110 protein-coding genes and 1 other RNA gene (1 of these 111 cut by a window edge) are annotated in these 112,834 nt (G+C 65.2%); 52 read left to right on the plus strand and 59 right to left on the minus strand.

Going from position 1 to position 112,834, the window contains the following annotated elements; all coding sequences use genetic code 11:
• Window positions 1–262, plus strand: a 262-nt coding sequence (locus E4K65_RS24060) for a transposase (RefSeq protein WP_167771091.1), incomplete at its 5' end; no start/stop codon positions are given.
• A gap of 151 nt (window positions 263–413) precedes the next feature.
• Here the strand turns inward: E4K65_RS24060 and E4K65_RS24065 are convergent.
• The 8 genes from E4K65_RS24065 to E4K65_RS24100 all read right to left on the minus strand — a co-directional run bounded on the left by E4K65_RS24065 (window position 414) and on the right by E4K65_RS24100 (window position 6,629).
• Window positions 414–881 (minus strand): nuclear transport factor 2 family protein, encoded by a 468-nt coding sequence (locus E4K65_RS24065; RefSeq protein ID WP_135176272.1) that lies wholly within the window; start codon window positions 879–881, stop codon window positions 414–416.
• A 94-nt stretch (window positions 882–975) separates the two neighbouring features.
• Window positions 976–1,380, minus strand: coding sequence for a tol-pal system-associated acyl-CoA thioesterase (gene ybgC, locus E4K65_RS24070; RefSeq protein WP_135176447.1), 405 nt, complete (start codon window positions 1,378–1,380; stop codon window positions 976–978).
• A gap of 114 nt (window positions 1,381–1,494) precedes the next feature.
• Window positions 1,495–2,415 (minus strand): metallophosphoesterase, encoded by a 921-nt coding sequence (locus E4K65_RS24075; protein WP_135176273.1) that lies wholly within the window; start codon window positions 2,413–2,415, stop codon window positions 1,495–1,497.
• Between the two features lie 85 nt (window positions 2,416–2,500).
• Window positions 2,501–3,364: a DUF6869 domain-containing protein gene (locus E4K65_RS24080; RefSeq protein WP_135176274.1), complete on the minus strand. Its 864-nt coding sequence runs from the start codon at window positions 3,362–3,364 to the stop codon at window positions 2,501–2,503.
• Window positions 3,365–3,457: 93 nt separating this feature from the next.
• Window positions 3,458–4,489, minus strand: a complete 1,032-nt coding sequence (gene ruvB, locus E4K65_RS24085) for a Holliday junction branch migration DNA helicase RuvB (protein WP_209312087.1) — start codon at window positions 4,487–4,489, stop codon at window positions 3,458–3,460.
• 20 nt (window positions 4,490–4,509) lie between these two features.
• Window positions 4,510–5,127, minus strand: coding sequence for a Holliday junction branch migration protein RuvA (gene ruvA, locus E4K65_RS24090; RefSeq protein WP_011084352.1), 618 nt, complete (start codon window positions 5,125–5,127; stop codon window positions 4,510–4,512).
• Window positions 5,124–5,651, minus strand: a complete 528-nt coding sequence (ruvC, locus tag E4K65_RS24095; RefSeq protein ID WP_027548336.1) for a crossover junction endodeoxyribonuclease RuvC — start codon at window positions 5,649–5,651, stop codon at window positions 5,124–5,126. Before ruvC ends, ruvA begins: the two co-directional genes overlap by 4 nt.
• A 231-nt stretch (window positions 5,652–5,882) precedes the next feature.
• Window positions 5,883–6,629 (minus strand): YebC/PmpR family DNA-binding transcriptional regulator, encoded by a 747-nt coding sequence (locus E4K65_RS24100; RefSeq protein WP_092186776.1) that lies wholly within the window; start codon window positions 6,627–6,629, stop codon window positions 5,883–5,885.
• 203 nt (window positions 6,630–6,832) lie between these two features.
• Between E4K65_RS24100 and E4K65_RS24105 the strand changes: the two genes are divergently transcribed.
• From E4K65_RS24105 to E4K65_RS24135, 6 genes are all read left to right on the plus strand, one after another.
• Window positions 6,833–8,581: a methyl-accepting chemotaxis protein gene (locus tag E4K65_RS24105; protein WP_135176276.1), complete on the plus strand. Its 1,749-nt coding sequence runs from the start codon at window positions 6,833–6,835 to the stop codon at window positions 8,579–8,581.
• A gap of 120 nt (window positions 8,582–8,701) precedes the next feature.
• Entirely contained in the window at window positions 8,702–10,126 is a 1,425-nt protein-coding gene (locus E4K65_RS24110; RefSeq protein ID WP_135176277.1) for a methyl-accepting chemotaxis protein, read from the plus strand.
• Window positions 10,127–10,501: 375 nt separating this feature from the next.
• Entirely contained in the window at window positions 10,502–11,638 is a 1,137-nt protein-coding gene (locus E4K65_RS24115; RefSeq protein ID WP_135176448.1) for a DSD1 family PLP-dependent enzyme, read from the plus strand.
• A 556-nt stretch (window positions 11,639–12,194) separates the two neighbouring features.
• Entirely contained in the window at window positions 12,195–12,659 is a 465-nt protein-coding gene (locus E4K65_RS24125) for a (2Fe-2S)-binding protein (RefSeq protein ID WP_209312083.1), read from the plus strand.
• Window positions 12,660–12,667: 8 nt separating this feature from the next.
• Window positions 12,668–14,836: a xanthine dehydrogenase family protein molybdopterin-binding subunit gene (locus tag E4K65_RS24130; RefSeq protein WP_167771093.1), complete on the plus strand. Its 2,169-nt coding sequence runs from the start codon at window positions 12,668–12,670 to the stop codon at window positions 14,834–14,836.
• Complete coding sequence (locus E4K65_RS24135; protein WP_135176280.1) at window positions 14,833–16,176, plus strand: c-type cytochrome; 1,344 nt, start codon at window positions 14,833–14,835, stop codon at window positions 16,174–16,176. The genes E4K65_RS24130 and E4K65_RS24135 overlap by 4 nt, the downstream gene beginning before the upstream one ends.
• 292 nt (window positions 16,177–16,468) lie before the next feature.
• Here E4K65_RS24135 and E4K65_RS24145 read toward each other — a convergent pair whose 3' ends face one another.
• The 6 genes from E4K65_RS24145 to E4K65_RS24170 all read right to left on the minus strand — a co-directional run bounded on the left by E4K65_RS24145 (window position 16,469) and on the right by E4K65_RS24170 (window position 19,861).
• A complete protein-coding gene (locus E4K65_RS24145) occupies window positions 16,469–17,170 on the minus strand; it encodes a hypothetical protein (RefSeq protein ID WP_135176282.1) in 702 nt (233 codons plus the stop codon).
• Window position 17,171: 1 nt separating this feature from the next.
• The gene (locus tag E4K65_RS24150; RefSeq protein ID WP_167771094.1) at window positions 17,172–17,999 is read right to left on the minus strand and encodes a TIGR00282 family metallophosphoesterase; all 828 of its coding nucleotides are present in this window, start codon (window positions 17,997–17,999) and stop codon (window positions 17,172–17,174) included.
• Window positions 17,977–18,573, minus strand: coding sequence for a 5-formyltetrahydrofolate cyclo-ligase (locus tag E4K65_RS24155; protein ID WP_027544174.1), 597 nt, complete (start codon window positions 18,571–18,573; stop codon window positions 17,977–17,979). Before E4K65_RS24155 ends, E4K65_RS24150 begins: the two co-directional genes overlap by 23 nt.
• Window positions 18,574–18,782: 209 nt before the next feature.
• A non-coding RNA gene (ssrS, locus tag E4K65_RS24160) (6S RNA) lies at window positions 18,783–18,943 on the minus strand.
• 217 nt (window positions 18,944–19,160) lie between these two features.
• Complete coding sequence (locus tag E4K65_RS24165) at window positions 19,161–19,544, minus strand: cell division protein ZapA (RefSeq protein ID WP_027544175.1); 384 nt, start codon at window positions 19,542–19,544, stop codon at window positions 19,161–19,163.
• Entirely contained in the window at window positions 19,541–19,861 is a 321-nt protein-coding gene (locus E4K65_RS24170; RefSeq protein ID WP_020608063.1) for a DUF4164 domain-containing protein, read from the minus strand. Before E4K65_RS24170 ends, E4K65_RS24165 begins: the two co-directional genes overlap by 4 nt.
• A gap of 366 nt (window positions 19,862–20,227) precedes the next feature.
• On the opposite strand from E4K65_RS24170, the gene tkt reads away from it, so the two are divergent.
• The 8 genes from tkt (at window position 20,228) to E4K65_RS24210 (ending at window position 29,851) form a co-directional block, all read left to right on the plus strand.
• Window positions 20,228–22,243, plus strand: a complete 2,016-nt coding sequence (gene tkt, locus E4K65_RS24175) for a transketolase (protein ID WP_135176283.1) — start codon at window positions 20,228–20,230, stop codon at window positions 22,241–22,243.
• Between the two features lie 149 nt (window positions 22,244–22,392).
• Window positions 22,393–23,400 (plus strand): type I glyceraldehyde-3-phosphate dehydrogenase, encoded by a 1,008-nt coding sequence (gene gap / locus E4K65_RS24180; protein WP_135176284.1) that lies wholly within the window; start codon window positions 22,393–22,395, stop codon window positions 23,398–23,400.
• A gap of 142 nt (window positions 23,401–23,542) precedes the next feature.
• Window positions 23,543–24,739, plus strand: a complete 1,197-nt coding sequence (locus tag E4K65_RS24185) for a phosphoglycerate kinase (RefSeq protein ID WP_135176285.1) — start codon at window positions 23,543–23,545, stop codon at window positions 24,737–24,739.
• Window positions 24,740–24,794: 55 nt separating this feature from the next.
• The gene (fba, locus tag E4K65_RS24190; protein WP_092186765.1) at window positions 24,795–25,862 is read left to right on the plus strand and encodes a class II fructose-bisphosphate aldolase; all 1,068 of its coding nucleotides are present in this window, start codon (window positions 24,795–24,797) and stop codon (window positions 25,860–25,862) included.
• Between the two features lie 301 nt (window positions 25,863–26,163).
• Window positions 26,164–27,204, plus strand: coding sequence for a class I fructose-bisphosphate aldolase (locus tag E4K65_RS24195; RefSeq protein WP_135176286.1), 1,041 nt, complete (start codon window positions 26,164–26,166; stop codon window positions 27,202–27,204).
• Between the two features lie 3 nt (window positions 27,205–27,207).
• Window positions 27,208–27,894 carry a thiamine phosphate synthase gene (locus tag E4K65_RS24200; RefSeq protein WP_135176287.1) on the plus strand — a complete coding sequence of 229 codons (687 nt, stop codon included), beginning with the start codon at window positions 27,208–27,210 and terminating at the stop codon, window positions 27,892–27,894.
• Between the two features lie 8 nt (window positions 27,895–27,902).
• On the plus strand, window positions 27,903–28,967 hold the full coding sequence (locus E4K65_RS24205; RefSeq protein WP_135176288.1) for a tetratricopeptide repeat protein: 1,065 nt from the start codon (window positions 27,903–27,905) through the stop codon (window positions 28,965–28,967).
• 98 nt (window positions 28,968–29,065) lie between these two features.
• Window positions 29,066–29,851: an inositol monophosphatase family protein gene (locus tag E4K65_RS24210; RefSeq protein ID WP_135176289.1), complete on the plus strand. Its 786-nt coding sequence runs from the start codon at window positions 29,066–29,068 to the stop codon at window positions 29,849–29,851.
• 138 nt (window positions 29,852–29,989) lie between these two features.
• Here the strand turns inward: E4K65_RS24210 and E4K65_RS24215 are convergent, their stop codons facing one another.
• The 3 genes from E4K65_RS24215 to E4K65_RS24225 all read right to left on the minus strand — a co-directional run bounded on the left by E4K65_RS24215 (window position 29,990) and on the right by E4K65_RS24225 (window position 35,515).
• Window positions 29,990–33,142 (minus strand): multidrug efflux RND transporter permease subunit, encoded by a 3,153-nt coding sequence (locus E4K65_RS24215; protein ID WP_135176290.1) that lies wholly within the window; start codon window positions 33,140–33,142, stop codon window positions 29,990–29,992.
• 6 nt (window positions 33,143–33,148) lie between these two features.
• Entirely contained in the window at window positions 33,149–34,342 is a 1,194-nt protein-coding gene (locus tag E4K65_RS24220; RefSeq protein WP_135176291.1) for an efflux RND transporter periplasmic adaptor subunit, read from the minus strand.
• Between the two features lie 261 nt (window positions 34,343–34,603).
• Window positions 34,604–35,515, minus strand: coding sequence for a LysR family transcriptional regulator (locus tag E4K65_RS24225; RefSeq protein WP_135176292.1), 912 nt, complete (start codon window positions 35,513–35,515; stop codon window positions 34,604–34,606).
• 102 nt (window positions 35,516–35,617) lie between these two features.
• Here E4K65_RS24225 and E4K65_RS24230 point away from each other — a divergent pair, with 102 nt between their 5' ends.
• Window positions 35,618–36,268, plus strand: coding sequence for an SRPBCC family protein (locus E4K65_RS24230; RefSeq protein ID WP_135176293.1), 651 nt, complete (start codon window positions 35,618–35,620; stop codon window positions 36,266–36,268).
• Window positions 36,269–36,310: 42 nt separating this feature from the next.
• Here the strand turns inward: E4K65_RS24230 and E4K65_RS24235 are convergent, their stop codons facing one another.
• A complete protein-coding gene (locus tag E4K65_RS24235; protein ID WP_135176294.1) occupies window positions 36,311–37,339 on the minus strand; it encodes an SAM-dependent methyltransferase in 1,029 nt (342 codons plus the stop codon).
• Window positions 37,340–37,671: 332 nt separating this feature from the next.
• Between E4K65_RS24235 and E4K65_RS24240 the strand changes: the two genes are divergently transcribed.
• The 3 genes from E4K65_RS24240 to E4K65_RS24250 are packed head-to-tail and all read left to right on the plus strand — an operon-like array spanning window position 37,672 to window position 40,167.
• Complete coding sequence (locus E4K65_RS24240; protein ID WP_027544189.1) at window positions 37,672–38,688, plus strand: hypothetical protein; 1,017 nt, start codon at window positions 37,672–37,674, stop codon at window positions 38,686–38,688.
• A gap of 4 nt (window positions 38,689–38,692) precedes the next feature.
• Window positions 38,693–39,721, plus strand: a complete 1,029-nt coding sequence (locus tag E4K65_RS24245) for a peptidoglycan -binding protein (protein WP_027544190.1) — start codon at window positions 38,693–38,695, stop codon at window positions 39,719–39,721.
• Window positions 39,721–40,167, plus strand: coding sequence for a GNAT family N-acetyltransferase (locus E4K65_RS24250; RefSeq protein ID WP_135176295.1), 447 nt, complete (start codon window positions 39,721–39,723; stop codon window positions 40,165–40,167). The genes E4K65_RS24245 and E4K65_RS24250 overlap by 1 nt, the downstream gene beginning before the upstream one ends.
• Window positions 40,168–40,323: 156 nt before the next feature.
• Here E4K65_RS24250 and E4K65_RS24255 read toward each other — a convergent pair whose 3' ends face one another.
• Window positions 40,324–42,174: an ABC transporter ATP-binding protein/permease gene (locus E4K65_RS24255; protein WP_135176296.1), complete on the minus strand. Its 1,851-nt coding sequence runs from the start codon at window positions 42,172–42,174 to the stop codon at window positions 40,324–40,326.
• A 202-nt stretch (window positions 42,175–42,376) separates the two neighbouring features.
• Here E4K65_RS24255 and rpmE point away from each other — a divergent pair, with 202 nt between their 5' ends.
• Window positions 42,377–42,604 (plus strand): 50S ribosomal protein L31, encoded by a 228-nt coding sequence (rpmE, locus tag E4K65_RS24260; protein WP_025034016.1) that lies wholly within the window; start codon window positions 42,377–42,379, stop codon window positions 42,602–42,604.
• A 182-nt stretch (window positions 42,605–42,786) separates the two neighbouring features.
• On the opposite strand, the gene rcdA is transcribed toward rpmE, so the two are convergent.
• Together rcdA and E4K65_RS24275 are read right to left on the minus strand one after the other, a co-directional pair.
• Window positions 42,787–43,296 (minus strand): protease adaptor protein RcdA, encoded by a 510-nt coding sequence (gene rcdA / locus E4K65_RS24265; RefSeq protein ID WP_135176297.1) that lies wholly within the window; start codon window positions 43,294–43,296, stop codon window positions 42,787–42,789.
• 488 nt (window positions 43,297–43,784) lie between these two features.
• Complete coding sequence (locus E4K65_RS24275) at window positions 43,785–43,976, minus strand: DUF1192 domain-containing protein (RefSeq protein ID WP_135176298.1); 192 nt, start codon at window positions 43,974–43,976, stop codon at window positions 43,785–43,787.
• Window positions 43,977–44,089: 113 nt separating this feature from the next.
• Between E4K65_RS24275 and E4K65_RS24280 the strand changes: the two genes are divergently transcribed.
• The 3 genes from E4K65_RS24280 (at window position 44,090) to E4K65_RS24290 (ending at window position 48,607) form a co-directional block, all read left to right on the plus strand.
• Window positions 44,090–45,088: an NAD(P)H-quinone oxidoreductase gene (locus E4K65_RS24280; RefSeq protein ID WP_135176299.1), complete on the plus strand. Its 999-nt coding sequence runs from the start codon at window positions 44,090–44,092 to the stop codon at window positions 45,086–45,088.
• Between the two features lie 139 nt (window positions 45,089–45,227).
• Window positions 45,228–48,104: an EAL domain-containing protein gene (locus E4K65_RS24285; RefSeq protein ID WP_027544196.1), complete on the plus strand. Its 2,877-nt coding sequence runs from the start codon at window positions 45,228–45,230 to the stop codon at window positions 48,102–48,104.
• An 80-nt stretch (window positions 48,105–48,184) separates the two neighbouring features.
• Entirely contained in the window at window positions 48,185–48,607 is a 423-nt protein-coding gene (locus E4K65_RS24290; RefSeq protein ID WP_135176300.1) for a hypothetical protein, read from the plus strand.
• Between the two features lie 71 nt (window positions 48,608–48,678).
• Here the strand turns inward: E4K65_RS24290 and E4K65_RS24295 are convergent, their stop codons facing one another.
• Together E4K65_RS24295 and E4K65_RS24300 are read right to left on the minus strand one after the other, a co-directional pair.
• Window positions 48,679–48,927 carry a hypothetical protein gene (locus tag E4K65_RS24295; RefSeq protein WP_135176301.1) on the minus strand — a complete coding sequence of 83 codons (249 nt, stop codon included), beginning with the start codon at window positions 48,925–48,927 and terminating at the stop codon, window positions 48,679–48,681.
• Window positions 48,928–48,935: 8 nt separating this feature from the next.
• A complete protein-coding gene (locus tag E4K65_RS24300; protein ID WP_167771096.1) occupies window positions 48,936–49,199 on the minus strand; it encodes a DUF7662 domain-containing protein in 264 nt (87 codons plus the stop codon).
• 153 nt (window positions 49,200–49,352) lie between these two features.
• On the opposite strand from E4K65_RS24300, the gene E4K65_RS24305 reads away from it, so the two are divergent.
• Entirely contained in the window at window positions 49,353–50,849 is a 1,497-nt protein-coding gene (locus E4K65_RS24305) for a sensor domain-containing diguanylate cyclase (RefSeq protein ID WP_135176302.1), read from the plus strand.
• A gap of 179 nt (window positions 50,850–51,028) precedes the next feature.
• Here the strand turns inward: E4K65_RS24305 and E4K65_RS24315 are convergent, their stop codons facing one another.
• Window positions 51,029–51,904, minus strand: coding sequence for a UTP--glucose-1-phosphate uridylyltransferase (locus E4K65_RS24315; RefSeq protein WP_135176303.1), 876 nt, complete (start codon window positions 51,902–51,904; stop codon window positions 51,029–51,031).
• 203 nt (window positions 51,905–52,107) lie between these two features.
• Here E4K65_RS24315 and E4K65_RS24320 point away from each other — a divergent pair, with 203 nt between their 5' ends.
• Window positions 52,108–53,502 (plus strand): lytic murein transglycosylase, encoded by a 1,395-nt coding sequence (locus E4K65_RS24320; protein ID WP_430649037.1) that lies wholly within the window; start codon window positions 52,108–52,110, stop codon window positions 53,500–53,502.
• A gap of 169 nt (window positions 53,503–53,671) precedes the next feature.
• Window positions 53,672–55,384: an SGNH/GDSL hydrolase family protein gene (locus E4K65_RS24325; protein ID WP_135176305.1), complete on the plus strand. Its 1,713-nt coding sequence runs from the start codon at window positions 53,672–53,674 to the stop codon at window positions 55,382–55,384.
• A 154-nt stretch (window positions 55,385–55,538) separates the two neighbouring features.
• Here the strand turns inward: E4K65_RS24325 and E4K65_RS24330 are convergent, their stop codons facing one another.
• Window positions 55,539–55,913 carry a CsbD family protein gene (locus tag E4K65_RS24330; protein ID WP_135176306.1) on the minus strand — a complete coding sequence of 125 codons (375 nt, stop codon included), beginning with the start codon at window positions 55,911–55,913 and terminating at the stop codon, window positions 55,539–55,541.
• A 72-nt stretch (window positions 55,914–55,985) separates the two neighbouring features.
• Window positions 55,986–56,723, minus strand: a complete 738-nt coding sequence (locus E4K65_RS24335; protein ID WP_135176307.1) for an SDR family NAD(P)-dependent oxidoreductase — start codon at window positions 56,721–56,723, stop codon at window positions 55,986–55,988.
• A gap of 98 nt (window positions 56,724–56,821) precedes the next feature.
• On the opposite strand from E4K65_RS24335, the gene E4K65_RS24340 reads away from it, so the two are divergent.
• Both E4K65_RS24340 and E4K65_RS24345 read left to right on the plus strand, forming a co-directional pair.
• Window positions 56,822–57,601 carry an SDR family NAD(P)-dependent oxidoreductase gene (locus E4K65_RS24340; protein WP_167771098.1) on the plus strand — a complete coding sequence of 260 codons (780 nt, stop codon included), beginning with the start codon at window positions 56,822–56,824 and terminating at the stop codon, window positions 57,599–57,601.
• Window positions 57,602–57,805: 204 nt separating this feature from the next.
• Window positions 57,806–58,693: a TauD/TfdA dioxygenase family protein gene (locus tag E4K65_RS24345; RefSeq protein ID WP_135176308.1), complete on the plus strand. Its 888-nt coding sequence runs from the start codon at window positions 57,806–57,808 to the stop codon at window positions 58,691–58,693.
• A 160-nt stretch (window positions 58,694–58,853) separates the two neighbouring features.
• On the opposite strand, the gene E4K65_RS24355 is transcribed toward E4K65_RS24345, so the two are convergent.
• The gene (locus E4K65_RS24355) at window positions 58,854–59,498 is read right to left on the minus strand and encodes a YqgE/AlgH family protein (protein ID WP_135176309.1); all 645 of its coding nucleotides are present in this window, start codon (window positions 59,496–59,498) and stop codon (window positions 58,854–58,856) included.
• A gap of 142 nt (window positions 59,499–59,640) precedes the next feature.
• Here E4K65_RS24355 and E4K65_RS24360 point away from each other — a divergent pair, with 142 nt between their 5' ends.
• The 3 genes from E4K65_RS24360 to E4K65_RS24370 all read left to right on the plus strand — a co-directional run bounded on the left by E4K65_RS24360 (window position 59,641) and on the right by E4K65_RS24370 (window position 63,091).
• Window positions 59,641–60,483, plus strand: coding sequence for a protein-disulfide reductase DsbD domain-containing protein (locus E4K65_RS24360; protein WP_135176310.1), 843 nt, complete (start codon window positions 59,641–59,643; stop codon window positions 60,481–60,483).
• Between the two features lie 227 nt (window positions 60,484–60,710).
• Window positions 60,711–62,078, plus strand: coding sequence for a flippase (locus E4K65_RS24365; protein WP_430649038.1), 1,368 nt, complete (start codon window positions 60,711–60,713; stop codon window positions 62,076–62,078).
• Between the two features lie 188 nt (window positions 62,079–62,266).
• The gene (locus E4K65_RS24370) at window positions 62,267–63,091 is read left to right on the plus strand and encodes a sulfite exporter TauE/SafE family protein (protein ID WP_135176312.1); all 825 of its coding nucleotides are present in this window, start codon (window positions 62,267–62,269) and stop codon (window positions 63,089–63,091) included.
• Between the two features lie 150 nt (window positions 63,092–63,241).
• On the opposite strand, the gene E4K65_RS24375 is transcribed toward E4K65_RS24370, so the two are convergent.
• The 12 genes from E4K65_RS24375 to cysG form a co-directional block, all read right to left on the minus strand.
• Window positions 63,242–64,030: a 3-hydroxybutyrate dehydrogenase gene (locus E4K65_RS24375; protein WP_027544210.1), complete on the minus strand. Its 789-nt coding sequence runs from the start codon at window positions 64,028–64,030 to the stop codon at window positions 63,242–63,244.
• A gap of 1 nt (window position 64,031) precedes the next feature.
• Complete coding sequence (locus E4K65_RS24380) at window positions 64,032–65,207, minus strand: DUF3734 domain-containing protein (protein ID WP_135176313.1); 1,176 nt, start codon at window positions 65,205–65,207, stop codon at window positions 64,032–64,034.
• A 78-nt stretch (window positions 65,208–65,285) separates the two neighbouring features.
• Complete coding sequence (locus tag E4K65_RS24385; protein ID WP_027544212.1) at window positions 65,286–65,789, minus strand: CAP domain-containing protein; 504 nt, start codon at window positions 65,787–65,789, stop codon at window positions 65,286–65,288.
• 177 nt (window positions 65,790–65,966) lie between these two features.
• Window positions 65,967–67,001, minus strand: coding sequence for a sulfate/molybdate ABC transporter ATP-binding protein (locus E4K65_RS24390; protein WP_135176314.1), 1,035 nt, complete (start codon window positions 66,999–67,001; stop codon window positions 65,967–65,969).
• Entirely contained in the window at window positions 66,991–67,902 is a 912-nt protein-coding gene (gene cysW / locus E4K65_RS24395) for a sulfate ABC transporter permease subunit CysW (RefSeq protein WP_135176315.1), read from the minus strand. Before cysW ends, E4K65_RS24390 begins: the two co-directional genes overlap by 11 nt.
• 10 nt (window positions 67,903–67,912) lie before the next feature.
• Window positions 67,913–68,719 (minus strand): sulfate ABC transporter permease subunit CysT, encoded by an 807-nt coding sequence (gene cysT / locus E4K65_RS24400; RefSeq protein WP_404558918.1) that lies wholly within the window; start codon window positions 68,717–68,719, stop codon window positions 67,913–67,915.
• Window positions 68,720–68,786: 67 nt separating this feature from the next.
• Window positions 68,787–69,788, minus strand: coding sequence for a sulfate ABC transporter substrate-binding protein (locus tag E4K65_RS24405; RefSeq protein ID WP_135176317.1), 1,002 nt, complete (start codon window positions 69,786–69,788; stop codon window positions 68,787–68,789).
• A 108-nt stretch (window positions 69,789–69,896) separates the two neighbouring features.
• Window positions 69,897–70,628 carry a phosphoadenylyl-sulfate reductase gene (locus E4K65_RS24410; RefSeq protein ID WP_135176318.1) on the minus strand — a complete coding sequence of 244 codons (732 nt, stop codon included), beginning with the start codon at window positions 70,626–70,628 and terminating at the stop codon, window positions 69,897–69,899.
• Entirely contained in the window at window positions 70,625–71,140 is a 516-nt protein-coding gene (locus E4K65_RS24415) for a DUF934 domain-containing protein (RefSeq protein WP_011084296.1), read from the minus strand. The genes E4K65_RS24410 and E4K65_RS24415 overlap by 4 nt, the downstream gene beginning before the upstream one ends.
• Complete coding sequence (locus E4K65_RS24420; protein WP_135176319.1) at window positions 71,127–72,782, minus strand: nitrite/sulfite reductase; 1,656 nt, start codon at window positions 72,780–72,782, stop codon at window positions 71,127–71,129. Before E4K65_RS24420 ends, E4K65_RS24415 begins: the two co-directional genes overlap by 14 nt.
• Before the next feature lie 28 nt (window positions 72,783–72,810).
• The gene (locus E4K65_RS24425; RefSeq protein ID WP_135176320.1) at window positions 72,811–73,119 is read right to left on the minus strand and encodes a DUF2849 domain-containing protein; all 309 of its coding nucleotides are present in this window, start codon (window positions 73,117–73,119) and stop codon (window positions 72,811–72,813) included.
• Complete coding sequence (gene cysG, locus E4K65_RS24430) at window positions 73,116–74,540, minus strand: siroheme synthase CysG (RefSeq protein ID WP_135176321.1); 1,425 nt, start codon at window positions 74,538–74,540, stop codon at window positions 73,116–73,118. The genes E4K65_RS24425 and cysG overlap by 4 nt, the downstream gene beginning before the upstream one ends.
• 245 nt (window positions 74,541–74,785) lie before the next feature.
• On the opposite strand from cysG, the gene cysD reads away from it, so the two are divergent.
• The 4 genes from cysD to E4K65_RS24450 all read left to right on the plus strand — a co-directional run bounded on the left by cysD (window position 74,786) and on the right by E4K65_RS24450 (window position 80,420).
• Complete coding sequence (gene cysD / locus E4K65_RS24435) at window positions 74,786–75,580, plus strand: sulfate adenylyltransferase subunit CysD (RefSeq protein ID WP_027544222.1); 795 nt, start codon at window positions 74,786–74,788, stop codon at window positions 75,578–75,580.
• A 20-nt stretch (window positions 75,581–75,600) separates the two neighbouring features.
• The gene (gene cysC / locus E4K65_RS24440) at window positions 75,601–77,517 is read left to right on the plus strand and encodes an adenylyl-sulfate kinase (protein WP_135176322.1); all 1,917 of its coding nucleotides are present in this window, start codon (window positions 75,601–75,603) and stop codon (window positions 77,515–77,517) included.
• A 406-nt stretch (window positions 77,518–77,923) separates the two neighbouring features.
• Window positions 77,924–80,089 (plus strand): malate synthase G, encoded by a 2,166-nt coding sequence (locus E4K65_RS24445; protein WP_135176323.1) that lies wholly within the window; start codon window positions 77,924–77,926, stop codon window positions 80,087–80,089.
• A gap of 130 nt (window positions 80,090–80,219) precedes the next feature.
• On the plus strand, window positions 80,220–80,420 hold the full coding sequence (locus E4K65_RS24450) for a CsbD family protein (RefSeq protein WP_027544225.1): 201 nt from the start codon (window positions 80,220–80,222) through the stop codon (window positions 80,418–80,420).
• A 140-nt stretch (window positions 80,421–80,560) separates the two neighbouring features.
• On the opposite strand, the gene E4K65_RS24455 is transcribed toward E4K65_RS24450, so the two are convergent.
• Window positions 80,561–80,716 carry a Thivi_2564 family membrane protein gene (locus tag E4K65_RS24455; protein ID WP_042335954.1) on the minus strand — a complete coding sequence of 52 codons (156 nt, stop codon included), beginning with the start codon at window positions 80,714–80,716 and terminating at the stop codon, window positions 80,561–80,563.
• Window positions 80,717–80,988: 272 nt separating this feature from the next.
• Here E4K65_RS24455 and E4K65_RS24460 point away from each other — a divergent pair, with 272 nt between their 5' ends.
• Window positions 80,989–83,082, plus strand: coding sequence for a methyl-accepting chemotaxis protein (locus E4K65_RS24460; RefSeq protein ID WP_167771100.1), 2,094 nt, complete (start codon window positions 80,989–80,991; stop codon window positions 83,080–83,082).
• A 246-nt stretch (window positions 83,083–83,328) separates the two neighbouring features.
• Here E4K65_RS24460 and E4K65_RS24465 read toward each other — a convergent pair whose 3' ends face one another.
• Window positions 83,329–83,982: a DUF2865 domain-containing protein gene (locus E4K65_RS24465; RefSeq protein ID WP_135176325.1), complete on the minus strand. Its 654-nt coding sequence runs from the start codon at window positions 83,980–83,982 to the stop codon at window positions 83,329–83,331.
• A 17-nt stretch (window positions 83,983–83,999) separates the two neighbouring features.
• The gene (locus E4K65_RS24470) at window positions 84,000–84,794 is read right to left on the minus strand and encodes a L,D-transpeptidase (RefSeq protein ID WP_167771101.1); all 795 of its coding nucleotides are present in this window, start codon (window positions 84,792–84,794) and stop codon (window positions 84,000–84,002) included.
• A gap of 207 nt (window positions 84,795–85,001) precedes the next feature.
• On the opposite strand from E4K65_RS24470, the gene E4K65_RS24475 reads away from it, so the two are divergent.
• From E4K65_RS24475 to E4K65_RS24500, 6 genes are all read left to right on the plus strand, one after another.
• The gene (locus E4K65_RS24475) at window positions 85,002–86,114 is read left to right on the plus strand and encodes an AI-2E family transporter (protein WP_167771102.1); all 1,113 of its coding nucleotides are present in this window, start codon (window positions 85,002–85,004) and stop codon (window positions 86,112–86,114) included.
• 77 nt (window positions 86,115–86,191) lie between these two features.
• On the plus strand, window positions 86,192–86,563 hold the full coding sequence (locus E4K65_RS24480; RefSeq protein WP_027544230.1) for an ElaB/YgaM/YqjD family protein: 372 nt from the start codon (window positions 86,192–86,194) through the stop codon (window positions 86,561–86,563).
• A 77-nt stretch (window positions 86,564–86,640) separates the two neighbouring features.
• Window positions 86,641–87,096: a hypothetical protein gene (locus tag E4K65_RS24485; RefSeq protein ID WP_027544231.1), complete on the plus strand. Its 456-nt coding sequence runs from the start codon at window positions 86,641–86,643 to the stop codon at window positions 87,094–87,096.
• Between the two features lie 320 nt (window positions 87,097–87,416).
• Complete coding sequence (locus tag E4K65_RS24490) at window positions 87,417–88,559, plus strand: OpgC domain-containing protein (protein WP_135176328.1); 1,143 nt, start codon at window positions 87,417–87,419, stop codon at window positions 88,557–88,559.
• A gap of 84 nt (window positions 88,560–88,643) precedes the next feature.
• Window positions 88,644–89,252: a TetR/AcrR family transcriptional regulator gene (locus tag E4K65_RS24495; protein WP_167771122.1), complete on the plus strand. Its 609-nt coding sequence runs from the start codon at window positions 88,644–88,646 to the stop codon at window positions 89,250–89,252.
• Window positions 89,253–89,361: 109 nt separating this feature from the next.
• A complete protein-coding gene (locus E4K65_RS24500; protein WP_135176330.1) occupies window positions 89,362–89,721 on the plus strand; it encodes a RidA family protein in 360 nt (119 codons plus the stop codon).
• A gap of 12 nt (window positions 89,722–89,733) precedes the next feature.
• On the opposite strand, the gene E4K65_RS24505 is transcribed toward E4K65_RS24500, so the two are convergent.
• The 15 genes from E4K65_RS24505 to urtA all read right to left on the minus strand — a co-directional run bounded on the left by E4K65_RS24505 (window position 89,734) and on the right by urtA (window position 103,824).
• The gene (locus E4K65_RS24505; RefSeq protein ID WP_135176331.1) at window positions 89,734–91,392 is read right to left on the minus strand and encodes a CHASE domain-containing protein; all 1,659 of its coding nucleotides are present in this window, start codon (window positions 91,390–91,392) and stop codon (window positions 89,734–89,736) included.
• A 298-nt stretch (window positions 91,393–91,690) separates the two neighbouring features.
• Entirely contained in the window at window positions 91,691–92,314 is a 624-nt protein-coding gene (gene ureG / locus E4K65_RS24510; protein ID WP_135176332.1) for an urease accessory protein UreG, read from the minus strand.
• Between the two features lie 161 nt (window positions 92,315–92,475).
• The gene (locus E4K65_RS24515; protein WP_135176333.1) at window positions 92,476–93,204 is read right to left on the minus strand and encodes an urease accessory protein UreF; all 729 of its coding nucleotides are present in this window, start codon (window positions 93,202–93,204) and stop codon (window positions 92,476–92,478) included.
• Window positions 93,185–93,838, minus strand: a complete 654-nt coding sequence (locus E4K65_RS24520) for an urease accessory protein UreE (RefSeq protein WP_135176334.1) — start codon at window positions 93,836–93,838, stop codon at window positions 93,185–93,187. Before E4K65_RS24520 ends, E4K65_RS24515 begins: the two co-directional genes overlap by 20 nt.
• A gap of 14 nt (window positions 93,839–93,852) precedes the next feature.
• Window positions 93,853–94,152, minus strand: coding sequence for a putative quinol monooxygenase (locus E4K65_RS24525; RefSeq protein WP_027544239.1), 300 nt, complete (start codon window positions 94,150–94,152; stop codon window positions 93,853–93,855).
• Between the two features lie 121 nt (window positions 94,153–94,273).
• Entirely contained in the window at window positions 94,274–95,989 is a 1,716-nt protein-coding gene (gene ureC, locus E4K65_RS24530) for an urease subunit alpha (protein WP_135176335.1), read from the minus strand.
• A 37-nt stretch (window positions 95,990–96,026) separates the two neighbouring features.
• Window positions 96,027–96,566, minus strand: coding sequence for an HD domain-containing protein (locus E4K65_RS24535; RefSeq protein ID WP_135176336.1), 540 nt, complete (start codon window positions 96,564–96,566; stop codon window positions 96,027–96,029).
• A 3-nt stretch (window positions 96,567–96,569) separates the two neighbouring features.
• Window positions 96,570–96,875 carry an urease subunit beta gene (locus tag E4K65_RS24540; RefSeq protein ID WP_025576653.1) on the minus strand — a complete coding sequence of 102 codons (306 nt, stop codon included), beginning with the start codon at window positions 96,873–96,875 and terminating at the stop codon, window positions 96,570–96,572.
• Window positions 96,876–96,987: 112 nt separating this feature from the next.
• A complete protein-coding gene (locus E4K65_RS24545) occupies window positions 96,988–97,290 on the minus strand; it encodes an urease subunit gamma (protein ID WP_007605424.1) in 303 nt (100 codons plus the stop codon).
• Window positions 97,291–97,314: 24 nt separating this feature from the next.
• Window positions 97,315–98,145, minus strand: coding sequence for an urease accessory protein UreD (locus tag E4K65_RS24550; RefSeq protein WP_025576655.1), 831 nt, complete (start codon window positions 98,143–98,145; stop codon window positions 97,315–97,317).
• Between the two features lie 32 nt (window positions 98,146–98,177).
• On the minus strand, window positions 98,178–98,873 hold the full coding sequence (urtE, locus tag E4K65_RS24555; RefSeq protein WP_025576656.1) for an urea ABC transporter ATP-binding subunit UrtE: 696 nt from the start codon (window positions 98,871–98,873) through the stop codon (window positions 98,178–98,180).
• Window positions 98,874–98,876: 3 nt separating this feature from the next.
• Window positions 98,877–99,638 carry an urea ABC transporter ATP-binding protein UrtD gene (urtD, locus tag E4K65_RS24560; RefSeq protein ID WP_027544245.1) on the minus strand — a complete coding sequence of 254 codons (762 nt, stop codon included), beginning with the start codon at window positions 99,636–99,638 and terminating at the stop codon, window positions 98,877–98,879.
• On the minus strand, window positions 99,635–100,813 hold the full coding sequence (gene urtC, locus E4K65_RS24565; RefSeq protein WP_135176337.1) for an urea ABC transporter permease subunit UrtC: 1,179 nt from the start codon (window positions 100,811–100,813) through the stop codon (window positions 99,635–99,637). Before urtC ends, urtD begins: the two co-directional genes overlap by 4 nt.
• Complete coding sequence (gene urtB, locus E4K65_RS24570) at window positions 100,810–102,417, minus strand: urea ABC transporter permease subunit UrtB (protein ID WP_135176338.1); 1,608 nt, start codon at window positions 102,415–102,417, stop codon at window positions 100,810–100,812. The genes urtC and urtB overlap by 4 nt, the downstream gene beginning before the upstream one ends.
• Window positions 102,418–102,501: 84 nt before the next feature.
• The gene (urtA, locus tag E4K65_RS24575; RefSeq protein WP_025576786.1) at window positions 102,502–103,824 is read right to left on the minus strand and encodes an urea ABC transporter substrate-binding protein; all 1,323 of its coding nucleotides are present in this window, start codon (window positions 103,822–103,824) and stop codon (window positions 102,502–102,504) included.
• Between the two features lie 480 nt (window positions 103,825–104,304).
• On the opposite strand from urtA, the gene E4K65_RS24580 reads away from it, so the two are divergent.
• From E4K65_RS24580 to E4K65_RS24590, 3 genes are all read left to right on the plus strand, one after another.
• Window positions 104,305–105,885 (plus strand): DEAD/DEAH box helicase, encoded by a 1,581-nt coding sequence (locus E4K65_RS24580; RefSeq protein ID WP_135176340.1) that lies wholly within the window; start codon window positions 104,305–104,307, stop codon window positions 105,883–105,885.
• A 23-nt stretch (window positions 105,886–105,908) separates the two neighbouring features.
• A complete protein-coding gene (gene infA / locus E4K65_RS24585) occupies window positions 105,909–106,199 on the plus strand; it encodes a translation initiation factor IF-1 (RefSeq protein ID WP_027544250.1) in 291 nt (96 codons plus the stop codon).
• Between the two features lie 277 nt (window positions 106,200–106,476).
• Window positions 106,477–106,689 (plus strand): cold-shock protein, encoded by a 213-nt coding sequence (locus E4K65_RS24590; RefSeq protein WP_011084262.1) that lies wholly within the window; start codon window positions 106,477–106,479, stop codon window positions 106,687–106,689.
• Window positions 106,690–106,879: 190 nt separating this feature from the next.
• Here the strand turns inward: E4K65_RS24590 and E4K65_RS24595 are convergent, their stop codons facing one another.
• Both E4K65_RS24595 and E4K65_RS24600 read right to left on the minus strand, forming a co-directional pair.
• Window positions 106,880–107,371, minus strand: a complete 492-nt coding sequence (locus tag E4K65_RS24595) for a pilus assembly protein N-terminal domain-containing protein (RefSeq protein ID WP_135176341.1) — start codon at window positions 107,369–107,371, stop codon at window positions 106,880–106,882.
• 156 nt (window positions 107,372–107,527) lie between these two features.
• Window positions 107,528–108,355, minus strand: coding sequence for a sterol desaturase family protein (locus E4K65_RS24600; protein ID WP_135176342.1), 828 nt, complete (start codon window positions 108,353–108,355; stop codon window positions 107,528–107,530).
• 268 nt (window positions 108,356–108,623) lie between these two features.
• On the opposite strand from E4K65_RS24600, the gene E4K65_RS24605 reads away from it, so the two are divergent.
• The 7 genes from E4K65_RS24605 to E4K65_RS24630 form a co-directional block, all read left to right on the plus strand.
• Window positions 108,624–108,788 carry a Flp family type IVb pilin gene (locus tag E4K65_RS24605; RefSeq protein ID WP_027544253.1) on the plus strand — a complete coding sequence of 55 codons (165 nt, stop codon included), beginning with the start codon at window positions 108,624–108,626 and terminating at the stop codon, window positions 108,786–108,788.
• 70 nt (window positions 108,789–108,858) lie between these two features.
• Window positions 108,859–109,005: a hypothetical protein gene (locus E4K65_RS47430; protein WP_167771103.1), complete on the plus strand. Its 147-nt coding sequence runs from the start codon at window positions 108,859–108,861 to the stop codon at window positions 109,003–109,005.
• A 119-nt stretch (window positions 109,006–109,124) separates the two neighbouring features.
• Window positions 109,125–109,649 carry an A24 family peptidase gene (locus tag E4K65_RS24610; RefSeq protein ID WP_135176343.1) on the plus strand — a complete coding sequence of 175 codons (525 nt, stop codon included), beginning with the start codon at window positions 109,125–109,127 and terminating at the stop codon, window positions 109,647–109,649.
• A gap of 128 nt (window positions 109,650–109,777) precedes the next feature.
• The gene (gene cpaB / locus E4K65_RS24615) at window positions 109,778–110,578 is read left to right on the plus strand and encodes a Flp pilus assembly protein CpaB (protein ID WP_167771104.1); all 801 of its coding nucleotides are present in this window, start codon (window positions 109,778–109,780) and stop codon (window positions 110,576–110,578) included.
• Between the two features lie 11 nt (window positions 110,579–110,589).
• On the plus strand, window positions 110,590–112,065 hold the full coding sequence (locus tag E4K65_RS24620) for a type II and III secretion system protein family protein (protein ID WP_167771105.1): 1,476 nt from the start codon (window positions 110,590–110,592) through the stop codon (window positions 112,063–112,065).
• Window positions 112,066–112,085: 20 nt separating this feature from the next.
• Window positions 112,086–112,820, plus strand: coding sequence for a CpaD family pilus assembly protein (locus E4K65_RS24625; protein WP_135176346.1), 735 nt, complete (start codon window positions 112,086–112,088; stop codon window positions 112,818–112,820).
• On the plus strand, window positions 112,817–112,834 hold the 5' portion of the coding sequence (locus E4K65_RS24630; protein WP_135176347.1) for a CpaE/TadZ family protein. The gene runs 1,251 nt beyond the window's last position; the window shows 18 of its 1,269 coding nt (coding positions 1–18); its start codon is at window positions 112,817–112,819; its stop codon lies beyond the right edge, outside the window. Before E4K65_RS24625 ends, E4K65_RS24630 begins: the two co-directional genes overlap by 4 nt.

Consider the following 112,834-nt stretch of genomic DNA (forward strand, 5'->3'; position numbering starts at 1 on the left):
TGCCGATCGGATTTATCGCGGCAAACAGCTCGTCAACGCTCTCTCCAACTGCGGACCATGGACGATCGAGATCGTCGAGCGACCGCTCGGGGTCAAAGGCTTCCAGCTCCTGCCCAGGCGCTGGGTCGTCGAGCGTACCTTTGCATGGTTCGGCAGATGTCGTCGCCTCTCCAAAGACTTCGAAGCCTCTGCCGCCACCGAGCTAGCCTGGTTGCTCGCCGCCCATCTGAGGCTCTTAACTCGCCGCTTGGCCAGACCCTGAAAACGTCTACGCTTTTTGAGTCAGGCTCTGAGGAGCGCGCTCTCGCGCGCGTCTCGAAGGATGAAGGCCCGGATGCGGCAGCAGGGCCTGCATGGTTCGAGACGCCGCTTCGCGGCTCCTCACCATGAGGATTGAGAGTTGCTTGCGCGGCTCAGAACGGGTCAGTCCCCAGCCCCGCCACATCCGCCGGGCGCGGCCCCGGCGCGGGCCAATGAAACCGGCGGTCCTTCTCGGCAATCATGATGTCGTTGATCGACGCCTCGCGCCGCTTCATCAGGCCGTGCTCGTCGAACTCCCACTGCTCGTTGCCGTAGGAGCGATACCATTGGCCGCTTGCATCGTGCCACTCGTACTGGAAGCGCACGGCGATGCGGTTGCCGTCGAAGGCCCAGAGGTCCTTGATCAGGCGGTAGTCGTGCTCCTTCTCCCATTTGCGGGTGAGGAAGGCGACGATGGCCTCGCGGCCCCGGAAGACTTCCGAGCGATTGCGCCAGCGGCTGTCCTCGGTGTAGGCGAGCGAAACGCGCACCGGATCGCGTGAATTCCAGGCGTCCTCGGCCATGCGGGCCTTTTGCGCGGCGGTCTCTTTCGTGAAGGGCGGAAGCGGCGGGCGCGACATGATGGCCTCATCGGTTGGTCGGGGCCGCAAATCTATCGCCGCAGCCGGCGGAGTCGAGTGGCCATCACCTATCGGGCGATCACTTATCGGGCGATCACGAAATCAAATCAGCCTTCATCAAACTGCGGATCGATTTCGGGATCGGCTGGGCACGGCCGCCGCTGATGAAGGCGACGCGTACCTCGGCCTTGACCAGCACATCCTCGCCGCGCCGGACCTCCTGTGCGAGCATGATGGAGGCCCCCTTCACCGCGACCGGCCAGGTCACGACGTCGAGCACGTCGTCCATCCGCGCGGGCTTGAGGAAATCGAGGCGCATTGAGCGCACCACGAAGGCGAAGCCGGCATCCTCCGTCGCGGGCTGCTCGAACAGCGCCTGCTGCTCGGCGCCCATCAGCCGCAGGTGATTGGTGCGCCCGCGCTCCATGAAGCGCAGGTAATTGGCGTGATAGACGATGCCGGAGAAATCCGTGTCCTCGTAGTAGACGCGGACCTGCATGTGATGGCGGCCGTCGCGGATCTCGCCGTCGAGATGGGCAGTCACGTCGCGTGCCTCTTCGCTTTTTGCTACCGGCCCGTTTTGCGCAAAAACGGCCGGCCGTGCAAGCGCAGGCTACGCCACCGCCGGCCCCGTCCTCCCCAGCGTCACCTCGACGATCTCCGGCGGCACGCCGACACGGAGCGGCATGATGCTGCAACCGAGGCCGCCGGAGATGATGACGTCGCATTTCAGCCTGACATGACCATAGGCGAGCCGGAGGCCGTGCTGCCGGGGAACTGCCGGCGACCAGCCGAGCAGCCGGACCTGGCCGCCATGAGTGTGGCCGGACAGTTGCAGCGCGACGCGCGCGGGCACGCGCGGGGCGATGTTGGGCTCGTGCGCGAGCAGGATGATCGGCGCGTCGTCCGTGACTTTGGCGAGCGTCGCGGTGAGATCGTCGGCGCCGACGCGCCCGGTGCGCCGGAAGCGCCGCGCCGGCAGAAAGGCGAGCTGATCGCCGAGGCCGGCGAGCCAGAACGGGCGGCCGTCCTTGGTGAGACGCACGGCGTCGTTCTCGTAGACGGGAATACCGGCCGCCTCCAGCGCACGATGCGCCACCGTCGGGCCATACCCGGCCTGCTGCACGGCCCTGTCCACCCAATAATCGTGATTGCCCATGACGGCATGGACGCCGAGCGGCGCTTTCAGGCCCGCGAGCACCCTGGCCCATTCGTTCGCGGGAATGATGCGCGTGACCTGGTGAAGTCCGGCGACATAGTCGCCGAGCAGCACGATGAGGTCGGCATTCAACCCATTGGTGCGGTCGACGATGGCCTCGATCCGCTCCAGCGACATCCAGGGATCGCAGGCATGGACGTCGGCGATCACGGCGATCTTGAGCGGCAGATCCGCCGGCCATTGCCGCGGGGTCGGATGATAGCGGGTGACGCCGAGCCGCAGCACCGGCTCGATACCGACGCCGTAGGCGGCGGTCGAGACACCGAGGGCGGACAGGCCGCCGAAGGAACGGATGAGACGACGGCGCGTGATCATGGAAGTCCGCTTCTGCTACGGCATCTTGATGCGGGCCGATTGAAGCGGAATTGGGGTTAGCTCGTGCAGACCGTCTGCACAAAGGCTACCATCGGCCCTCGCCGACCAGCGCATCCAGCCGCGCCTTCAATTCGTCGGGCGCACGGTAGTACCAGACACCGCCGAGCAGATCGCGAAAACGTGCGTCGGCGCGCGCCTCGCGCTCGATGCGGTCGATCGTCCCGACGCTGATCACGTCTTCGAGGGGACCGGCGGCCAGCAGCGACAGCAGCACCGGGTTGGACTCGATCTTGAGGATCTCCAGGATCAAATCGATCATCCTGTCGGGATCGTCTTCGCGCAGGTCGCGCTCGAAATCCATGATCGCGAACAGATTGTCGTCCTGGTCGCGCTCGGATCTGGAATATTGCTCGACCCAGGCGCGCGCGAGCTCGGTGACCGACATGTTGGCGCAATCGAGCGGCTCGCGCGGCGTGCGCTGCGCCAGATGGTCGGCATGCCACGCCTCGCGATCGGCGAGGCCTGCAATACGCGACATCAAGGGATCGTCGGGACCGACATGCACGCCGCCCAGCAGCCAGCGCAGACGGTCATTGTGCGCGGCTTCCTGCTCGACACGCGCCATCACCTCCGTGCCATGCGCATAGAACAGCGCCAGCAGGAACTTGTCGTTGAGCTGCATCACCGTCGGCTTGTCGGTCTCGGTCTTGAGAACATCGAGCACGAGATCGAGCGCGGCTTGCGGCCTGCGATGCGGCAGATGGTCGAAATAGACCTTGATGGCCCAGATGCTGCCGACCTGGTCGCGACGGCTGACGCGCTGGAGCGCGCACCACATCGACGCCAGCTCACCGAGCGGCATCGAATCCAGCAGCGCCTCGGTCTCGTCGGGCGTGCGCAGCTGCGGCGCGATGGTCTTGAGCAGCCTCGTGTCGTCCGTCGGCGCCATTCCTTCCCACTCCAGTCCGTGTGCGGCAATCCTGCTCGCCGCGCGTTCGGATTAGTGCCAGGATGGAACCGGTGGGTTCATCGACTGCGGCGATCAGTCGTCGCTTTCGTCGGTGCCGAACAGGCCGAACTGTGCCGCATCGCGATTGGGCTCGGCGAGGCCAAGATGGCGGAAGGCGTGCGAGGTGAGCAGCCGGCCGCGCGGGGTGCGCTGGAGATAGCCGCACTGGATCAGATAGGGCTCGATGATGTCCTCAATCGCATCGCGCGGCTCGGAGAGCGCTGCGGCCATCGTCTCGACACCGACGGGACCGCCGCCATAGTTCATCGCGATGGTCGTGAGATAGCGACGGTCCATGGCATCCAGGCCCGCGGCGTCGACCTCGAGCGCGCTGAGTGCGTGATCGGCGATCTTGCGATCGATCGTGTCGGCATTCGCAGCCGAAGCAAAATCGCGCACGCGCCGGAGCAGGCGCCCGGCGATGCGCGGCGTGCCGCGAGCGCGGCGCGCGATCTCGTTGGCGCCATCCGCGCTCATGCCGACGTTCAGCACGCGCGCGCCGCGGCTGACGATGCTTTCGAGCTCCTCGATGGTGTAGAAATTGAGTCGGACCGGAATGCCGAAGCGGTCGCGCAAGGGATTGGTGAGCAGGCCCGCACGCGTCGTGGCGCCGACCAGGGTGAATTTCGACAGCTCGATCTTGACCGAGCGCGCCGCCGGGCCCTCGCCGATGATGAGGTCGAGCTGAAAATCCTCCATCGCGGGATAGAGCACTTCCTCCACCGCCGGGCTGAGACGATGGATCTCGTCGATGAAGAGCACGTCGCGCTCTTCGAGGTTGGTCAGCAGGGCGGCGAGATCGCCGGCCTTGGCAATCACGGGGCCCGATGTGGCGCGAAAGCCGACGCCGAGTTCCTTGGCCACGATCTGCGCCAGCGTGGTCTTGCCGAGGCCGGGGGGCCCGACGAACAGCACGTGATCCAGCGCCTCGCCGCGCTTGCGCGCGGCCTCGATGAAGATCGAGAGATTCTTGCGGGCCTGCTGCTGGCCGACGAAATCGGACAGCGATTGCGGGCGCAGCGCGGTGTCGCCGACGTCATCGGAGCGGCGCTCCGGTGAGACCATGCGGTTGGCCTTGGGATCGCTCACTTCGCGAGTTCCTTCAGACCGAGGCGAATGAGCTGCGCCGTCTCGGCGCCTTCACCGGCGCTGCGCGAGGCCGACGCAATGGCGGCCGCGGCCTGCGGCTGGCCGTAGCCGAGATTGACCAGCGCGGAGATCGCATCCGCCACCGGCCGCGGCGCGCGCTGGTCGTCGACGGCGCCGGCAAGGTGCACGACGGCGGGATCGACATTGGCGAAGGCCGGCGCCTTGTCCTTCAATTCGGTGACGATGCGCTCGGCGACCTTGGGCCCGACGCCCGGCGTGCGCGCCACCGCGGCCTTGTCGCGCAGCGCAATCGCATTGGCGAGGTCGGAAGGCGCCAGCGTGCCGAGCACGGCGAGCGCGACCTTGGCGCCGACGCCCTGCACGGTCTGGAGCAGGCGAAACCATTCGCGTTCCTGGTCGGTACGGAAGCCGAACAGCTTGATCTGGTCCTCGCGGACATAGGTCTCGATCGACAGCACCGCGGCTTCGCCGGGCGAGGGCAGATGCTGCAGCGTGCGCGTCGAGCAGTGCACCTGGTAGCCGACGCCGCCGACGTCGAGGATGACGAAATCCTCGCCGTAGGAATCGATCAGGCCCTTCAGTTTGCCAATCATATCCCCACCACCTTCAGCCTGAGCGCCGTGCTCTGGCGGTGATGGGCGTGGGTGATGGCAATGGCGAGCGCGTCGGCGGCGTCGGCTGACGGCGGCTCGGCTTTCGGCAGCAAGATCTTCAGCATCATCGCGATCTGTTGCTTGTCGGCATGGCCGGCACCGACCACGGTCTTCTTCACCTGGTTCGGCGCGTATTCGGCGACGCTGATGCCGAACATTGCGGGCGCCAGCATGGCGACGCCGCGGGCCTGGCCGAGCTTCAGGGTGGCAACGCCGTCCTTGTTGACAAAGGTCTGCTCGACCGCGGCTTCCATCGGCTTGTGATCGGACAGAACGGCCGCGAGCCCTTCATGGATCGCGAGCAGGCGGCTGGACAGCGGCAGGTCGTCCGGCGGTTCCACCGAACCGCAGGCGACATAGATCAGGCGGTTGCCCTCGGCCTCGATCACGCCCCAGCCGGTACGGCGCAGGCCGGGGTCGATACCGATGATGCGAACGGGGCCACGAATCGGGAGCGCAGTCATGGGCCAGTGATAGCGGCTGGCTGCTTGGAGCGAAACAGAAACAGAACGAAAGTAACAGGGGAAGTGAGGCCACGGCTGGGCCCACGCTGCCCACGCCATATTCCATCGTCATACCCCGCGAAGGCGGGATATCCAGTACGCCGCGGCTTCTCCGTATCCCATCACGCCCTCTGGAATACTGGGTCGCCCGGTCAAGCCGGACGACGACAGCGGAATTTGAGGCTGGCGACCTCAGCCGCCCATCTTCGCCATCAGCGCGTCCGACACCTCGAAATTGGCGTAGACGTGCTGGACGTCGTCGTGCTCGTTGAGCAGGTCCATCAGCTTGAGCAGCTTCTCGCCGGTCTCATCGTCCACGGCGACCGTGTTCTGCGGCTTCCAGATCAGCGCGGCCTTGCGCGGCTCGCCGAACTTGGCTTCCAGCGCCTTGGCGACGTCGCGATAGCCTTCGGTCGAGGCGTAGATCTCGTGGCCGCCTTCGCCCGAGATCACGTCGTCGGCGCCGGCCTCGATCGCAGCATCCAGCACGGCGTCGTCGGAGGCGACGCTGCGGTCGTATTCGATGATGCCGGTGCGGTCGAACATGAAGGAGACCGAGCCGGTTTCGCCGAGGTTGCCGCCGGACTTGGTGAAGAAGGAGCGGATGTCGGAAGCGGCGCGGTTGCGGTTGTCGGTCAACGCCTCGACGATGACGGCGACGCCGCCGGGACCATAGCCCTCGTAGCGGATCTCGTCATAGTTCTCGCCGTCGCTGCCGAGCGCCTTCTTGATCGCGCGCTCGATATTGTCCTTCGGCATGTTCTCCTGGCGCGCGGCGATCACGGCGGCGCGCAGGCGCGGGTTCATGGCGGGGTCGGGCGTCCCCAGCTTGGCGGCGACGGTGATTTCCCGCGCCAGCTTGCCGAACAGCTTCGACTTCTGGGCATCCTGCCGCCCCTTGCGGTGCATGATGTTCTTGAATTGGGAATGTCCGGCCATGCGTGGTCTCGTAAAGGAATCGTCAGCCAAGGTGAGTGTGAGAAGCGCGGCCTTATAGGCCGCCAACCCACCGAAATGAAGAGGCTCTACGACTTTAAGGTAACACAGTAATGCCTCGGGCCTAGATGTCAGGCATCGTTAACCCTGACTTCATTCCGGACTGCGAAAATAATGTCCGACCGTCCCCCGACAAGAGAGACCTGATGGCGTTCGGACTATTTCGGAAGCGTCTGCCGGACATGGCTGCGCCTGCGGCCGCCCCGCAGGTTGCGCAGCCGCCGGCCCATTCCGAGCCCGGCCCGGCCACTGAGGGCGATTCGGCCAGGGAAATCCTGGAACTGCTGGAACTCGAGCTGGGCGCGATGATCCGCCAGCTCGAGCGCGCCGCCAATTCGGTGGCCGGCGGCGCCGAAGCGACCGCCGTGACCCTTGCGGCCATTCGCGACCGCACCGACGCCCTGACCGGCCGCACCAACGCCGCGCAGTCGACCGCATCCACCTTCGCCCATGCCGCCGACAAGTTCACCCAGTCCGCCCAAGGCATTGGGGCGCAGGTTCGCGAGGCCGGCAAGCTCGCCGACGAGGCCAGTGCCGCGGCGCAGGAAGCCCGCGCCAATGTCGACCGCTTGCGGGAATCCTCCGCCGCCATCGGCAACGTCGTCAATCTGATCGCCCAGATCGCGCGGCAGACGACGCTGCTCGCGCTCAACTCGACCATCGAGGCCGCGCGCGCCGGCGCTGCGGGCAAGGGTTTTGCGGTCGTCGCCACCGAGGTCAAGGCACTCGCGGTGCAGACCCAGGGCGCGACGGAAGAGATCACCAAGAAGATCGACGCGCTCCAGCGCGACGCCGCCGGCTCCGCCGATGCCGTGCACCGCATTTCGCAGGCGATCGAGGCGATCCGCCCGGTGTTCGAGACCGTCAATGGCGCGGTCGCCGAGCAGAACGCCACCACGAGCGAAGTCTCAGGCAATGCCGCCAGCGCGTCGGAGTTCATCGTCTCGGTCGGCCAGAGCGCAGCCGAGATCGATGCCGCAACCAAGGCGGCCGAGACCCATGGCGAGAACGTCGCCAGCGCCGGCAAGGCGGTCACCACCTTCGCACAGAAGCTGAAATCGCGCTGCGCAGTGCTGCTGCGCCAGAGCGAGCACGACGACCGCCGCAAGACCGAGCGCCTGCCCTGCCATCTCAAGTTCGAGAGCGCGCGCGGAGTGATGCCGGTCTACGAGATCGCGATGGACGGCGTGCTGATCGGCGGTGCGGACGCAGGCCGGCTGGCACCGCAAGCGATGATCGAAGGCAGCCTCGAACAGGTCGGCGCCTGCCGCCTGCGCGTCGTCGAGCAATCCAAGGCGGGAGCCCGCGCGCACTTCGTCAATCCCAATGCCGAGCTCAGCGAGAAGATCGAAGACCGGCTGTGGGCGATCCACGAAGAGAACACGGAGTTCGTCACCCGCGCCATGGAAGCGGGCAGCGCGCTGACCGCGATCTTCGAGCAGGCGGTTGCACGCGGCGAGGTCAGGATCGACGACCTGTTCGACACCGACTATGTGGAGATTGCGGGCACCAATCCGCAGCAATACCGCACCAGATATCTGGACTGGGCCGACCGCGCGCTGCCGCCGTTCCAGGAAGCGTTTCTCGCCAAGGAACCGCGCATGGCGTTCTGCGCCATGGTCGACCGCAACGGCTTCCTGCCGGTGCACAACAGGATCTATTCGCATCCGCAGCGGCCGGGCGACGTCGCCTGGAACACGGCCAACAGCCGCAACCGGCGCATTTTCAACGATCCGGCGGGGTTGGCGGCCGCGCGCAACCTGCGCTCGTACCTGGTCCAGAGCTATGCGCGCGACATGGGCAACGGGACCACGGTGATGATGCGCGAGATCGACGTCCCGATCCGCGTGCAGGGCCGGCACTGGGGCGGATTCCGCACCGCTTACAAGCTGTAGTGCACGCTCTCGTGCACTCCTGGGCAAGACGCCGGGCGCGAATCATCCTCTAAGGTCGAAGCTGGACTGGGAATGCCGCGGAGGGCCGGCGCACGGCTCTGACTGGAGGACTCTCAAGACATGTCCGTCGCACAACTTGCCGTACTGGACACCGGATCCAACCGGACGCTCGCCGAACGCCTGATCGACCAGCTCGCCGACCGCATCGGCGGCCTCGGCGTGGAGCTCGCCGACATTGCCGGCAACGTCCAGGAAGTCGCAAACCGCGTCGCGAACCAGTCGGAACGGTTCCATCACCTCCAGGAGACGGCCCAGACGATGGTCTCGGCCAACCACGACATCGCCAATGCGTCGCAGGCTGTGCAAACGACGACGTCCGCTGCGGTCGGCGAGATCGCGCAGTCGCGCGGCGCGGTCGATACCGCCGTCAGCCACATCTCCGAGCTTGTCGCCGCCGTGGGGCGGATCGAAGCGCGCTTGAGCGCGGTCGGCTCGGCGCTGGCGCAGGTGGCAAAGGTATCCGGCTCGATCGAGGCGATCGCGAAACAGACCAATCTGCTCGCTCTCAACGCCACCATCGAGGCAGCGCGGGCCGGCAATGCCGGCCGCGGCTTCGCAGTGGTCGCAAGCGAGGTGAAGAACCTCGCCGAAGCCACCCGCCAGGCCACGCACCAGATCTCCGACACCGTGCGCGATCTCGACGGCCAGATCGAAGGCCTGATCGGCGAGAGTAGCGACGCCTCGCAGCGCGCGAAGACCGCCGGCGAAGGCGCCCAGCAGATCTCCAGCATCATCTCGCGCGTCCAGCAGGGTTTCGCCTCCGTGGAAGCGGAGATCGACAGCGTCGCGCGCGCGGCGACCTCCAATCTCGGCCATTGCGATACCGTCATCAGCGAGCTCAACGAGCTCGCCAAGGGCGTCGACCTCTCCTCGCGCGATCTCAAGAGCGCCGATCAGAGGGTGACGAAGCTGCTCGACACCTCCGAAGGCCTGATCGCGATGATCGCCGACAGCGGCGTGGAGACGTCGGACGCGCCGCTGATCCGCGCGGTCGTCGAGACCGCCAGGCAGATCTCGGCCGAGTTCGAGGCCGCGATCGATCGCGGCGAGATCACGCTCGACCAGCTCATGGACGAGAAGTACCGGGAAATTCCCGGCACCGATCCAAAGCAGTATCTCACCAGCTACGTCGACTTCACCGACCGCGTGCTGCCCGCCATCCAGGACCCGATCCAGAAATCCGACCCCCGCATCGTTTTCTGCGTCGCCTGGGCCAGGGGCGGCTACCTGCCGACCCACAATCCGAACTACCGCCTGCCGCAGGGCAAGGACCCGGTCTGGAACAACGCCAATTGCCGCAACCGCCGCCTGTTCAACGACCGCGCGGTGAAGAAGGTCGCTGCGAACACCAAGCCGTTCCTGCTCCAGACCTATCGCCGCGACATGGGCGGCGGGCAGTTCGTGCTGATGAAGGACCTGTCCTCGCCGATCATGGTCCGCGGCAAGCACTGGGGCGCGTTCCGGATGGGCTTCCGGCACGGCTGACGACCGCTCCTGCGGCCCTCACATCAAAATCTGAAAAACAACCCCATGCACAGTAGCCGGGGCGTGAGGAATCAATGGCTTGCGCCTCATCGCACGCAAGGCGCCTGACGAACCCTTGACCCGTCGGGCAAAACAGGGATAGAATACCAATATTCCGAAATCGTACTTGCAGCAGAGGGGCTGCTCACCGCACGAGTCCTGCGTCTGCCCCGGAGCAGATCAGCGACGGGTCCTGGCGCGAGCCCTTCTCACGTTGCTCGTCGACCTTTGCAGCCGAGCGTCGAAGCCGCCAGCACTGGTGCGACGGCCGTTGTTGCCATAGAAAGGCTGCCGCATATTCGGGGCGCGAGCCCGAACACAATCAGCTGGTTTTCGATGTCCCTTCCACCCACCCAAATCGGCGCGCCGCTTTCCGAGATCGATACACCGGCGCTGATCATCGACCTCGACGCCTTCGAGCGCAATCTCGACACGATGGCGACAGCGGTCGGCAAGCTCGGCGTTCGGTTGCGTCCGCATGCGAAGACCCATAAGTCGCCGATCATCGCGGCCAAGCAGATCGCGCGCGGCGCGGTTGGCATGTGTTGCCAGAAGGTTGCCGAGGCCGAGATCCTGGTGGCGGGCGGGGTGAGTGACGTCCTCGTCAGCAATGAGGTCGTGGGTCTGCGGAAGCTGGAACGGCTCGCGTCCCTCGCGCGCCACGCGCGCATCAGCGTTTGCGTCGACAATTCGATCGTTCTTGAGCAACTGGCGCTCGCCGCGGAACGGGCCGGCTCGCAGATCGAAGTCCTGGTCGAGGTCGACGTCGGTGCCGGTCGCTGCGGCGTCAGGCCGGGGCCAGCCGCAGCCGGCCTGGCGCGGCAGGCGGCGGGTTCGCGCTTCCTGTCGTTCGGCGGCTTACAGGCCTACCACGGCTCCGCCCAGCACTTGCGCACGCCGGAGGAGCGGCGCGCTGCCATCGCCAGTGCCGCGAACGCGACCATGGAAACACTTCGCGTCCTCAAGGAGGCAGGCTTTCAATGCCGGACGATTGGAGGCGCGGGAACCGGGACGTTCGAACTCGAAGGCGCTAGCGGCGTCTGGAACGAATTGCAGGCCGGCTCCTATATTTTCATGGACGCCGACTACGCGAAAAACGTCGCCGACGGGACGCGCAATGCCAACCTGTTTGAGCATGCGCTGTTCGTGATCGCGACCGTGATGAGCACTCCCTCCGGCGAACGCGCGGTCATCGATGCGGGCCACAAGGCCCTGTCAAACGACAGCGGATTTCCGGTTGTGCTGGGCCGGCCCGACCTGCGCTATCATCGGCCCTCTGACGAGCACGGCCTGCTCGACTTCGACAGCGCTTCGTCACGGCTGGCGATTGGCGACAAGGTGACGCTCATCCCGGGTCATTGCGACCCGACCGTCAATCTCTACGACTGGTATGTCGGCGTGCGCGGCTTCAATAAACCGGACGCCCGCGTGGAGGCGCTTTGGCCGATCGCGGCGCGGGGCGCGGTCACCTGACATACTCACGGCGCAGTGCCGTAGGGTGGGTAAAGCGAAGCGTGCCCACGTGTCTATTGCTGTCTTGCAAAGTTCGTGGGCACGGCGCAAGTGCGCCTTTGCCCACCCTACAATTCCGGACTCGCGAAGAGAGACCCCTCACCCTAGTGAGGTTGTATCCCCCAGCGGTGTTGCCCTCTCCCGCAAGGGGAGCGGGCACAACAATGGCCAGCCGCGATTAATCCCGTCGAACGTAGCCGCGATCGCCGCCCGACTTTCCCAAACGCACGAGTTTCGTCATCGCATGATTTTGCGCGTTCGCACGGTCATCTGCAGCGATCGACGATGCATACGACGAAAATGCGCCAAAACATGACGATTATCATATCAATTAGCCCAAAACCGTTGCAGCGATCGCCGCACAAATTCGTGAACGTCATGGCCTGACGCTTCGGTCGCGCAAATATGCATTGCCAGGAATTTCGACGCTTCATCGGTTCGCGTCGTTATGATTATGGTCGCGCGGAAATTTCGTCGGCTTGATCGCCGCAAGCGATCGTCGAGCAAGGGGATGCATATGGCAACTGTTCTCACCATCAACGGCGAAACGAAATCCTTCGACGCGCCACCGGACATGCCGCTGCTGTGGGTGCTGCGCGACATCCTCGGGATGACCGGCACCAAGTTCGGCTGCGGCATCGCGCAATGCGGCGCCTGCACGGTACATGTCGACGGCAAGGCGGTGCGCTCCTGCGTGCTGCCGGTCAGCGCGGTCGAGAACCGCACCATCACCACCATCGAGCACGTCGGCAGCACGCCTGCGGGCGCGAAGGTGCAGAAGGCCTGGTTAGAGGCCGAAGTGGTTCAGTGCGGTTACTGCCAGTCCGGCCAGATCATGTCGGCCGCGGCACTGCTGGCGGCAACGCCCAACCCCGACGATTCAGACATCGACGCCGCCATGGCCGGCAACATCTGCCGCTGCGGCACCTATGTGCGCATCCGCGAGGCCATCAAGCAGGCCGCCACCGGCCGTCAGTCGTGAGGTCCGCCATGAATGCACACAACAGCATCTCCCGCCGCACGCTCCTGACCGGGGGTCTCGCCACCGGTTTCCTGCTCGCCTTCCACCTGCCGCTGCGCGCCGCCGTCAACGAGCCGGTGCAGCCGCCTGACGCGACCGACGGCAAGTTCGCGCCCAACGCCTTCATCCGCATCGACCCTGAAGGTGCGACCACGCTGGTGATGCCGCAGGTCGAGATGGGACAGGGAATCTACACTGCGATCTCGATGATCCTGGCGGAAGAGCTCGACGCGGATTGGTCGAAAGTCCAACTGCTGCACGCGCCGGCCAACGAAAAGCTCTACGGCAATCCGATTTTCATCATTCAGGCGACCGGTGGCTCCACATCGGTCCGGGCATTCTGGAAGCCGCTGCGTGAGGCTGGCGCCAGCGCGCGTGCCATGCTGGTGCAGGCTGCAGCTGCGCAATGGAACGTCGATCCCGCCAGTTGCACGACGTCGAAGGGCGAGGTGACCCACAAGGCGAGCGGCCGGACGCTCTCCTATGGCGCGCTTGCGGCTGCCGCGAGCGGCCAGACGCCGCCCAAGGACGTCCCGCTCAAGGACCCCAAGGATTTCGTCTATATCGGCCAGCCGTTCAAGCGGCTCGATACGCCCGAGAAGGTCAACGGCAAGGCGGTCTACGGCATCGACGCCATCGTGCCGAACATGAAGTTCGCAACGCTGGCGCAGTGCCCGGTTTTCGGTGGCAAGGTCGGCAAGGTCGATGATCGTGCCGCGAAGAAGATTCCGGGCGTGCGAAAGATCGTCGTGCTCGACGATCTCGTCGCCGTCGTCGGCGATCACATGTGGGCGGCGAAAAAAGGCCTGGACGCGCTCGACATCGCGTGGAACGAGGGACCGAACGCAAAGATCAATTCGAAAGCGATTTGGGACGATTTGCGCGCCGCCAGCGCAAAGGACGGCGTGGTCGCCAAATCCACCGGCGACATCGCCAAGGGCCTCGCGAGCGGCGAAAAACTCGAAGCTTCGTTCGAGCTGCCGTTTCTCGCCCACGCAACGATGGAGCCGTTGAACGCCACGGTGCATTGCACGCCCGATTCCTGCGAAATCTGGACCGGAACGCAGATCATGGCGCGCGTGCAGTCGGAGGCGGCAAAGGCGGCCGGGCTCCCGGTCGAGAAGGTGACCGTCAACAATCACCTGCTGGGCGGCGGCTTCGGCCGCAAGCTCGAGCCTGACATGGTGGTCGCGGCCGTTCGCATCGCCAAAGAGGTCGACGGGCCGGTCAAGGTCGTGTGGACCCGCGAGGAGGACATTCAGCACGACATCTACCGACCGGTCTATCGCGATACGATCGCAGCGACCTTGTCGGCCGGCAAGATCGTCGGCTGGAAATACAAGATTGCCGGCGCTGCGATCATCGCGCGCTGGCTGCCGCCGGCCTTCCAGAAGGGCATCGATATCGACGCGATCGACAGCGCCACCGACGTGCCCTACGACATCCCGAATGTCCACGTCGAATATGTGCGGGCCGAACCGCCGGCGATACCAACGGGGTTCTGGCGCGGGGTCGGGCCCAACAACAACGTGTTTGCGGTCGAATGCTTCATCGACGAACTGGCGCGCAAGGCGGGCAAGGACCCGGTCGAGTTTCGCCGTGGAATGCTGGCCAATCAACCACGCTTCCTGTCCGTCCTCAATCTTGCGGCAGAGAAAGCCAATTGGGGTCAACCCTTGCCGGCGCGCGTCGGGCGCGGCGTGTGCTTGCAGCCGTCCTTCGGCAGTTTCATCGCAACCGTTGTGGAAGCTGAGGTCGACGAGCAAGGCGAGATCAATCTACGCCGTGCGACCTCGGTGGTGGATACCGGCATCGCCGTCAATCCCGATACGATCGTGGCTCAGGTCGAGGGCGGGCTGATCTTCGGCCTTACCGCCGCGCTCTACGGCGAGATCACCATCGACAAGGGGCGGGTGCAGCAGTCGAACTTCCACGACTACCGCATGATGCGCATCAACGAGACGCCCAAGATCGAGGTTCACGTCGTTAGGAGCGGCGAGGCACCCGGCGGAATTGGCGAGACCGGCACGACGGCGGGACCGCCGGCGCTGCGCAACGCGATTTACGCCGCAACCGGCGTGGCGCTGCGGCGCCTGCCGATCGACCGGAAACTGCTGGCTGCGGGGAGGAAGGCATGAGCGGCAAGATGCGCATCCTCGCGAGCCTCATTGTGATCGCCATCGTCGCGGTGGCGCTCGGCGTCTTCATCATCCGCGGGCCCGGCCCGCTCGACTTCGCCGGCGGCAAGAAAGTGGCGCTGGCGGATTATCGCGCCGGCAAGCCGACCGGCGTGCCGGCCAAGCTCGAGAAGGCGAGCCTGATCGAGCGCGGCGAGTATCTGGCGAAGGCGGCCGACTGCATGGTCTGCCACACCAAGCCGGGCGAGAAGGACTATTCCGGCGGGCTCGCCTTCAAGCTGCCGTTCGGCACGCTCTATTCCACCAACATCACGCCGGACAAGGACACCGGCATCGGCAATTACAGCGACCAGGATTTTCTGAACGCGGTCCAGCACGGCAAGCGCAATGACGGCGCGCGGCTCTATCCGGCGATGCCCTATACGTCCTACACCTTCATGACCGACGAGGACGTGCTGGCGGTGAAGGCGTACCTGTTCAGCCTGCCGGCGGTGCGCGCGAAGGCGCCCGACAACACGCTGTCGTTCCCGTTCAACCAGCGCTGGGCGATGATCTTCTGGTCGGCCGTGTTCAATCCGGACACGCGCTTTGCACCCGATACGTCGAAGAGCCCGGAATGGAATCGCGGCGCGTATCTTGCGGAGGCGCTGGCGCATTGCGGCGAGTGCCACACGCCGCGCAATCTCGGCTTCGCGCTGGATAACCGCAAGAAGTTCGGCGGTGCCATCACGGCCGGCTGGCGTGCCTTCAACATCTCCTCCGACAAGGCGACCGGCCTTGGCAATTGGCGCGACGAGGATCTGATCTCGTATCTGTCGCTCGGCCACGCACCTGGCCACGGCTCGGCCTCGGGTCCGATGGGCGAAGCGGTCGACCACAGCTTTAGCCAGTTCGCCCCCGAAGACATCAGCAGCATCGTTGCTTACCTCCGCAGCGTGCCGCCGGTGCCCTCGCCCGACCTGCCTGCCACCACGGCGCCGGCCGCGCCCGCCTCGCACCGCGACGGCGTCACGGCCGATGCCCGCGGCAAGAAGGTGTTCGCCAGCGCCTGCGCCAGCTGCCACGGCTGGAGCGGCGAGAGCCCGGTGTCGCCGATGGCAACACTCACCGGCACCTGGGCCGTCAACGACCCCGCCGCCACCAACGTCGCGCAGATCGTGATCTCAGGCACCAAGCGGCATACGCCGGATGGTGCGCTGCCGATGCCGGCATTCGGCAACGCGTATACCGACGACGAGATCGCGGCAGTGGCGAACTACGTCACGGCGCGGTTCGGCACCAAGGGCTCGAAGCTGACGGCGAAGGATGTCGCGGAGCTGAGGCAGCAGACGGCGGAGTAGCGCGCAGCCATCTGCGGCGAGATTGATGCGCAATCGCGCGCATCAACCTCCGCCGTCGTCCCGGACAAGCGAAGCGCAGATCCGGGACCCATACCCACAGGGAGTAGTTTGGCGAAGACTCGGAGTGGGAGCTGTGCCCCACACTACTTCCTGTGGTTATGGGTCCCGGCCTTCGCCGGGACGACACCGAGGGGGTACCGAGGGTGTGGCGTCGCTCTTCAACTCAACCAGAACTTCGGCGCCGCCGGCCCCGGCCGGCCGCCCTCACGCACCGGCACGATGCGATGACAGACTAAAACTCAAGACCCGCCAACCTCGCCGTGAACGGCAACATCGCCCGCTCGAACGTCGGAGGCTTGAAGCCCTTGTACTCTCGCTTGATCATCGCCTTGACCACCGCCAGATCCGGCTTGCTGTCAGGCGGTGGCACGGGGTTCTTGTCCGACCGAATGAAATCAGGTGCCGTGCCCGGCAATTTGTACAGGTTGAAATCGCTGCGGCGCGTCGCGAAGTCGGCCTGCAGGTAACCCTCCGCCATCATTGCGTCGGCCGGGGCCAGATAGAATCCGTCCTCGCGATAGGGGCCAAGCACCGAAAAGGTCCTGGAGCCTTTCGAGACACCGACCAACTCATGGCTCAGGCGAACCAGCTCGATATCCTTACCGCCGGCCCTGATGTGGACGCGGCGCAGGGGGAGCTCCGCTGCATCCTGGGTCACGACGCTCACGAGCACGAGCACATGCTTTGCAGTCGCAGCGTACTCCTCGGCAGTCATCGGCCAAGCGAAATCGATCGCCGAGCCCCGCGCCGCCTTTGGCACCATTCGGGCCGTCTCGTTGGCAGACTTCTCCAGCCGTTCCGCGATATCGGCAGGAGACACGGCCCCCTGGGCTGGCGGCCGTGGCTTGCTCATGATCTGCGCGAGCGCATCATTCGAGAGCAGCAGCAACAGCAGGATGGCAACGAGTCTCGGCATCACGGGCTCCCGGGTCAATTCAGGAATGCATCCAGAATGCGGGCTTCGCCGGCTCCAGCCGGCCGCCCACGCGCACCGGCGCGATGCGCAGTGCGAGGCCCGTTGCATCGTCGGTCTCGATCGCAACGCCGCTGAGCGTCGCCACACCCGCCGCCGGCTCGAAACGCCCCGACGGAATCCCCGACGTGAACCTCCGCAGCGGTTCTTCCTTCTGCATGCCGATGATGGAATCGTAGTCGCCGGTCATGCCGGCATCGGTCATGTAGGCGGTGCCGCCGGTGAGGATCTGGTGATCGGCGGTCGGCACATGGGTGTGGGTGCCGACGACGAGGCTGGCGCGGCCGTCGCAGAAGAAGCCGATGCCCTGCTTCTCGCTGGTCGCCTCGCAATGGAAATCGACGACGATGGCATCGGCGGCGACACCGAGCGGACAGGCGCCGAGCTCGCGCTCCAGCGCCGCAAAGGGATCGTCGAACGGGGTCATGAAGACGCGGCCCAAGGCATTGATGACCAGCGCATGCTTGCCGTTCTTGGTCTCGACCAAAGCGGCGCCGCGGCCGGGCGTGCCGCGCGGATAGTTTGCCGGCCGCACCAGGCGATCGGCGCGCTCGATGAACACCATGGCCTCGCGCTGGTCCCAGGAGTGATTGCCGAGCGTTACCGCGTCGGCGCCGGCATCGAGAAACTCGTGATAGATCGCCTCGGTGATGCCGAAGCCGCCGGCGGAATTTTCGCCGTTGACGACGACGAAATCGAGCGACCAGTCCTTGACCATGCCGGGCAGATATTCGGCGATGGCGTTGCGGCCGCTACGACCGACGACATCACCCACGAAGAGAATGCGCAACTTCAGAACTCCGGAAATCGAACACGTCCGATTCCGTTAGCACATAATCCAGCGCGACGTCGTGGGATAGTGCCGGAACCGCCTCGATCTCCTGCGCGGCAAAGGCAAGACCGATGCCGACGATTTGCTTGGTCTTGCGTAAGTGAGCGAAGGTGAAATCGTAATGCCCCGCACCGTAGCCGATGCGGTGGCCGAGGCGGTCGAAGGCCGCGAGCGGCGTCAGCATGATGTCGGGGATCACTTCGGCGGCGGCCGGCGACGGCTCGGGAATGCCGAGCGGACCGAGCATCAGCCGGTCGCTCGGATGAAAGATACGGAAGACCAGCGACTGGCCGCGCGCGGTGACGCAAGGCAGCGCCAGCCTTGCGCCCTCCTCGGCGAGCTTCCTCAAGAGCGGCATCGGATCGATCTCGCTGCGGATCGGCGAATAACCGGAGACGATGCTGCCCGGCAGCAGCTTGAACGGCAGTCCGCGCTTGGCGAGCTTGGTGGCCGCAGCGGTGCGCTTCTTCTCGCTCAGCGCGTCGCGTTTGGCGAGGGCCTTGGCACGGAGTTCGGCTTTGGAATTGGACATGCGCGCTTTCCCCCGAAGGCAGAGCCCGTCTGCCGTCATCGCCCGCGAAGGCGGGCGATCCAGTATTCCAGAGACGCCAGTTGCAAGAACCGAGACGCCGCGGCGTACTGGATGCCCCGGTCAAGCCGGGGCATGACACCGAGACTTTGATTGAACCGCAAGCGTGTCGGGGACGCAATTTCGACAAGCACAAACCAAGCAAACAAAAGTGCGAAGCCGCGGACGCCGTTGAAGCACTCGATCCCGGAGTTCCCTACGAAAGTAGGTGGGCACCATATGTCCGGGCCCACGGGCCCGGCCAGGGACAGTTCCCTAAAGGATCGATAAGGCCCCGGGGATATATGGCTCCGGACGCGCGTCGCAGCCTCGCCTGCGCAATGTAACAACGATACTGACGAATCACCAGAGCGATCCCACGTGGCCGCCGGGATACGGCGATAATGCTCGGCCTGCATGGTTCGAGACGCCCGCTTGGGGCGGGCTCCTCACCATGAGGGTCCAAGATGTCCCGCAAGCAAGACCTCATCCTGAGGAGCCCGCAAAAAGCGGGCGTCTCGAAGGATGGCCACTAAGGAAGACGCCAACGGTCAGCCGATCGCGATCCCGTTGCCGACGGTCCGGTTCAAGACCTGGGTCGATTTCTCGATGCGTTCGGCGGCGGCGTTCAACGCATTCACCACCGCGTTCTGCGTCATCCTGGCGCGCTCGACGGCGGCATTGCGGAAATCCCGCAGCTCGGTCAATTCCTGCTCCATGGCGCGGACGCGGTTGCCGGCGTCGACCAGTTCGTCGCAGACGGTCAGCGCCGCCATCACCGTGAGCCTGGCATCACCGATCTCGCCGAATTTTCCACGTAGTGACTGAATCCGCGTCTCCAGGCTTTCGGCGAGCTTGAGCAGCCGCACCTCCTGGCCCTCCTCGCAGGCCATGCGGTATTGCCGGCCATTGATGGTGACGTTGATGTGGCTCATCCATCCTCTCCGGTATCGAGCACCGAGCGTATCGTGACGATTGCGGAATCCAGCCGGTCGGAGATCTCGCGATTGGTGCGCTCCAGCTTGCGCGCCTTCACCAGCGCACCATCGAGCTCATCGGCAAGCCGCGAGCGGTCCGCGCCCAGTGCCTGGATTCGCGCAGCGAGTTCGTTCTCGTCGCGATCGGCATCGCGCCGCCGCTCGACCGCGCTTTCGAGCGCGTCGAGCGCCGCCATGAGCCTGCGGGTCGCGATCTCGATCTCGACGGCGGAGGACTCGGTCATGGCGGAACTGTTGGAAACGCGATCGTTCATGCGGTCAGCGGCGGACCTTGGTGGCCTTTGCATCGGGGCTTGCCGCCCAGCAAAAGACTCGGTTCGGCAAGCGGTTAGAAGCAGAAATTTACGTGGCAAGCTAGCAAATCGCAACGTCGCCGCGAAACTATGCACCGATAGATCGGCCCTCGGCATGCCGGCCGGCTGGTTCCCGATCTGCATGATCCGCGGCTGCGGCTTTTCCGGATCAGGCCGTACGCAACTTTTGCGGCCAAACCGGCGTTTGATTGCCTTGGACTCCCGGAACCGAGATGCTATCCAGCCCCCAACCTCCCGTGACCGCCAGGCTCGATCCAGCGCGGCGCACACGGCCATCAAGCACCTCATTCCAGACGGATTTTCATCATGATGCAGCTCGATGCCACCCGTATGGCCCATACGCAGGTCGACCACACCCGTATGGCCAACGCGATCCGCGGCCTTTCGATGGACGCTGTCGAGAAGGCGAAATCGGGTCATCCCGGCCTACCGATGGGCGCCGCCGACATCGCCACGGTGCTGTTCACGCAATTCCTGAAATTCGACGCCGCCGCGCCCGCCTGGCCGGACCGCGACCGCTTCGTGCTCTCGGCCGGCCACGGCTCGATGCTGCTCTATTCGCTGCTGTATCTCACCGGCAATGCCGAGATGACGCTGGACCAGCTCAAGCAGTTCCGCCAGCTCGGCGGGCTGACGCCTGGCCACCCCGAGAACTTCCACACCAAGGGCATCGAGACCACCACCGGTCCGCTCGGCCAGGGCATCTCGACCGCGGTCGGCATGGCGCTCGCCGAGAAGATGCTCGCCGCCGAGTTCGGCAAGAAGATCGTCGACCACCACACCTTCGTGCTCGCCTCCGACGGCGACCTGATGGAAGGCGTATCGCAGGAAGCGATCGCGATGGCCGGGCACTGGAAGCTCAACAAGCTGATCGTGCTCTACGACGACAACGGCATCTCGATCGACGGCCCGACCTCGCTCGCCGATTCCGTCGACCAGGTGAAGCGCTTCAAGTCCGCCGGCTGGGCCGCCGAGAAGATCGACGGCCAAGATCAGGCCGCGATCGCCGACGCCATCACCCGCGCCAAGAAGTCGAACAAGCCGACGCTGATCGCCTGCCGCACCACCATCGGCTTCGGCGCGCCGCACAAGGCCGGCACGTCGAAGGTGCATGGCGAAGCGCTCGGCGCCGAGGAGCTCAAGGCCGCCAAGGAAAATCTCGGCATCTCGCTCGAGCCGTTCTCGGTGCCCGACGACGTGCTGAAGGCCTGGCGCGCGGCCGGCAGCCGCGGCGCCGTGGCCCGCCAGGAATGGGAAGGACGGCTCGGTGAGCTCGGCAGCCGCAAGCGCGCCGAGTTCGAGCGCCGCCTGCGCCACGAGCGTCCGGCCTCGCTCGCAAAGGCGGTGCGCGCGTACAAGAAGGAGCTGCTGGAAAAGCCGCTGGTTGCGGCCACCCGCAAATCCTCGGAAGCCGTGATCGAGGTCATTGCCGGCGCGATGCCGATGGAGTTCCTCGCAGGCTCGGCCGACCTCACCGGCTCCAACAACAACAAGGCGAAGTCGGCGACCGCTTTCTCCGCCAAGACGCCGAAGGGCCGCTTCATCCATTACGGCATCCGCGAGCACGGCATGGCCGCCGCGATGAACGGCATCTTCCTGCACGGCGGCTTCGCGCCGAACGGCGCAACCTTCCTCGTGTTCACCGACTATGCGCGTCCGGCGATGCGCCTTGCCGCGCTGATGGGCACTGGTGTCGTCTACGTGATGACGCACGACTCCATCGGACTTGGCGAGGACGGCCCGACCCATCAGCCGGTCGAGCATCTCGCCGCGCTTCGCGCCATTCCCAACATGCGCGTGTTCCGTCCCTGCGACTCGATCGAGGTCGCCGAGTGCTGGGAGCTCGCGCTCAACCGCATCGACGGCCCGACCGTGCTGGCGCTGACGCGGCAGAACCTGCCGCAGCTCCGCACCACCGTGCCGAACGACAATCCTTGTGCGGCCGGCGCCTACGAGCTGGTTCCGGCGCAGGGCGAAGCCAAGGCGACGCTGTTCGCTTCCGGCTCCGAGGTCGAGATCGCGGTCGCCGCCCAGAAGCAGCTCGCCGAGCGCGGCATCGCGTCACGGGTGGTCTCGGTGCCCTCGCTCGAGCTGTTGTTAGCGCAACCAGAGGCGAAGCGCGCCGAGATCATCGGCAACGCGCCGGTGAAGGTCGCAATCGAGGCCGCCGTGCGCTGGGGCTGGGATGCCGTGATCGGCCAGGATGGCGAATTTGTCGGCATGCACTCCTTCGGCGCGAGCGCGCCGGCGAAGGACCTTTACAAGCATTTCGGCATTACCGCCGAGGCCGCGGTTAACGCCGTGCTGAAGCGCGTTTCCTGAGAGTTGAGCTTGCCAAAAAAAAGGACTACGTAACGTCCCATATGATCAAGCACCGCCCGGCCGAACCGGGCGTCCGCCCTAAAAAACCCTCGCTGACGCGTTAGCCGCGCGTCCGGCGGGATGACAACGGTCATTGAAGGAGACGAAAGATGGCAGTCCGCGTTGGAATCAACGGTTTTGGTCGTATCGGCCGCAACATCCTGCGGGCGATTGCCGAGTCAGGCCGCAAGGACATCGAGGTGGTCGGCATCAACGACCTCGGCCCGGTCGAGACCAACGCCCATCTGCTCCGTTTCGACAGCGTCCATGGCCGCTTCCCCGGCACCGTCACCGTCGACGGCGACTCGATCAGCCTCGGCAATGGCAAGATCAAGGTGACCGCCGAGCGCGATCCCTCGAAGCTGCCCTGGAAGGATCTCGGCGTCGACATCGCGATGGAATGCACCGGCATCTTCACCGCGAAGGACAAGGCCTCCGCGCATCTGACCGCCGGCGCCAAGCGCGTGCTGGTCTCCGCGCCCGCCGATGGCGCCGACGCCACCATCGTCTACGGCGTCAACCACGACACGCTGACCAAGGATCACATGGTCGTCTCCAACGGTTCCTGCACCACCAACTGCCTCGCGCCGGTGGCCAAGGTGCTGAACGATCTCGTCGGCATCGAGACCGGCTTCATGACCACGATCCACGCCTATACCGGCGACCAGCCGACGCTGGACACCATGCACAAGGATCTCTATCGCGGCCGTGCGGCGGCGATGTCGATGATCCCGACCTCGACCGGCGCCGCCAAGGCGATCGGTCTCGTGCTCCCCGAGTTGAAGGGCAAGCTCGACGGCGTCGCGATCCGCGTGCCGACCCCGAACGTCTCGGTGGTCGACCTCAAGATCATTGCCAAGCGCGCCACCGACGTGAAGGAAATCAACGCGGCGATGAAGCGCGCCAGCGAGCAGCAGCTCAAGGGCATTCTCGGCTACACCAACGCGCCGAACGTCTCGATCGACTTCAACCACGATCCGCACTCCTCGACCTTCCACGAGGACCAGACCAAGGTGCAGAACGGCACGCTGGTGCGCGTGATGTCCTGGTACGACAACGAGTGGGGCTTCTCGAACCGCATGGCCGACACCGCCGTTGCGTTCGCGAAGGTGATCTAAGCAAGGTCTCGTGTCCCGGACGCGGCGCAGCGTGGCCTCACGATGCGCCGCAGAGCCGGGACTCATGTCTCACCCCGCGTAGGTCCCGGTTCGGCACAGCGGCACTTCGCGCCGCAGTGCGCCCGGGACAAGAGAGTGTCCGATGGCAAACAAATTCCGCACCCTCGACGACGTCGACGTGAAGGGCAAACGCGTGCTGCTGCGCGTCGACCTTAACGTGCCCATGGAGAACGGGCGCGTCAGCGACGCAACGCGGCTCGAGCGCGTCGCGCCGACCATCGCCGAGCTCTCGGACAAGGGCGGCAAGGTGATCCTGCTCGCGCATTTCGGCCGGCCGAAGGGACGCGACGCCAAGGAGTCGCTCAAGCCCGTCGCCGAGGCGCTGTCGAAGGTGGTGAAGAAGCCGGTCGCGTTTGCCGACGACTGCATCGGCGAGCCCGCGGCCTCGGCCGTGGCGGCACTCGAGGATGGCGACATCCTCTGTCTGGAAAACACCCGCTTCCACAAGGAAGAGGAAAAGAACGATCCCGCCTTCGTCGTGGAATTGGCCAAGCTCGGCGACATCTGGGTCAATGACGCGTTCTCGGCCGCGCACCGCGCCCACGCCTCGACCGAGGGCCTCGGCCACAAGCTGCCGGGCTATGCAGGCCGCACCATGCAGGCCGAGCTCGATGCGCTGGAGAAGGCGCTGGGCTCGCCGACCAAGCCGGTCATCGCGATCATCGGCGGCGCCAAGGTCTCGACCAAGATCGACCTGCTCGAAAACCTCGTCAGCAAGGTCGACGCACTCGTGATCGGCGGCGGCATGGCCAACACCTTCCTGCACGCCCAGGGCGTCGGAATCGGCAAGTCGCTGGCCGAGAAGGATCTCGCGCCGACCGCGCTGCGGATCATGGAAAAGGCGGAAGCCGCCAACTGCGCCATCATCCTGCCGGTCGACGCCACGGTTGCCTATCATTTCGCGGCGAACGCGCCCTCCCACGCCTACGGCCTCGATGCGATCCCGGCCGACGGCATGATCCTCGACGTCGGCCCGCAATCGGTCGCGCGCGTCCACGCCGCGATCGACGATGCGGCGACGCTGGTCTGGAACGGGCCGTTAGGGGCCTTCGAGATGCAGCCGTTCGACCGCGGCACGGTCGCGGCCGCCAAGCACGCCGCCGAGCGCACCAGGGCGAAAAAGCTGATCTCGATCGCGGGCGGCGGCGACACCGTCGCGGCCCTCAACCAGGCCCATGTGGCCGGTGACTTCACCTATGTCTCGACCGCCGGTGGCGCATTTCTTGAATGGATGGAAGGCAAGCCACTGCCCGGCGTCGAGGTCCTGCGCGTCAAGTAGTCAGTCGACAAGTAGCTAGCGGGGCCCTGAAGGCCCAAACCGGAGAAAAAGACACATGGCTCGGATCACGTTACGTCAATTGCTCGACCATGCGGCTGAGAACGATTACGGCGTACCGGCCTTCAACATCAACAACATGGAACAGGCGCTGGCGATCATGGACGCCGCCAACCAGGTCGATGCGCCCGTCATCATCCAGGCCTCGCGCGGTGCGCGCTCCTACGCCAACGACGTCATGCTCAAGCACATGATGGACGCGGTGACCGAGATCTATCCGCACATCCCGGTCTGCGTGCATCTCGACCATGGCAACGAGCCCGCGACCTGCATGACCGCGATCCAGGCCGGTTTCACCTCGGTGATGATGGACGGCTCGCTCAAGGCCGACGGCAAGACCCCCGGCGACTGGGGCTACAATGTCGGCGTCACCAAGACCGTGACCGACATGGCCCATCTCGGCGGCATCTCCGTCGAGGGCGAGCTTGGCGTGCTCGGCTCGCTCGAGACCGGCATGGGCGACAAGGAAGACGGCCACGGCGCCGAAGGCAAGCTGAGCCACGACCAGCTCCTGACCAATCCGGACGAGGCCGTGAAGTTCGTCCAGGAGACCAGGGTCGACGCGCTCGCGATCGCGATGGGGACGTCTCACGGTGCTTACAAATTTACCCGCAAGCCGGACGGCGACATCCTCGCCATGAACGTGATCGAGGAGATCCACCGCAAGCTGCCGAACACGCATCTCGTCATGCACGGCTCGTCCTCGGTGCCGCAGGACCTCCAGGACATCATCAACACCTATGGCGGCAAGATGAAGCCGACCTGGGGCGTGCCGGTCGCCGAGATCCAGCGCGGCATCAAGAACGGCGTGCGCAAGATCAACATCGACACCGACAACCGCATGGCGATGACCGGCCAGATCCGGAAGGTGCTGAAGGACAATCCGGAAGAGTTCGACCCGCGCAAGTACCTGAAGCCGGCGATGGAAGCGATGACCAAGCTGTGCAAGCAGCGGCTCCAGGAGTTCAACACCGCAGGGCAGGCCTCCAAGATCAAGAAGGTCCTGACCACCGCCGAGATGGCCAAGCGCTACGCCAAGGGCGAGCTCAACCCCCGGGTCGCGTAGCGATCCCCGCGTCGCGTAACGATCCCCGCGTCGCGTAGCGATCGCGCGGTGGCGTGATCCAGTACACGCCCTCTCCGTCATTCCGGGGCGCCGCAAAGCGGCGAGCCCGGAATCCATAACCACAGCCTGGGGTTATGGATTCCGGGCCTGCGCCTTCCGGCGCATCCCGGAATGACGACCTTTCTTGCGGCACGACATTCCCTCCCGCCCCTTTACCCTGCGACGAACGTTAACTCGGCAATTGCCCGAGAACGGTCTATTTTCACGGGCAAGGGCAGAATCGTTTTGGGAGGACCTCTCGATGAATCTGACTGAGCTCAACAGGATCGCGACCGCCATGGTCGCGCCCGGCAAGGGCATTCTTGCCGCCGACGAATCCTCCGGCACCATCAAGAAGCGCTTCGACGCGATCGGCGTGGAATCGACGGAATCAAACCGCCGCGACTACCGCGAGATGCTGTTCCGATCCAGGGAAGCCATGAGCCAGTACATCTCCGGCGTGATCCTCTATGACGAGACGATCTGGCAGGATGCGAAGGACGGCACGCCGCTGGTGAAGCTGATCGAGAGTAGCGGCGCCATCCCCGGCATCAAGGTCGACGAAGGCACGCAAGCCCTGCCGATGTGCCCGGGCGAACTTGTCACCGTCGGGCTCGACAAGCTCGCCGAACGGCTGAAGAAGTATTACGAGCGCGGCGCGCGCTTTGCCAAATGGCGCGCAGTGATCGACATCGGCAGCGGCACTGACGGCCGGGGCATCCCCTCGATGACCGCGATCGGCGTCAACGCCCACGCGCTGGCGCGCTATGCCGCGCTGTGCCAGGCCGCGCAGATCGTGCCGATCGTCGAGCCGGAGGTGCTGATGGACGGCGACCACGACATCGACCGCTGCTATGAAGTAACCCAGCGCGTGCTCAACAAGACCTTCCAGGAATTGCGCGTGCAGCGCGTCGCGCTCGAAGGCATGGTACTGAAACCGAACATGGCGATCTCAGGCAAGAAGTGCGCGAAGCAGGCCTCCGTCGAGGACGTCGCGGAGAAGACGATACGGCTGCTCAAGGCCTGCGTGCCGGCCGCCGTGCCCGGCATCGCCTTCCTCTCCGGCGGCCAGTCCGACGAAGAGGCAACGGCGCATCTCAACGCCATGCACAAGCTCGGCCCGCTGCCCTGGGGCCTGACCTTCTCCTACGGCCGCGCGCTGCAGGCCGCGCCGCAGAAGGCCTGGTCGGGCAAGGCCGAGAACGTCGCGGCCGGCCAGCGCGCCTTCAGCCATCGTGCACGAATGAACGGCCTCGCCTCCAAGGGCGAATGGCAAAGCAGCCTGGAAAAGAAAGCGGCCTAGACCTTGTCGAACAAATCGCCTCCGCCGCGCCCGGCGCCGCGCCTATATCTCGCGACGCCTGTCGTCGATGACCCGGCTTCGCTCGTCGCCGAACTGCCGGGCCTGCTCGCCTCGGCCGACGTCGCGGCCGTGCTGGTGCGGCTGAAGGAGACCGACCAGCGCACCATGATCTCGTGGATCAAGGCACTCGCGCCGCCGGTCCAGAAGGCCGGCGCCGCACTGCTGATCGACGGCCATGCCGAACTGGTCGCGCGCGGTGGCGCCGACGGCGCGCACCTGCCCGGCATCGCCGCGCTGAAAGAGGCCCTGCCATCGCTCAAGCCCGATCGCATCGCCGGCGTCGGCGGGCTGACGACGCGGCACCATTCCATGGATGCGGGCGAGATGGGCGCGGACTATTTGCTGTTCGGCGAGCCCGACGCGAAGGGCCAGCGGCCGTCGTCCCAGGCGATTGCCGAGCGGCTGGACTGGTGGGCCGAGCTGTTCGAGCCGCCCTGCGTCGGCTTTGCGACCTCGCTGGAAGAGGCCTACGACTTCGCCGCCAGCGGCGCCGATTTCGTGCTGGTCGGCGAGTTCATCTGGGCCGATCCGCGCGGGGCCAAGGCCGCGCTGATCGAGGCCGACGCTGCGATCAAGAAGGCCCATGCGACCGCGCCTGCAAGCCAAAATCCTGCGGGCGAGCACGGCTAGCGCCCGACATGAAGCTCCCGCGCATCACCATCCTGGCCACGCTGCTGCTCACAGCGCCCGCGGCCGCGCAACTCCAGATCACGCCGCCGGCCACAACGCCGAGCCCGCCCGCCGAAAAGCAGAAAGCCAAGCCACCCGCGCCCGCCAAGAAGAAGGAGGCCGCGCCGGCGCCTAAGCCGTCTGCCTCGCCCAAGCCGGCGCTGCCCGCGACCGTGATCCCGGCGCCTCCGACCGACAATTCCAATGTCGACCTGGTGTATGGCGCCTATCAGCGCGGCCAGTACAAGACCGCGTTCGAGCTCGCCACCGCCCGCGCGCAGGCCGGCGATCCCAAGGCGATGACAATGCTCGGCGAGCTCTACTCCAACGCCATGGGCATCCGCCGCGACTACGCCAAGGCGCTGGAATGGTACAAGCGCGCTGCGGACGCCGGCGACCGCGAGGCGATGTTTGCACTCGCCATGCTGCGCATCTCCGGCCGCGGCGGCCCCGTCGACAAGGGCGAGGCGGTGAAGCTGATGGCCTCCGCCGCCAAGCTCGGCGAGCCCAAGGCGGCCTATAACCTCGCTCTGCTCTATCTCGACGGCCAGACCCTGCCGCAGGACGTCAAGCGTTCCGCCGAGCTGCTGCGCCAGGCCGCCGATGCCGGCCTGCCCGAGGCGCAATACGCGCTGGCGACCTTCTACAAGGAAGGCACCGGCGTGCCGAAGGACCCCGAAAGGGCGGTGCGGCTGCTCCAGGCGGCCTCGCTGACCGACAATGTCGATGCCGAGGTCGAATATGCCATAGCGCTGTTCAACGGCACCGGCACGCCGAAGAACCAACCGGCGGCTGTCGCGTTGCTCCGCAAGGCGTCCCGCCAGGGCAGCGCGATCGCGCAGAACCGACTGGCCTGGGTGCTGATCAACGGCATGGGCACGTCCGTGGACAAGGTCGAGGGGTTCAAATGGCACCTGGTGGCGAAGACCGCCGGCAAGGGCGATCCGGAGCTCGACAAGCAATTGTCCGATCTGCCGGCCGAGGACCGGGCCAAGGCGGAGGCCGCCGCCAGGAAATGGCTCGGGACCAAATGACTTGACGCAATGACTTGACGTTAGCTCCCTCACAGGGCACCCAATCCCCCAAACAGGCGCGTTTTCGCGCCATTTCCCCCGATCAAGACCGGAAGCTCATGCTGTATTCCGCAACTATCAACGTCATGGTCAAGGCCGCGCGCCGCGCCGGCCGCAGCCTCAAGCGCGATCTCGGCGAGATCGAGCATCTCCAGGTCTCGCTGAAGGGGCCGGCCAATTTCGTCTCGCTCGCCGACAAGCGCGCCGAGGAGATCCTCTACCAGGACCTCGCCAAGGCCCGGCCCGGCTACGGCTTCATCGGCGAAGAGGGCGGCACCCGCGAGGGCACCGACAAGAGCCACACCTGGATCGTCGATCCCCTCGACGGCACCACCAACTTCCTGCACGGCATCCCGCAATTCGCCATTTCGATCGGCCTCGTACGCGAGGGCACGGTGATCGCCGGCGTGATCTACAACCCCGCCAATGACGAGCTCTACATCGCCGAGCGCGGCAAGGGTGCCTTCCTCAACGACCAGCGCCTGCGCGTGGCCGGCCGCCGCCAGCTCAACGAATGCGTGGTGGCCTGCGGCCTGCCCCATATCGGCCGCGGCGACCACGAGGAATTCCGCCGCGAGATGACCGCGATCCAGGACCGCGTCGCGGGCCTGCGCCGCTTCGGTGCCGCCTCCCTCGACCTCGCCTTCGTCGCCGCCGGCCGCCTCGACGGCTACTGGGAGCGCGATCTCCAGTCCTGGGACATCGCCGCCGGCATGATCATGGTGCGCGAGGCAGGCGGAACGGTGAGCGACATCGCGACGCCGGGCGATCCGCTGGTGACCGGGCACGTCGTGTGCGGCAATGAGTTCGTGCACGGGGAATTGGTGAAGGTTTTGCGGAAGTAAGCGAAGGCCAAGGCCTCGCCTCGCACTCCGCTGTCATCATCCGCGAAAGCGGATGATCCAGTATTCCAGAGACGTTCGTGGGATACGGAGAGGCCGCGGCGTACTGGATGCCCGCCTTCGCGGGCATGACAGCGTGCCTTATGGCTTCACCGGCGCCGGCGGCCCGTAGGCCTCGCCTTCCTCCGCCACCGTCTCCCGATCACCCGCCAGTACGCGCTGCACCGAGACGAAGAACACCGGCACCATCAGCAGCGCCAAAATCACCACCGCGATCATGCCGCCCATCACGATGCTGCCGAGCGCTTGCTGGCTGGCGCCGCCGGCGCCGTGGGCGATGGCCATCGGCAGCACGCCGCAGATGAAGGCAAGGCCGGTCATCAGGATCGGGCGGAAGCGCAGGCGGCAGGCCTCGATGGTGGCGTCCACCAGCGGCTTGCCTTCCTTGCGCAGGTCCTTGGCGAACTCGATGATCAGGATCGCGTCCTTCGCGGCGAGGCCGATGATGGTGATCAGGCCGACGGTGAAATAGACGTCGTTGGGCAGCCCCCGCAGCATCGCCGCGATCACCGCGCCGACGATGCCGAGCGGCACGGTGAGCAGCACCGCGAGCGGAATCGTCCAGCTTTCGTAGAGCGCGGCGAGGCACAGGAACACCACGAACACCGACAGCGCCAGCAGGAACGGCGCCTGCGAGCCCGACAGCTTCTCCTGGAGTGACTGGCCGGTCCATTCATAGCCGAAGCCGCGCGGCAATTTGCCGGCGAGGCGCTCCATCTCGGCGATGGCGTCGCCCGAGGTGAAGCCGGGCCTGGCTTCGCCGGAGATGCGCACCGCCGGATAATAGTTGAAGCCGGCGATCTGCGTCGGGCCGCGCGCCCATTCCACCGTGGTGAAGGACGAGAACGGCACGAGCTGGCCGCGGCTGTTCTTGACGTTGTAGTTGAGGATGTCCTCGGTGCGCATGCGGTCGCGGGCGTCGGCCTGCACCACGACGCGCTGCATGCGGCCGCGGTTGGGGAAGTCGTTGATGTAGTTCGAGCCGAGATTGGTCGAGATCGTGTTGTTGATGTCCTCGAAGGTGACGCCGAAGGCGCCGGCCTTCTCGCGGTCGATCACGAGATTGACCACGCCGGCCTCGGGCAGACCCTCGACATAGACCTTCTGCAGCACCGCACTGGCATTGGCCTCCGCGATCAGCTGGTCTGCGGCGCGCATCAGGGCCGGATAGCCCTTCTGGCCGCGGTCCTGGAGACGGAACGAGAAGCCCGAGGAGTTGCCGAGATTGTCGATCGGCGGCGGCTGCAGCGCCGAGATCTTCGCGTCGCGGATCGACGACGACAGATCCCGGTTGATGTCGGCGACGATCGCGGCGGCCGAATCCTTCGGCCCGCGCTCGGACCAGTCCTTCAAGGTAATGAAGGCCTGCGCGGTGTTCATGCCCTGACCGGAGAAGCTGAAGCCGGTGAGGAAGGTCACGTTGTCGACGCCGGGCCGCTGCGCCAGATATTTTTCGACCTTCTCGATCACGGCTTCGGTGCGGGGGTAGGACGAGTCCGACGGCGTCTGCACGTCGGTGGTGACGAAGCCCTGGTCGTCGACAGGCAGGAAGCCGCCGGGCAGGTTGACGAAGGCCCAGGACAGGCCGACCAGCAGCGCGACATAGACCAGCATGAGGCGGCCGGTGCGCTTCAGCGAGAAGCCGACGGTGCGGGAATAGCCTTCCCTGCCGCCTTCGAGCATGCGGTTGAACCAGCCGAACACGCCCTTCTTCGCATGGCCGTGGCCGGCCGCGACGGGCTTGAGCAGGGTCGCGCACAGCGCCGGCGTCAGCGACAGCGCGAGGAAGGCGGAGAAGCCGATCGCGGCCACCATGGTCACCGAGAACTGGCGGTAGATGATGCCGACCGAGCCCGGGAAGAACGCCATCGGCACGAACACCGCCATCAGCACCAGCGTGATGCCTATGATGGCGCCGGATATCTGCGACATCGCCTTGCGCGTCGCCTCCTTCGGCGGCAGCCCCTCCTCGCTCATGATGCGCTCGACGTTCTCGACCACGACGATGGCGTCGTCGACGAGGATGCCGACCGCGAGCACCATGCCGAACATCGAGAGCATGTTGATGGAATAGCCGGCGAGCAGCAGCGTGGTGCAGGCGCCCAGAAGCGCCACCGGCACCACGATGGTCGGAATGATGGTGTAGCGGATGTTCTGGAGGAACAGGAACATCACCACGAACACCAGCACCACCGCTTCGACCAGCGTCGACAGCACCTTCTTGATCGAGGCCTCGACCACGGGCGTGATGTTGTAGGGGATCTCGTAGGAGATGTTGGCCGGGAAGAAGCGCGACAGCTCCTTCATCTTCTCTTCGACCGCGCTCGCGGTCGCCAGCGCATTGCCGGTCGGCGACATCAGCACGGAGAGGCCCGCGGTCGGCTTGCCGTCGAGGCGGGTGTTGAACTGGTAGCTGAGGCCGCCGACCTCGATGCGCGCGACGTCGCGCAGGCGCACGGTCGAACCGTCGGCATTGGCGCGCAGGATGATGGCGCCGAATTCGTCGGGCGAGGAGAGCTGGCCCTTGACCAGCACCAGCGAGGAGGTGCGCTGGGTCGACGTCGACGGCTCGGCCCCGATGCTGCCCGAGGCGACCTGCGCATTCTGCGCCGATATCGCCTTGTTGACGTCGTCGGCGGTCAGTCCATAGCCGACGAGCTTGGCCGGATCGACCCAGACGCGCAAGCTGCGCTCGGTCGAATAGAGCGTGGCGCGGCCGACGCCGGGGATGCGGCGGATCTCGCCGAGCACGTTGCGGATCATGAAGTCGCCGAGGCCGACCTCGTCGAGGCTGCCGTCGGTCGAGTTCAGCGTGATGATCTGGAGCACCGCGCTCGAGGCTTCCTCGATCAGAATGCCCTGCTGGATCACCGCGCGCGGCAGGCGCGCCTCGACGCGCTTGATGCGGTTCTGCACCTCGACGGACGCCGCGCTGGTATCGGTGCCCGGCACGAAATTGGCGATGATCTCGACCTGGCCGAGCGAGTCGCTGGTGGATTCGAAATTGAGAATGCCGGAGGCGCCGTTGAGCTCCTCCTCGATCAGGCGCGTGACGCTGTTGTAGAGGTTTTCCGGCGAGGCGCCGGGATAGCTGGTCGAGATCGAGATCGAGGGCGGCGCGATGATCGGATATTGCGCGATCGGCAACAGCGGCACCGAGATCGCGCCGATCAGGCAGATGAAAAGCGCGACCACCCAGGCGAAGATCGGCCTGTCGATGAAGAAACTCGGCATGGCACGTTACCGCGTGAGCTTCTGGGCGTGCCGGTTGTCCGCGGTCGCGTCCGCCTCCGACCAGGATTGCGGCTTGACCTTGTCGCCGGCCGCGAACTTCTGGAAGCCTTCGACCACGACCTTGTCGCCGGCCTTGAGGCCGTCGGTGACGAACCAGATGCCGTCCTGCACCGAGCCGGTGCGCACCGGCTGCACCGCAACGTGATTGTCGTCCTTGACGACGAACACCTCGCTGCCGCCGCCGCCGTTACGCTGGATCGCCTGCTGCGGCACCGCGATCGCGTCGGAATCGAGGCCCTGGTCGATGCGGACGCGGACATACATGCCCGGGAGGAGCTCGCGCTTGGGATTGCGGAACTCGCCGCGCAAAGTCACCTGGCCGGTATGGGCATCGACCTTGGCATCGGAGAACAGCAGCTTGCCGTCGAGCGAATAGAGCGTGTTGTCGTCGAGCACGAGACGCACCTTGGCGGCATCGGTCGCGATGCGCTCGAGGTCGCCGCTCTCGAAGGCGCGGCGCAGCTGGTTGAGCTCGTTCACCGACTGGGTGAAGTCGGCATAGATCGGATCGAGCTGCTGGATGGTGGCGAGATTGGTCTCGTTCTGCACCGCGAGCGCGCCTTCGCTGACGAGCGCAGCACCGACCACGCCGTCGATCGGCGCGCGCACGGTGGCATAGTCGAGGTTGAGCTTGGCGCGCGCGAGGTCGGCCTTGCGGCCTTCGACCTCGGCATGGGCCTGGCGCTCGGCCGCGATCGCCTTCTCGTTCTCGGCTTCCGGCGCAGCGCGATCCTTGGTGAGAGTGGCGACGCGGTGCGCCTGCTGCCTCGCCTGCATCAACGCAGCCTCGGCCTTGGCCAGCGCCGCCTCGTTGGCCATCACCTCGACCTCGAACGGACGCGCGTCGATGCGATAGAGCGCATCACCGGCCTTCACCTCGCTGCCCTGGCGGAACAGGCGTTCGACCACGATGCCGGAGACGCGCGGCCGCACATCGGAAACGCGCGTCGGCGCGATGCGGCCAGGAAGTTCGCGCACCACGGCACGGGCTTGCTGCTTGACGACGACGATGCTGACGTCAGGGTCGGCCGGCGGCGCGGAGGACACCGCGGAGCTGGATTCGTCGCAGGCCCCCAGCAGCGGCGCAAAGGCCGCGAGCATCATTGCAACGCATGCCGATCGCGCACGAAGTCCTGACATGAAGTGGGGTGCCCCGATGTTGTTGAAACTGATCACGCTCCGCGCGGGCCCATTCTGGGCCATTCCACGCGGCTGACGCACTCAAAATAGAGTGGACGTGCTGCGATGCAACGCATGGTGCAGGCGGCCCAATGTCACACGACCTATCGTGCTGAGTTCAGGGCGCTTTCCGGGTCTCACCGGATTGTGAGTCGAGTTCCATCGCGGCGTGCTGCGACAGAAGAGCGCAATCAGGGTGTGCGCTCTCTACGCCGGACTCATTCAGGCATTCTCTCTTGCAATCACGCCGAGGCAAAAGTCGATGAAGCTCCGCACTTTCGCGGGCTGATGCTGGCGTGATGGAAACAGCGCATAGAGCGGGAACATCTCGCCGGACCATTCGGGAAACAGGTCGATCAACGCTCCGCTTTCCACGAGGTGACCGCTGCCGAGCTGGAGAATCTGGGCGATGCCCGCGCCGGCTTCGCAAGCCGAAAGCATGGCGCCGACATCCGAGACCAGAACGCGGGCGGATACCTTCACGGGAAGTATCTCTTTTCCCTTGTGGAACTCCCAATCGAAAGGTCGCTGGTTTGCCGCGTCATAGAAACCGATGCAATCGTGGTCCGGCACCTCGGACGGATGTCGTGGCCGGCCGCGCTGGGCGAGGTAAGCGGGCGCCGCAACCGTGAGAACACGGGTTTCGACGAGCTTGCGCGCAACCAATGAACCGTTCGGGGGCTCTCCGAACCTCAGCGCCAAATCGAAGCCGCCAGCCCCAAGATCTCCGACCGCGTCACGCATCAGAAGCTCCAGTGACACTTCGGGATGCTGCTCCAAAAATTCCCTGATGTGGGATGACAAGACGATGCGCGAGAAGAACGGATCGACGTTCACCCGAAGCCGCCCGCGCACGATGCCGGCAGAGCCCGATGCTTCGATCGCCGCTTCTTCGATGCCGGCAAGGTGCGGTCCGACGCGCTCGTAAAAGCGCCGCCCCTCGTCTGTCAGCGAGAGTGAGCGCGTCGTGCGCTCAAGCAGCCTGACCCCGACGCGCGCTTCCAGGCGCGATATGGCGCGGCTTACCGCAGAGGCGGTGAGGCCCAGCGCATCGGCCGCGCGCGCGATGGTGCCGGCCTCTATCACGGCCGAGAGGACAGTAACACCCGACAGCAACCGTCCATCGAAGGGCATCGCAATTCCTGATTTGTATGAACGTCTATTCTGACATAACGGAAATTGGATCAGCAATCACGATCTGTCATCAGTGTCGCCATCGAAGACGCGGAGGCGAACATGACGAAACGGCTTTACTTTCCGAGCACTGATTCTTGCGCGCGCTGGATGCTGCTAGGCGCGTCCATGGCGTCTCTGCTTTCGATCGCAACTTCTGCCGGAGCGCAAACGAACACCCTTCACACCGGCACAAAAAAGGAAGCGATCATGACGATGAAGCAAGACCTTGCGATGCGCTCGCCGGAGATTCATTGGCCGGAGGGCTTCAATCCCGCGACTGCCGATCTGTTTTCGCACAACGAGCTTCTCATCAATGCGTCATGCGAAAAGATCTGGGGTCACATCGTGGACGCCAGGAAGTGGCCGCAATGGTATCCGAACTCTGGCGGCGTCGAACTTCCCGAGGGCACAAAAGTTCTGGGCGACGGTACGACGTGGCGCTGGAGCACGTTTGGCCTGTCGATCGAGAGCAAGGTACAAGAATATGTGCCGCATACGCGCCTCGGCTGGTACGGTTACGCGCCGGGGACGCGGCCGAGCTTCTATCACACCTGGTATCTGGCCCCTCAAGGCACGAGCTGCCTGGTCATAACGGATGAAGTTGGCGTGGGCAAAGATGCCGCCCACCTGCGAGAGGCCGATGAGAGCCTGCTGCATCGTGGCCACGATCTATGGCTGGCGACATTGAAATGGGTCTCTGAGAGCAATTGACCGGTCACCGGGGACCGTGCGCGGCATTCATGCGTGCGCGCCCTACCCCGCCGCCTTCATCCGGTAGTGGCTGACGCCCCATTCCGTTCCGTCGGCGTAGCCGAACAGGCCCGATGTCGCGAGGAAGAAGCAGCGCCAGCGCCGCATCCACAAGGAGGTCTCGTCGCCATGGACCTTGCGCAGGGCCGCCTCGATCGCATCGCGATGGGCATCGAAATTGGCGAGCCAGTCATTGGCGGTGCGCTGATAATGCGTGCCGCTCCAGCACCATTCCTTCTCGACCGTGAAGATGTCGTCGAACTGCCTGACGAGGTGATGGCTCGCCATCACCCCGCCGGTGAAGACGTGCTGCGCAATCCAGTCCTCGCGATTGGCCCGGTCGAACAGGTGGGAGCTGGAGCGATGGGTGACGATGTGCATGAACAGGCGCCCCTCGGGCGCGAGCCATGACCGCACGCGCGTCATCAGCTTGCGCCAGTTCATCACGTGCTCGAACATCTCGACCGAGACGATGCGATCGAACTGGTCCTCGGGCGCGAACACGTTCATGTCGGCGGTGACCACGCGCAGGTTCAAGAGCCCGCGCAGCCGCGCCTGCTCCTCGACATAGGCCCGCTGGCCTTGCGAGTGCGACACCGCCGTCACCTTGGCGTGCGGAAACTGCCGCGCCATCCAGAGCGACAGCGAGCCCCAGCCGCAGCCGAGTTCGAGGATGGTCTGCCCGTCGGCGAGTCCGGCATGCGCGACGGTCTGGCGCAGCGCCTCCTCCTCCGCCTCCTGCAGGGTGGTCGCGTCGGTCGTGTAGAAGCAGGACGAGTATTTGCGGTTGGGGCCGAGCGCCTGCGCGAAGAAGGACGCGGGCGCCTCGTCATGCCCGGCATTGGCGGCATCGATGTCCTCGGCGATCGGCCGCAGCATCATGCGCCCGGCGAAGGCGGCCTCGTCGTCCGCGCCCAGGGCGGAGATGCGGGTCGCCGTCCGCGAGCACAGGCGCTGGATCGCGGCGCGAATCACGACATCAGGCAGCGGCACGCGTTCGGCAGTCCCGATGATCGCGGAAACGACGCTCATGCGGCCACTCCCCTGGTCATGTCTGGTTCGGGACACGAAAGAAGGAACGGGCAGGTTCGGGCGTCGCCGCCTGGCCGGATGCAGGCGAACGCCATCAGGACCGCGAGCAAGGGCGCGATGACGTCCAGTCCCCCGAGATCCGTCACCATGCAAAAAATCCGACCTAAACCTGCGGAATGCCGAAGTTTTGCAAAATAAGTCCTTATCAAAGCGCGGCTTCGGCTTTGGGTTCCGGAAGCTCTCCGCGAAATCGGCGCATCCGGCGCTTTTTTTGGGCCGGCGCTGTGCCATAGTGCGCACCGCAATCAAGTTCGTAACGGATGACACCGGCCATGCCGTCTGGCGCCTCGCCCCGCTCCCCCATGGACATCGAATACACCAAGCTATCCTCGCCCAGCGTCTTCCTGGTGCGGATGCTGGTCTTCCTGGTGCTGTGCACGCTGGTCGGCGTGGTGCTCTACAAGCAGATCATCCAGGCTTTCTTCGCCAATCCGGGCCTCAATGCCCTGATCGGGGCGGTACTGTTCATCGGCATCGTGCTGGCCTTCCGCCAGGTCATCCGGCTCTATCCCGAGGTCTCCTGGGTCAACAATTTCCGCATCGCCGATCCCGGCCTCGCCCCTGCCCGGCACCCAAAACTGCTGGCACCGATGGCGATGATCCTGGGCGGCGAGCGCACCGGGCGGATGTCGATCACCCAGACCACGATGCGGCACCTGCTCGATTCGATCGCGACCCGCCTGGACGAGGCCCGGGACATCTCCCGCTACATGACCGGCCTGCTCGTCTTCCTCGGCCTGCTCGGCACCTTCTGGGGCCTGATCGAGACGGTCGGCTCGGTCGGCAAGGTGATCGACGGGCTCAAGGTCGGCGGCGATTCCGGCGCCCTGTTCGACACGCTGAAGGAGGGCCTCGCCGCCCCGCTCGGCGGCATGGGCATCTCGTTCTCCAGCTCGCTGTTCGGCCTCGCCGGCTCGCTGATCCTCGGCTTCCTCGACCTGCAATCGAGCCAGGCCCAGAACCGCTTCTACACCGACCTCGAAGACTGGCTCGCCACCACCGTGCGCGAATACGGCCGAGGCGATGTGACCGTGGCCGCCGGCGGCGGTGTTGCCAGCGGCGAGCTGCAGGCCGCCGTCGAGCGGCTGCGCTCCGTGCTCGAGGAGGGCAGCTCCAGCCGCGGCACCACGGCGGCGATGGCAAGCCTTGCCGAAGCCATCCAGGCGCTGGTCTCGCACATGCGCACCGAGCAGCAGATGATCCGCGAATGGGCCGACGGCCAGGGCGAGCAGAACCGCGAGATCCGGCGCCTCCTCGAGCGGCTCGCGCGCCAGCCCGAGAAGGGTTAGCGACATGGCTCTAGCGCGCGGCCGCCGCAGCGACGGCGCCTTCAACTACTGGCCCGGCTTCGTCGACGCGCTGTCGACGCTGGTGCTGTCGATCGTATTCCTGCTGTCGGTGTTCTTGGTCGTGCAGTTCTTCCTGTCGCAGGAAGTGACCGGCAAGGACAAGGCGCTGGAGCAGCTCAACGCCAAGATCGCGCAGCTCAACGAGCTATTGTCGCTGGAGAAGCTCGGCAAGCTCACGCTCGACGACCAGGTCTCGCAATTGAAGGCCGGCCTCGCCTCGGCGGAGTCCGAGCGCGACCGCATCAAGGGCCTCTATGACGGCCTGGCTGCCGCCGGCAACGACGCGCAGGGCAAGTCCACCGAGCTTGGCAAGGCGCTGGACTCGGAGAAGGCGGTCTCGGCGCGGGCGCTGGCGCAGATCGAGGTGCTGAACCAGCAGATCAGCGCGCTGCGGCGGCAGCTCGCGGCGCTGGAAGAGGCCCTCGATGCCAGCGAGAAGCGCGACAAGGAATCGCAGAACCGGATCGCCGATCTGGGGTCTCGCTTGAATGTCGCGCTGGCGCAGCGCGTGCAGGAATTGTCGCGGTACCGCTCGGAATTCTTCGGCCGCCTGCGCGCCATCCTCGGCAACCGCCCCGACATCCGCGTCGTCGGCGACCGCTTCGTGTTCCAGTCCGAAGTCTTCTTCGACACCGGCCAGGCGACGCTCCTGCCGGAGGGCCGCGCCGAGCTCGACACCGTGGCGAACGCGCTGATCGAGCTCGACAAGAAGATCCCGGCCGAGATCGCCTGGGTGCTGCGCGTCGACGGCCATACCGACGTGCGCCCGGTGAGCGGCGCGAACTTCAAGTCGAACTGGGACCTGTCCGCGGCGCGCGCGATCTCGGTGGTGCAGTACCTGATCTCGCTCGGCGTGCCGGCCCAGCGCCTCGTCGCCGCCGGCTTCGGCGAATTCCAGCCGCTCGACACCGCCAACACGGAGGACGCCTACAAGCGCAACCGCCGCATCGAGCTGAAGCTGACGGAGCGGTAGTGAGCGCCCTCCACCTCCGCCCCTACCGCCCCGAGGACGAAGCCGCCGCCATCGACCTTTGGCATCGCACCTGGCAGCAGGCCTATCCGCAGATCGACTTCGCCGCGCGGCTGGACTGGTGGCGCGAGCGCTGGCGCAGGGATCTGGTGCCGAAGGCCTCGATCGTGGTTGCGGAGGCGGACGGCGCGCTGACCGGCTTCGTCACCATCGACGGCGAGGGCTATCTCGACCAGCTCGTGGTCGATCCCGCGCATTGGGGCTCGGATGCGGCGAGGCTGCTGGTGGACGAGGCCAAGCGCCTGTCACCTTCAGGCGTCACGTTGCTGGTCAACAAGGACAACGCCCGCGCCATCCGCTTCTACGAGCGCAACGGCTTTGCCCATGCCGGCGACGATTTGAATCCGACCTCGGGACGGCCGGTGCTGAAGATGGTGTGGAGGCCGTAGAGCTTTGCTGCCCACCCCACCCTCCGCTGTCATGCCCCGGCTTGACCGGGGCATCCAGTACGCCGCGGCTTATCGGTTGATCACTATCGTCTCGGAGTACTGGATTCCCCGCCTTCGCGGGGAATGACACCGGAAATGAGGCTGCGCTCAGCGCCCTCACGCCCCCTCGAACTGCAGCCTCGCCAGCCTCGCATAGAGCCCGTTCGCAGCCACGAGCTCGGCATGCGTGCCCTGCTCGACGATCTTGCCGTGGTCCATCACCAGGATGCGGTCGCAGGACAGCACGGTGGCGAGGCGGTGCGCGATCACCAGCGTGGTGCGGTGGCGCATCAGCTCTTCCAGCGCGGTCTGCACCAGCGTCTCGCTTTCGGCATCGAGTGCGGAAGTCGCTTCATCCAGCAGCAGCAGCGGCGCGTCGCGCAGGATCGCGCGCGCGATCGCGATGCGCTGGCGCTGACCGCCGGAGAGAGTCACGCCGCGCTCGCCGAGCGGGGTGTCGAAGCCTTCCGGCAGACGGCGGATGAACTCGGTGGCGTGCGCGAGCTCGGCGGCGCGCTCGACCTCGGCATCGGTCGCATCGGGCCGGCCGAAGCGGATGTTCTCGCGGGCACTCGCGGCGAACACGTTCGATTCCTGCGGCACCAGCGCGATGCGGGAACGGAAATCACGGGGATCGGCCGACCTGACCGGCACGCCGTCGAGCGAGATCGTGCCGCTGCGCGGATCGTAGAAGCGCAGCAGCAGATGAAAGATCGTGCTCTTGCCGGCACCGGACGGACCGACGATCGCGACCTTCTCGCCGGGGCGCACGGTGAACGACACGGCGTCGAGCACCTTGGCGTCGAGCCGTGCCGGATAGGCGAAGCTGACCTGGTCGAACCCGACCTCGCCGCGCGCCGGCACCGGCAGCGCGCGCGGGGTCGCGGGCGCCTTGATGTCGGGCTGCACATGCAGGATCTCGAACAGGCGCTCGGCAGCGCCGGACGCCGCCGAGACCTCGCCCCAGACCTCGCTGAGCTGGCCGAGGCCGGCGGCCGCGAACGCGGCATAGAGCACGAACTGGCCTAGCCGGCCCGGCGAGATCGCGCCGGTGAGCACGTCATGCGAGCCGATCCAGAGGATCGCGACCACGCTTGCGAACACGATGAAGATGATGATGGCGGTGAGCACGGCGCGCGCCTGTGTCGAGGTGCGCGCGGCCTCATAGGCCTGCTCGACTTCGCCGCCGAACCGCTTCTCGGCAAACCGCTCGCTGGTATAGGCCTGCACGGTGCGGATCGCGCCGACCAATTCGCCCGCATAGGCGGAGGCCTCGGCCAGCGTGTCCTGCGCATTGCGCGACAGACGCCGCACCCAGCGCCCGAAGGCGACCAGCGGCAGCACGATCAGGGGAATGGCCAGCAGCACGAAGCCCGACAGCTTCGGGCTGGTGATCACCATCATCGCCGCGGCGCCGAAGAACATCATCAGGTTGCGCAGCGCGATCGACACCGAGGCGCCGACGGCGGATTTGATTTGGGTGGTGTCGGCGGTGAGCCGCGAGATCAATTCGCCGCTGCGCGCCGAATCGAAGAAGGCGGGCGAGAGCGACAGCAGATGGGCGAAGACGTCGCGCCTGAGGTCGGCGACGATGCGCTCGCCGATCGTCATCACGAGGTAGTAGCGCGCAGCGCTCGCCAGCGCGAGCACGGCGACGACCGCGATCATCACCGAGAAGTAGCTGTTGATCAGCTCGATGCCCTCAGGCGTCAGGCCGAAATCGATCATCCGGCGCACCGCGACCGGCACCAGCAGCGTGGTCAACGCGGCGATCGTGAGCGCGACGAAGGCCAGCGCGGCCCGGCCCCGATAGCGGGCCACATAGGGCGCGAGCGCCAGCAGCGGCCGCAGCTTGGCGCGGCCCTTGGCGGGCTGCTCGATCAGCTCGGCTTCGATGGACGGGGCCTCAGGCGGCGAGGCATCGCGCTCGTCGCGGTACTGGTCGTCAAGCCGTTCCACAGCGCTCATGAGATCGGACCCAGGGAGACAGATGTGATCCACATAGGCCGGTGCGGGGGGAGTGGCAAATCCGGGATGTCCCTTAGGGGGCGGCCCGCTTCTCCTTCGCCCACAATGGCTTGTTTTGAAGGGTCCTGTGGGGTATAGAGCCGGCCAAATCCGTCATTCGATAGCCACTCAAGCAAGGCGCCGGTCGCCCCAGGGAATTGCCATGAAAGCCGAAATTCATCCGAATTATCATACGATTAAGGTCGTGATGACCGACGGAACCGAGTACCTGACCCGCTCGACCTGGGGCAAGGAAGGCGACACTTTGAACCTCGACATCGACCCGAAGTCGCACCCGGCCTGGACCGGCGGCAACGCCCAGATCATGGACCGCGGCGGCCGCGTCTCGCGCTTCCAGAAGAAGTTCTCGGGCTTCCTCAAGAAGGATTGATCCGGCCGTTTCGGCCGCGACGAAAAACGCCCCCGGGAAACCGGGGGCGTTTTTGTTTTGGGGGCGTCATTCCGGGACGCGCCTCTTGGCGCGGGCCCGGAATCCATACTCCCGATCGTGGTTATGGATTCCGGTCGCGACTTCGTCGCGCCCCGGAATGACGGCTGTGGTTGCCGATCGTCTTACCGCTCGAACGCGGCCTTCAGCGCATTGAGGTGCGGCACCAGCGGGTTGCCGATCGCGATGTGCTCGGCCGGCGGAGTGTGGATGGTGGTGTCGAGGCGGCGCACGCGGGTCTGCAGGCTCATCGAGCGGTGGATCAAATCCTGCAGCTGCAAGGGCAGCTTCTCGATGGTGTCGGCGGGGCCGGGATCGGCCGCGGTGAGCTTGACCTTGGTCTTCTCGCGGTTGGCCTGGACCAGCGTCATCTCGCCTTCCTTCACCGCGCGGTGCAGCAGCAGCCAGGAGGCGAGCTGCATCAGGCGGGTGGTCAGGCGCATGCTCTCGGTCGCGTAGGTGAGGCTGACGGCGCGATCGAGCGCCTTGGCCTCGGTGCGGCCGGCACCGTCGAGATAGGCGGCGGTCTCTTCGACGAGGTCCATGCCCTCGCGGAACAGCGTGCCGAACGCCGCAGAATTGGTGAACCGCTCGCTGAGTTGAACGAGAGCGCCGTCGGCCTGCAAACGTTCCATGGTTAACGCCCCTTACGCAACTGTTTACCTGTCCGGCTTTGCGCCGGCTTATGATGAACAAATCATTGCGCGGGCGGGACGCGGAGTCCAGCGACAAGCACGGATATGGTTTCCGCGGGTCTTTCCTCGGAATTCAACCGCAACGAGACGCAAAAAAGAGCCGCCGGAAGACCGGCGGCTTTGAAAGTTGATAACAGGGAGGCGTCAAACAGAGTGGACAGGAGCCACTCGGTGTCCAAACGAGGACAGTTCCAGTCATAAACCCGAAAGCTTAATCGACCGTAAACGAACTAATTTTTTGAGATTTCGTTAGCCATGTCGGTCAGTGGCCGAGAGCACTGCGGAACAAACTCTCCCCGCGGGTCGTCCCGGCGAAGGCCGGGACCCATAACCACAGGGAGGAATCGTCGCACGAGCTGGTAACTCCGAGTCTTCGCCAAACTGCTTGCACGGAGTATGGGTCCCGGCCTTCGCCGGGACGACAACGGCTACGACTTGAAAATACTGTTCGCCGCATCGCGCGAGGCGCGCTTCTTCGCGGCAGCTTCTTCCAGCCTTGCGATCTCGGTCTTGAGCAGGGCGACGCGCTCGGTCAGTTCCTCCACGGACAACAGTGAGAGATCCTGTCCGATTTCATGCGTGATCTTCTTGCGCGGGCGGTCGTCGTCTTCCGTCGGCATGATCGTTCCTCCTGCGTTCGCTCCGGTCACACGGCTGAGGCGGTTGCCAGCTTGGACCGCGCTGGCTAAGCAATGGCCTCGTTTCCTCCCGTACCTTTGCTCAAGGACACATCATGGACAAGCTGCCCGCGCAAATGACCGTGGTCGCCATCTCCAAGCCCGGCGGACCGGAGGTGCTGGTGCCGGAACAACGGGCGCTGCCGCAGCCCGGTCCCGACGAGATCCTGGTCAAGGTGCAGGCCGCCGGCGTCAACCGGCCCGACGTGGCGCAGCGCTCCGGCGCCTATCCGCCACCGCCCGGCGCCAGCGATCTGCCGGGCCTCGAGATAGCCGGTGAAGTCGTCGCCGTCGGCAGCAATGCCAAGCGGCACAAGATCGGCGACAAGGTGATGTCGCTGGTCGCCGGCGGGGGCTATGCGCAGTACTGCATCGCCCAGGACGCCCAGGCGATGAGCGTGCCGCCGGCGCTGTCGATCAAGGAAGCCGGCGCATTGCCGGAAACCCTGATGACGGTTTGGCACAACGTGTTCGAGCGCGGCGGCCTCAAGGCCGGCGAGACGCTGCTGATCCATGGCGGCTCCTCCGGCATCGGCACCATGGCGATCCAGCTTGCGAAAGCCTTTGGCGCGAAAGTGTTCGTCACCGTGGGATCGCAGGACAAGGTCGATGCCTGCCTCAAGCTCGGGGCCGACCGCGCCATCAACTACAAGACCGAAGACTTCGTCGCCGTGGTGAAGGCGGAGACCAACAATGCCGGCGTCAACCTGATCCTCGACATGGTCGCCGGCGAGTATGTGGACCGCAACTACGACGCCGCCGCGGTGGACGGCCGCATCGTCCAGATCGCGACCCTCAACGGCCCCAAGGTCAGCGTCAACATCGCCAAGGTCATGGTCAAGCGCCTGACCCATACCGGCTCGACGCTGCGCCCCCGTAGTAATGCGGACAAGGCGGCGATGGTGGCCGCGATCGAGGCGAAAGTTATGCCGCTTCTGCGCGAAGGCCGGGTCAAACCGGTGATGGACAGCGCTTTCCCGCTGGAAAAGGCGGCCGATGCCCACCGGCGCATGGAGACGAGCGCACATATTGGCAAAATTGTGTTGGAGGCCTAGGCCTCTGACCCACAGGGCAAGGCGGAAACCCTTTGATTTTCCTCGCTTTCGTGGCATCTATCGCGACGCACCGAACCAATTCTGTCCGGTCTGAAATCGCCTTGCACACGAAGTTTGCGTCGAACGCGGAGAACTGACCTTGCGTCTGATCAGGTGCCTCGCGCCCATCGCGCTGGGCCTCATGATTGTTGTCGCCGCGCTCCCTGCGCGCGCGCTCGACGCCGTCAGCGTCCGCGGTGACGCGCCCGCGATCGACCTCACCGGCGTGCTCGAGCATCAGCGCAGCGATGCCGACCGCATCCAGGTCTCGACCGCGCCCGGCACCGACGGCATCGTCCGCCGCATCGAGGTGCGCGCCCGCGAGGGCGGCCAGAACTGGGTGGTGTTCGCGCTCGCCAACAACACCGACGACCAGCTCGACCGCCTGATCGTCGCCCCGCATTACCGCATCGTCTCGTCAGGCCTGCTGTGGCCCGACCTCGGGCTGTCGCGCATCGCGACCATCACGCCCTCGACCGGAGACCGGCCGGAGCGGCAGGAAAGCCCGACCGCCGACGTCTTCCGCGTCACGCTCGACCCCGGCGCCGTCATCACCTTCGTCGCCGAGCTGCGCACCGACAAGCTGCCGCAGCTCTATCTGTGGGAGCCCGAGTCCTACAAGGACAAGGTCAACTCGTTCACGCTCTACCAGGGCATCGTAATCGGCATTTCGGGGCTCCTGGCTCTCGTCCTCACCATCCTGTTCGTCGTCAAGGGCAGCATCATGTTCCCGGCGGCCGCGGCGCTGGCCTGGGCGGTGCTGGTCTATATCGGCGTCGATTTCGGCTTCTGGGGCAAGGTGCTCGACATGTCGAACAACGCCGAGCGCATCTGGCGCGCGGCGGGTGAAGCGATCCTGGCGGCGACGCTGCTGGTGTTCCTGTTCGCCTATCTCAACCTCAGTCGATGGCATGTGCGCTATTCGCACATCACGGTGGGCTGGCTCGCCTTCCTCGGCTCGCTGGTCGCACTGGCGCTATTCGATCCGGCCGTGGCCTCCGGCATCGCGCGCATCTCGCTGGTGCTGATCGCCTTCGCCGGCTTCGCGCTGATCGTCTATCTCTCCACCCACGGCTTCGACCGCGCGGTGCTGCTGATCCCGACCTGGTTCCTCCTGGTGGTCTGGGTGGTCGCGGCCGGCATGACGGTGGCAGGCTCCGTCACCAACGACATCGTCGGCCCGGCGCTGCTCGGCGGCCTCGTGCTGATCGTGATGCTGATCGGCTTCACGGTGATGCAGCACGCCTTCGCCGGCGGCGGCGCCACCACCGGCGTCGTCTCCGACATCGAGCGGCGCGCACTGGCGCTCGCAGGTTCCGGCGATCTGATCTGGGACTGGGACGTTTCCGCCGACAAGGTCTTCACCAGCCCCGAGACCGAAGCCCTGCTCGGCCTCAAGCGCGGCACGCTGGAAGGCCCGGCGGCATCGTGGCTGGAAGTGCTGCATCCGCTCGACCAGGACCGTTTCCGCGCCGCGCTCGACAGCGTGCTCGACCAGCGCCGCGGCCGCCTGGTGCAGGATTTTCGCCTGCGCACGCCGGACGGTCACTTCATGTGGTTCGCGCTGAAGGCGCGGCCGGTGGTCGGATCCGACGGCGAGGTCTCGCGCGTGGTCGGCACGCTCACCGACGTCACCGAGCTGCGCAACGCCGAGGAGCGCCTGCTGCACGATTCCGTGCATGACAACCTCACCGGCCTGCCCAACCGCAAGCTGTTCATGGACCGGCTGGGTGGGGTCGCGCATTTCGCCAAGACCATGCCGACCCTGCGGCCGACGCTGATGGTGATCGACCTCGACCGCTTCAAGCAGGTCAACGATTCCGTCGGCATCGCGGTCGGCGATTCCATCCTGCTGACGCTGGCCCGCCGCCTCACCCGCATCCTGAAGCCGCAGGACACGCTGGCGCGGCTCGCCGGCGACCAGTTCGGCCTGATCCTGCTCTCGGAGCAGGATCCCGCCCGCATCACCGCCTTCGCCGAGACCATCCGCAAGACCATCCGCGCGCCGATCGCCTTCAACGAGCGCGAGATCTTTCTCACGGCCTCGATCGGGCTCGCGCTTTCCGATCCTCAGACGCAGTTGACGGACGAGATCATCAAGGATGCCGAGCTGGCGATGTATCACTCCAAGCGCATCGGCGGCGACCGCATCGACGTCTACAAGCCGGCGATGCGCGCGCGCAAGACCGACCGCCTGACGCTTGAGAGCGAGCTGCGCCGCGCCATCGAGCGGCAGGAGCTCACCATCCTCTACCAGCCGATCGTGCGGCTGGAGGACCGCTCCGTCGCGGGCTTCGAGGCGCTGGCGCGCTGGGACCACCCCAAGCTCGGACGCATGGCGCCGTCGGAATTCATCACCATCGCCGAAGAGACCGGCCTGATCGTCGACCTCGGCATGTTCGTGCTCGACCAGACCGCAAAGCAGCTCTCTATCTGGCAGCGCGCGATGCGCTCGCGCGAGCCGATCTTCGCATCCGTCAACGTCTCCTCGCGGCAATTGCTGCGCCATGACCTGATCCACGACATCCGCACCGTGCTGTCGCGCTCCTCGGTGGCGCGCGGCACGCTGAAGCTGGAATTGACGGAATCGCTGGTGATGGAGAACCCGGAGCACGCGGCGCAGATGCTGACGCGGATCCGCGAGCTCGGCACCGGGCTGTCGCTCGACGATTTCGGCACCGGGCATTCCTCGCTGGCCTATCTCCAGCGCTTCCCGTTCGACACCATCAAGATCGACCAGTCGTTCGTGCGCACCACCAACCGCGGCACCCGCCCGGTGATCCTGAAGTCGATCATCGCGCTCGCGCACGACCTCGGCATGGACGTGGTCGCCGAAGGCGCCGAGACCGATTCCGACGCGGTCGAGCTCTACCAGATGGGCTGCGAATACGCGCAGGGCTTTGCCTTCGGCGAGCCGATGGACGCGGATGCGGCCATGCGCCTGCTGACCGAAGTGCGGCTGGAAGCGGCGAGCTGACCTCCCTCTCCCCTTTTTGAGGGGCCGCCCGCGAAGCGCGCGGGGTGAGGTGCCGATGAGGCCGTGCTTGATCCAGATCAATGGGCCTCTGCTCAACCGCCGCGAAAAATGGCGCGCAGCATTCGATCCAGAACGGTTTCGTCATCGAGGTCGTTGGGCTCACCACTGTCGTTCTCGGCGTGCCCACACGCGTTAAGCGCAACGGCTCGGATGAGCAAACCAAGCGTACTTCTCAGGAGTCACGGATGACCCGGCACCTTTTCTACGCGATCACCCTCATAGGCACCGGAATGTTCCTCGCCTCGTCGGCCGAAGCAGTGACGGCTGCACGATGCGAGGATCGAGGCGCAAACTGCGTCGGCACATGTGCCGACTACACCGGCGGGGCCGGTGACGTTCGGGGCCACCAGAACGTGTGTATGCGCGCCTGCGACCGGCAGACGACCCGATGTCTGATACGAGCACACGCCGCCGACGAACGCTGGCCCCGTGAGCGCCAATGAAGGCCTTGGTTCGGCACCGCGGCTAGCGGCAACCGTTCTCACGCTCGCGGCGGATCGCGCGTCCACCTGATCTAGCTCGGCCTGCGGCGCAACCCCATGACCAAGCCGAGACCAACCAATAGCGAAATCGCCGCAAGACCGCCCCAGACCATTCCCGCCTGCTCGAGATAGACGTCCTGCGAGACCGGGTCGTAGCAGCGGCCGAGCTCGTTAAAGCAGTTGCGCCAGCGCCAGTAGCGGGCCTCGAAGGCCAGCGCGAAGAGCACGCCCAATCCGATCAGCGCTGCGCCAGAAATCCCCCTCAGCCAGCGCAGGATCATGCGGCTCGCTACCACCGTTTCTGCGACTTCTGCTTCCTGAATCGCACGCTCTGGCCGTCCGGCATCCGTGTCGCCACGAACCCGGCGGCGAGGCAGGCCTCGCGCTGCGGCATCTGGATGTCGGGGCTGCGCAGGCTGTCCCACCATGAGGCGCGGTTCGCCGCGCGCGGCAGGGCCGCGCCGATGATCTCCTCGATCTGTTCAAAGCTCAGCACGAATTCGTCCTGCTTCTGCCGCAGCAGATAGTCGCGCAACGCGTCGTAGTCGTTCACCGTCGTCCTCTCGTCAGAAGCCGGATTTGCCCGATCAGGCCTGCCCAAAACCGTGAGCCGCATCAACCGTTTCTTAACTCATTGCGGCAGTGCCGTCCCACCTTAAACACTACTCAAGCTTTCGGGCGCATCCACTAGGATCGGGAGCAAACGATGCTGTCTGGATGGCGCGAAGTCATGGCCCGCCGGCCGTGGCGAGTCTCGGCGAAATTGCTGATCATCTCGTCCGTGGTGACGGTGATCGGCTTTTCCGCCATTTGCGTCAACGTCATGCTCGACATGCGCCGCGGCGAGGAGGCGCTCGCCCGCCAGACGCTGGAAAACCTGGCGACGACCATCGAGTCCGACGTCAGCCGCAACATCGAGATCTACGACCTGTCGCTGAAGGCGGTCGCCAACAACATGCTGCTGCCCGAGCTCGCCACGGTCTCCAAGACGGTCCGCCACCTCATCCTGTTCGACCATGCGACCACGGCACGGCATTTCGGCGCGATCCAGGTATTCGATCCCGACGGCAGGCTGACCATCGACGCCTCCTCGCTCGATCCCCTGCCTGAGGTCAGGAGCGACGAGGATTACTTCAGGGTTCATCGCGACAATCCGGAAGCCGGGCTCTTCATCAGCCGGCCGATGCTGTTCCGCGGCGCCTATTCCATCGTGCTCAGCCGGCGCATCAGCGACACTGACGGCGGCTTCCTCGGCGTCGTCGCCGGCTCGATCCGCTTCAGCTATTTCCACGAATTGTTCGAGCGCTTGAGCCTCGATCCTGAAGACACCATCACCGTGCTCAGGCGCGACCGCACCATCATCATGCGGCGGCCGTTCGATCTCGATGTAATCGGCAAGAACCTCGCCGAGCGGCCGACCTGGAGGGCCGACAATCTCAAGGTCGGCAGCGCGTTCGCCGGACAGGGCCCGGTCGACGCGACCCCGCGGCTCTACGTCCGCAGCAGCGGGTCCAGTCCGCTGTTCGTGGTGGCGGGCAAGCCGCTGAGCGCCGTGTTCGCACTGTGGCAGAAGGAAGCTTATCGCATCGGCGCCGTGGTGCTGGCGCTTGCGCTGTTCGTGCTGGGATCGACGCTCGTGCTCGCACGCGAGATCGGCCGACGCGCCGAGGCCGAGCGCAAGCTCGAGGAGATGGCAACGACGGACGCGCTCACCGGCCTGAAGAACCGCCGCAAGTTCGATGCTGTCATCGACGTTGAATGGCGGCGCGCGATGCGCCAGAAGACGCCGGTCGCGCTCCTGATGATCGATGCCGATCACTTCAAGGCCTACAACGACACGTTCGGCCACCAGGCCGGCGACCAGCTGCTGGTCGGCATCGCCATCTGCATTTCCGATTCGGTGAGCCGCGCCGGCGACTGCGCCGCCCGCTATGGCGGCGAGGAATTCGCGGTGCTGCTGCCGAACACCTCCATCACCGAGGCCTTCAGGATCGCCGAGGCGATCCGCGGCAAGGTGCTGGGCTGGTCCGACGATACGGCGACGTCGACGGTCTCCTGCGGCATCGCCAGCCTCGTCCCCGCCGCCGGCATGGACTGGTCGATGCTGGTCGCCGCCGCCGACAAGGCGCTCTATGCCGCCAAAGCCGGCGGCCGCAACCAGTCCGTGGTCGCGAGCCTTCCGAAGCTGTCGCTGGTGGCGTGAGGGCCACTCTTCGTCATTAGCGTGCTGTCGCGCACCACTGCAGTGTCGTCCCGGCGAAGGCCGGGACCCATAACCACAGGGAGTGGTTTGGTGGAGACTCGTCGTTCGGTACGCCTGCCGAACGCGATCGATAGATCACGCGGTATGGGTCCCGGCCTTCGCCGGGACGACAGCGAGAACTATTGCCCCAGATACTTCTTCATCTCCGCGATCAGTCCGTCGCGCAGCTCGGGGCGCTTCAGGCCGTAGGCGATGTTGGCGCGGAGGAAGCCGGGCTTGGAGCCGCAATCATGGCGCTCGCCCTCGAACTCGACGCCGTAGAATTTCTGCGACCTGGCGAGGCCGATCATGGCGTCGGTGAGCTGGATCTCGCCGCCGGCGCCGCGCTCCTGGGTCTCCAGGATCTTGAAGATATCCGGCTGGAGGATGTAGCGGCCGGTGATGGAGAGGTTGGAGGGCGCGGTGCCCTTGGCCGGCTTCTCGACCATGCCGTCGACCTCGAACATCTTGCCGCTGCGCTTGCCGACACCGCAGATGCCGTATTGATGGGTGAGATGGTCGGGCACCGCCTCGACCGCGACCAGGTTGGATTTCTCGCCGAGCGAGGATGCCATCTCGATCATCTGCTTCAGGCAGCCCGGCGTGTTGAGCACGAGCTCGTCGGGCAGCACGACCGCGAACGGCTCGTTGCCGACGATGTCGCGCGCGCACCAGACCGCGTGGCCGAGGCCGAGCGGCGCCTGCTGGCGGGTGAAGCTGACGGCGCCGGCTTCCGGCTGGTTCTGCGCCAGTATCTCCTGCTCGGCCTTCTTGCTGCGCGCAGCCAGCGTCGCGTCGAGCTCGAACATCTTGTCGAAATGATCTTCGATGACATTCTTATTGCGGCCGGTGACGAAGATGAAGTGCTCGATGCCGGCTTCCCTCGCCTCGTCATAGACGTACTGGATCAGCGGCTTGTCGACGATGGTCAGCATTTCCTTCGGCATCGCCTTGGTGGCGGGCAGGACGCGGGTGCCGAGGCCGGCGACGGGGAATACGGCTTTGCGAATTTTCATGGGATCGATCGAATACCTGAGGACGTGAACGGAGCAATGTGATCTTGCTAGCTTGTTTGCAGCCGCTAACAAAGGCGGATGTGGGGCCTCGCCCTCACGGAGTTGAGAAAAAGGCCGACACCAAAATTTCATCTTTGTTAGGCTATTGGCAACCGCAACCGGGCCTCCTGATGGCGGATTTTTGGCCGGACAGGTGGGACATGATGCAATCAGTGGCAGGGCTGGCAAAACGTGCTGGATCCGTGACCAGCGGAGCGTTGGTTGCGGCTGCCTTGCTGCTGCCGGCTTGCGCGCAGGCCCAGGCGCAGAACGGCCTGTCGAACCTGTTCGGCGGCATTTTCTCGGGCTCGAATCCGGCGCCTGCGCAAGCCCCGCCAGGCCCCGGCGGCGCGCAAACAGGAGCCCAACCTTGGAGCGGCGAGGACGGCGCCTCGGGCCATCCGCTGATGACGGCGGCGGCGATCCGCGAGGCCGCCGGCAATTTCAACAATTGCGTTGCAGGGATGTGGCCCGATGCCGCACGGCGCGGCATCACCCAGGAAAATTTTCAAAGCTTCACCGCAGGGCTCGCGCCCGATTTGCGCATCATGGACCTGATGGACTCGCAGCCGGAGTTCACCAAGTCGATCTGGGACTATCTCGACATCCTCGTGAACGACAACCGCCTCGCCAAGGGCCGCGAGGTGCTCGCCAAGTACAAGGCGCAGTTCGATGCCACCGAAAGGGCCACTGGCGTCGATCGCTACATCATCGCCTCGATCTGGGGCATCGAGTCCAATTACTCGACGCAGATGGGCGACCGCAGCGTGCTGCAATCCACTGCGACGCTTGCCTGCATCGGCCGCCGCCAGGCCTATTTCAAGGACGAATTCCTCTCCGCACTGGAGATCCTCAATCGCGGCGATCTGCGCCCTGAGCAGATGCGCGGCTCATGGGCCGGCGCCTTCGGCCCGACCCAGTTCATGCCGACCGCGTTCAAGCGCTTTGCCGTGGACGGCGATGGCGATGGACGCCGCGACGTCGTCGACAATCCCACCGACCTGATCGCTTCCACCGCGAACAACCTGAAGAAGGACGGCTGGCAGGCCGGCCAGACCTGGGGCTTTGAGGTCGTGGTGCCCCAGGGATTCAACTACATGCAGGCCGACCGCGCCAAGGCGATGCCGATCGCGCAGTGGGAGAAGCTCGGGCTCAAGCGCCCGACGGGCCAGCCGTTCCCGCATCCGGCCGAGAAAGCCTATCTGCTGGCACCGGCGGGCGCACAAGGGCCGGGCTTCCTGATGCTCCAGAACTACCGGGTCATCATGAAGTACAACCCGGCCGAGGCCTATGCGCTGGCGATCGGTCATTTCGCCGATCGCCTGCGCGGCGGGGCGCCCTTCGTGCAGCCCTGGCCGCGGCAGGAACGCGAGCTGTCGCGGACCGAGCGGCTGGAGCTCCAGCAGCTGCTGGCCCAGCGCGGCTTCTACAAGGGCACCCCGGACGGCCAGTTCGGCGGCCAGACCCGGGAGGCGCTGCGCAATTTCCAGGCCTCGATCGGGGTCCCCGCCGACGGTTTTGCCTCCTCCGACGTGCTGGAACGGCTGCGCGGACGGTAGAATCGGGCCGAAAGTAACCCTGAATGGGGATTTTGCCTGCCGGCCTTGACGGGAGCGGCTGTTCCCCGGTGTATGGCCAAAGAATCTGCAACGGAATCTGCCCGTTTGGCGCCTGATTCCGTTATTATATCGAGCCTATCCAGACCCCGTTGCGCGTGCCCGAGATCGCATGTCGAAGAAGTCCCTGTTCAAGGCGCTGACCGAGACCGGCCCGTTGATCGCGCTGGGGACGGCGCTTGCGATTCTGGTGTCGGTCGCAGGACCCGCCTCGGCGCAATTCTTCAACTTCCCCGGCTTCGGCGGTCCGCCGCAGCGCTCGGCGCCGCCACCACCGCGCAGCGGTGGAGGTGGAGGTGGCGGCGGCTGGTTCGGCGGCGACTTCTTCGCGCCGTTCCAGCAGCAACAGCCGCAGGCGCCGCGACAGGATTTTTCGCGCGCGCCGGCACCTAGCAAGCGTGACACCATTGCCGACAAGAACGTGCTGGTGATCGGCGATGCCATGGCCGACTGGCTCGCCTACGGCCTGGAAGACGCCTACACCGAGCAGCCCGACATGGGCGTGATCCGCAAGCACAAGACCACGTCCGGCCTGATCAAGTACCAGCCGAAGGGCGAACCTTCGGACTGGGCGGCTGCCGCCAAGGGCATCCTCGAGACCGAGAAGCCCGACGTCATCGTCGTCATGCTCGGCCTCAACGACCGCATCGCCATCCGCGAGCCCGTCGCCGACAAGCCGGCAGACAAAGACAAGAAGAACGAGAAGAACGACAAGGGTGCGCGCGCCAAGCCGCAGGGCAAGCCGGGCGATGCAAAGCCCAACAGCCCCGACACCGCCGCCAAGCCGGACGACAAGCCGGCGGATACCGACCTGCCGCAGGATGACGCCGACAACGCCGACGCGCCGCAGACCGCGGCTCCCGAGAAGACCGCGCGCAACCCGAACGGCCTCTACGAATTCCGCGACGACCGCTGGATCGAGCTCTACGGCAAGAAGATCGAGGAGCTGGCCAACGTCCTGAAGGCCAAGGGCGTGCCGGTGCTCTGGGTCGGCCTACCCGCGATCCGCGGCCCGAAGGGCACGGCGGACATGCTGTTCCTGGATTCGCTCTACCGCGAGGGCGCGGCCAAGGCCGGCATCACCTATGTCGATGTCTGGGACGGCTTTGTCGACGAAGCCGGCCGCTTCCTCCAGAAGGGCCCGGACTTCGAGGGCCAGATCCGTCAGCTCCGCACCTATGACGGCGTCTTCTTCACCAAGCCCGGCGCGCGCAAGCTAGCTCACTATGTCGAGCGCGAGATCACGCGCCTGCTCGCCGGCCGCTCCGGCCCGATCGCGCTGCCGAGCGAACCGGCAACGCCCGACACCAGCGCCGAGCCCGGCAAGCCCGCGCCGCGGCCGCTCGCCGGCCCGATCGTTCCGCTGGTTGCCGCCTCGATCTCGACCGATCAATTGCTGGGCGGCCCGGGCTCGCGTCCTGCCGCCGTCGATGCGCTCGCTGCGAAGACGATGGTGAAGGGCGAGCCGCTGGCGGCCCCCGCAGGCCGCGCCGACGATTATGCCTGGCCGCGCCGCGAAGTCGGCCGCGAGCAGGCCAAGGGCGATACGCCGATGGCCGCGACCACGCCTGACGGCAGCGCTGCTGCTCCCGGCACACCAAGTGCGGCCGCCGCGATCGCGCCGCCGAAACTCGCACCGAAGAAGCCGCCTGTGGTGCAGCAGCCGGCCCAGGGGGCGCCGTCGTTCCGTGATTTCTTCGGCTTCGGCTCGCCGCAGCCAGCGCCGCGTCAGCTGGCGCCGGCGCCAGGGCCGCGCAATCCGGCTCAAAACCCCGCGATCCCGCGTCCGCCGGGCAATGTCGGGCGAGCGGCGGAAGTCCGGTAGTCTTAGCTGAAGTCTCGTGTCCCGGGCGCAGCGCGAAGCGTTGCGACGCAGAGCCGGGACCCAGCATCTACTTCAAAAAGAATGGGCCCCGGCTCAGCAATGCAGCGTTTCACGCTGCATTGCGTCCGGGGCACGAGAGATCGAGCTTCAGCTCCTAGCCGTAATAGCGCCAGCGCGGCGGCGGGCGACGTGCGGGCCGTGACATCAACAGCGCGAGCGCGAAGCCGATGCCGCCGGCGATCAGGAGTGAGCCGAGCGGATTGTCCTGCACCTTGCGCGCGATCGCCTGCGTGCCATCGCGAAACGTCTCGCCGCTGTTGTCGTAGGCATCCTTGGCGTAGCCGGCCGCAACCTCGCCGGCGTCACGCACGGCGTCCTTGGCCTGGCCGTAGAGATTCTGCACGGTGCCGGCGGCCTCGCGCGCCTTGCCCGATGCTTCTGTCTGCGCATCGCCCGCCAGATCTCCGACTGCGCCTTCCGCGCGGCCAGCGAATTCCTTGGCCGATCCGACAATTCGATCCTTGTCCATGTGGTCCTCCTCGGGGGTCAGCCGGAGTAACCGATCAGGCGCAGCGCAGTTCCAAACGCCGGGAGCAATCGCCTACAGAATGAGCCCGCCATCGACGACCAGCGTCTGGCCGATGATGTAGGACGACAGCGGCGAGGCCAGGAACAGCGCCGCGCCCGCCATGTCGGCCGGCGTGCCCAATCGCCGCAGGGGAATGCGCGACAAGGCACCTTCGAGCCGCTTGGGATTGTCGGTCGTGACCTTCGTCATCTTGGTGTCGACGAGGCCGGGCGCGATGCCATTGACGCGAATGCCGTCCTCGGCCCAGGCCTCCCCTAACGTGCGCGTCAATCCGACCGCGCCGGTCTTCGACGCGTTGTAGGCGGGGTTGCCCATGGTGGAATGATAGGCCGCGGTCGACGACACCATGATCAGCGTGCCCTTCGCATCCCGCAACATGGAATGAAACCGCGTCGCACAGGCCATCAGGCTCATCAGATTGACCTCGACGACCTTGCGGAAACCGCTCATCTCGAACTCGCCGCGGCGATAGATCACCGCGCCCTGTGCCAGCACCAGGATGTCGAGCCGATCGAAAGACGGCTTGAAGGCTTCGATCGCACTGGGGTTGCCGACGTCGAGCTGCGCGTAGGCAAGACCGGCGAGATCGGAGCCTTCCTCCGCCGAATATTCCTCCGGCTGAGCACGCGTACCGCAAACCGCGACACGCGCGCCCCTGGCGCGAAAGGCCTGTGCGATGCCGTTGCCGATGCCGCTGGAGCCGCCGACGACCAGCACCTGTTTGCCTGTGAAATCGAGCTCGTTCGCCATCGCGGCCTCCCCTTTTGTCTTGCTTGTTTGACCTGTCTGCGGATCGATGCCAGCCTTGTCCATCTCATAACAAGAAACAAGAGACGCGAGGAAACAGCATGTCCGAATTCAAGCAGCTCAGCCGGTCCGTGAAGGGCCTGACTGCTCTCGTCACCGGCGCGGCGAGCGGCATGGGGCGCGCCACCGCGCGCGTCTTCGCCGCTGAAGGCGCGAACGTTGCCGTCACCGATTACGACGAGCAGGGCGCGCTGTCCGTTGCCAAGGAGATTGCCGCGAACGCCGGATCAGCGAAGGCGTGGAAGCTCGATGTCGCCGATGGCGGTGAGATCAAGCGCGTGGTCCATGACATCGCAGCGCATTTCGGCGGGCTCGACATCGTCGTCAACAATGCCGGCATCTCCGTGCGCGTCGCGATCGATGATGAGGCTTACGAGGACGCCTGGGCCAAGGGCATCGCGGTGATGCTGACGGCGCATCCGCGCATCATCCGCGCTGCGCTGCCTCACCTGCGCAAATCGAAGAGCCCGCGCATCGTCAACATCGCCTCGACCGAGGCGCTCGGCGCCACTGCATTGCACAGTCCCTATTCGGCGGCGAAGGGCGGCGTCGCGAGCCTGACCCGTTCGCTCGCGGTCGAGCTCGGCCGCGAAGGCATTACCGTCAACTGCATCTGCCCGGGCCCGATCCGCACCGCCATCACCGACCGCATCTCGGAGGAGCACAAGACCATCTATGCCAAACGCCGGACGGCACTGGGTCGTTACGGCGACCCCGAGGAGGTCGCACATATGACGCTGAGCCTGTGCCTGCCGGCCGCCTCGTTCCTGACCGGCGCGGTGATCCCGGTCGACGGCGGCCTGATGGCGCGCAACGCGTAAGAGGCATCCAACGGGCGCAGCCCGGATGGAGCGAAGCGTAATCCGGGGTTCTCACCCCGCGGAAAGACCTCCCCGGATTGCGCTACGCTCCATCCGGGCTACTGGCAGCCATGCGCCGCGAGCGTTGACAACTACGAGTGCGGGAGTAGTTTTTTTTGCCAACAGAGCGGGAGCAACCGCTCGCGGTCCGCGGGAGAAAACGCCATGACGATCGCCATCCGGCAGCTTCAGACGCATTTTGCGAGCGAGGTTTCCGGCCTCGATTTGCGAAAGCCGCTCACGCCGGATGAGGCCCGCGAGGTCGAGTCCGCCATGGACAAATACGCGGTGCTCGTTTTCCACGACCAGGACATCACCGACGAGCAGCAGATGGCTTTCGCGCTGAACTTCGGCCAGCGCGAGGATGCACGCGGCGGCACGGTCACCAAGGAGAAGGACTACCGGCTGCAATCCGGCCTGAACGACGTCTCCAATCTCGGCAAGGACGGCAAGCCGCTGGCCAAGGACAGCCGCGCGCACCTGTTCAACCTCGGCAATTGCCTCTGGCATTCCGACAGCTCGTTCCGCCCCATTCCCGCAAAATTCTCGCTGCTGTCGGCGCGCGTCGTGAACCCGAAGGGCGGCAACACCGAATTCGCCGACATGCGCGCCGCCTATGACGCGCTGGACGAGGAGACCAAGGTGGAGATCGAGGACCTCGTCTGCGAGCACTCGCTGATGTATTCGCGCGGCTCGCTCGGCTTCACCGAATACACCGACGAAGAGAAGCAGATGTTCAAGCCGGTGCTGCAACGCCTGGTGCGCACCCATCCCGTCCACCGCCGCAAGTCGCTGTATCTCTCATCGCATGCCGGCAAGATCGTCAGCATGAGCGTACCGGAGGGACGGCTGCTGTTGCGCGATCTCAACGAGCATGCGACGCAGGCCGAATTCGTCTACGTCCACAAATGGAAGCTGCATGACCTCGTGATGTGGGACAACCGCCAGACCATGCACCGCGTCCGCCGCTACGACCAGTCCCAGCCCCGCGACATGCGCCGCGCGACGGTGGCGGGGACGGAGCCGACGGTGCAGCAGCAGGCGGCGGAGTAGCGCTTCACACACCGAACGTGGTCATCGCCCAGCTTGACCGGGCGATCCAGTACTCCGAGACGGTTGTGATAGGTCCGATACGCTGCGGCGTACTGGATGCCCCGCCTTCGCGGGGCATGACAGCGAGGTTAACGCACGACAGCAGAAGGTGTTGCGACAGCTACGCGTGTCCCGCCTCGTTCGAGAGCATGCCGGGATCGATGCCGATCTTGCGGAGCGCGCGGCCGTATTTTTCGTCGACGTCGTCGCCGAAGATCAGGTCCGCATCCGCATCGCAATGCAGCCAGCCGTTGCTCTGGATCTCGGTCTCGAGCTGGCCCGGCGCCCAGCCGGCATAGCCGAGCGCGAGGATGGCGTGCTTGGGGCCGGAACCGTTGGCGATCGCGCGCAGGATATCGACGGTTGCGGTGAGGCAGACGCCGTCGTCGATCCGGAGCGTCGCGTTCTCGATGTAGAAATCGCTGGAATGCAGCACGAAGCCGCGCCCGGTATCGACCGGACCGCCGCGCAGCACCTTCATGCTTTCGGCGTTCTCCGGCAGCTTGATGTGCTCGCCCTTCCTGATGATGCCGAGCTGCTGCAACAGCTCGGGGAAGTCGATGCTGCCGGCGGGATGGTTGACGATGATGCCCATCGCGCCTTCGGCCGAATGGGCGCAGAGGTAGATCACCGAGCGCTCGAAGCGCGCATCGCCCATCACGGGCATGGCGATCAGGAGGCGGCCGTCGAGGTAGCCGGCCGAACTGGGGGGCGCGGGACCCGTGCTGCGGGTGCCTTCGCCCGTCCTCTTGCCTGTGGGAGCCATCGGTGAAGCACTCCGGTTTCAATTCCTATCCTGATGTTGGGCCCGGCCGCTGTCAAATCAAGGCTTGCAGAGACTTGATTCGAGTGCATCCATCACAAGCAATTCAATGGTTTGCCCCGGGTTGCCCCTGTAAAGACGTACCATGCTCACAAGAGTTCCCCTGCGTGCGGCGATCGGCGTCGCGACAACCCTGCTTGCGTCGTCACTGGCCCCCGCAGCTCGCGCCGACGACGCCTCGCCCTGGCAGCGCGACGGACATTCCGCGGTCCGGCTGTTGGCGGGATCACGCAGCGGCGCCGTATTGCTCGGCGGTATCGCCTTCCAGCTCCAGCCGGGCTGGAAGACGTACTGGCGTACGCCCGGCGACTCCGGCGTTCCTCCCCGGTTCGACTTCTCGAAATCGGAGAATGTCGAAGCGGTGACGGTCATGTGGCCGGCGCCGCTGAAATTCGACGACGGCGCGGGCGGCCACTCGATCGGCTATCGCGACCAGGTCGTGCTGCCCCTGCGCATCGTCGCCAAGGCCGCCGACAAGCCGGTGACCTTGCGCGCCGAGATCAATTACGCGGTGTGCGAAAAGCTCTGCATTCCTGTCGAGGCCAGCGCCGAGCTCGGCTTCAACAGCGTCGCCTCGACCGAGGACGCGAACTTGCGTGCAGCGCTCGACACCGTGCCGAAGCCCGCCAATATCGGCGACCCCAATCCGCTGACCATCCGCGACGTCAGGCGCGACGGGCCCAAGAACGTGGTGGTCGACGTCGTCGCGCCGGCGGATGCACGCAAGGTCAATCTGTTCGTCGAGGGGCCGACGCCGGATTGGTCGCTGCCGATCCCGGCACCGGTCGAGCCCAGCCCGCCCGGCGTGAAACGCTTCTCCTTCGAGCTCGACGGGCTGCCGCCGGGCGCCAAGCCCGACGGGGCGGCGCTGAAGTTCACGCTGGTCGCGCCGGAGAAGTCGTACGAGTTCAATACGAATTTGGAGTGACTGTCGTCCCGGCGAAGGCCGGGACCCATAGCCACCGAGCCTGGTTTGGCGAAGACTTGTCCTACGGGATTGTCACCGCACCCCATCGATAGATCACGCGGTATGGGTCCCGGCCTTCGCCGGGACGACACCGGTGACCCAACCGAATCTTAACGAATGGTTGCTAATTCCCGGGGTTACTGCAGCAAGGCTGCCGCTGCATGCGGGACGCCTGGGGATTCTTCGAATTGGCCGTGATGGATGCAGAACCCGCAACGAGCGGACCGGCCGGGCTGATCGCGCGGCTGCGGGCTAAGCTCTCGGGCGGATCGAGCGAAGCGTCGCTGACGCGGCGGCTGGCCGGCACCATCTTCATCATCCGCGTCGTCAGCGCGGGCCTTGCCTATTTTTCGCAGGTTCTGCTCGCGCGCTGGATGGGCACGTCCGACTACGGCATCTATGTCTATGTCTGGACCTGGGTGCTGCTGCTCGGCAGCATGATGGACTTCGGCATCTCGGCCTCCGCACAGAAGATCATTCCGGAGTATCGCACCAGCGGCGAGCACGCGCTGCTGCGCGGCTTTCTTTCCGGCAGCCGCTGGCTGACCTTTGCCGCCTCCACGCTGATGTCACTCGGCCTCGCCGGCATCGTCAAGCTGCTCTCGCCCTGGATCGATCCGGCCGAGGTGCTGCCGCTCTATATCGGCTGCATGACGCTACCCGCCTTCGTCGTCGCCAACACCCAGGACGGCATCGCGCGCTCGCATGACTGGATGCAGCTCGGCCTGATGCCGCAATTCATCATCCGCCAGGCGCTGATCATCGGCATCACGGCCTCTGCCTTCCTGCTCGGCTATCATCTCGGCGCGGTCGCCGCGATGGTCGCGAGCCTAGGTGCGGTGTGGATCGCGATGACCGGGCAGATGGTGGTGCTGAACCGCAAGCTCGCCGGCCATATCGCGCCCGGACCGAAGGCCTATGACGTGGGCGGCTGGCTCGCCGTCTCGCTGCCGATCCTGCTGGTGGAGAGCTTCTACCTGTTGCTGTCCTACACCGACGTGCTGGTGCTTCAGCAATTCCGCCCTTCCGACGAGGTCGGCGTCTACTTCGCGGTGGTGAAGACGCTGGCGCTGGTCTCGTTCATCCACTACGCGATGTCGGCGACGACAGCGCACCGCTTCGCCGAATACAACGCAGCTGGCGACAAGGCACGGCTGTCGGCCTACGTCGCGCATGCCATCAGCTGGACGTTCTGGCCGTCGCTGGCGGCGACCATCGTGCTGCTGGCGCTCGGCAAGCCGCTGCTCTGGCTGTTCGGGCCGCAATTCGTGGTCGGCTACGACATCATGTTCGTCGCCGCGATCGGGCTCGTCGTACGCGCCGCCATAGGGCCCGTCGAGCGACTGCTCAACATGCTCGGCCAGCAGAAGATGTGCGCGCTGGCCTATGCGCTGGCCTTCGTGATGAACGTCGTGCTCTGCATCGCGCTGGTACCGCGCTACGGCGGCCATGGCGCCGCGGCCGCGACCTCGATCTCGCTCAGCTTCGAGACGGTGCTCTTGTTCTGGATCGTGCGGCAGCGCCTCGGCCTGCACGTGCTGGCGTTCGGCAAATAGACCCCTCGCCTGCCCTGCCCCTTGGGGAACGCCTGTTGCGTCACAGGCTCGAGAACGAGGCGAAACGACTGCTGATCGGCAGCCGGTAGCATGATTTTTCTTATTTGGTCCAGGTAGTTGCCTCCCAGGGAAAATTTATTCTACGTCGTATTGCCCAATCGACGAGATAAACCTAAGATTCCCGGGACATGATTGATCCACTCTACGTCGCCTCCGGCTTCGGCGTCGGCCTGCTTGTCGGGATGACCGGCGTTGGTGGCGGCTCGTTGATGACGCCGCTGCTGATCCTGCTGTTCGGCGTCCATCCGTCCACCGCGGTTGGCACCGACCTGCTCTATGCCGCGGCCACCAAGACCGGCGGCAGCTTCGTCCATGGCTGGTCGCGCAGCGTGCACTGGCAGGCGGTGCTGCGGCTCGCCTGCGGCAGCCTTCCGGCAAGCGCCCTGACGCTGTTCGTGCTGTGGAAGCTCGATCTCAGGAGCGATTCCGAGCGCAGTCTCGTCAATCTCGTGCTGTGCTTCGCCCTGCTGCTGACCGCAACGTCCCTGATCTTCCGCAAGGCGATCATGGAACGCTACCGCAGGAAGCTGGAGCGCGTCGACGAGCGCACCACGGCGATTGCGACCGTGGTCACGGGAATCGTGCTCGGTGTGCTGGTGTCGATTTCATCCGTCGGCGCCGGCGCGGTCGGCGTGACCGTGCTGCTGCTGCTCTACCCGCGCCTGCCGATGGCGACCATCGTCGGCTCCGACATCGCCCATGCGGTGCCGCTGACGCTGGTCGCTGGCATCGGACATTGGGCGCTTGGCGACGTCGATTGGGCCCTGATGGGCGTGCTGCTGCTGGGCTCGCTGCCCGGCATCATCGTCGGCAGCTTCAGTGCGACGCGCGTCCCCGAGATGGTGCTGCGCCTGACGCTTGCCAGCGTGCTGTTCGTGGTCGCCGGCAAGATCATGTTTGCGGAGCTGAACCTGTCATCCGCGTTCGTGACGGCTCTGGCCTGGACGCATTAGGCCAGAGACGGCGCCCCACTCTCACTGTCGTCGCCCGGCTTGACCGGGCGACCCAGTACTCCGAGGCGTCTGTGGTTGAACCGACAGGCCGCGGCGTACTGGATGCCCCGCCTTCGCGGGGCATGACCGAGAGTTATGGGTTGACGCGAACTACTCCGCGGTCCAGCCACCGTCGATCGAGAGGTTGGTGCCGGTGATCTGCGCGGCATCGTCGCTGCACAGGAACAGCGCAAGTGCGGCGACCTGCTCGGAGGTGACGAACTCCTTGGTCGGCTGCGCGTCGAGCAGCACGTCGTTGATGACCTGCTCACGGGTGAGATTGCGCGCCTTCATCGTGTCGGGAATCTGCTTCTCGACCAGCGGCGTCCAGACATAGCCGGGGCTGATGCAGTTGCAGGTGATCTTGTGGGTCGCGACTTCCAGCGCCACGGTCTTGGTGAGACCGGCGATGCCGTGCTTGGCCGAGACGTAGGCCGACTTGAACGGCGAGGCGACCAGCGAATGCGCGGAAGCGGTATTGATGATGCGGCCCCAACCCTTCTTCTTCATGCCGGGCACCGCGGCGCGGATGGCATGGAAGGCCGAGGACAGGTTGATGGCGATGATCTGGTCCCATTTCTCCGGCGGGAATTCCTCGATCGGCGAGACGAACTGGATGCCGGCATTGTTGACGAGGACGTCGACCGAGCCGAAGGTCTTCTCGCCGAGCGCGATCATCCCGGCGATCTCGGCCGGCTTGGTCATGTCGGCGGGCGAGTAGATCGCCTTCACGCCGAAGTCCGACTCGATCTTCGCGCGTTCCTTCTCGATGTCCTCGGGCGAGCCGAAGCCGTTGATGACGACGTTGGCACCGGCCGCCGCGAAGGCGCGGGCATAAGCGAGCCCGATGCCGCTGGTCGATCCGGTCACGACGGCGTTCTTGCCTGACAGACTACCCATTCTATTCGCTCCTTTTTGCCGGGGGTGCGGAGACGTCCCCCGTGAGATCGTAGGTCACCATGGTCTCGCCGGATTGCGGCTGATCGAGCCAGTCCTTGTGGCGCATCGACAGATGCACGTCGCGCACGCCGGCTTCCCAATGCTCGACCATGGCCACGTGCGAGAAATCGTAATCCTTGGACGAGGATTCGTAGTTCTTGCTGCGATAAATCAGGTGCACCACGGTGACCGTGCTCTCACGAGCTGCCTTCGCAAGGAATTCGACGGAAGGGTCGTTCTTGAGGTAATCGGGCAATTTGGAAATCAGGTCGCGCACCGCCCTGCGGGCGTTGTGGATCTGCTTGTTCTTGTCGGTGTTCATCCGCGTGCGACTGGAGAAGCGGATGTCCTTCTCGCGCTCGGTGGCCTCCAGCAGCGAATTCGGCAGGTCGCCGCGGGCGCTGAACAGATCGACCTGGAAGATCAGCATGTCGCGAGCCAGCTCGGCATCGAGCACGTAATCGAGCGGCGTGTTGGAGGCGATGCCGCCGTCCCAGTAATGCTCGCCGTCGATGACGACGGACGGAAAGCCCGGCGGCAGCGCGCCGGAGGCCATGATGTGCTCGGGACCGATCTTCTTGCCGAGTTTCTTGAACTCGTAATTGTCGAAATATTTGAAGTTGCCGGAGGTGACGCCGACGGCGCCGACGGAGAAGCGCGTCTTGAGGTCGTTGATGCGGTCGAAATCGACCAGCCGCTCCAGCGTCTTCTTCAGCGGCGCGGTGTCGTAATAGCTCTCCGCCTCGGGATGGCCCGGCGGCCACATCGGCGCGGGCGGCACGCGCGGGACGAAGAAGCCGGGCACGCCGAAGGTCGCGATCAGCGCGGCGCTGGTTGAGTTGAACAGCTCGCGGCTGTGGTCACTCTTGCCGATCGGCTTCCACGGCACCGGCGCCGACACCATCTCCCAGAATTCCTTCAGCCGCTTGACGCGGGTGTGGCCCTCATTGCCGGCGATGATGGCGGCGTTGACCGCGCCGATGGAGATGCCGGCGACCCATTCGGGCTCGAAGCCATAGCCGCACAGCGCCTGATAGGCGCCGGCCTGATACGAGCCAAGCGCGCCGCCGCCCTGCAAGACGAGGACGCGTTGCGCATTCGCGGGGACGCTGGCGGATTGCGGACTATGATCTGTCATCGGGGAACAATAGCAAATGGCGAGCCACCGTGGCGACAGTCCGCCGCGGCGTCAATGCACCCCGGGATCAAGTCTGGCTTATCGGGGATCCGTCGAGGCCAGGATCATGGTCCAGAACACCTTGTACTTGGTGTTCGGAGCATAGCCGGCCGCTATGCCCAATTTTGTGACACCGCTCTTGAGCATGTTGGCCCGGTGCGGGGGCGAGTCGCGCCAGCCGGAAAACGCTTCCGCCAGCGTATGATAGCCCGCCGAGACGTTTTCGACCGCCACAGTCGCAGGATAGCCGCCGGCGCTGAGCCGCTTGGCCAGGGGCGCGCGGACGTCATGGTCCATCTTGTTGGCCGCAGCCATCGCCTGGGACTGGGATTCGGCGAGCAGCATCAGGTCGGGGTCGATCACGACGGTGCCGAGGGCGTTGTTCTGGCGGTATTGCGAGATCATCACCGCGGCCGCCTGCGCGTCGAGCTTGGCGCCCGGAACCGCCATATCGGCATACATCGACGGCTGCTGGACCGGCGCTTCGTTGCCGGCACAGCCGGCGAGCAGCAAAGTGATTGATATTGCGGCCGCAGCGCGCATGAATCGGGGCCCCCAAATGAAGGGCCGTTGTTGCATACCAACCGTGGCTGAAAGGTGAATTTTGCGGAAAATCGTGCTCGTCATTCCGAGGCAGTGCGCAGCACTGAACCCGGAATCTCGCTCTATATTCTCGAGATTCCGGGTTCGCGCTGACGCGCGCCCCGGAACGACGATGCCTTAGCCCGCAAATATCCGGTAGCGGCGAGGCTCGAGGCCGATCCTGTCGCCGACATGCAGTTCCCTGTCGCGGGGGGCATCGATCTCGATGGTCTCGCCGCCTGACAGCGCCACCTCCGCCCGCTGCACCGGCCCGAAATTCCGGACGTGCTGCACGGCGCCTTCGAAGGCGCCGCTGCCGGGCGGGCCGACCAGCATGTCATGTCGCCGCACGAACAGTTTCGACGCGCCAGGAGCAAGGCCGTCTGCCGCAAGCTGGAGCGGCCGGTCGCCGAGCTGGACTACGCCGTTGGCAATCTGGACCGGAAGCTCGATGGATTCGCCGATGAAGCCGTGGACGAAGGCGGTCGCGGGGCTCTCGTAGACGTCATCGGGCGAGCCGATCTGCTCGATCCTGCCCTTGTCCATCACCACGACGCGGTTGGCGACTTCCAGCGCCTCCTCCTGGTCGTGGGTGACGAAGATCGAGGTGACGTTGATCTCGTGATGCAGCGAGCGCAGCCATCGGCGCAGCTCCTTGCGCACCTTGGCATCGAGCGCGCCGAACGGCTCGTCGAGCAGCAGGATGCGCGGCTCGATCGCAAGCGCACGGGCAAGCGCGATGCGCTGGCGCTGGCCGCCGGAGAGCTGGCTCGGATAGCGGTCGGCGAGCCAGTCGAGCTGCACGAGATCGAGCAGCTCTTTCACCCGGGCGCGGATCGCGGCCTCCTCTTTCCGGACCGCGCGCGGCTGCACGCGCAGGCCGAAGGCGACGTTCTCGAACACTGTCATGTGGCGGAACAGCGCGTAGTGCTGGAACACGAAGCCGACGTGCCGCTCACGCGCGCCTTGCGCCAGTGCGTCCTCGCCGTTGAAGGAGACTTCGCCCGAATCCGGCCAGTCGAGGCCGGCGATGATCCGCAGCAGCGTGGTCTTGCCGGAGCCCGAGGGTCCGAGCAGCGCCAGCAACTCGCCATTGTCGACCTTGAGGTCGACGCCGTCGAGGGCGGCAAAACTGCCGAACTTCTTGACGAGATTCCTGACTTCAATGGTCACTTGCGTCCTGTCCTTCGTCCAGATGACGTTCGAGAACGGTTTTTGCGATCAGCGTGATCAGCGCCAGCATCGCCAGCAGCGAGGCGATCGCGAAGGCGGCGACGAACTGGTACTCGTTGTAGAGAATCTCGACCAGCAGCGGCATGGTGTTGGTCTCGCCGCGGATGTGGCCCGACACGACCGACACCGCACCGAACTCGCCCATCGCGCGCGCGTTGCAGAGCAGGACGCCGTAGAGCACGCCCCATTTGATGTTCGGCAGCGTGACGCGGAAGAAGGTCTGCAGGCCGGAAGCGCCGAGCGAGATCGCGGCTTCCTCTTCCTGCGTGCCCTGCTCCTGCATCAGGGGGATCAGCGCGCGCGCGACGAAGGGGAAGGTCACGAAGGTGGTCGCGAGCGCAATGCCGGGCACCGCGAACAGGATCTGGATGTCGTGATCCCTAAGCCAGCCGCCGAAATAGCCCTGCGCGCCGAACAGCAGCACGAAGACGAGGCCCGAGATCACCGGGCTGACCGAGAACGGCAGGTCGATCAGCGTGATCAGGAAGGTCTTGCCGCTGAAATCGAACTTGGCAATGGCCCAGGCGGCGACGAGGCCGAACACGAGATTGAGGCCGACCGAGATCGCCGCGACCAGCAGCGTCAGCTTGATCGCGGCCAGCGCCTCCGGCTCGGCGAGCGCGGCGAGATAGGCGAGGATGCCCTTCGAGAATGCCTGCGCGAACACGACGACCAGCGGCAGCACGACGAAGACCGAGAGGAACAGCACCGCCAGCGTGATGATGACGATGCGCACCGCCCTCGGCTCGGTGCGAAGGTTGTCACGCGCCGCCGCCGCGTGCGCGCGCGCCTTCGCATCGGGCGAGGAGAGCGAAACGGAATCTGCGATCTGCATCGTCATCGCATCCTCCTCAACGCGCCGGGATCCGGCTCTGCGCCCAGCGCTGGAGCCGGTTGACGGCGAAGATGACGACGAAAGAGACGACGAGCATGACCACCGCGATGGCGGTCGCATCGGCGTAGCGGAATTCGGAGAGCCGGATCACGATCAGCAGCGGCGCAATCTCGGAGACGTTCGGCAGATTGCCGGCGATGAAGATCACCGAGCCGTATTCACCAACGGCGCGCGCAAAGGCGAGGGCGAGGCCGGTGAGCAGCGCCGGTCCGAGCGAGGGCAGGATCACGCGGCTGATGGTCTGCCAGCGGCTCGCGCCCAGGCTGCCCGCGGCCTCCTCGATCTCGGGGTCGAGATCCTGGAGCACCGGCTGCACGGTGCGCACCACGAAGGGAATGCCGATGAAGATCATGGCGACGAAGATGCCCACCGGCGTGAACGCCACCTTGATGCCGAGCGCCGCGAGCGGCGCGCCCAGCCAGCCCTTCTCGGCGAACAGCGCCGTCAGCGCAACGCCGGCAACCGCCGTCGGCAGCGCGAAGGGCACGTCGACGATGGCGTCGAAGATGCGCCGGCCGGGAAACCGGTAGCGCACCAGCGCCCAGACGATGATGCTGCCCATCACCAGATTGACGCAGGCCGCCGCGAAGGCGAGGCCGAACGAGACCCGCAGCGCGTTCAGGGTACGGCGGCTGGAGAGGATGTTCCAGAACTGCTCGGGGCTCAGCTCGAGCGATTTCAGGAACAGGCCGGCGAGCGGAATGAGGATGATGATCGACAGCCAGGAAAGCGTCAGTCCCATGGTGAGACCGAAGCCCGGCAATGTCCGTCGTCGTGCTACAACTGCGCTCACCAGGCCCCCTGCTAAAGCCTCCTAAAACGGCGCCCGATCAGTTCTTGTAGATCTGATCGAAAATGCCGCCGTCGGCAAAATGTTCCTTCTGCGCCTTGGTCCAGCCGCCGAAAACGTCGTCGATGGTGAAAAGCTCGACCTTCGCGAAGGAGTTTTCATATTTTTTGGCAATCTCGGCGTCGCGCGGACGGTAGAAATTGCGCGCGGCGATCTCCTGGCCCTCCTTGGTGTACCAGTACTGGAGGTAGGCGTCGGCGGCGTTGCGGGTGCCTTTTTTATCGGCAACCTTGTCGACGATCGCGACCGGCGGCTCGGCGAGGATCGATTGTGGCGGCGCGACGATCTGGAATTTTTCCGGACCGAATTCCTTGAGCGCGAGATAGGCCTCGTTCTCCCAGGCGAGCAGCACGTCGCCGACGCCGCGCTCGACGAAGGTCACGGTGGCGCCGCGCGCGCCGGTATCGAGCACCGGCACCTGCTGGTAGAGTTTGCCGATGAAATCCTTGGCCTTGTCGGCTGATCCGAATTTCTTCTGCGCGAAGCCCCAGGCCGCCAGATAGTTCCAGCGCGCGCCGCCCGACGTCTTCGGGTTCGGCGTGATCACGGCAACGCCCGGCTTGAGCAGGTCGTCCCAGTCCTTGATGCCTTTCGGGTTACCCTTGCGCACCAGGAACACGATGGTCGACGTGTAGGGTGATGAATTCTGCGGCAGACGCTTCTGCCAGTCGGCCGTCGTGAGGCCCTTGCTCGCGATCGCATCGATGTCATAGGCAAGCGCGAGCGTCACCACATCGGCCTGCAATCCGTCGATCACCGCGCGCGCCTGCGAACCGCTGCCGCCATGCGACTGCTTGATCTCGACGCTCTTGCCGGTTTCCTTCTGATAGGCACCCGCAAACGCCTTGTTGAACTCGGCATAGAGCTCCCGCGTCGGATCGTACGACACGTTCAACAGGTTGATGTCGGCGGCGAGAGCCGAGCTTGCCCAAAGCAGTCCTGCCACGAGCGGAACGATACGGCGCAGCATGTCCATCTCCATTCACCTCGACGACATCGACGTCATCGATGGCAGGCATAACTCGGGGCGAAACGCGCTTAAGTCAACGGAACCGGATTTTCTTGTTCGCGGCGTCGCAGCCTGACTGTGCTACGAAGTCTTCATCGTGTGAATGCCGCATTCTGTCTTGGCCCGGCCGCGCCAGCGACCGGCGCGCGCATCCTCGCCTTCGGCCGTTCTGCTGGTGCAAGGCATACACCCAACCGACAGGAAACCGGAGGCAGCCAGTGGATGACGCGGCAATTTGGCGCGGACGAAAATCGCATCGAGTTCCTCGCGCGAGACGTTGGCGAAGGGGTTGAACTTCAGCCGCGCGCCGTCGTCCTCGACCACCGGAATGTCGGCGCGCGCATTGCCCTGGAAGCGCTTGCGGCCGTTGATCCAGGCATCGAACGGCTTCAGCGCGCGCGCCAGCGGCTCCACCTTGCGGATGCGGCAGCAGGCGTCGGGATCGGAGAACCAGAGGTCGCGCTCGGGATCCTCGCGCGACAGCGTCTCCTCCGCCGGCTTGATCGAGCGAACGTCCTTGAGACCCAGCGTCGCGACCAGCGTGTCGCGATAGGCGAGCGTCTCCTCGAACAGCCAACCGGTGTCGAGGAAGATCACGGGGATCGCAGGGTCGACGTCCGCCATCACCTTCAGAAGCGTCGCGGATTCCGTGCCGAAGGACGACACCACCGCAAGCTTGTCGCGGCCGACCGTCTTCAGGGCCGCGGCGATGATCTCCGCGGGCGAGGCGTCGCGCAACGCGCGATCGAGCTCCTCGGCCGAGGGCAGCGCGGAAACGGACACCGGAGATAGCTGAGGCGCAATGGCGTTCACGTGCCGACACCTTCCGAGTGACGCAACTGCATGCGCCGGTGCAGCGCCGTGATGCGGCCGTCACCGGTCGGCTGGTAGAACACCGAATAGCGCTTTGCGGTCTGCATGAAGGCTTCCGCATCGGCCTGCTTCTTGACCTCGAAGGAATCGAAGCCCGCGCGCAGCATGAACACGAACTGGTCGCGCAGCACCTGTCCCGTCGCACGCAACTCGCCGCGATAGTTGTAGCGCTCGCGCAGCAGCCGCGCCTGGCTGTAGGCGCGTCCGTCGCGGAAGCTCGGGAACACCAGCGCGACGGCGGCGACCTTGCCGAGATACGGCACGAGCTCATCGATGTCGCGGTTGTTCGGCCAGATCACGCCGACCTTGCCGGCACGCTTGAGCAACGCATCCGCCTCACCGACGAAGCGCTCCGCCGGCACCAGAATGTCGCCGCCCTCGGGCAGCGGCGTGTCGACGGCCAGCTTGACGAAGCTGTCGTCGACGATTTTTCCGCCGTTAACGAGTGGCATAGACACGCTCCTTGAAGGGTTCGACGCCGAGGCGCTTCACCGTGTCGATGAACAGCTCCTCCGGACGCTCGCGCAGCGCGAGATAGGCTTCCACGATGTCCTCGACGACGTCGGCGACCTCGTCGAACTTGACGCCGGGGCCGATCAGATTGCCGAGCGCGGCGCCCTCGTCGGCGCGGCCGCCGATGGTGATCTGGTAAACCTCCTCGCCGTTCTTCTCGACGCCGAGGATGCCGATATGGCCGACATGGTGATGGCCGCAGGCATTGATGCAGCCCGAGATGTTGATGTGCAGCCGGCCGATCAGGTTGGCGAGCTCGTGATTGGCGAAGCGCCGCGTCAGCTCCTGCGCGATCGGGATCGAGCGCGCATTCGCCAGCGAGCAATAGTCGAGCCCCGGGCAGGCGATGATGTCGGTGATCAGATTGACGTTCGGGGTCGCCAGCCCGAGCTTGTCCAGCGCCTTCCACAGCGCCGGCAGGTCGCGCTTGGCGACGTGCGGCAGCGCCAGATTCTGCTCGTGGCCGACGCGGATTTCGCCGAAGGAATATTTGTCGGCGAGATCGGCGAGCGCATCCATCTGCTCGGCGGTGGCATCACCCGGAGGCGCGCCGATCGGCTTCAGCGAGATCGTGACGATGGAATAGCCCGGGTTCTTGTGCGCGGCGACGGAGTTCTTGCGCCATGCTTCGAAATCAGGATCGGCCGCGGCCTGCCGCAGTTCGTCCGGCATGTGCGGCAGCTTCTCGTACGCCGGATAGATGAAGCGCGAGCGGATGTCCTCGATCACCTCGTCGTCGATCTGGAGCGAGGAGTTGCGGATGTGCTGCCACTCGTCCTCGACCTCGCGGGAGAATTTCTCGATGCCGAGCTCGTGCACCAGGATCTTGATACGGGCCTTGTAGATGTTGTCGCGGCGGCCGTACTGGTTGTAGACGCGCAGGATGGCCTCGATGTAGCTGAGGAGATCGCGGCCGTGCACGAAGTGCTTGATGGTCTTGCCGATGAACGGCGTGCGGCCGAGACCGCCGCCGACCAGGACCTCGAAGCCGGTTTCGCCCTTCTCGTTCTTGATCAGGCGCAGGCCGATATCGTGGACCTTGATCGCGGCGCGGTCGTGGTCCGACGCGGTGATCGCGATCTTGAACTTGCGCGGCAGGAACGAGAATTCCGGATGCAGCGTGGTGTGCTGGCGGATCAGCTCCGACCAGATGCGGGGATCCTCGATCTCGCCGGGCGCGACGCCGGCCCACTGGTCAGAGGTGACGTTGCGCATGTTGTTGCCGGAGGTCTGCATCGCGTGGATGCCGACCTCGGCGAGATCGGCCAACGCGTCCGGCAGGTCCGACAGCTTGATCCAGTTGAACTGGATGTTCTGGCGCGTGGTGAAATGGCCGTAGCCCCGGTCGTATTTGCGCGCGACATGGGCGAGCGCCCGCAACTGGTTCGACGCCAGCGTGCCGTAGGGAATCGCGACGCGAAACATGTAGGCGTGGAGTTGCAGATAGACGCCGTTCTGCAGGCGCAGCATCTTGAATTCGTCCTCGGTGAGCTCGCCGGAGAGGCGCCGCTTCACCTGATCGCGGAATTCCGAGACGCGCTCGTTGACCAGCGTGCGGTCGATTTCGTCGTAAGCGTACATGAAGAATGCCCTACAGCTCTGCCAACGTTCAGACGGGCAAGCCGATCGTCACGCCATCGCGGCGAATCTGCTCACGCAGATTACCCGGCAGGATCTTGCCGGCCTCGTCGACTTGCACCGGCGCGATATAGGGGCCGATCGCGCCGACGTCATCGGCCACGGCCTCGGCGAGCAACGCTTTCGCGTCGTCCGAGTTTCGCACGATCGCGGCATCGGTCAGTTCCACGGACCAGCCCCTGGCAGCAGTGCGATAGACGACGACGCCGTCCCAGGTCCGGTTGGCGGTCACAACGGAGGGACCCGTAATTTTCAGTTTTTGTTGCAGAGGAGAGGTCATTCGGCAGCATCCAATAGGTCGGAGATGATTTGCTTGGGTGTTTGGCGGCGAAGCGAGCCGGCATGCCGGACCACGTCACCGATGATGAGGATGGCGGGACCGCCATGGGTCCGCCGCACGAGCTCGGGCAGGTCGCGCAACGTGCCGATCGCGCCTTGCGCATCCGGCCGCGTGACGCGGGCGAACACACCGACCGGCGTTTCCGGCGAGCGGCCGGCGGCGAACAGGCCGGCGCGGACGGCGGGTGCCGCGGTCATGCCCATGTAGACGACGACGGTCATTTTGGTGTCGGTCAGCGTCGACCAGTCCACGGCTTCCGCATCGCGCGCCTTGTGCGCGGTGAGGAAGGTGATGCGGGTCGCTTCATGACGATAGGTGAGCGGCACCTCGAAATCGGCGGCACCGCCGAGCCCGGCGGTGATGCCGGGAATGATCGAATAGGCAACGCCCGCCGTGCGCAGCGCTTCGACTTCCTCGCCGCCGCGGCCGAACACGAAGGGATCGCCGCCCTTCAGCCGCACCACGCGCTGGCCGGATTGCGCGGCCTCGATCATGCGCTTGTTGATGGCGTCCTGGCCGATACCGGGCTTGCCGACGCGGCGGCCGACCGCAACGCGCGTGGTGTCGCGGCGGATGCGGTCGAGAATTTCAGGCGAGACCAGCTCGTCATGGAAGACGATGTCGGCGTCCTGGAGCGCACGCAGCGCCTTGATGGTGAGGAGATCGGGATCGCCCGGGCCGGCGCCGACCAGCGCAACCGAGCCTTCCGGCTTGTCGGCACGCGCGAATTCGGAGGGATTTGAGATAGCCTTGAGCGCCGCATCCGCCTCGCCCTTGCGGCCGGCGAGCACGGAGGCGCCGATCGGGCCGTCGATGACGCGCTCCCAGAAGCGACGGCGCAGCGGAAACTCGGCAATGCGCTCGTTGATGGATTTGCGGAAACCGCCGATGAACTCGGCGAGTTCGCCGATGCGCGCCGGCAGCAGCGCCTCGATCTTCTCGCGTACGCGCCGCGCCACCACCGGGGACGTGCCACCAGTGCCGACCGCGACCACAACATCGCCGCGATCGACAATGGCCGGGAAGATGAAGCTGGAATGCTCGAGATCGTCCATGACGTTGACCGGCAGGCCGAGCGCCTTCGCCCGCGCCGACATCGCAACGCCGACATCGCCCGCACCCGCGCAGACGATGGCGATGACGCCTGAGAGGTCGGCGGTGAGCGGATCGCCGGTCGCGATCTCAACGCGCGCAGCGTCCTCGGAGCTGAGGGTCAGATCCCGATTGCCATCGATCGCATGCACGCGGATGCGCGCGCCGGCCGCAGTGAGCACGCGCAGCTTGGCGCGCAAAAGCTCACCCGCGCCGATGAGAACCACCGGACCGGCCTTGAGATCGAGGAACACGGGCAAGAACCGCATACGATACTCGCTTCCCCCACATCCGGGGTTGACTGGAATTATTTTCTATATATGTGTCGTTTCGAGCGCGCAAAGAGAAAATTTTTTCTTCTCTTCTGCGCTGCAACTATAGAATTTTCGCCTCCAAACGCAAAGTGGCAGAGATGCATCTTCTCAAGGACGATTCCGCAGCTGTCGGAGTGAGCAGCCCCGCCCTCGTCGGACGCTCGGGCTCGCAAGAATTTTCTGCTGATGTTGCGCCCAGCATGGACCATCTGGACCAGCTCGAGGCACAGAGCATCTACATTTTCCGCGAGGCCTTCGCCCGCCTGAAGAAGATCGCCCTGCTGTGGTCGCTCGGCAAGGACTCCAACGTCATGATCTGGCTGGCGCGCAAGGCGTTCTTCGGCCGCATGCCGTTCCCGGCCCTCCATGTCGACACCGGCAAGAAGTTTCCGGAGATGTATCGCTTCCGCGATCATTACGGCAAGGAGTGGGACCTCGACCTGCGCGTCGAGCCCTGCCCGCCCATCGATGCCGTCGACCCAACGCTGCCGCCGGCCGCCCGTTCCGCCGCGCGCAAGACCGAAGGTCTCAAGATGGCACTCGGCAAATACGGCTTCGACGGCCTGATCGCCGGCATCCGCCGCGACGAGGAGGCCACCCGCGCCAAGGAGCGCGTGTTCTCGCCGCGCGGCCTCGAAGGCAATTGGGACGTGCGCGACCAGCCGCCTGAGTTCTGGGATCATTTCAACGCCTCGCCGCCGCAAGGCGCGCATTTGCGCATCCATCCGATCCTGCATTGGACCGAGGCCGACATCTGGGCCTACACCAAGCGCGAGAACATCCCGATCATCCCGCTCTATCTGTCGCAGAACGGCAAGCGCTACCGCTCGCTGGGCGATCAGGACATCACCAACCCGGTCGTTTCGACCGCGTCGACCATCGACGAGATCCTGGTCGAGCTCGAGCAGACCAAGGTGCCGGAGCGCGCGGGACGCGCGCTCGACCACGAGACCGAAGACGCCTTCGAGCGTCTGCGCGTCGCCGGCTATCTCTGACCTCAGGACGCAACGCGGCCATGAACATGATCGTCACCCCCGCTTCGCCCGCGACCCCGAACGGCACTACGCGCCCGCAGGTCCGCATCGTCATCGTCGGCCATGTCGACCACGGCAAGTCGACGCTGGTCGGCCGCCTGCTGCACGAGACCGGCAGCCTGCCCGACGGCAAGCTGGAGATGCTGAAGGCCGTCAGCGCGCGGCGCGGCATGCCCTTCGAATGGTCGTTCCTGCTCGACGCGCTCCAGACCGAGCGCGACCAGGGCATCACCATCGACACCACGCAGATCCGCTTCCGCACCAATTCGCGTGACATCGTGCTGATCGACGCGCCCGGCCATGCCGAATTCCTGCGCAACATGATCACCGGCGCCTCGCAGGCCGACGGCGCGGTGCTGATCATCGACGCGCTCGAAGGCGTGCGCGACCAGACGAGGCGGCACGGCTATCTCCTGCATCTGCTCGGCGTGAAGCAGGTCGCGATCGTCGTCAACAAGATGGACCGCGTGGATTTCTCCGCCGAGCGTTTCAAGGAGATCAGTGACGAGATTTCGGCGCATCTGCAAAGCCTCGGCGTGACGCCGACGGCCGTGATCCCGATTTCCGCACGCGACGGCGACGGCGTCGCGATGCGCACCGACCGCATCGGCTGGTACAAGGGACCGACCGTGGTCGAGGCGCTGGACCAGCTCGAGCCGGCGCGGCCGCTGGAAGCGCTGGCGCTGCGACTGCCGGTGCAGGCGATCTACAAGTTCGACGACCGCCGCATCGTGGCGGGCCGCATCGAATCCGGCAGCCTGATTGCCGGCGACGAGATCGTGATCATGCCGGCCGGCAAGATCGCCAGGATCAAGACGGTCGAGAGCTGGCCGGCAACGCCGATTGCCGGACGTCAGGGCGCGGGCCGCTCGGTCGGCATCACGCTCGACCGCGAATTGTTCATCGAGCGCGGCGACATCGTCGCGCATACAGGCAGTGCCCCGCGCGAGACGCGCCGTCTGCGCGCGCGCATCTTCTGGCTGCACGACAAGCCGCTGGCCAAGGGCGACCAGCTCCTGGTCCGCTGCGGACCGAAGGAAAGCCGCGCCACCGTCGTCGCCATCGAGAAGGCGGTCGATCCCGGCGAATTGTCGAGCGTCGAGAACAAGGCGATCGGCCGCAACCATGTCGGCGAGATCGACATCTCTCTTTCGAATCCGATTGCCACCGATCCCTACACCGAGAATCCGCGTACCGGACGTCTCGTGATCGAGGTTTCCGGGCGCATCGCCGGCGGCGGCCTCGTGCTGTCGGTCGATGCCGGCCAGCGCGCCGAGCCCGTGGACATCGTGCCGGTGGAATCGGCGCTGCGGCTGGATGAGCGCTCCGCGCGCTACCGCCACAACGGTGCCGTGGTCTGGCTCACGGGCCTGCCGGCCTCCGGCAAGTCGACGCTGGCGAAGGCGCTGGAACGGCGGCTGTTCACCAATGGCGGCTCGCCGATCCTGCTCGACGGCGACACGCTGCGCGCAGGCCTCAACAGCGATCTCGGCTTCTCCGCCGCCGACCGCAGCGAGAACATCCGCCGCCTGGCTGAAGTCGCGACGCATCTCGCCCGCAACGGCCACATCGCGATCGTCGCCGCCGTCTCGCCCGCCCGCGAGGACCGCGCCACCGCGCGCCGCATCGCCGACACCGCGTTCCGCGAGATCCATGTCGCGACACCGGCCGGCGTCTGCGAGGAGCGCGACCCCAAGGGCCACTACAAGAAGGCCCGCGCCGGCGCGCTGGCGTCGTTCACCGGAATCGGCAACGACTACGAGGCGCCGCAAGCGGCCGAGCTCGTGATCGACACGTCGACACGGACAGTCGCCGAGGCGGTAGACGAGATCGAACAGATGCTGAAGACATCAGGCGTGCTGTTCGACGAAGTCGTGGATCTCGCCGCGAATATCTGACGGCCGCGCTTTCGCTGGTTCGCTCGCAGCATCCGCGCATGCAGTGCGTTCGCTCCCCCTTGCGGGGGAGGGTTAGGGAGGGGGGGCCGCACGGCACACTCTCTCATGTGAGCAAGAATTCCGCTCGACTCGGGACACAAGTTTTCCTGGGCTACCCCGCTCCCCCGCCCTCCCCCGCAAGGGGGGAGGGAGCGCATTTGTGCGTGTGGCAGGCAGTCGGACTCGATCGTGTAAAACGAGCTGCCGCCCGCACCTTTTCTTGACATTTTGACAAACCCCTGGGGGTCTTCTCACCGCCCCGTTTTTGGGGCTAATAGGACCCCGAAAGCCGCTCCCTTGAAGCGCATTTTGCTGCTGTCGGGTCAAAGCAGCCAAAAAACAGCCATTTCCAACAAGAAAGACCATCATGAAACGCGTCGACGCCCACGGATTGAAGATCGCTCCCGTCCTGTTTGACTTCATCGCCAAGGAAGCGGCCCCGAAAACGGGGATCGCGCCGGATGCGTTCTGGGCCGGGGTTGCCGCCATCATCAAGGACCTCGGGCCGAAGAACCGGGCGCTGCTCGCGGCGCGCGACACGCTGCAAGCCAAGATCGACGACTGGCACCGCGCGGGCAAGGGCAAGGCGTTCGACCTCAATGCCTATACCGCCTTCCTGAAGGAGATCGGCTATCTCGTCCCGGAGCCGGCGACGCAGAAGGTCGAGACCGCCAATGTGGACGAGGAGATCGGCAAGATCTGCGGCCCGCAGCTCGTCGTGCCCCTCACCAATGCGCGCTATGCGCTGAACGCGGCGAACGCGCGCTGGGGCTCGCTCTATGACGCCTTCTACGGCACCGACGCCATCCCGCACGATCCGTCCGAGAGCGGCAAGGGCTACAACAAGGCGCGCGGCGACAAGGTGATCGCGAAGGCCAAGTCCTTCCTCGACGCCGCCGTGCCGCTCGCGACCGGCAGCCACACCGACGTCACCGCCTACAGCGTCGTCGCGGGCCAGCTCGCGGTGAAGCTGAAGAGCGGCAATGCGACCGCGCTGAAGAACGCGGCGCAGTTTGCCGGCTTCCAGGGCGATGCGGCCGCGCCGAGCGCGGTGCTGCTCGTCAACAACGGCCTGCATGTCGAGGTGACGATCAACCGCAGCAGCGCGATCGGCAAGGACGATCCCGCCGGCGTCGCCGACATGGTCATGGAGGCCGCGGTCTCGACCATTCTCGACATGGAGGACTCGGTCGCCGCGGTCGACGCCGAGGACAAGGTGCTGGTCTACCGCAACACGCTCGGCCTGATGAACGGCACGCTCTCGGCTGACTTCGAGAAGGGCGGCAAGACGCTGACGCGTTCGCTCAACGCCGACCGCAGCTACAAGACGCCGGACGGCAAGGGCGAGGTCAAGCTGCACGGCCGCAGCCTGCTGCTGATGCGCAATTGCGGTCACCACATGTTCACCGACGCGGTGCTGGACGAAAAGGGCGAGGAGATCCCGGAGGGCCTGTTAGATGCCGCCGTCTCCGGCCTGCTCGCCATCCACGACCTCAAAGGCAACTCCAAGGTCAAGAACAGCCGCACCGGCTCGGCCTATATCGTCAAGCCGAAGATGCACGGCCCGGACGAAGTGTCGTTCACGTGCGAGATTTTCGACCACGTCGAGAAGATGCTCGGCCTGCCGGAGAATACGCTCAAGGTCGGCATCATGGACGAGGAGCGCCGCACCACCGTCAACCTCAAGGCCTGCATCCAGCGCGCTTCCAAGCGCATCATGTTCATCAACACCGGCTTCCTCGACCGCACCGGCGACGAGATCCACACCTCGATGGAAGCGGGCCCCATGATCCGCAAGAACGAGATGAAGGCGCAGGCCTGGATCAAGGCCTACGAGGACTGGAACGTCGACATGGGCCTGATCGACGGGTTGCCCGGTCATGCCCAGATCGGCAAGGGCATGTGGGCTGCGCCCGACAAGATGGCCGACATGCTTCAACAGAAGCTCGCGCATCCGCAGGCCGGCGCCACCACTGCGTGGGTCCCCTCGCCGACCGCCGCGACGCTGCACGCGCTGCACTACCATCAGGTCAACGTCATCGCGCGCCAGGAGGAGCTGACCAAGGGCGGGCCGCGCGCGAAGCTGTCCGACATCCTCACCATTCCGGTGTCGAAGTCGAACTGGGCGCCCGACGACGTCAAGCAGGAGATCGATAACAACTGCCAGGGCATCCTCGGCTATGTCGTGCGCTGGATCGACCAGGGCGTCGGCTGCTCCAAGGTGCCCGACATCCACGATGTCGGCCTGATGGAAGACCGCGCCACCTTGCGCATCTCCAGCCAGCACCTCGCCAACTGGCTGCACCAGGGCGTCATCACCGAGGCGCAGGTGATGGAGTCGCTGAAGCGCATGGCCGTCGTCGTCGACAAGCAGAACGCGGGCGATGCCATCTACAAGCCGATGGCGCCCGCCTTCGACGGTGTCGCCTTCAAGGCCGCCTGCGACCTCATCTTCAAGGGCCGCGAGCAGCCGAACGGCTACACCGAGTACATCCTCACCGCGCGCCGCCGCGAGGCGAAGGCAGCGGGGTAATCCTGGTTCGACGAATGTCAAAAGTCCCGGCCTGCGCCGGGACTTTTTTGTTGGGCGAAACGTCGCGGCGCGAGGAGGAACGGGTGCGAACCGCTCGCGTTGTCGGGCCATCAACCAATGGGAGATGGTCATGGACTGGAACCGCATTGAAGGGAACTGGAAGCAGTTCAAGGGTTCGGCCAAGGAGAAGTGGGCCAAGCTCACCGACGACGACCTCAAACTGATCGAGGGACGCCGCGAACAGCTCGAGGGCCGGCTGCAGGAGCGCTACGGCAAGGCCAAGGACCAGGTTCGTCAGGACGTCGACGACTGGCTCAAGACGCTGCACTAGACGCGGCAAATAAAGCCCCGGCTCAGGCCGGGGCTTTTCGTTGGACGATCCGTCGCCCGGATGAGCGAAAACAACATCCGGGTCCTTGATTGTGGCAGCCCGGATGTCGCTTCGCTCATCCGGGCGACAACGACGCCTCGCTAGAAGACCGTGAGATATTTCAGCAGCGACACCACGCCGATGATGATCACGATCACGCGCGCGATTTGCTTGGCGCGGCCGTCCATCGGCAACATGTTGATGAGATAGAGCACGAGAATGACGACGAGAAAGGTGACGAGTACGCCGACCAGCATCGCGAGGCCCCCTTCAGGCAGATTGCTAACGATATCCTAACGCCCGTCTCGCGCGCCGGTTCCATCCGGGCAACCCGTTGCAACTTCTAGTAAATGCGTACTTCTACCGGCAGGCCAGCTGCCGAAAACTTTACCCTTTTCCTTTCAGATGCAGAAACCGTTTGGGCCCCTGAGGCGCAAACGGCGTGCGATTGCCGATCTGCCGCGCCCCCGTTTGCCGATGTTGCCGGGCGTCTTCACGAAATTTGCAATGGGAATTTGGGGGGACTTCGATGCTCAATCGTCTGACCGTATCCGCGCTGCTGAAGGCGGTGATCGCGATCACGTCGGTCTGCGTGGTGATCGCGCTCTCGCTCACCGCCTATGAGTCCTGGGATCGGCTGAAGACCGCCAACCGCATTTCGCAGATCGCGGACGCCTCCGCCGATCTGTTCAAGGCGATGCACAATCTGCGCACCGACCGCTCGACCACCAACCGGCTCCTCAACTCGACCGACCCGATGGACGGCGAGATCGAAAAATATCTGCGTGCGATCCGCGACGCCCAGATGCCGGCGATGGCACGCGCGCTGGAGTTGTTGCCGACCATGGACTTTCCGCAATCCGGCACGCTGGTGCCGGAGCTCGCGCGTCTCTACAAATTGCTGAGCGAGGAGCAGAAGCAGTTCTGGGAGGACGTGGCCAAGCCCAAGGACCAGCGCCGCGCGGGCCTGCCGAAGGAATATATGGAGACGACGCAGGGCCTGCTCGAGACGCTCGACAGGCTCTCGAACGTCCTGGCCGCCACCGTCAACCACCAGGACGCCGTGATCGACCAGTTGCTGTCGATCAAGCAGAGCGCCTGGCTGCTGCGCAACACCGCGGGCGAAGCATCGCTGATCGTCTCGACCGGACTCAACGCCGGCCGCATCGCGCCGGAGACCCGCCTCGCCTATACCCAATTTGTCGGCGGAACGAGCGCGATGTGGAAGGCGCTGGAATTGTCGACGTCGGGAATGCAGCTCCCGCCCGCATTGTCGTCCGCCGTGGCGGCGGCCAAGAGCGCCTATTTCGATCCGCAATATCTGGCCCTTCGCGACCGCCTGGCCAATATGCTTGCCAATGGCGAAAAGGCCGAGATGACCGCGAACCAGTGGACACCGGTTACGGTGGGCCGTCTGGCCAGCGCGGTTGCCGTCGCCGAGACGGCACTCGACGCCGCCAAGAGCCATACGGTGGAACAGCGCTCCGCAGCTCAACGCGCGCTCATCATGCAGCTCGCACTTCTGACGCTCGCCATCGCCCTCGCCGTGGGCGCCATCATGCTGGTCAACCGCCGCGTCATCCATCCGCTCAACATGATCCGCGACGCCATGCTGAAGGTCGCCGGCGGCGACCTTGCCGTGGACAGCGGCTATCTCGACCGCAAGGACGAAATCGGTGCGCTCGCCGGCGCGCTGGAAGCCTTCAAGCAGCAGGCGACCGACAAGCTCAAGATCGAGGAGCAGGAGCGCGCGCGCAATGCGGGCGCTTCGGCACGCCAGCGCGCGATCGAGGTCTATGTCGGCGAGTTCGAGGGCGCGGTCCGCAAAACCCTCGGCGAACTGAGCGAAGCTTCGGGCGCGATGCGCAAGACCTCGGGCGATCTCTCCGCGGTGTCACGCCAGACCAACGACCGCGTGCAGGTCGCCGGCAAGGCCTCCAATGACGCCTCCATGAGCGTCGACAGCGTGGCCGCCGCCGCCGAAGAGCTCTCTGCCTCGATCAACGACATCAGCCAGCAGGCCGCCCATGCCGCAGGTATCGCCGGCCGCGCCGTCACCCAGGCGCGCGAAACCGACGGCACCGTGCAGGGCCTGGCAAAGTCCGCCGGACGCATCGGCGAGGTCGTCGGCCTCATCAACACCATTGCGGCGCAGACCAATCTGCTCGCGCTCAACGCCACGATCGAGGCGGCGCGCGCCGGCGAAGCCGGCCGCGGCTTTGCCGTGGTCGCCTCCGAGGTGAAGTCGCTGGCGAGCCAGACGGCCAAGGCCACCGAGGAAATCTCCGAGCAGATCACCGACATCCAGCGGGTGGCCGGCGACGCCATCAACGCGATCCAGACCATCGGCGGCATCATCGGCGAGGTGAACGAGGTCGCGACCGCGATCGCGGCCGCCGTGCAGGAGCAGGGCGCGGCGACGCAGGAGATCACCCGCAGCACGCAATTTGCGGCGCAGGGCACCAAGAACGTCTCGGACAACATCACCGGCGTCAAAGCCGATGCGGACGCCGCCGCAGCGGCCGCGGACAACGTCAAACACGCCTCCGAGATGCTGGAGAGCCAGAGCCGCCAGCTCGGCGAGGACGTCACCGGCTTCCTCGGCAAGATCCGCGCGGCGTAGGAAAGCGGGGTTGGAGAGAAGGCTGTAGCTACCCCCTCGGTGTCGTCCCGGACAAGCGAGCACAGCGAGCGCTGATCCGGGATCAATACCCCCGGCGGACCATTGTCGCGCGAACTGGCAACTCCGAGTCTTCGTCAAACCACGCCCTGTGGCTGTGGATCCCGGATCTACGCGCGCTTCGGGCGCGCTTGTCCGGGACGACGGCGGAGATCGAGGCACCGGCGTCACATCACACGCGGCGCCGCCCTACTCCTTCGCCACCACCGGCACCTGGCGGAACTTGGCGCGGACCGAGTCCGGCAGCGGAGAGAAGTTCATCGCGACGCCGCGGCGATCGCCAGCGTTGCGGCCGGCGACCACCAGGCCATCGGCGCCCGCGACGATGTCACCCTTGCGCAAGGTGGGGTCGTCCTCGACCTTGATCTGGGCGAGACCGACCGGATCCCTGCCGTTGCAGGTGCAGCCCGACACGATCTCGTTGCGGTAGCGGAAGGCGTTCGGCAGGTCGGAATAGGACTTTCCGCTCTCGGTCGTGGCGTCCTCGATGTTGCTGCCATAGACCAACGAGGTTTCCGAGGTCGGGCAGAAGCTCTTGCAGGATTGTGCCTTGCTCTCGGCGTCATTTCCTTGCGCGGGGAAGTAACGGCCATCGCAACCGCGCACGCAATAGGCGGCGCCGCCGCCATAGGCAGCCCGCTGCCGCGGCGTGTCGTAGCGCGGCATGTCGTCATTGGGGAACGGCATCCGGATCTCCGGCGGCGGGCGCATCCGGAAGCCGCCGAACAGCGCCGAGAAGAAATCCTCCGCATGCGCCGGCGGCACCAGCGCGAGGCCGAGGGAGGCGGTGGTGAAGATCGCCGCGGCGCCACCGGCCAGTCTGCTGATCGAACGTCTCTTCATGCGCTCTCACCCAATTCTCAGTTCACGGCCGACGTCGGGATGTTCAGGGCCTGCCGGCCCGAGGGCAGCGTCGTCGCCGCAGGGCGCTTGCGCACAGGGTCGCCGCCTCTCGCCATCAGCGGCACGTTCTTCGGCAGCACCACGACCCTGGCGCCGATATTGACGCGGCTGAACAGGTCGGTGACGTCTTCGTTGGTCATGCGGATGCAGCCCGAGGAGACGAACTTGCCGATGGTGGTGGGATCGTTGGTGCCGTGGATACGGTATTCGCTCGAGCCCAGATACATCGCCCGCGCGCCGAGCGGATTGCCGGGTCCGCCGGCAACGAAGCGCGGCAGATAGGGCTGGCGCGCGATCATCTCGGCCGGCGGATGCCAGTCCGGCCATTCCGCCTTGCGGCTGACGCTCTGCACGCCCGACCAGGTGAAGCCCTCGCGGCCGACGCCGACGCCGTAGCGGATCGCCCGGCCGTTGCCGAGCACGTAATACAGGTAGGTATTGCCGGTATCGATCACGATCGTGCCGGCCGGCTCGCCGCGGTCGAAGCTGACGACCTGCTTGCGCAGCCGATCGGGCAATTGGGCATCCTCGTCGGCCGTTTGCGCCGGCTCGCTGATATAGCCCTGCGAATAGCTCGGGCCTTGTTGAGACGCCTGCGGTTGCATCGGATACGCCTGCGGTTGCATGGGCACATAGCCCAGCGTCTGCGCGCTTGCGCTAGCGAAGGGCACCGCGAGCAGAGCGGTTGCGAAGGCAAAAGCTGCGGCGGCGCGCGGCGAGAAGCTGCGACGGACTAAAGAGACCTTTGTCATGTGCTGCCCCATTGGATGCGTGCATCTCAGGTGATGCGGCTTCCCAACAAACGCAGCCGGGGCGACTCAAGTTCCGCCGCCATCTGCGGCGGCGACGTCACAGTCAAGCGAGCGCAACTTCACGAAGCCGCGATGGAACCGCGGCGCCCCTCCGGCGTTTCCCGATGACCAATGGGCGCCCGGACACCTCCGTGCGGGAGAGATATTGTGCGCGTCCTTCCCAGTGAACGTCTGATTTCCGGCAACGGCGAAGGCGCCCCACTCCCCGACAGCCACAGCGAGCTGCCGCCGATCATTCGCCGCACCGAGTTCGTCGCCTACGCACTCGCCGGCTTGCTTCTGATCGCCGTGATCGGGGTGCTGTACTTCGCCAAGGCGTTCTTCCTCCCGGTGGTGATGGCCGTCGTCGCCGGTACCATGCTCTCGCCGGCCGCAGGCTTTCTGGAACGGCGGGGCGTGCCGCGCGCGCTCGGCGCCGTGCTGATCGTGACCGCGGTGACGACGGTGGTCGCCTTCGTCGTCGCGCTGATTGCCGTGCCCGCGATGGAATGGAGCTCGCGCCTGCCGGAACTGGGCGCGCAGTTGAAGGAGAAGCTGCACGTTTTCGACCGGCCGCTGGCGCTGTGGAAGGAGCTGCAAACCATGGTCGGCGGCTCAGAGGGTCTGCCAAGCCTGCCGCTGCCGAAGGCCGAATGGGTGCAGCCGACGCTGGAATTCCTGTCGCCCACCTTCGCCGAATTCCTGCTGTTCTTCGCCACCCTGATCCTGTTCATCGCAAGCTGGCGCGACCTGCGGCGGGCGCTGATCATGAATTTCGGCGACCGAGACGCGCGGCTGCGCACGCTGCGGATTCTCAACGAGATCGAAGTTCATCTCGGCAACTACCTGTTGACCGTCACCGTCATCAATATCGGCGTCGGCGTCGCGACCGGCATCATCTGCGCCATCACCGGCATGCCAAATCCGGCCGGGCTCGGCGCACTCGCGGCGGCGCTCAACTTCATCCCGATCATAGGACCGGTCGCCATGTTCGTGGTGCTGGCCCTAATTGGGCTGATTGCCCTCCCGACCATTGGCGGCGGCCTGATGGCGGCCCTCGCCTTCGGCGGCATCACCTTCCTGGAGGGACATTTCATCACGCCGACCATCATTGGCCGCAGGTTGTCGCTGAACGCACTCGCCGTCTTCATCGCGCTGGCCTTCTGGACCTGGCTGTGGGGACCGATGGGCGCGTTTCTGTCGTCGCCGCTCCTGATCGTGGGCCTCATCCTGAAGGAGCATCTGTTGCCGGAAGATTCGCCGCAGCTCCCGCAGGCGTGACGGGCTCCCGCGAACGGAACTTCCGTCACGACGAAACGTTTTCCGCCCATCTCACCGCCAACAGTTCGGAGTTTGCGATGTCAATAGCCGACGGCGAAACCAGGATGAGAGACTGGATCGACAAAGCCACCGCAGAACGCCTCGAGAAGGATGTAGCAGCCGTGAAAAACGATATCGCCGCCCTTACCGACCAGATAACCGACGCGCTCAATACCTTTGCCAATTCGGCGGGAAAGCAGGCCCGCCGCGGCTACAAGCAAGCGCGCGAGAACGTGGATTCGACGCTCGACGACATGTCCGAGCGCGGCAGCGCCATGATGGGCGCGGCGCAGGATGCCTATGGCTCGATCGAGGAGACGCTGGAAGACGCCATCACCGCGCGGCCGCTCGCGACCGTCGGTATCGCGCTCGGCATCGGCTTCCTGATCGGCGTCGCCTGGCGCCGGTAAAGCGCGGGACGGTCCCTGAGATCGCGGCGGCGCGGCCGCCGTCGCCTCAGGCTTGTGGGGGATTGAGGAGCAAGGGCATGTTTCAGCGCATTATCGACGGCATCAGCGCATCGACCGGGACGACGGTCCGTCTGACGTCGCTCGCCGCAGGCGCCGCACTCGCGCTCTTCATCACGACGTGCTTTCTTTGCGCGGCCGCGTTCATCTCGGTGCTGGAAAAATACGGACCGGTGCAAGCCTGCCTCGCCGGCGCCGGCATCTTTTTCCTGCTGACGCTCACCGCGGCGGGTACCTATTGGGGCTACAAGCGCGAGGTGCAGAAGCGCGCCCAGATCGCGGCCGAGCGCGCCGCGAAGTCGGCGGCCTCGAGCATGCTCACCGATCCCGTGCTGCTCGCCACGGGACTCCAGATCGTTCGCGCCATCGGGGTCAAGCGGCTGTTGCCGATCCTGGCGATCGGCGGCGTCGCACTTGGAATCATGGCGAGCCGGGCCGGCGTATCCGACGAGGCATCGGCTGAACCTGCCGAGTAACGGTACGGGCATCACGCCCGATTTGAATTATCCCCAGCTGCCGGCAGGGCGAATGGAGGGTCCGAGGCGCGGACTGTGAACCTCCCGCCGCCAGGGGTTGCCGACCTCGGAGGCGCGGGCCGCGATCGCAGGGCAGGTCGCTTCCTTTGCAGAAATTGCGTCCCAGACGGGCTAAGGGCGGACACGCGAACGCACCGGCGCGTCTGGCATAATTTTTCGCCAGTCGGGACAAACCTGACCTACTCACGCAAACGCTACTCGGATAGGTAGGCGGTTGCCGCTAAAAGCAGCGCCCCTGATTCCGAAAGTCATTTTCCGCGATGAAACCGTCCGTCAAGGCGAACCTCGCCGCATTCCATCCCGACGCCAGGCTGTATTTGACGCTCGGCATCGCCAACTGGTCGGTGTTCGTCGACCACATCCCGAACAACGTCGTCAACCTGCTGACGCTGCGCAATTTCGGCTTCAGCGGCGCCGCCGACCTGTTCGTGTTCGTGGTGGGCTACGGCGTCGCCATCATCCACGGCAGGATGGCGCTGGAGCGCGGCTACATCGTCGCGGCAACGCGCGTCTTTCGCCGCGTCTGGCGGCTCTACGCCGCCTATGTCGTGCTGTTCGTGATCTACATCGACGCCATCGCCTACGTCGCCTCGCAATCGATGGCGCCGGAGATCATTCACGAATACAACATCTCGGGGATTCTCGAGCACCCGCTGCGCATCCTGGTCCGTGGCCTGGTGCTCCAGGAAGAGCCGCTCAACCTCGACCTCCTGCAACTGATGATCCCACTGATGGCGTTCTTTCCGTTCGTGCTGTGGGGGCTGCTGCGATGGCCGCACCTGACGCTGGCGGCATCGGTCGGGCTGTACGCCGCGGCGCGCTGGTTCGACTGGAATTTCCGGGTCTATCCGGACCAGGAGTGGACCTTCAATCCGCTGTGCTGGCAGATGCTGATGGTGCTGGGCGGCTGGTTCGCCGTGACAGGCGCCCCCGGCCGTGCGCTGCGTGGCATGTCCTGGCTGCGGAGCCTCGCAGGCGCCTATCTCGTCTTTGCGATGGCCGTCACCCTGATGCGCCATTCGCCGACGCTGTCCGCCCATTTGCCGGACCTCCTTCTCAACAGCATCGCGCCGACCGACAAGGAAAACCTCGCGCTCTTTCGCGTGGTCCACTTCCTCGCGCTCGCGCTCATTGCGACCCATCTCATTCCGGCCGATCATCCCGGCCTGAAATGGCGGCCGCTTCAGGCGGTGATCATATGCGGCGAGGAATGGCTCGCGGTGTTCTGCGTCGCAGTGTTCCTCTCCTTCGCCGGCCATCTCCTCCTGATCACCGGGCCGAACCTGGTGGTGATGCAGGTCGCGGTGAGCATCGTTGGCTTCGCCGCGATGATCGCGGTCGCCTATTACATCATCTGGTCGAAGCGGCAGGACCTGCCTGCGGCCCTGCGGCAGCAGACCTGACAACATAATCGTGCGATTCTGCTAGGCCGAGACCTGTGGCCGCGCTATGCGGGGGGACTCTGCGTGAGGAGACCGGGCGTGGCGATGGCGAAAGGCGGGGGTGAAGAGGCTGACAGCGTGCCCAGGCGCGGCCGGCCGCGGTCGATCGAGACCTCCAACGCCATCCTCGAAAGCGCCTATGCGCTGATGGCCGCCACCGGTCTTGCCGCCACCACCATCGACGCGGTCGCGCGCCACTCCAGCGTCTCCAAGATGACGATCTACAAATGGTGGCCATCGCGCGAGGCGCTGCTGATCGATGCCTTTCTCCACCATGCCGCGCAGATGCTGCCGCTGCCCCCGGTGAGCTCCGGCACGCCCGCGGCACGCGCGCGCCGCCATGCCGCGGCCTATGCCGAGGCGCTCCAGGGCGAGTTCGGCAAGGTGCAGCTCGCCGTCATCTCCGAATGCATCTCCAAGACCGGCTCGGCCGAGCTGTTCTACGCACGCTACCTGCAATTCCGCCGCGACGCGCTGGTGGAGATGATCGCCGCGGGCCAGAAGGACGGCAGCGTACTGGCCGAGGGGGCGCCTGAGGACCTCTATGACGCGATCTATGGCGGCCTGTTCTACCGCTACGTCTTCGGCATCGCGCCGATCACGCCGGCTTACGCACGCAGTCTGGTCGATCTCGTATTGCGACCGAAGGGCTAGATCAGGCGCTGAAAATGCCCGCCGCCCGTCCCCGCCTCAAGTTCCACGCCTTGGTGATAAGAACGCGTGGACATCTCATGTCTTTTCCCACAGGAGCATCAGCCTCATCATGATCAAACGCATCTTGCCATACGAAGGATTGCTCCACGAAGTGGTCGAGCATGGAGGCGTGCTTTACATCGGCGGAATCGTCCCTGAGGACACGAGCCTGGACATGTCGGGTCAGGCAAACGATGTGCTTGGCCAGCTGTCGCGTCTCCTGGAGACTCTCGGATCTGACCTGGCCAACGTCTTGCAGGTGACTATTTTCATGGCGAATCTGAGCGAGAAGGCTGCGTTCAATGCGGCCTGGAAGGCGCACTTCGCAGAAGCTCATCTGCCTGCGCGCGCCGCCGTCGGCGTGGCCGATCTCGGTTCAGGCGTCAAGCTCGAGATGACCGCAATCGCTGCTCGACCGACCTCGAGCTGAAGTGCGCGAGGTTTATCGCACAGGCCTCACCGGGGCCGAGAGCTTGTCCGTGCGGTCGCGCTCGGACATATCGACGACCGTCCCCATCGGAGCGGTCAGCTCGTAGACATAGGAGACGTCGGTGAAGTAGCGCTTGGCGGTGCCGCCGAGCGCTTCGGGCGCGACGCGGTCGAGCAGGATCAGGCCGAAATCGGAATCCGGGCGGCGCGTCGCCTCGCTGGTATTGAACTCCTCCCAGCGGAAATGGAAGACCTCATCGGTCCCCTCGCCCGTCACCGTCCAGTTGGCGGTGATGTGCGGATGCTTGCCGACCAGCGACAGGCCTTCGTCCGAATGCGAGGCGAGCTCGAAGAACAGAAGCGACAGGCTCTGCGCCGCGCGTGCGCTCACCGCGATGTCAGGACCGGTGACGGCGATGCGGTCCGCATGAGGAATGGCGCGCGCCTCGAACAGGCCCTTCAGCTTGACGCCCTGCCACTGGCTCTCGCTGAGCAGCGAGACCACGTTGGACATGGCGTGGATGCGGCCGATCAGCAGCTCGCGCGCGACGTCGATGTCCGAGCCGTGGCGCAGCGTGCGCGTCACGATCGACTGGATCACCGCCAGGATGTTCTTGACCCGGTGGTTGAGCTCGTCGATGACGGCGGTCAGGCGGCGCTCGAAGCCGATCCGCACCTGGATTTCCCGGCTGAGCCTCAAATTGTTGTAGGCGACATAGCCGAACAGGCCGCACACCATCGCGGTGATCGCAAAGCCGATCGCCGCCACGATGATCGCAGTCTGCTCGGCACGCCGCGCCGAATTGGTCTTGGCGTAATAGCCGAGCTGCCAGTCGCGGCCGCCGAAGCTCACGGTGCGCGTCGCCGATGGCGCCGGCCCGTCCACCGCCGTCATGCGCGTGGAGACAATGCCCTGGTCGTTGGCGACGAGCTCGCCGCCGTCCTTGCGCGGATCCTTGAGCGCGACCGCGAACAACGACATGTCATCATTGGTCAGCATCAGCGAGGCGAGCTCGTAGGAGAATGTGACGAACCCGGCCGGCTCCGTTGCCCCCTCGGGAATCACGGGAGCAGCCACGATGATGCCGATCGGACCATTCCCGCGCAGCAGCGGCACCGGGTCGGAGGCAACCGACCGCTTCTCGATCCTCGCCCGGGCGAGCATTGCGCTGCGCACCGGATCCTGGTCATAGCTGCGGCCGGGCAGCGCCTTGGTCTCGTCGCTGCGCGGCTCGAGGTCCATCAGCACGTCGATCGGATGGGTGAGGCTCGCGGGGGCGATGGGCTTGTCGCTGTAGTCCCGGATCTGCGACTTCGGGAAGCCGGCGGCCGCGATCGCGGCCTGCGCCGCAACGAGCTCGTTCGGCTGCAGCCGGGCGACCCAGCCGGCCACCACGAAATCGGTCTTGAAGGCGTAGATCGCCGAGCGCAGCGGCTCCAGCATGTTGGGCTTGAGCACCGATGGCGCGCGGAACAGGCCGGAGGCGACACGCGCGAGCAGCTCGCGCTCGGTCAGCCGGTCCTGCACCAGGCTCGCATGGACGTCGATCGCACGCGCGAGCGCGATCCGGTCCAGCGCCAGCTCCTGGTCGTGGACGCGATAGGCGGCAAGCCCGGAAAGCAAGGCTCCGAGCAGAGCAATGAAGCCGATGATGAAACCCAGCCGGACCACGCGACTACTCAGACGGAAGCAGGAGGTCGGCAATAAACACGGAGCATATGAACGCCGCTCGAACGGCCAAGTGCCGAAACAGGATGAACCCCGATGGCGGAGATAATGGAGGAGGAGGCATCAGTACGCAACTTGGGTCGCCTGAAAAGCTTAATCCGCCCGGCCGGTCGTCCGGCCGGAATGGATTTGCCCCGGGTACCGGAGGTAACCAATCGCCGTGTCCGGAATTTGTTCCGCGGATACGGTCCTGCCTCAGGCGTTAACGGCGGAAAACGCCTGTGCCAAGTCGTCGCGTCCGTCAGCCCGCCCGTTTCAGGCCGCCTTTGGCCTCGATGAAGCCGACGATGCGGTCGAGCCCCTCGCTCTTCTTCAGGTTGGTCATGACAAAGGGGCGCGCGCCGCGCATCCGCTTGGCATCCGTCTCCATCTTCTCCAGGGAGGCGCCGACATGGGGTGCAAGATCGATCTTGTTGATGACCAGCAGGTCGGACCGGGTGATGCCGGGGCCGCCCTTGGACGGGATCTTGTCGCCGGCCGCCACGTCGATCACGTAGATGGTGAGGTCGGCAAGCTCCGGGGAAAAAGTGGCAGCGAGATTGTCACCGCCGGACTCGATCAGCACGAGGTCGAGCCCGGGGAATTTCGCGCGCATGTCCGCGACCGCTGCGAGGTTCATCGAGGCATCTTCGCGGATCGCGGTGTGCGGGCAGCCGCCGGTCTCGACGCCGGCAATGCGATCCGGCGTCAGCGAGCCCGAACGCACCAGGAATTCCGCATCCCATTTGGTGTAGATGTCGTTGGTGATTGCCGCGATGTCGTAGCGGTCGCGCATGGTCTTGCAGAGCAGATCCATCAGCGCGGTCTTGCCCGATCCGACCGGACCGCCGACGCCGACACGCAAGGGGCCGTGAGATTTCGACATGTAGCTCGCTCTCTCCTAGTGTCGTCCCGGCGAAGGCCGGGACCCATAGCCACCGAATTCAATTGATGCGGTAGGCTGTGGCCGCAGTTCTGTATCGCCACAAAGACTTGTGGTTATGGGTCCCGGCCTTCGCCGGGACGACGGAACACGGCGCGACCCGCTCACGACCTGAACAGCCGCGTATACTGCGTCTCGTGCCGCAGACTGGCGAGGTCTGCGCGAAACGTCGCGCTGCCGAGATCGTCCAGCGTTGCACTCAGCGCACGATTGGCGGTCGCGGCAACCGCTGCTTCCAGCCGCACCAGCACGCGCTGGCTGTCGGTCTGGCCGAGCGGAATGAGGCGACTGGCCGCGGAAATCCAGTTCGAGACCACAGCGTGCAGGAAGGCGTGCAGCGTCGGCGCCAGCGGAACGCCGTGCATCGCGGCGACCACGCCGACCGCGACGGGGTAGACCAATGGCGTGCCGCATGCCGCAACCATGGCATCCAGTCCCTCCGCATCCCACGCGGCGCGGGCGATGTCGATGAAAGCGCGGCCCTGCGAGCTCGTTTCGAGCTGCCGCTCGCGCGACGGCACGAAGGCGCTCGCGAGCTCAGCGATGTCGCGCAAGGCAGTCTCCTCGCCCGCTTCAGTGGCGCGATAAGCCTGGACCAGGAACGTCGCATCGCAGAAGCCCGAACCGTCGCCGAGCATCGCATCGAGCCAGTCGGCGAGCGCCGCCGTGTCGGTGATATCACCAGCCTCGACCGCCCATTCGATCCCGCTGGAATAGGAGAAGCCGCCGACGGGAAACGCCGGCGACAGCCAGGTCATCAGCCGGTACAGCGCCGCCGCCTCGCACGCGGCGAGGTCACCGGCATTGACCGGCTCATTTGTGGTCATGAGCATGCTTGTGGCCGTGGTGGTGGTCGGGATGGTCGCAATGCTCGTCGTGATGATGGTGATCGTGCCCATGGTCATGCGCGGCATGATAATGGGCATGGTGATCGTGGCCATGATGATCATGGCCGTGGTGGTCATGATGATGGTCGCCATGATCGTGATGGCCGTGATCATGATGCGCATGGTCATCGTGGCCGTGCGCATGACCGGCATCGGCGTAGGCGCCGCCTTCGGGATCGAACGGCGCCTCGATCTCGACGACACGCGCGCCAAGACCCTTCACCATGGCCTCGATGACGTGGTCGCGGCGGATGCGCAAGGCTTTGGCCATGATCTGCGTCGGCAAATGACGGTTGCCGAGGTGCCAGCCGACGCGGATGAGGTGGTGCGGATCGCGGCCGCGGATCTCGAGCAGCGGCTCGGGCGCCGCAACCACTTCGACCAGCCGGCCGTCCTCCAGCACCAGCGCATCGCCGCCGCGCAGTGCAACGGCGTTCTCCAGGTCGAGCAGGAATTCGAGCCCCCGCGTCCCCGTCATCGCCATGCGGCGGCGGTGCCGATCGTCGAAATCGAGCACGACCGTGTCCGCTGGTGCTTCGGTGAAGCGGTGCTGTCCCCTAACCTGCGTCGCCCGGATCATTCGCTTCTACCCTGTTACCGTGTCTCGACCTTCTCGGGCGTGATCACTTCGACCTTCGGCGGCGCCGTGAAGCATTTCACCGCAATGCGGCCGAACGTCTTCATGTGCTCCATGCCACGATGCGGCACCAGCGCCTCGGCATTCTCCCACTGCTCGACGAACACCATCTTGGTCGGATCGGTGACGCTTTCATGCATATCATAGGCGATATTGCCGGGCTCTTTCCGCGTCTCCTTGATGCAGGCGGTGGCGGCTGCAATGAACTCGGCGCGGGTCTCGGGCTTGATGGTCAAGGTGGCAACGACGTAGATCACGAGAAATCCTCCCGGCTTTTCTTCTGGGTTCAAGATACCGGGCGGGACATTAGACCAGGCGGGATCGAACGCAACACCGTAAAACCGTCCCCGGACATGCTCCGGGGACCGGGGCGCTATTTCAGTACATGAAATATCGCTGCGCCATCGGCAGCACTTCGGCGGGCGCGCAGGTCAGGAGTTCACCGTCGGCGCGGACCTCATAGGTCTCCGGATCGACCTCGATATTGGGCGTGGCGCCGTTGTGGATCATGCTCTTCTTGGAGATTTTTCCGCGGGTGTTCTGGACGGCATAGAGCTTCTTCTCGATACCGAGCTTGCGCGCCAGCCCGCCGGTGATCGCAGCCTTGGAGGTGAACACCACGGAAGACGCCGTGCGCGCCTTGCCGAAGGCGCCGAACATCGGCTGGTAGTGCACCGGCTGCGGCGTCGGGATCGAGGCGTTGGGATCGCCCATGGGCGCGGCAACGATCGTGCCGCCCTTGACGATGCAGTCCGGCTTGACGCCGAAGAAGGCCGGCGACCACAGCACGAGATCGGCGAGCTTGCCCTTCTCCACCGATCCGATCAGCTTCGAGACGCCATGGGCGATCGCAGGGTTGATCGTGTATTTGGCGATGTAGCGCTTGACGCGGAAATTGTCGTTGTCCTTGCCCTTGTCCTGCGGCAGCGACCCGCGCTGCTTCTTCATCTTGTCGGCGGTCTGCCATGTGCGGATGATGACCTCGCCGAGACGGCCCATGGCCTGGGAATCCGAGGACATCATCGAGAGCGCGCCGAGATCGTGCAGGATGTCCTCGGCCGCGATGGTCTCTTTCCGGATACGGCTTTCGGCGAACGCCAGATCTTCCGCGATCGAGGGATCGAGGTGGTGGCACACCATCAGCATGTCGAGATGCTCGTCGATGGTGTTGCGGGTGAACGGCCGCGTCGGATTGGTGGAGGACGGCAGCACGTTCTTCAGCCCGGCGACCTTGATGATATCAGGGGCGTGACCGCCGCCGGCGCCTTCGGTGTGGAAGGCGTGGATGGTCCGCCCCTCGAACGCCTTGATCGTATCCTCGACGAAGCCGGATTCGTTCAGCGTGTCGGTGTGGATCATGACCTGGATGTCGTAATCGTCGGCCACCGACAGGCAATTGTCGATCGCGGCCGGCGTGGTGCCCCAGTCTTCGTGCAGCTTCAGCGCGCAGGCGCCGCCCTTGATCATCTCGACCAGCGGCGCGGGGCGCGAGGCGTTGCCCTTGCCGGAAATGCCGAGATTGACCGGGAACGCGTCGAACGACTGGATCATCCGCCCCATGTGCCACGGGCCCGGCGTGCAGGTCGTCGCAAAGGTGCCGTGCGAGGGACCGGTGCCGCCGCCCAGCATCGAGGTGACGCCGCTCATCAGCGCGTGCTCGATCTGCTGCGGGCAGATGAAATGGATGTGGCTGTCGAACCCGCCGGCGGTGAGGATCTTGCCCTCGCCCGCGATCACGTCGGTGCCGGGGCCGATGATGATGGTGACACCCGGCTGGATGTCGGGATTGCCGGCCTTGCCGATCGCGGAGATCATGCCGTCCTTGATCGCGACGTCGGCCTTCACGATGCCCCAGTGGTCGACGATCAGCGCATTGGTGATGACGGTGTCGGCCGCGCCCTGCTTGTTGGTCACCTGCGACTGCCCCATGCCGTCGCGGATCACCTTGCCGCCGCCGAACTTCACCTCCTCGCCATAGACGGTGAAATCCTTCTCCACCTCGATGATGAGATCGGTGTCGGCGAGCCTGACCTTGTCGCCGGTGGTCGGGCCGAACATGTCGGCATAGACGGAACGCTTAATTTTGACGGACATCACAAGCCCCGTTTGCGTTTGAATGTTGTGTGAGTGCTCACAGCGAGGCCCTCGCTCGTCGCACCATGTTGTCGAATGCTGTGTCGAGCCACGGATTGCCGCCGCGACAACCGGCAACGACCTGCTCGGCCCAGCCGGTGTAATCGACGAGATCGTCGCGCTCTTCAGTAGTTGGATCGAGCTGGATCCGCGCGCCGATATTGCTGATCTTGTCGGCGATCTTGATCAGTTTTGCGCCCGCAGATTTCTTCGGCGCATCGACCACCTGTCGCTGCCGCCGCTCGGCCTTGGGCAAGCTCATGTCGTCCGTGCATTCGACGACGAGCGAAGCGACGCGGTCGGAGAATTTCTGTGCAAGCTCCTCGCGCGTCGTCTCAGTGTCCTCGATCGCATCGTGAAGCCAGCCGGCAGCGACAAGTTCGGCATCCCCACCATCGGTCGCGGTCGCAAGCAAGTTCGCGACTTCGGCGAGATGATTGATATACGGCTCCTGGCCCCGCCCCTTGCGCGCCATGCCGTTGTGCCGGCGCGCAGCCAGCTCAGCAGCTTCCGAGATGAGGCGGACGGCGGGGAGCATGCCTCACAGCTTCCCCATCACGTCGCCGCGGAAGCCGTAGATGGTCTTCTTGCCGGCGAGCGCGACGAGCTGGACGTCGCGGGTCTGGCCGGGCTCGAAGCGGACGGCGGTGCCGGCGGCGATGTCGAGGCGCATGCCGCGGGCCTTCTTGCGATCGAACTTCAGTGCCGGGTTGGTCTCGAAGAAATGGTAGTGCGAGCCGACCTGGATCGGGCGGTCACCGGTGTTGGCGACAGTGAGCGTCACGGTCTTGCGGCCGGCATTGAGCTCGATCTCGCCGTCCTGGATGAAGAGTTCGCCGGGGATCATTCTGCCTTCCTCCGTCATTCCGGGGCTCGCGGAGCGAGAACCCGGAATCTCGATCAACAATCTCTGGATTTCCGGGTTCGCGCTGCGGGCGCCCCGGAATGACGAATCTAAATCACCTGATCGGCTCGTGCACGGTGACGAGCTTGGTGCCATCCGGGAACGTCGCCTCGACCTGGATGTCGTGGATCATCTCGGGGATTCCAGGCATCACCTGGTCGCGGGTCAGCACCTGCGCGCCGGACTGCATCAGCTCGGCGACAGTGCGGCCATCGCGCGCACCTTCGAGGATGAAATCGGAAATGATCGCGATCGCCTCGGGATGGTTGAGCTTGACGCCGCGGTCCAGCCTGCGGCGCGCCACGATGGCCGCCATCGAGATCAGAAGCTTGTCCTTTTCGCGGGGAGACAGGTTCATGCGAAATCTCTTCCGTTCAACACGTCAATTCAACCACAGCCGCGGCAACGCCGCACCGGTACGCGCCAGCACCGCCATCATGTCGGCGCGCAAGCGCGCCGCATCTTGGGCACAGAACCGCGCCATTGCAAAGCCATTCCAGGCCGAGATTCCGACCTCGCCGGCGAAGGATTCCGAGGCCTCCCGAATGCGCTCGATGAGCGCCTCGTCGCCGGGGACGATCAGCGCCGTGCCGATCGCGGCGCCCCCCTTGGCCACCGCGGACCTCGCGAGTTTCGCGCCTATATTGCCGTCGAGCCTGACGGTCTCGGCAAAGACCAGCCGGCCGCCGCGGGAGAGCCGCCAGCGGTCGACGAACTCGCCCTGCTCCATCCGCTCACCCATGGCAGTGCGGCCGAACACCACGATCTCGCAAAGCAGAAGCGAGGCCGCCTCATCGAGCGCGATGTCGAAGCGACGATGGACACGGGCACGATCAAACAGAATGGTCTCCTGCGGCAGCCAGGACAGATGCGCGCCTGCGCCGACCTTCAGGGCGATATTGAGCTCTGCCGCCGGGCCCGGCGCGCGATAGACCTTCTCCGCGGCCGCCGTGGTCAGCGTCAGCCGCGTGGCATCGGCCGCTGATATCTCGACATCGAAGCGATCACCGCCGGCAACGCCACCGGCCGTGTTGACGAACACGCCGGAGAGCCCCTCATCCTCCGGCGAAGGAAAGCGCACACGCAGCGAGCCGGATTCATGCAACGCACCGCGCCGCGTCACGCCGTCGCGCGCGTGCACGTCGAACCTGACCGCGCCGCGGGCGCGGTTGGCTTCGAATATGGTGGACGTGACTGATAGTTCGCTGCGCATCCGCCTCCCCAGCCGGTCGCGGCACAAATGGCTTACAGAGCCATCTGACGGCTGATCTCGCTCGCGTCGAGATTGGTGCGGTCGCAGGTGAACTTCACCGCGCCGCGATCCATCACGGCGAAACTGTCGCCGAGTTCGCAGGCAAAGTCGAGATATTGTTCGACCAGCACGATGGCGATGTTGCCGAGGTTGCGCAAGTAGGAGATGGCGCGGCCGATGTCCTTGATGATCGAGGGCTGGATGCCCTCGGTCGGCTCGTCGAGCAGCAGCAGCTTCGGCCGCATCACCAGGGCACGCCCGATCGCGAGCTGCTGTTGCTGGCCGCCGGAGAGGTCGCCGCCGCGCCGGCCGAGCATGGATTGCAGCACCGGAAACAGCGAGAACACGTCGTCCGGGATGTGCTTGTCCTCGCGCTTGAGCGGACCGAAGCCGGTCTTGAGATTCTCCTCGACCGTCAGCAGCGGAAAGATCTCGCGGCCCTGCGGCACGAAGCCGATGCCCTTGCGCGCCCGCTCGTAAGGCTTGAGGCCCGTGATGTCGCTACCGTCGAACACGATCGCGCCCGAGGAGATCGGATATTGCCCAACCATGGCACGCAGCAGCGAGGTTTTGCCGACGCCGTTGCGCCCGAGCACGCAAGTCACCTTGCCGGGCTCGGCCGCGATCGAGACGCCGCGCAGCGCCTGCGCCGCACCGTAGAACAGGTTGATGTCTTTGACTTCGAGCATCGGTCAGCGTCCCAGATAGACTTCGATGACCCGCTCGTTGGACGAGACCTGGTCGATGGTTCCTTCCGCGAGCACCGTGCCTTCATGCAGGCAGGTGACCTTGACGCCGAGCTCGCGCACGAACGTCATGTCGTGCTCGACCACCATGACGGTGTGGGTCTTGTTGATCTCCTTCAGCAGCTCGGCCGTGAGATGCGTCTCGACGTCGGTCATGCCGGCGACGGGCTCGTCGACCAGAAGCAGCTTTGGATCCTGCGCCAGCAGCATGCCGATCTCGAGCCACTGCTTCTGGCCGTGGCTGAGGCTGCCGGCGAGGCGGTTGCGCGACTCGGTGAGGCGGATCGTCTCCAGCACCTTGTCGATGCGCTCGGACTCGGCCTTGCTGCCGCGCCAGAACAGCGTGCCCTTGACGCTGTGGTCGACATTGAGCGCCAGCAGCAGATTGTCCTGCACGGTCTGGCTCTCGAACACGGTCGGTTTCTGGAATTTGCGGCCGATGCCGAGCTCGGCGATGCGGGTCTCGTCCAGCCGCGTCAGGTCGGTGACGCCGTCGAACAGCACCGTGCCCTCGTCCGGCTTGGTCTTGCCGGTGATGATATCCATCATCGTGGTCTTGCCGGCGCCGTTCGGGCCTATGATGGCGCGCATCTCGCCGGGTGCGAGCGTCAGAGAGAGGTTGTTGATGGCGTGGAAGCCGTCGAACGAGACGTGCACGCCGTCGAGATAGAGCATCGCGGAGGTTGCGCGGGTGTCCATGACGTTCATTGCGCTTCCTCCGCCATCTTGGGTTCGCTGACGCCGTCCTCGGCCGCGGCACTCACAGTCGTCTCGGCCGGGCGCTTTTCCTGCGACGAAGCCCACCAGGCATTGAAGGTGCCGACGATGCCCTTGGGCAGCAGAAGCGTCACCAGGATGAAAAGCGCGCCGAGCATGAACAGCCAGTATGGCGCCAGCATGCCGGAGGTGAAGAACGTCTTTGCGTAATTGACGACGACGGCGCCGAGCGCCGCGCCCACCAGCGTGCCGCGGCCGCCGACCGCGACCCAGATCACCGCCTCGATCGAATTGCCCGGCGCGAATTCGCTCGGATTGATGATGCCGACCTGCGGCACGTAGAGCGCGCCGGCAACGCCGGCCATGCAGGCCGACACCGTGAACACGAACAGCTTGTAGGATTCGACACGGTAGCCGAGGAAGCGGGTACGCGATTCCGCGTCACGCACCGCGATCAGCACCTTGCCGAGCTTGGACGAGACGATGGCGCGGCAGATCAGGAAGCCCAGGATCAGCGCCAGGCAGCTCAGCGCAAACAGCGCGGCACGGGTGCCTTCGGCCTGCACGTTGAAGCCCAGGATGTCCTTGAAGTCGGTCAGGCCGTTGTTGCCGCCGAAGCCGAAATCATTGCGGAAGAAGGCAAGCAGCAGCGCATAGGTCATCGCCTGCGTGATGATCGACAGATACACACCGGTGACGCGGGAGCGGAAGGCGAGCCAGCCGAAGCAGAAGGCGAGCAGGCCGGGCACGACCAGCACCATCAGCGCGGCGAACCAGAACATGTCGAAGCCGTACCAGTACCAGGGCAGCTTCGAATAGTTCAGGAACACCATGAAGTCGGGCAGGATCGGGTTGCCGTAGACGCCGCGGGTGCCGATCTGCCGCATCAGGTACATGCCCATCGCGTAGCCGCCGAGCGCGAAGAAAGCGCCGTGGCCGAGCGAGAGGATGCCGCAATAGCCCCAGATCAGGTCGATCGCGAGGGCCAGGATGGCGTAGCAGACATATTTGCCCCAGAGCGCGACCAGGTAGGTCGGCACTTGCAGGAACGAGCCCGCGGGCAGCAGCAGGTTTGACAACGGGATCAACACGCCCAGCGCGGCGACAACCAGCAGGAAGACAGTCGCGCCGCGGTCCAGCGATCGCGTCAGCATGTGAGGGGTCATGCTTCCACCGCACGGCCCTTGAGCGCGAACAGGCCGCGCGGCCGCTTTTGAATGAACAGGATGATGAGAACCAGGATGGCGATCTTGCCGAGCACGGCGCCTGCCACCGGCTCCAGGAACTTGTTGGCGATGCCGAGCGTGAAGGCGCCGACCAGCGTGCCCCAGAGATTGCCGACCCCACCGAACACCACGACCATGAAGCTGTCGATGATATAGCTCTGGCCGAGATTGGGGCTGACATTGTCGATCTGCGACAGCGCCACGCCGGCGATGCCGGCAATGCCCGAACCGAGGCCGAAGGTGAGCGCGTCGACGCGCGAGGTGGCGATCCCCATCGAGGCCGCCATGCGGCGGTTCTGCGTCACGGCGCGCATCTCGAGGCCCAGCGCGGTGTAGCGCAGCATCGCCAGCAGGATCGCGAACACGGCGAGCGTGAAGCAGAGGATCCACAGCCGGTTATAGGTGATGGTGATCTGGCCGAGCTCGAAGGCGCCGCTCATCCAGGAGGGATTGCCGACCTCGCGGTTGGTCGGGCCGAACATGGTGCGGACGGCCTGCTGGAGCACCAGCGACAGGCCCCAGGTCGCCAGCAGCGTCTCCAGTGGACGGCCGTAGAGGAAGCGGATGATGCTGCGCTCGATCAGAACGCCGATCGCGCCGGCGACGAGAAAGGCGAGCGGCACGGCGATCAGCAACGAATAGTCGAACAGGCCGGGATAACGGGTGCGGATCACCTCCTGCACCACGAAGGTGGTGTAGGCCCCGATCATCACCATCTCGCCATGAGCCATGTTGATGACGCCCATCACGCCGAAGGTGATGGCGAGCCCGATCGCCGCGAGCAGCAGCACCGAGCCGAGCGAGAGGCCGTACCAGGCATTCTGTACCGTGGACCAGATCGCGAGCGAGCTCTGGATCGAGCCGATCGCACTCGCGGCGGCCTTGGTCACCGAGGCCGGCTGGTCGCCCATGCCGGTGAGCAGCGCCATCGCCTCCTGGTCGCCGCGCGCCTTGAGGGTGGCGACGGCCTCGAGCTTCTCCACCTCGGTGGCGTCGGACTTGAACAGCAGGATCGCCGCGCGGGCGTCGCCGAGCGCAGCCTTGACGGATTTGTTGGTTTCCTTGGCGAGCGCGGCATTGACGGCTTCGAGCGCGGTCTCCTCATGCGACTTGAAGACAGACTGCGCGGCCTGGAGGCGCGTTCCGACATCCGGCGACTGAAGCGTCAGGCTGCCGACCGCGGCATCGACGCTGCGGCGCAGGCGATTGTTGAGACGGACCGCGCTCGCGCTGTCGGGAACGCTGGCGACGGACTGGCCGGTCGCCGCATCGATCGACTTGCCGTCGGCGCCGGTGACGTAGACCTTCTTGCTGTCCGGATCGGCCATGAGGCGGCCGTCCTGGAGCGCGCTGATGATGGGAAAGGCCAGCGGATTGCCGCTGCTCGCGACCACGCCGATCGCTTCTTCCGTGTCGGAATAATCATCGTTGGCGAATTTGGCGACCGCATCCTCGAACGGACCGGCGAAGGCCGGCAGTGCGAACGCGATCAGGAATAACGAGAGCAGGAGCGAACAGAGGCGGGCGGACAAATTGGCTAGCACTGTGAATGACCCCGGCAGAAATGGGTGGAGAAGGCGGCAGGATCGCCGCCTTCTCCAGTCGCGTAGTGGAGCGTCAGATCCGGATCAGGAGCCCGAACCCAGGCACTTGTTGGTCTTGGTGTTGAAGTTGCCGCACTTCTTGCCGACCCAATCGCCGATCAGGTCCTTGGAGCCGTCGAGCTCCTTCGACCAGGCGTCGCCAGCGACAAGACCCGGGGTCTTCCAGACCACGTCGAACTGACCGTTCGCCTTGATCTCGCCGATGAACACCGGCTTGGTGATGTGGTGGTTCGGAAGCATCTTGGAGGTGCCGCCGGTCAGGTTCTTGGCTTCGATGCCCGGGAGAGCGTCGATGACCTTGTCGGGATCGGTCGACTTCACCTTCTCGACCGCCTTGACCCACATGTCGAAGCCGATCACGTGCGCTTCCATCGGATCGTTGGTCACGCGCTTCGGATTCTTGGTGTAGGCCTGCCACGCCTTGATGAACTTCTCGTTCTCCGGCGACTTGATCGACTGGAAGTAGTTCCAGGCGGCCAGATGGCCGAGCAGCGGCTTGGTGTCGATGCCGGCGAGCTCTTCCTCACCCACCGAGAACGCGACCACCGGGATGTCCTTCGCCTTGATGCCCTGGTTGCCGAGCTCCTTGTAGAAGGGGACGTTGGCGTCGCCGTTGATGGTCGAGACCACCGCGGTCTTCTTGCCGGCCGAGCCGAACTTCTTGATGTCGGCCACGATCGTCTGCCAGTCGGAGTGACCGAACGGCGTGTAGTTGATCATGATGTCTTCCTGGGCGACACCCTTCGACTTCAGATAGGCTTCCAGGATCTTGTTGGTGGTGCGCGGATAGACGTAGTCGGTGCCCGCGAGCACCCAGCGCTTCACCTTCTCGTCCTTCATCAGGTAGTCGACGGCGGGGATCGCCTGCTGGTTCGGCGCAGCACCCGTGTAGAACACGTTGCGCTCGCTCTCCTCGCCCTCGTACTGCACGGGGTAGAACAGGATGTTGTTCAGCTCCTTGAACACCGGGAGCACCGACTTGCGCGACACCGAGGTCCAGCAGCCGAACACGACCGAGACCTTGTCCTTGGTGATCAGCTCGCGGGCCTTTTCGGCGAACAGCGGCCAGTTCGAAGCGGGATCGACGACGACGGCTTCGAGCTTCTTGCCGAGCACGCCGCCCTTCTTGTTCTGCTCATCGATCAGGAAGAGGATGGTGTCCTTCAGCGTGGTTTCGCTGATGGCCATGGTGCCGGAGAGAGAGTGAAGCACACCGACCTTGATGGTGTCGTCCGCGGCCTTCGCGCCGGAAATTGAGGCCAGACCGAGCATCAGTCCGGCGGTCGCAGCGAGCACGCCGCGGCGGCTAAATGACGCCGCTATATCGTGAGTGGATTTGGTAAGCATTTGTGTATCATCTCCCTGACGCAGACGTGAAAACGCTGCGAAACGGCCCCACGGCCGCCTGCGGTTAACGGAATCGCAAGAACCATGCCATGGGCTGGACACACACCAAGCCATTGGTTTTATTCGAAAAACTGGCAAAAATCGAAATTTAGCCGCAGTCTGATTGCTCAAGACTTGAGCAAATAAATTGTATGCTAATGTGGCAGACAGTGCGTTTTTTGAGCAAAACGATACCTCTGTCTAAATTTCCGGCATAACTATTTCTGCACCGCAAACGCCGTTTCGGGCCAACCTGCCTTGAAAGCGCCCGCTCAATGTTCCATATGGACGGTCGAGACCTCTTGCGAATCAAGGGGTCGTTGCGAGCCGCGTGTTCTTAAGCCCTCTACGGGCGTCTGGCTTGCCCCATATCTCCCAAGCCATCCGACACCCCAAACACGCAGGTGTCTTCTCGACACCCGTTTGCGCGCGCCGCGCTGAATGCGCCGGGCGCCCGCCTTTGACATGGAAAGAACCCATCTTTTGACTTCGTTTCAGGACTTCGGCCTCGCCGAACCGATCGCGCGTGCTCTCTCCGAAGAGAACTACGTCACCCCCACCCCCATCCAGGCCCAGACCATTCCCACGGCGCTGACCGGCCGCGACGTCGTCGGCATCGCCCAGACCGGCACCGGCAAGACCGCGTCCTTCGCGCTGCCGATCCTGCACCGCCTACTCGAGCACCGCATCAAGCCGCAGCCGAAGACCACCCGCGTCCTGGTCCTGTCGCCCACCCGCGAGCTGTCCGGCCAGATCCTCGACAGCTTCAACGCCTATGGCCGCCACATCCGCCTGTCCTCGACGCTCGCCATCGGCGGCGTGCCGATGGGCCGTCAGGTCCGCTCGCTGATGCAGGGCGTCGAAGTGCTGGTCGCCACCCCCGGCCGCCTGCTCGACCTCGTGCAGAGCAACGGGCTGAAGCTTGGCAGCGTCGAATTCCTCGTGCTCGACGAGGCCGACCGCATGCTCGACATGGGCTTCATCAACGACATCCGGAAGATCGTTGCCAAGCTGCCGATCAAGCGGCAGACGCTGTTCTTCTCGGCCACCATGCCCAAGGACATCGCCGAGCTCGCCGACTCCATGCTGCGTGATCCCGCCCGTGTCGCGGTGACCCCGGTCTCCTCGACCGCCGAGCGGATCAACCAGCGCATCCTCCAGGTCGACTTCTCGGCCAAGCCCGCCTTCCTGACCAAGCTCCTGAAGGACGAGCCGATCAACCGCGCGCTGGTCTTCACCCGCACCAAGCACGGCGCCGATAAGGTGGTGAAGACGCTCGAGAAGGCCGGCATTGCCGCCAGCGCCATCCACGGCAACAAGTCGCAGAACCATCGCGAGCGCACGCTCGCCCAGTTCCGCTCCGGCGACATCCGCACGCTGGTCGCCACCGACATCGCCGCTCGTGGCATCGACGTCGACGGCATCACCCACGTCATCAATTTCGACCTGCCCAACGTGCCCGAGACCTACGTCCACCGCATCGGCCGCACCGCGCGCGCCGGCGCAGAGGGCACCGCGATCTCGCTGGTCGCAGGCGGCGAGGAGCTCAGCTATCTCCGCGACATCGAGCGGCTGATCAAGGTGGCGCTGACGCGCGAAGACCTCCGCACCGATGCCGGTCGCCGCGATGCAGGTCCTCCCTCGCCGCAGCAACGACAGGGCCGGCCGGGCCGCCCGGGCCAGCGTCCGCAAGGCGCACGGCACGGTGACGGACGGCGTGCCGACGAAAGGCATGCCGACGGACGCCACCATAGCGCCGGCAAGCAGGGTGATGGACGGCCCGGTGAAGGCCGGCATGGCGACGGAAGGCATGTTGAAGGAAGGCCCGGCAGCGGCCCGAAGGCCTCCAAGGGGTCTCGTCGCCGCCGCTCCGGCGGTAAGATGCATTCTTCGCCGACCGACCGTCCGGAACAGCGTTCCGCGCATAGCGCTGGGACGTCTGATGGGATACAAGGCGTTGCCTTTTTGCGCCGCGAGAGTCGGCCGAACGGCCAATCGACCCGCAAACCCTACTCGCACTAGCCGTCCACGACCTGGAGACATTCATGGCTAAGGAAGAGCTGATCCAGTTCGAAGGACTGGTCACCGAAATCCTCCCCGACGCCCGCTACCGCGTGCAGCTCGATGCCGGACACGAGATCGTTGCCTACACCGCCGGCAAGATGAAGAAGAACCGCATCAAGACGCTCGCGGGCGACCGCGTGACGGTGGAGATGTCGCCCTACGATCTCGAGAAGGGCCGACTGATTTTCCGCCACAAGGACGAACGTCCCGCATCATCCGGCGGACCGCCGCGGGGTGGCGCGCAGCGCGGTGGTCAGTTCCGTCGCCGCTAAGCGGCGAACGACCATTCCGCGCGCAAGCGCGGAATTAAAATGCTGACCTGTATGCTGATCTGCCGCGCACATCGCGGCGGATCAAAAAATCGTGCGCGTCAGGATTGTTTTGAAGCCCCATTTCCAATAAAATGAATTAATCGATTTTCGGCCGGACGACATTGGCATCCACCGGTACAGCCGGTTCAGACACGCTGACGACCCTTCCAGAAATTCGATCTAACCTGCCCGCGCGAGCGGGCTCTTACATTGTGTTATCTGAGAAGGAACTACCCCCGTGAGCATGGGAACCGTGAAGTGGTTTAACGCGACCAAGGGCTTTGGCTTCATCCAGCCCGACGACGGCGGCAAGGACGTGTTCGTGCACATCAGCGCCGTCGAGCGCGCTGGCCTCGGCACGCTGCGCGAAGGCCAGAAGATCTCCTACGAGATCGTTGCCGATCGCCGGTCCGGCAAGTCGGCCGCCGACAATCTTCGCTCCGCCGGCTGAGCCAACGGACCTTCGGTCCGGATCGGCTCGAGCGAGCAAACCAAAACAACAGAAAAGGCCGTGCGCGACGCACGGCCTTTTTTCATGTTCGACGAACCGGGAGAATCCCTCCTCGCCGGTGCGAGAGGCCGGACCGGACCGCACGATCCTGCCCGGCAATCCCGCCTATCAGTCTTGCTAGTTGGTCTTGCTAGTTGGGCTTGGCGCCGGCGTTGCCGCTGGCATTGTTGCTCAGCGTACCGGCCTGGCTCATCGTGGTGTTGAAGAAATTGTCGCTGTCGCCCAGCGTCACGCGACGCTGGCAAATCGGCATGCAGCTATAGGACTCGCGCTCGACCCCGCGATAGACAGTGACGAGCCGGTCGCTCGGACCTTCGACCTGGATCTGGCGATCGACCAGGATCTCGCCGCCCCTATCGAGCGCGATGAAATTGGTGGCGCCGTAGCCCTTGCCGGTCACGACGATCATGCCGCCGGGCTGGAGCGTGACGTCGGCGATGAGGGGATTGCCGACGACGATGGTCGCCACCTTACCGGGCAGCCGGACCAGCTTGGCCTGATCGACATTGACGGCGATGGTGTCGGCGGTGGATTCGGCAAGACCGGCAGCCGGCGATGCCAGCACCGCGGCCACAACCAGAAGACACACGCGCGCATGGCGACGCAGCAGTTCTTTACGCATACTCTTACTCCCGGGACGTCACAAACCGGCAGAAGCGATCAGATAACAGCGGAGCCGGTGCCCGACCGCGCTAACCTGCCCTCAATTCGTGAACGTTCCGCAAATTCGCCGACTATTGTTTGAACGGACTGGCGCTTTGCGGCCTTCGCGGTCGTGCTAGCGGCGGAACGGATAGGCGAACTGGCCCGCGATCTCCTTGGGCATGGTCGCTTCGTCCTTGCCGTAATCCTGCGGCAGTTGCCCTTCCGGCATGCGGAAGGTGCCGAACAGCACGTCCCACAGAGGGAAGGTCCCGGCGAAATTGGTGTCGCCACCCTCCTCGAGCGAGGTGTGGTGCCAGCGGTGGAACACCGGCGTTGCCAGCACGTATTTGAACGGCCCGAAGGTCCAGTTCAGGTTGGCGTGCACGAAGGCCGAGTGGAAGGTCGTGAACGGGGCAAGCCAGACCATGACGTTCGGGGAGATGCCGGCCATCAGCAGCGCGACGTCGACCCCGATCGAACCGAGCATGAGATTGACGGGATGGAAGCGGGCCGCCGAAATCCAGCTTATCTCCTCCGAGGAGTGATGGATCGCGTGATACTTCCAGAACTCGCCGCCGTGGAACAACCGGTGCAGCCAGTACAGCATGAAATCCGACAGGACCAGGAATAGAACAGCCTGGACCCAGAGCGGCAACAGCGCCAGCGGGCCGTGGCCATTGTCGTAGAAGGCGATGAGATCGTCGGCATCGTGGATGTTGAAGAGGAGGCTCGCGCCGACGATCAAGAGCCCGATCCGCATTGTGCGGGCGAACACCGGAACGAAGAACCAGTAGCAGATGTCGGTCACGATCTCCCGCTTGCGCCACCAGGGCGTGCCGGGATTGCAGGCCCAGAAATGCTCGAGCACGGTGAAGACGGCCGCGAGCGCGAGGGTGATGGGGACCACCTTCGCGATGGTCTCGCCGAGCATCAGGGCGACTTGCATGGGCAGGCTCGACATCGTCGCCTCTCTTCCGAATTGCTGGTCCTCCTACGCCTACTCCGCGAAATTTAAAGGAGGATGAAGCCGGCGGCGCACTTGCGCCACATTCGGAACCGGAGCGAATTCCAGCCGGCGTCTTAAGGTGAAATTCACTCTGGGTAAAAGCATCGCGCAGGGATCGGGTTTGCACGATCGAATTAACTTCACCGAAAGAGCTCGGCTTTCATGGTTATCGCGTCAAAGACAGCGCCGAACGAGGCGATCCAACCCCAGATGGAGTTTGTTCATGAAGAACCTGATTGCGCGTTTCGCCAAGGATGAATCCGGCGCCACCGCCATCGAATACGGCCTGATCGCCGCCGGCATCGCGCTGGCCATCATCACCGTCGTCAACAACCTCGGCACCACGCTGAACACCAAGTTCACCTCGATCAGCACGTCGCTGAAGTAAGCGAGCGACAAGCGACGGCAAACGCCCCGGATCTCCGGGGCCTTTGTTTTTCCGAGTACGGCGAGTTCCAGTGGCGTTGCGCAAGTACAGAACCGATGCCGCGGTTGCGGCGGGCGAGGCGGAGGCGGCGCAGACCGGCTCGCCGACCTACTGGGTCTGCCTTGCACTGCTGCTTGCGACGCTCGCACTCGCCGCACGCATTGCCAGCCTCTGGTGAGCCCGCCTCTCGCGGGCCCGCCTGTCAAAGCCGCCGCCGTTGTCGGTTTGTTTAGCACTGCCGGCTAGCATCGGGCGACGCCAGATCTCGCGACGAACCCCGGCCTCAAGACGCAGCCCATGACCCTCGACCTTGCGCGCCTTCTGCTCTTCCCGGCCTTGATGGCGTTCGCCGCCGCGAGCGATCTCTTCACGATGACCATCTCGAACCGCGTCTCGCTGGCGCTGGTCGCGGGCTTCTTCGCGCTCGCACTCGCCGGTGGCATGGCACCTTACGAGGTGCTCGGTCATGTCGGCGCCGGCGCGCTTGTCCTGGTCGGCGCCTTCACTTGTTTTGCGATGGGCTGGGTCGGCGGTGGCGACGCCAAGGTCGCGGCCTCCGTCGCGCTCTGGTTCGGCTTCGCACAGCTGATGAACTTCCTGCTCTACGCCTCGCTGTTCGGCGGCGCGCTGACGCTGCTCCTGCTCCAGTTCCGGCAATGGCCGCTGCCCTACGGCCTCGCGGGCCAGGCCTGGCTCGCACGACTGCACGCCAAGGAGAGCGGCATTCCCTACGGCATCGCGCTCGCACTGAGCGCGCTGATGGTCTACCCGGAGACCGAATGGGTGAAGGCGATCGACCTCGCTCATCTCGCACTGCGCTGAACGTTCCGGGTAAACCCGGCGTTAAGCCGATTTAGATACGCCTCATTAACCATGCTTTGACGAATAGCTGGTCAACTGCCGATTACGGCGGCGGCTGCGTCGCGGCGTTAGTTTGGAAAGTGAAGCGTATGAATAGGGCACGCATTGTCGTCCTGACGGTCGCCATCTGCGCCGGCGGTGTCGCCGCGTACCTGGCGAGCGGCTCGGACAATTCTGCGCCGCCTCCGGCGGCTCCGGTCGCGCAGCTTCCAACTGTCGACGTGCTGGTGGCCAAGAACGACATCGGCCTCGGCCAGACCGTAAAACCGGAAGACGTGCAATGGCAGACCTGGCCGGCAGCGACCGCCAGCACCACCTTCATCCGCCGCAACGAGCGCCCCGAGGGCGTGACCCAGGTGACCGGTTCGATCGCGCGCGCCCCCTTCATCCAGGGTGAGCCGATCCGCGACCAGAAACTGGTCAAGGCCGAAGGCTCCGGCTTCATGGCGGCAATCCTGCCCACCGGCATGCGCGCGATCTCGACCGAGATATCGCCCGAGACCGGCGCAGGCGGCTTCATCCTGCCCAACGACCGCGTCGACGTGCTTCTGACGCGCCGCCTCAAGAACCCGGACCCGAACAGCGGCGCCCCTGATATCGTCACGTCCGAGATCATCCTGGCCAACATCCGCGTCCTGGCCATCGACCAGGCACCGAAGGAGAAGGACGGCCAGAATACGGTGGTCGGCAAGACCGTCACCCTCGAGCTCAATCCCGCGCAGACGGCGACGCTTTCTGCCGCCCGCCAGAGCGGCACTCTGTCGCTGGCGCTGCGCAGCATCGTCGACGTCAAGATGAGCGAGATCACGCTCGATGATTCCGCACAGAAGCGCGATGGCGTTTCGATCATTCGCTACGGTATCCCAAGCTCGACGGCGAAGGCACGATGAGGGCAGTCGATATGAAATGCAGGGCAGATTTGGCGACGATGCGAACCTCAATGGTCCGCGCCCTGTCGTTTTCGGCCGCTCTCGCGCTGGTGCTCAATCCGGCGCTGAGCCCCGTGGTCGCCGCCGACTACCGCCCCGTGGCGCCGGTCGCGGCCGACGGCCAGATGAACGCGCGCTTCCTCTCCCTCGGCGTCGGCAAGTCCATCGTGATCGACCTCCCGCGCGACATCAAGGATGTGCTGGTCGCCGATCCCAAGATCGCCAATGCGGTGGTCCGCTCGTCGCAGCGCGCCTACATCATCGGCGCCACGGTCGGCCAGACCAACATCGTGTTCTTCGATTCCGCCGGCCAGCAGATCGCGGCCTATGACATCGCGGTCAAGCGCGACCTCAACGGCGTGCGGGCGGCGCTGAAGCAAATCCTGCCCAATTCCGACATCCAGATCGACGGCCTCGGCGAAGGCGTCGTGCTGACCGGCACGGCCGCGAACCCGATGGAAGCGCAGCAGGCCAACGATCTCGCCGCGCGCCTCGCCGGCGGCGCCGACAAGGTGGTGAACTCGATCGTGGTCCGCGGCCGCGACCAGGTCATGCTCAAGGTGACGGTCGCCGAAGTCGCGCGCAACATCGTCAAGCAGCTCGGCATCGACCTCACCGCCAACCTGAACTACGGCACGTCCGTGGTGAGCTTCACCAACTCCAACCCGTTCACCGCTCTTGGCAAGAATCTGGTAGACGGCAACAGCCTGACCACGAAGTTCGGCGCGACGCCGTCGGTGCAGGCCACCCTGCGCGCGATGGAGACCGCCGGCGTGATCCGGACGCTGGCCGAGCCGAACCTGACCGCGATCTCCGGCGAGTCGGCGACCTTCATCGCCGGCGGCGAATTCCCGGTACCGGCGGGCTACGCGTGCGATCCCACGACGCATGTCTGTACCACCCAGATCAGCTTCAAGAAGTTCGGCATCTCGCTCAACTTCACGCCCGTGGTGCTGACCGAGGGCAAGATCAGCCTGCGGGTGATGACCGAGGTTTCGGAACTGTCGAACGAGAATGCGATCACGCTGTCGCAGGCCGTGACCTTGTCGACGGTGAACTCGCTCACCGTGCCTTCGATCAAGACCCGCCGGGCGGAGACGTCGCTGGAGATTCCCTCCGGCGGTGCGATGGCGATGGCCGGCCTGATCCAGCAGCAGACCAAGCAGGCGGTCAGCGGGCTGCCGGGCATGATGCAGCTGCCGATCCTCGGCGCGCTGTTCCGCAGCCGCGACTTCGTCAACAACGCAACTGAGCTGGTCGTGATCGTGACGCCTTATATCGTTCGCGCAGTGGCGCAGAAGGACCTGTCGCGGCCGGATGACGGCTTCTCCGCGCCTGCCGATCCGCAGGTCGAGCTGCTCGGCAACATCAACCGCATCTACGGCGTGCCTGGCCGGACCGAACCGGCCCGGAACTACCGCGGCACCTACGGCTTCATCACCGACTAAAGCGGAACGGGGACTTCGTTATGACCACAAGACCACCCCAGATTCGCAGAGGCGCCATCGGCGTCGGTGGCGCGCTCGTCGGCATTGCGCTTGCGCTCGGCGGCTGCCAGCACGACGAAGCGGTCACCGCCTCCATTCCCGACAGCTACAAGCAGCGTCATCCGATCGCGATCGAGGAGCAGAACCGCTCGATCGTCGTCTTCGTCGGCCACGCTCGCGGCGGGTTGACCGCGGCCCAGCGCGCCGACGTGATGGGTCTGGCATCGGCCTGGCTGCATGAAGGCACCGGCGCCATCCATATCGACGTGCCGTCCGGGACGCCCAACGCGCGTCCGGTCGCGGAGTCGATGCGTGAGATCCAGGCGATGCTGGCGGCGGCGGGCGTTCCGCCACGCGGTATCATCGCCCGCCCCTACCAGCCGGAAGACAAGCGCTTCCTGCCGCCGATCCGGTTGACCTATTCCAAGATCGCCGCGGTCGCGGGCCCCTGCGGGCTGTGGCCGGAGGACATCGGCCCCTCGATCAAGAACAGGAGCTGGTTCGAGAACAAGGAATACTACAATTACGGTTGCGCCTATCAGCGCAACCTCGCAGCCATGGTCGACAATCCGTCGGACCTCGAGCAGCCCCGGCCGGAGACTCCCTCCTATACGATACGGCGCACCGCTGCGTTCGAGAAGTATCGCAAGGGTGTACCGACGGCGGTCGCCTATCCTGAGGCCGACAAGGCCAAACTCAGCGACACCGGCAGATGATCAGCTACGCCAGG

It is taken from the genome of Bradyrhizobium niftali (genome assembly GCF_004571025.1).
Lineage (GTDB): Bacteria > Pseudomonadota > Alphaproteobacteria > Rhizobiales > Xanthobacteraceae > Bradyrhizobium > Bradyrhizobium niftali.

Bases quoted from the DNA above. Each gene is read 5' to 3' on its own strand.
- E4K65_RS24065 (WP_135176272.1), bottom strand. From the start codon at position 881: ATGTCGCGCCCGCCGCTTCCGCCCTTCACGAAAGAGACCGCCGCGCAA.
- ybgC (WP_135176447.1), bottom strand. From the start codon at position 1,380: ATGCAGGTCCGCGTCTACTACGAGGACACGGATTTCTCCGGCATCGTC.
- E4K65_RS24075 (WP_135176273.1), bottom strand. From the start codon at position 2,415: ATGATCACGCGCCGTCGTCTCATCCGTTCCTTCGGCGGCCTGTCCGCC.
- E4K65_RS24080 (WP_135176274.1), bottom strand. From the start codon at position 3,364: ATGGCGCCGACGGACGACACGAGGCTGCTCAAGACCATCGCGCCGCAG.
- ruvB (WP_209312087.1), bottom strand. From the start codon at position 4,489: ATGGTCTCACCGGAGCGCCGCTCCGATGACGTCGGCGACACCGCGCTG.
- ruvA (WP_011084352.1), bottom strand. From the start codon at position 5,127: ATGATTGGCAAACTGAAGGGCCTGATCGATTCCTACGGCGAGGATTTC.
- ruvC (WP_027548336.1), bottom strand. From the start codon at position 5,651: ATGACTGCGCTCCCGATTCGTGGCCCCGTTCGCATCATCGGTATCGAC.
- E4K65_RS24100 (WP_092186776.1), bottom strand. From the start codon at position 6,629: ATGGCCGGACATTCCCAATTCAAGAACATCATGCACCGCAAGGGGCGG.
- E4K65_RS24105 (WP_135176276.1), top strand. From the start codon at position 6,833: ATGGCGTTCGGACTATTTCGGAAGCGTCTGCCGGACATGGCTGCGCCT.
- E4K65_RS24110 (WP_135176277.1), top strand. From the start codon at position 8,702: ATGTCCGTCGCACAACTTGCCGTACTGGACACCGGATCCAACCGGACG.
- E4K65_RS24115 (WP_135176448.1), top strand. From the start codon at position 10,502: ATGTCCCTTCCACCCACCCAAATCGGCGCGCCGCTTTCCGAGATCGAT.
- E4K65_RS24125 (WP_209312083.1), top strand. From the start codon at position 12,195: ATGGCAACTGTTCTCACCATCAACGGCGAAACGAAATCCTTCGACGCG.
- E4K65_RS24130 (WP_167771093.1), top strand. From the start codon at position 12,668: ATGAATGCACACAACAGCATCTCCCGCCGCACGCTCCTGACCGGGGGT.
- E4K65_RS24135 (WP_135176280.1), top strand. From the start codon at position 14,833: ATGAGCGGCAAGATGCGCATCCTCGCGAGCCTCATTGTGATCGCCATC.
- E4K65_RS24155 (WP_027544174.1), bottom strand. From the start codon at position 18,573: ATGTCCAATTCCAAAGCCGAACTCCGTGCCAAGGCCCTCGCCAAACGC.
- E4K65_RS24165 (WP_027544175.1), bottom strand. From the start codon at position 19,544: ATGAGCCACATCAACGTCACCATCAATGGCCGGCAATACCGCATGGCC.
- E4K65_RS24170 (WP_020608063.1), bottom strand. From the start codon at position 19,861: ATGAACGATCGCGTTTCCAACAGTTCCGCCATGACCGAGTCCTCCGCC.
- tkt (WP_135176283.1), top strand. From the start codon at position 20,228: ATGATGCAGCTCGATGCCACCCGTATGGCCCATACGCAGGTCGACCAC.
- gap (WP_135176284.1), top strand. From the start codon at position 22,393: ATGGCAGTCCGCGTTGGAATCAACGGTTTTGGTCGTATCGGCCGCAAC.
- E4K65_RS24185 (WP_135176285.1), top strand. From the start codon at position 23,543: ATGGCAAACAAATTCCGCACCCTCGACGACGTCGACGTGAAGGGCAAA.
- fba (WP_092186765.1), top strand. From the start codon at position 24,795: ATGGCTCGGATCACGTTACGTCAATTGCTCGACCATGCGGCTGAGAAC.
- E4K65_RS24195 (WP_135176286.1), top strand. From the start codon at position 26,164: ATGAATCTGACTGAGCTCAACAGGATCGCGACCGCCATGGTCGCGCCC.
- E4K65_RS24205 (WP_135176288.1), top strand. From the start codon at position 27,903: ATGAAGCTCCCGCGCATCACCATCCTGGCCACGCTGCTGCTCACAGCG.
- E4K65_RS24210 (WP_135176289.1), top strand. From the start codon at position 29,066: ATGCTGTATTCCGCAACTATCAACGTCATGGTCAAGGCCGCGCGCCGC.
- E4K65_RS24215 (WP_135176290.1), bottom strand. From the start codon at position 33,142: ATGCCGAGTTTCTTCATCGACAGGCCGATCTTCGCCTGGGTGGTCGCG.
- E4K65_RS24220 (WP_135176291.1), bottom strand. From the start codon at position 34,342: ATGTCAGGACTTCGTGCGCGATCGGCATGCGTTGCAATGATGCTCGCG.
- E4K65_RS24225 (WP_135176292.1), bottom strand. From the start codon at position 35,515: ATGCCCTTCGATGGACGGTTGCTGTCGGGTGTTACTGTCCTCTCGGCC.
- E4K65_RS24230 (WP_135176293.1), top strand. From the start codon at position 35,618: ATGACGAAACGGCTTTACTTTCCGAGCACTGATTCTTGCGCGCGCTGG.
- E4K65_RS24235 (WP_135176294.1), bottom strand. From the start codon at position 37,339: ATGAGCGTCGTTTCCGCGATCATCGGGACTGCCGAACGCGTGCCGCTG.
- E4K65_RS24240 (WP_027544189.1), top strand. From the start codon at position 37,672: ATGCCGTCTGGCGCCTCGCCCCGCTCCCCCATGGACATCGAATACACC.
- E4K65_RS24245 (WP_027544190.1), top strand. From the start codon at position 38,693: ATGGCTCTAGCGCGCGGCCGCCGCAGCGACGGCGCCTTCAACTACTGG.
- E4K65_RS24255 (WP_135176296.1), bottom strand. From the start codon at position 42,174: ATGAGCGCTGTGGAACGGCTTGACGACCAGTACCGCGACGAGCGCGAT.
- rpmE (WP_025034016.1), top strand. From the start codon at position 42,377: ATGAAAGCCGAAATTCATCCGAATTATCATACGATTAAGGTCGTGATG.
- rcdA (WP_135176297.1), bottom strand. From the start codon at position 43,296: ATGGAACGTTTGCAGGCCGACGGCGCTCTCGTTCAACTCAGCGAGCGG.
- E4K65_RS24275 (WP_135176298.1), bottom strand. From the start codon at position 43,976: ATGCCGACGGAAGACGACGACCGCCCGCGCAAGAAGATCACGCATGAA.
- E4K65_RS24280 (WP_135176299.1), top strand. From the start codon at position 44,090: ATGGACAAGCTGCCCGCGCAAATGACCGTGGTCGCCATCTCCAAGCCC.
- E4K65_RS24290 (WP_135176300.1), top strand. From the start codon at position 48,185: ATGGGCCTCTGCTCAACCGCCGCGAAAAATGGCGCGCAGCATTCGATC.
- E4K65_RS24295 (WP_135176301.1), bottom strand. From the start codon at position 48,927: ATGATCCTGCGCTGGCTGAGGGGGATTTCTGGCGCAGCGCTGATCGGA.
- E4K65_RS24305 (WP_135176302.1), top strand. From the start codon at position 49,353: ATGCTGTCTGGATGGCGCGAAGTCATGGCCCGCCGGCCGTGGCGAGTC.
- E4K65_RS24315 (WP_135176303.1), bottom strand. From the start codon at position 51,904: ATGAAAATTCGCAAAGCCGTATTCCCCGTCGCCGGCCTCGGCACCCGC.
- E4K65_RS24320 (WP_430649037.1), top strand. From the start codon at position 52,108: ATGCAATCAGTGGCAGGGCTGGCAAAACGTGCTGGATCCGTGACCAGC.
- E4K65_RS24325 (WP_135176305.1), top strand. From the start codon at position 53,672: ATGTCGAAGAAGTCCCTGTTCAAGGCGCTGACCGAGACCGGCCCGTTG.
- E4K65_RS24330 (WP_135176306.1), bottom strand. From the start codon at position 55,913: ATGGACAAGGATCGAATTGTCGGATCGGCCAAGGAATTCGCTGGCCGC.
- E4K65_RS24335 (WP_135176307.1), bottom strand. From the start codon at position 56,723: ATGGCGAACGAGCTCGATTTCACAGGCAAACAGGTGCTGGTCGTCGGC.
- E4K65_RS24340 (WP_167771098.1), top strand. From the start codon at position 56,822: ATGTCCGAATTCAAGCAGCTCAGCCGGTCCGTGAAGGGCCTGACTGCT.
- E4K65_RS24345 (WP_135176308.1), top strand. From the start codon at position 57,806: ATGACGATCGCCATCCGGCAGCTTCAGACGCATTTTGCGAGCGAGGTT.
- E4K65_RS24355 (WP_135176309.1), bottom strand. From the start codon at position 59,498: ATGGCTCCCACAGGCAAGAGGACGGGCGAAGGCACCCGCAGCACGGGT.
- E4K65_RS24360 (WP_135176310.1), top strand. From the start codon at position 59,641: ATGCTCACAAGAGTTCCCCTGCGTGCGGCGATCGGCGTCGCGACAACC.
- E4K65_RS24370 (WP_135176312.1), top strand. From the start codon at position 62,267: ATGATTGATCCACTCTACGTCGCCTCCGGCTTCGGCGTCGGCCTGCTT.
- E4K65_RS24375 (WP_027544210.1), bottom strand. From the start codon at position 64,030: ATGGGTAGTCTGTCAGGCAAGAACGCCGTCGTGACCGGATCGACCAGC.
- E4K65_RS24380 (WP_135176313.1), bottom strand. From the start codon at position 65,207: ATGACAGATCATAGTCCGCAATCCGCCAGCGTCCCCGCGAATGCGCAA.
- E4K65_RS24385 (WP_027544212.1), bottom strand. From the start codon at position 65,789: ATGCGCGCTGCGGCCGCAATATCAATCACTTTGCTGCTCGCCGGCTGT.
- cysW (WP_135176315.1), bottom strand. From the start codon at position 67,902: ATGACGATGCAGATCGCAGATTCCGTTTCGCTCTCCTCGCCCGATGCG.
- E4K65_RS24405 (WP_135176317.1), bottom strand. From the start codon at position 69,788: ATGGAGATGGACATGCTGCGCCGTATCGTTCCGCTCGTGGCAGGACTG.
- E4K65_RS24415 (WP_011084296.1), bottom strand. From the start codon at position 71,140: ATGCCACTCGTTAACGGCGGAAAAATCGTCGACGACAGCTTCGTCAAG.
- E4K65_RS24420 (WP_135176319.1), bottom strand. From the start codon at position 72,782: ATGTACGCTTACGACGAAATCGACCGCACGCTGGTCAACGAGCGCGTC.
- E4K65_RS24425 (WP_135176320.1), bottom strand. From the start codon at position 73,119: ATGACCTCTCCTCTGCAACAAAAACTGAAAATTACGGGTCCCTCCGTT.
- cysG (WP_135176321.1), bottom strand. From the start codon at position 74,540: ATGCGGTTCTTGCCCGTGTTCCTCGATCTCAAGGCCGGTCCGGTGGTT.
- cysD (WP_027544222.1), top strand. From the start codon at position 74,786: ATGGACCATCTGGACCAGCTCGAGGCACAGAGCATCTACATTTTCCGC.
- cysC (WP_135176322.1), top strand. From the start codon at position 75,601: ATGAACATGATCGTCACCCCCGCTTCGCCCGCGACCCCGAACGGCACT.
- E4K65_RS24445 (WP_135176323.1), top strand. From the start codon at position 77,924: ATGAAACGCGTCGACGCCCACGGATTGAAGATCGCTCCCGTCCTGTTT.
- E4K65_RS24450 (WP_027544225.1), top strand. From the start codon at position 80,220: ATGGACTGGAACCGCATTGAAGGGAACTGGAAGCAGTTCAAGGGTTCG.
- E4K65_RS24455 (WP_042335954.1), bottom strand. From the start codon at position 80,716: ATGCTGGTCGGCGTACTCGTCACCTTTCTCGTCGTCATTCTCGTGCTC.
- E4K65_RS24460 (WP_167771100.1), top strand. From the start codon at position 80,989: ATGCTCAATCGTCTGACCGTATCCGCGCTGCTGAAGGCGGTGATCGCG.
- E4K65_RS24465 (WP_135176325.1), bottom strand. From the start codon at position 83,982: ATGAAGAGACGTTCGATCAGCAGACTGGCCGGTGGCGCCGCGGCGATC.
- E4K65_RS24470 (WP_167771101.1), bottom strand. From the start codon at position 84,794: ATGACAAAGGTCTCTTTAGTCCGTCGCAGCTTCTCGCCGCGCGCCGCC.
- E4K65_RS24480 (WP_027544230.1), top strand. From the start codon at position 86,192: ATGTCAATAGCCGACGGCGAAACCAGGATGAGAGACTGGATCGACAAA.
- E4K65_RS24485 (WP_027544231.1), top strand. From the start codon at position 86,641: ATGTTTCAGCGCATTATCGACGGCATCAGCGCATCGACCGGGACGACG.
- E4K65_RS24490 (WP_135176328.1), top strand. From the start codon at position 87,417: ATGAAACCGTCCGTCAAGGCGAACCTCGCCGCATTCCATCCCGACGCC.
- E4K65_RS24495 (WP_167771122.1), top strand. From the start codon at position 88,644: ATGGCGAAAGGCGGGGGTGAAGAGGCTGACAGCGTGCCCAGGCGCGGC.
- E4K65_RS24500 (WP_135176330.1), top strand. From the start codon at position 89,362: ATGATCAAACGCATCTTGCCATACGAAGGATTGCTCCACGAAGTGGTC.
- ureG (WP_135176332.1), bottom strand. From the start codon at position 92,314: ATGTCGAAATCTCACGGCCCCTTGCGTGTCGGCGTCGGCGGTCCGGTC.
- E4K65_RS24515 (WP_135176333.1), bottom strand. From the start codon at position 93,204: ATGCTCATGACCACAAATGAGCCGGTCAATGCCGGTGACCTCGCCGCG.
- E4K65_RS24520 (WP_135176334.1), bottom strand. From the start codon at position 93,838: ATGATCCGGGCGACGCAGGTTAGGGGACAGCACCGCTTCACCGAAGCA.
- ureC (WP_135176335.1), bottom strand. From the start codon at position 95,989: ATGTCCGTCAAAATTAAGCGTTCCGTCTATGCCGACATGTTCGGCCCG.
- E4K65_RS24535 (WP_135176336.1), bottom strand. From the start codon at position 96,566: ATGCTCCCCGCCGTCCGCCTCATCTCGGAAGCTGCTGAGCTGGCTGCG.
- E4K65_RS24540 (WP_025576653.1), bottom strand. From the start codon at position 96,875: ATGATCCCCGGCGAACTCTTCATCCAGGACGGCGAGATCGAGCTCAAT.
- E4K65_RS24545 (WP_007605424.1), bottom strand. From the start codon at position 97,290: ATGAACCTGTCTCCCCGCGAAAAGGACAAGCTTCTGATCTCGATGGCG.
- E4K65_RS24550 (WP_025576655.1), bottom strand. From the start codon at position 98,145: ATGCGCAGCGAACTATCAGTCACGTCCACCATATTCGAAGCCAACCGC.
- urtE (WP_025576656.1), bottom strand. From the start codon at position 98,873: ATGCTCGAAGTCAAAGACATCAACCTGTTCTACGGTGCGGCGCAGGCG.
- urtD (WP_027544245.1), bottom strand. From the start codon at position 99,638: ATGAACGTCATGGACACCCGCGCAACCTCCGCGATGCTCTATCTCGAC.
- urtC (WP_135176337.1), bottom strand. From the start codon at position 100,813: ATGACCCCTCACATGCTGACGCGATCGCTGGACCGCGGCGCGACTGTC.
- urtA (WP_025576786.1), bottom strand. From the start codon at position 103,824: ATGCTTACCAAATCCACTCACGATATAGCGGCGTCATTTAGCCGCCGC.
- E4K65_RS24580 (WP_135176340.1), top strand. From the start codon at position 104,305: ATGCGCCGGGCGCCCGCCTTTGACATGGAAAGAACCCATCTTTTGACT.
- infA (WP_027544250.1), top strand. From the start codon at position 105,909: ATGGCTAAGGAAGAGCTGATCCAGTTCGAAGGACTGGTCACCGAAATC.
- E4K65_RS24595 (WP_135176341.1), bottom strand. From the start codon at position 107,371: ATGCGTAAAGAACTGCTGCGTCGCCATGCGCGCGTGTGTCTTCTGGTT.
- E4K65_RS24600 (WP_135176342.1), bottom strand. From the start codon at position 108,355: ATGTCGAGCCTGCCCATGCAAGTCGCCCTGATGCTCGGCGAGACCATC.
- E4K65_RS24605 (WP_027544253.1), top strand. From the start codon at position 108,624: ATGAAGAACCTGATTGCGCGTTTCGCCAAGGATGAATCCGGCGCCACC.
- E4K65_RS24610 (WP_135176343.1), top strand. From the start codon at position 109,125: ATGACCCTCGACCTTGCGCGCCTTCTGCTCTTCCCGGCCTTGATGGCG.
- cpaB (WP_167771104.1), top strand. From the start codon at position 109,778: ATGAATAGGGCACGCATTGTCGTCCTGACGGTCGCCATCTGCGCCGGC.
- E4K65_RS24620 (WP_167771105.1), top strand. From the start codon at position 110,590: ATGAAATGCAGGGCAGATTTGGCGACGATGCGAACCTCAATGGTCCGC.
- E4K65_RS24625 (WP_135176346.1), top strand. From the start codon at position 112,086: ATGACCACAAGACCACCCCAGATTCGCAGAGGCGCCATCGGCGTCGGT.